Below are 115343 nucleotides of genomic sequence, written 5' to 3' on the forward strand. Positions count from 1 at the left end.
CGTTTTCGCCGATCACGCCCAAATCCACTACGCCGTCCATTACTAAGCCGGGAATATCGTCATCGCGGACTAACAATAAGTCGATTGGCATGTTTTCTGCGTGTGCAATTAGGCGCTGTTCACGCAAGTTGAGCTTAACGCCACAGCCCTTAAGTAGTTTTTGACACTCTTTACTAAGGCGGCCAGATTTTTGAATAGCGATGCGTAAACGAGATTGGTCCAGAGTCATGATGTGATAGTCCTTGTGTGTCACTTTAAATTTAAAAACGTTACTTAAGTCAGTAATGCGAATGGGTAATACGGCCAATAATACGAAAAAACCCCCGGAGCAAAGCTTCCGAGGGTTATGTAATCTATCCTACTGGAAGCCGCCAAGCGTTAAGCCCTCCAGAATAATATTCTGAAAGCTAGTCGGGAATATGATGGTGGTGCTTGGCGTTGTGTAGGATGTTCATGAATATTGTGGCCTTGTCTCTTTAATAGGTCTGAGCTCACATTAGCAAGCTGAACCAGTTTTGCCAACCCCAGATTACAATAAACTTCCGAATACGGCGAGGGGGCGGTGAGAGCTGGATGACTCTTGTGAACAGCTATTGGTGAACTATAGGGTAAATCTTATTTTTGGCAGTAAATATGAATAATTATTCATGCATTGTTGGTGTTATCTGTTGTTGTTCAGCGACAGTATATAATCGGCAAACAGGCGGACTTTTTCTACCTCACCCAGTCGTTCAGGATAGGCTAGATAATAGCCGCTGGCGCTAAATAGAGAGTGAGTCCAGGGGATAAAAAGTTGCCCTCGCGCAAGCTCATTTTCAATCAGGAAGCGCGGTAGAAGGGCAATGCCTGCACCAGCCATGGTCGCCTGGATCAACATATGAAAGGTTTCAAAGAGGTTGCCTTGATAGCAGTGTTCGGTGCTCAGGCTCTGGGAGGCAAACCAGTCGTGCCAGCCCCGGGGCCGAGTCGAAAGATGCAGCAGTCGGTAATTGGTCAATTCCATCGGTGAATCAATAGTTTGGCAGCTTCGCAGTGTTGGCGAGCAAACAGGTATTACCTCTTCATCAAACAATCGGTGACACTCTAGTCCCGGCCAGCTGCCGTGACCGTAGAAAAAAGCGATCTCGATGTCTTCCTTATCCAAGTCGAAGGTTTCGACTTTTTCGCAGCAGTTAAGACTGATATGAGGGTGGCGGTCGAGAAAAGTAGTCAGCTTAGGGGCGAGCCACCGGGTGCCAAAGGTAGGAAGCGTTGCAATCTTGAGCACGTCGAGGTGGTTGTTATAGGACATGATGTATTGGGACGACATTTCTAGTTGGACGAGGATTTTGCGCACTTCGCCAATATAAATGGTGCCTTCTGGGGTCAGGCACAAAGAGCGTCGTACTCGTCGAAACAGCTTGCGATTGAGAAAAGCTTCCAGCTGAGCGACCTGCTTACTGACCGCACTCTGGCTCAGGCTGAGCTCATCTGCCGCGCGGGTAAAACTAAGGTGTCGGGCAGCGGCTTCAAAACACTGCATGGCAGCAATAGAAGGTAGGTGGCGCATGAATCCGTTCATCGGGAGGTAATAGGGCGCCAGTATACCTGTGTCTTGGCTGCTTGTATTGGTTAAAGCATGAGGGGAAAGGCGTGAGAGGGTCTCCCACGCCTTGTTTTAATTTATATGCCAGCCAGTATGGGGCGCTGGCGTTGCAGCCAGTAGCAAACTGCAATTAACAACAGACCGGAGACTGCGCTGATTGCACCTGGGACCACCATGGCCAATCCGGCGACCAGCATAATGGCTCTTTCCAACATCGATGAAGGGCGAATGAAATAGCCGATCAAAGAGCTACTAATCGCCATCATACCCAGCAAAGCCAACGCTAACACCATAACTAGTTCTGGTAGATTCACGTCCACCATCACCAGTATCGGGTTATAGACAAACACATAGGGAATGATAAAAGCGCCAATAGCCAGCTTGACCGCGGCAACCCCTGTTTTCATCGGGTTAGCTCGGGCGATACCGGCCCCAGCATAGGCTGCGAGACAAACCGGCGGGGTTATGTCAGCAACGATGCCGAAATAGAAGACGAACAGGTGCACGGCGATAGGAGCCAAGCCAAATTCGTTGATCAGCGCCGGTGCCGCTATGGTGGCAGTCACCACGTAGTTGGCGGTGGTTGGTAGTCCCATACCCAGTATGATGCAGGCAATCATGGTAAAAATAAGCGCCAGAATCAGAGTGCCGTCGGCTAGATTGATGATACCGGCGGCAAACTTGGAGCCCAGTCCTGTCATGCCGACCACACCGGCAATGATACCTGCGGTCGCTACGGCGGCGATCACCGGCAAAGCCACTCGCGCGCCCTGTTCAAGCAACGAGAGCAGTGATTTGGGGGATAGCCGAGTTTCCTTTTTTACCATGCTGACGATCAGCGCGGCGGCGATGCCGAGCAGGGCAGCACGCTGGGCGGTAAAACCGACGAGTATGGTACTGACGACTACCACCAGCGGCAGCAGCATATAGCCTTGGCGCTTGAGTAGGCCCAGCTTACTTGGTAGCTGATCTTTGGGAATACCCAAAATACCCTGTTTTTTAGCTTCAAAGTGAGCACCAATAAAGATGCCGCTGAAGTAAAGAATGGCGGGGATCATGGCGGCCATCATAATTTCGGCATAAGACACGCCGATATACTCCACCATAATAAAGGCCGCGGCGCCCATCAGCGGTGGCATGATTTGGCCACCGGTAGAGGCGGCAGCTTCGCTGGCTGCGGCAAACTCGGGCTTAAAACCCGCCTTCTTCATCATTGGAATGGTGAAAGATCCGGAGGCGACGGTATTACCAACCGAGCTGCCGGAAATCATGCCCTGGAAGGCGCTGGCGATGACGGCAGCCTTGGCAGTGCCTCCGGTATAGCGGCCAGTACACGCAAAGGCTAAGTCATTGAAGAACTGACCAACGCCGGTGCGGGTCAGCACGACACCAAAGAACAAGAATAGGAAAATGAACTTGGCAGAAATCTGGATCGGGGTACCAAAGATGCCACTTTCTCGAAACCACAAGCTGACCGAGACGTCGGTTAACTCAAAGCCGGGATGAGAGAGAATACGGGTCGGAATGAAGTTGCCAAACAAGGCATAAGCAATGGCAATTGAGGCCACGATAACGATGGGCATGCCAACGGTGCGTCGGGTCGCTTCTAGAACGAACAACACGCCGAGAATAGAAATAGCTAAGTCAAAAGTTGAATAGCCGGTGATGCGTCCCTGTAGGATCTCGTTGAAAAACAAGATTTTATAGTAGGCGGCGAAAGTAGCAACAAATGACAAAATGACGTCATACCAGGCTACACCATGGCGCTTGATGCCGTTGCGGGTGGCTGGATACAGCAAAAATATCATGCCCAGAGCGAGACCGAGATGGACTGCGCCCTGCTTTTGGGTCGGCAGAGTGCCGAAGTAGCCGGTGTAAAGGTGAAAGCTGGTTAAGGCAACGGCAAACAGGGTGACTATCCATCCCCAACGGCCAATATTTTTTCTGAAGGCCGACTCTTTATCGTATTTTTCGAGCAACGCTTCAGGTGTTTGGGTGTTATCCATAGCAGATATCCATTAGCTAAATAAAAAGAGGCGGACACGAGTGCCCACCTCCATCCAAACTGGGACGATTTAGTTCCCTTTGATACTCTCGAAAGAAGAGACGTTATTGCCTGAACGGCTGACGATTTGCACGACTTCTGGGTAAATCTGGCCGATGAAAGCGGCGTTATCGACCGGAGAACCTTCGAACTCGGCTGTGCCTTCCAAGGCATTACGGGCCGGTACGTGAACCGACATACCAAGGTCCATCTTGCCATCGCGGATTCTGATCAGGTTCTCGATGGAAGCACTGGTTTCTACGTTGGTGAAGTTGGCGCCAGGGATATTATTGTTCCAAGTGGTAGCAATTTCGCCACCCAATGGATAATAGGTGCCGCCCTGACTACCGGTGCCGAGAATAAATTCTTGTTTTGCGGTGATGTCACCGAGCTCGGCTACCGACATATTCACGGTCAGGCCTTTATCTTCATAGAAACGTTTGGCACCTGGGTGGATTTTCAGTGAATCACTACCATTGAGGGCGTGCTCTAGAGTCAGAAACTTGGCCTGAGAATGGGTGATTTGGTCGGCTTGGTCGTACATGACCTTGGCCAACTGATAGCCCATTTCTTCGTTAATGGTATTGGTGTTACCCATCATGACAGCGAAGGCTGCAATGGTCTGAACGTCCTTATCGAGGAACTTGTAGCTGTCTTTGCTAATGATAAAGCGGCGGTAATCACTATTTTTTTCGATTTTATCGACGACTTCATCCGATAGGCTCAGCATGACCACGTCACCGGAAGAAGCCTGCAGGCTTTCAATACTGCCGGCCGGCAAGCCCATGATGCCCATGGAAATATCGATATTGCCATCCTGAACTCCATCCAATGCATCACCAAAGCGCTCTTGATATGCGTTGAAATCGCTTTCTCCGATGCCGTAGGCATCTAAGACCATGTGCGATACTTTTTGAGTAGTACTGGCGGCGGGGCCGATGGCGATATTTGCCTTGCTGCCACCGGCGTCACAGCCGATTAAAGCGGTGGTTAGAGTAAGGGTAGCAACAGCGAGTAATGTCTTTTTCATAGATTTAATGTCCTTATCAGCCGAGCGTTCTGTCCATATCATCGTCGATATCAGCCAATGGCTGTTGATGTTTGGCGTACTCCGGCCCTGTTAGTGATCCAAAATGAAGACGCAGGGTCTACTATTTTTCGCTTAATATCAAATAAAACGTGGCAGTGTAACTATTTTTTTTATCTCCCATCCTTAGTGCTTTAGGTTGCTTGTTGGTTGTTAAATAGATATTTAGTCTTTATTTGTGACCTTGGTTGGGTTTTTGTGGGGAACGCTGGGTGTGCCGGTACGGAAAGAGCGGTTGTTATGGGCTCGATGCTGTTGCCGAATAGAATGAGACATCATCCTCCGGCTTACCTACATCATAGGTAAGCCGGATTGGCTACCAGAAGGCCTCAGGCGCCGAGCGCCTGAAGCACTTGTTGAATAGAATCGTCCTGCAGTTTGGCGTAAAGGCTAAACTCGTCGATCACAGGACAACCCAAGGCTTGTTCGAAAGCGGCCTGGTTAGCATTATGGGCATAGGCCTGATGGCTGATACTGCCCAGGTTAGACTGGAAGATGCCGGCGGCGCTGACTGGTAGAAAGTCTTCATAGGTGATGGGGGTAGCCTGTATCAAACCGGCTTTTATCAGGACATCAAGCTCGCTGTTGGTACTGCCGAGCTCAGCCTGCTGGCGACCAGCTTCGGTCAGGTTATAACGGAAATAGCCCAGCTGTTGAGTGCGCAGGCTATGTTCATCGTCCGGAAACTCGGCGAAGGCGGTAGCCAATAGGCGCTGATGGGTCTGGTTATCAGCCTGAGCTTGCTTGTGACGTGAGCGGTTCAGCAGCTCGTCGTAGAGCGTGCGCCCCTTGGGGGTGAGTGCCATGCCGCGTTGCTCGATTTCACCGAAACGGGCGGTATGAGTACCAACTTGCTCACCGGTAAAGAAAATTGATTCTTCTAGGGCAGTAAAGCTGGTCTGTCGCAGTAAGATGGGGCAACGACGACGGGGCGGCCCTTCGATCACCACCTTGGGATTGATGCCAACGCTGAGCATCTGTTGCTGAACGGTATCAATATCTAATGTTCTCGGGGTTAGATGATTAATATGCGGACCGCGGAAGCAAACCACGTCGGCAATCAGAGCATGAGCCTGCTGCAGGGCCTGATAGGTATCAAGATCGACGGTAGCGTGCTGATGCCAGCGAAAAGTCTCCAATACTTCGGCGATAAACAGCTGGGCCTCGTCTGCAGTCAAGCCGCCCTGAGTTTCGGCTAGGACGACCAGCTCACGCGCCTTAGTAGTAAATATATCGCGCTGGGCTAGTATCTTGGCTGCGCGAGCTCTTAATGTCTCATCTTCAATCAGCTCAAGACGCAGTAGAGATGTGAAAATACGAAACGGATTTTGTTGTAGAGAGGCTTCATCGGTGGGGCGAAAGGCGGTGGAGTGCACGGGAATACCAGCTTCAGACAAGTCGTAATAACTCACCGGATGCATACCCATAATGGCGAAGACTCGGCGCAGCATGCTGAGCTCGGCAGCCGTTCCTACCCGAATGGCTCCATGGCGTTCCAGACTAAGCCGCTCTAGCTCGCCGTTATTATGCAGTTGCTGCTGCAGGGCTGGTTCACTGGCCAGTGTCTGTTCGTTGACCTCGGCGACCAGTTGCATCAGGATGCCGTACTGGGGTACTTCCTGCTGATACATACGGGACATGGAGGTGGAGAACAGAGTGCGAATATCGTCAGTGGGCAAAAAGTTTTCGAGCGCCATGGTGGTATTGTCCTTTGACCAAAGAGGTAATGAATATCTCTGAACCTTAATACCACATCATGAGCTATGACAAACGGCAACTGTTCGTGAATCCATTCCAAATAGGAATGGATTATGTTTTGGCAGGCTATGAAGTGCTGGCTCAGGAGTGTTGATGAGCGCTTAGTATTCCTAAATAACATGCGAACTGCAAACCATTGGCGCCGTGTGTGCTTTGACAATAGTTGAAGGTAGTATTCAGGCAACGGGAGGTAGTATCGGCTTATTCGGATATATGAGTGCCACAACTCTCGCCGAGGCACTCCTGAGTATTATCCGCTATTTTTGTGGCAACAATAGTTTGAACGGTTGGTTTTGGGGACATTGCCAGCTTGACGGCGGCATCAAGCTGAGCACATAAGAGCCTGAGCTTGCTGTCTTAGCGGTCAGTTATCATTTTTTATCGATTTTTTGATATAGCTAAAATTTGACATATGATTACCGGTGCGGCCCACTATTTGAAAGACCTCGGGGTACAGTTGACCAATAAATGCAGCGTTATCTACAGGTGCATCGGCAAATTCGCCAACGCCTTGCAATGCCTCAACGGCTGAAATGTTTACCGCCATACCCAAGTCAATTTTACCCTCCCCCATGCTGTGCAGGTTTTCAAGGGAAGCCTGAGTGGCTACATTGGTAAAGTTAACACTGGGTATCTGCTTATTCCAGCGGGTAGTGAGCTCGCCGCCGAGTGGATAGTAGGTTCCTCCTTGGCTGCCGGTGCCAAAAATGAACTCTCGCTTAGCGGTCACATCATCTAATGTGGCCACCGTCATGTTGACGCTAAGGCCTTGCTCTTCATAAAAGCGTTTGGCACCCGGATGAATAGGCAGGTGATTGCCGCCGTTTAGGGCATTTTGCAAGGTTAAATAACGAGACTGTGCATGAGGCAGTGGCTCGGAGACTTGGTCATACATGATTTTGGCCAGCTGATAACCCATTTCGTCGTTAATGGTGTGGGTGTTGGCCATTAACACCGCGTAGGCGGCCAGCGTTTGTACGTCTTCAGTTAAAAAGTGATAGCTGTCTTGGGTGATGGTAAAGCGCCGATAGTCACTGCGTTGTTCGATTTGTGTGATTACCTCATCAGGTAAACTGAGCAGAGTCACATCTCCGGTGGCGGCCTGCAGGCTGTCTACACCGCTAGTGGGCAAGCCAAGAAATGCCATTGAAATATCGATGCTGCCTTCTTGTACGCCTTTAAGTGCTTCGTCGAAACGCAAAGAGTGGGCATTATAGTCGGTGTCTTTAAGATCATATGCACCCAGTATTAAGCGGGATATTTGTTGTGTAGTACTGGCATTTGGCCCTATTGCAATGTTGGCTTTGTTGTTTTGCGCATCACAGCCGCCGAGTGTTGCTGTTGTTATCGTTACTAAAGTTAAGGTGAGGGTAGCGGCCAGTAGTCGCTTTATGTTCAACATCAATCAATATCCATATTTGCCAAGCGTTCCGGTTATTTTACCGAGAAATTCAGCCAATGATACCGCTAAAAGACAGCGATTATCACCTAGCGCTAAGCATTAAATTTCACAATAAAACGTTGAAAACTGAGCTCACAACATTACTGCAAAGCATACAAACTAGGCGAACGCTGGGGTTTGGCTGCTCAGCAAACGGGTTTTAGAGATGAAGGAGCCGTGTTTGGAAAAAATGTTGGCAGCTTGGTCGCGCAAGGTATCGTCACTAATAAGTGCTAGTTTGAGCTAAAAGCTAAGGCCTGTTATTCAATCGGCCATAACAGGTGTGGTTCTGCCGTCATTCCCGAAGGTACGTCATCCTCGCGTAGGCGGGGAATGACGCTCCTTCGTCGATGTATGGCGACAGAACAACACCCTCTTTGTTTACGAGAGTCACGGACGCAGTTCATGTGAGACAAGAGCCTAGAAGCCTTTGAGGGGTAAGACGCTGTCGCCCCTATGATGGTGTACTTGTGTTTGGCTCTTACCCATAAAGTTCACTTTCAGATCTGATCTCTATTTTTCCGTGCTTCTCATAAATAAAGAGGCGTGTTCTTCCGTGGCAAAAAGGTCTGTAGTTTTTAAGGAGTAAGCTGGCCGAGAATTCCACAGCAGTTATGAGCTATTACTTATTCCACGAACGTTTGCTACTGGATGCACGGAAAATACGAAAAATTAAGATGAGGTAGCTCGAAAGCCCAGAGGGTGTCAGTATGGACTATGGCCTAAACCAAAAGCAGCGCCAAGCGCTTTTCTAGCGAGCGATAAACTCGAATTACCATTCCTATTTATGTATTTAGTCTTATCAATAAAATATATTTTCAGATTTAATCTCTGTTATTCAGTGTGTTCCGTGGTAAAAGCCTTTAGTCTTAAGAGTTGGAATATATTGCAGTTTAATTAGCTAATGGATGAGGTACGGCATTAATGATTGAAGTTCTTATTATATTCGGTCTGACCTTGATGGCGGGCATGGCTATGCCGTTAGGGGCGTTTGCGGGAAGTAAGCAGCATGTACGGCCTAACTGGTTAGAAAATGAATTTCGCCATGGGGTGGCGGCCTTTGGTGGGGGGGCTTTACTGTCTGCGGTAGCGCTGGTGTTAGTGCCCGAGGGCACAGAGCAGCTGTCGTTGATGCCCGCGGTGTTGTGTTTTGGTGGCGGTGGCTTGGCTTTTATGGCGCTCGATATACTCTTGTATAAGCTAAATACTCCCGCCAGCCAGTTGGCTGCCATGTTGTCGGACTTTATTCCTGAGTCGCTGGCGCTGGGGGCGGCCTTGGCTATTGGTGGTGTCGGCAATGCTATATTATTGGCGGTGTTAATGGCGCTACAGAATATGCCGGAAGGTTTTAATGCTTATCGTGAACTGGATGAGTCGGGGCGTATTAAGGGTAAGAAAATCATTATTGCCTTTTCCTTAATGGCTTTATTGGGGCCAATTGCCGGTATCTCTGGTTATGTTTGGCTGGCAGACTCGCCCATGCTAGTCGCGGGTATTATGTTATTTGCTGCCGGTGGTATTTTGTATTCGGTATTCCAAGACATTGCACCGCAAGCGGTATTGCAAAAACATTGGGCTCCGCCAATGGGGGCCGTATTAGGTTTTGTGCTCGGCGTAGCAGGGCACATGCTGATATAGCTACCAGCACCAAGCTCAACATAGGGCGGTGTTTGTCTTTAGCTCGGCGCTGGGTGCTTGGCGTCGGGCGCTATGTTTTTTTCTGCTCTTCGTTCTTCAATACATCGGGAGCTTTCTCCAGATGATCGGCTTCAAACAAGGTTTCTAACTCGGTGCGAGCTTGGCGAGCGGTCTGAAATAATGCCGCTTCGTCGTCGTAAAACTCGTGTTGTTGCATAAGCACTCGCTCGTCGTGTTCACGAAAACGATTTAAACGAGCTTCAATTTGCTCTTCTTTGAGCCCCAACCCCTGCAACACTTTGCGACTCATCTCTAGGCTGGAGTGAAACGTTTCACGCACCGGTGTTGCGCCTAAATCCCATAATTTATGTACATGCTGGCGGTTACGCGCGCGGGCAATGACTTTCATGTCTGGATAACGTTTGCGAATGGCCTGTGCGGTGTGCAAGTTAATGTCGGGGTCGTCGGTGGCCACAATAAAAAACTCTGCCTGCTCGGCTCCGGCGCTGCGCAATACGCCAGGGCGCAACGGGTCCCCATAATAAATGGCAATGTTGTCGATGCTGCGGGTAATGCTGATGGTGTCGACTTCGGTTTCAAACGCCACAAAAGGTACGCGCTGGGCGCGCAATACTCGGGCGATTATTTGTCCCATACGACCCATGCCGACAATAACGGCGCGTGGTTGATGGTCATCTACGTCTTCATACTCGGGTGGTACCGTTCGCGTAACGGGTGGATGCGTTAAGCGGCGAGACAACAGTAATAAAATTAATGGGGTAAGTGCCATCGACAAGGTGATGGTCATGACTAATATGTCGTGCAGTTCGCGATTAAACAGCGCATTGTCTCGGGCCAAGCCAAACAAGACGAAAGCAAACTCACCCCCAGCGGCCAGTAATAACCCGAGCTTAAGGGCGCTTAACGAGTCTAATTTACCGATCATGCGGCCAACCAAGATCAATAACGGTAGCTTGAGCGCCAGCAGCAATAACGCTAACCCTAAAATGGTGATCGGGTGCACCAAGAGCAAGCTTAAATCGGCACTCATGCCCACACCAATAAAGAACAAGCCCAGTAATAAGCCTTTAAAGGGCTCTAATTGCGACTCTAATTCGTGGCGATATTCTGAGTCCGCTAGCAACATACCGGCTAAAAAGGCACCCAAAGCCATGGACACATGGGCCCATTCCATTAGCCAAGCGGTGCCCATGACCACCAACAGTGCGGTGGCGGTCGACACTTCTTGCAAACCCGTTTTGGCTACAATGCGAAATACGGGCCGTAACAGATAGCGCCCGCCGATCACCACTAAGCCAATGCTGGCGACAATTTGTAATAAGTGGGTTCCGCCGTCACCTGAGCTTGCTTGCGCACTACCCAGTACGGGCACGAGCGCGATTAACGGAATGGCGGCTATGTCTTGAAATAGCAAAATAGCAAACGCCTGACGACCATGGGCGCTGCTCATTTCTTTGCGCTCGGCCAGCAATTGCAGCCCCATAGCGGTAGATGACAGTGCTAAGCCAAAGCCTAAAATAACTGCGGCCTGCCAAGATTGCTCAAAGAACTGCCAAGCGCCTAAGGCCAGTAATACGCCGGTAAGGCCCACTTGTGCCAAGCCGGCACCAAATACGGCGCGGCGCATCACCCATAACCGCCGTGGTGATAATTCAAGGCCAATGATAAACATCAGCATCACCACGCCCAGCTCCGATAGCTGAGAAATGCTTTCGGGCGCAGTGATCAGGCCTAATACCGAAGGCCCGATGAGTACGCCGCCTAACAAATAGCCGAGTACGGCCCCTAGCTTCAGCCGCTTGGCAAGCGGCACCATTAATACAGCAGTCAGCAGAAAAATAACGCTGGCATGAAGTAGGCCACCGGTTTCGGACATTTCGACTCCTAGGGTCTGGCAACAAGGTAAGAAAAAGGGCGTTAAGAGTGTCGCACGGTACTATTAAAAAAGAAATACGACAAAAGAAAGCTATACGCCTTACGCCGTAAGCCATACGTTAAAGACAAACTCCGTTTTTGCCACGACATTTATACCAAGGTCGCGTTAAGTATTAGGGGAGCGATTAGGGAGAGCGTCTGATGATTTACGTCTCAAACTTCCTGATGTTTACCTTACTGTGTCTGGCGTACCGCGTATGGCGTAAAGCATATCGGGGTTTAGCTTACGGCGTATGGCGTAAAGCGTATGACGTATAGGGGTGTCTTCTCCTTTCTTTAGGGCGGTGAGGATGTCAAAATGACGTTTTAATTCATGAGGCTGACAGGCTTTGGACGAAGACAGCACGCTTTCTGCTCTGCCATTAACGACGCCACTGAGCACGCTTTTTACCGAGCAGGGCCCTTTGGCGAAGGCCATAGCCGGTTTTAAACCGCGCCAGGCACAGGTAGACATGGCGGCGGCGGTGGCTCAAGCGCTTACCGACAAAATACCGTTGGTGGTAGAGGCGGGTACTGGTACCGGTAAAACCTATGCTTATTTGGCCCCCGTGTTAGCGGCGGGCAAAAAGGTGGTACTCAGCACCGGCTCCCGTAACCTGCAAGAGCAGCTATTTCATCGTGACTTACCGACGCTCGTAAAAGCCATGGAATACCATCACCCTGTGGCCTTGCTCAAAGGCCGTGCCAACTATCTGTGTATAGAGCGGCTTAACCTATTAAACGAGAGCGTGCCGCATTTGTCAGCCGAAGGGCTAGCCGATTTGCAGCGAGTACGCCGTTTTAAGCCGATGACGCACAGTGGCGACATCGGCGATATTCCGGGCTTGGCCGAGCGTAGCGAAATCTTGCCACTAGTGACCAGCACTAACGATAATTGCTTGGGCCGTGAATGCAGCCACTATCAAGACTGCTATTTGGTTAAGGCGCGAGCTAATGCCATGGAAGCGCAAGTGGTGGTGGTGAATCATCATTTGTTTTTTGCCGACATGGCGGTGCGCGATAGCGGCTTTGGTCAGCTAATTCCCGAAGCCGATGCCTATATTTTAGATGAAGCTCATCAACTCCCCGATATTGCCGGCCAGTACTTTGGCCAGAGTCAGTCTAGTCGCCAGTTACTTGATTTGGCGCGAGACTTACGTTTGGCACAAAAAATTGAAGCCAAAGACATGGCGCAAATTAGCAAGGTGGCGGATCAGATTGAGCGCTACGCCCAAGATTTACGCCTTACTTTTGGATACGACAGCCAGCGGGGGCAGTTACGGCCCATGCTGGTAAAGCCCGAAGTCACTCATGCACTGGCGCGGTTAAACGAAAGTCTGGCTTTTTGTTATGAGGTGCTCAAGCTGGCGCTGGGCCGCGGTGAACAGTTAGATCATTGCTTTGAGCGATTAGTCACGCTACGTACCCAATTAGAGTCGGTGACGCGGGTAGAAGAAGACGGTCACTCATACTGGTTTGAATGCACGCGCTTGCACATTAGCTTCCATAAAACGCCGCTGTCGGTGGCAGAACGCTTTTCGACAGAGCTGGCAAAAGAGTCGGTGAGCTGGATATTTACCTCGGCGACCTTGGCGGTCGGCGACAGTTTTGCCCACTTTTGCACCGATATGGGCTTATCCCAAGCGCGCACCTTGCAATTGGGCAGTCCTTTTGATTATTCTCGCCAGTCGCGTTTATGCGTCCCGCGTTATTTACCTCCGACTAATGCTCAAGGCCGTGGCCGCTGGTTGGCCGAAGCGCTGGCGGAAACCTTATCATTGGTTCCTGGAGGCAGCTTCTTTTTATGCACCAGTTATAAGGTGATGAACGAGGTGGCCGAGGTGCTGCGTCTAAAGTTAGACCGCACAATATTAGTGCAAGGCGAAGACAATAAAGTGCGATTATTAGAGCGCTTTAGTGCCGACGGCCGCGCAGTATTGGTGGCCACCAATAGCTTTTGGGAAGGCATAGACGTGCGCGGCAATGCCTTGCAATGTGTGGTGATCGATAAACTGCCCTTTAGCGCGCCAGACGATCCGCTACTCAGTGCGCGCTTAGATGACTGTCGCCGCAAGGGGGAGGATGGGTTTGCCAGAGTACAGCTCCCCAAAGCCATTATTACCTTAAAGCAGGGAGTGGGGCGCCTGATCCGAGATGTGGCCGATCACGGTGTTTTAGTGATCACCGACGACCGGTTAGTCAATCGTGCCTATGGGGCCGATTTTATTAGTAGCTTACCTGCGATGCCGCGTACGCGTAGCTTGCAGCAGGTGGCCGAATTTTTATCAACGCTGGAGTAATAACCCATGAGCCGCATACTGGCCATTGATACCGCCACCGAGGCGTGTTCTGCCGCTTTGTGGCAAGACGGCGACGTGTTAAGCCGTTATCAGGTGGCGCCTCGGGGCCATACGGATTTAATTTTACCCATGGTGGCTGAACTACTGGCCGAGGGAGAATTAACACTGAATGAGCTAGATGGCTTGGCTTTTGGTCGAGGCCCAGGTTCCTTTACTGGTGTACGCATTACCTTAGGCGTAGCGCAAGGGCTGGCCTTTGGCTCCGACTTGCCTTTATTTGGCGTGTCCAACTTGCAAGCATTGGCGCAAGGGACGCACCGAGTGTGTGGTGCCAAGCAAGTGCTAAGCGCCATTGATGCGCGTATGGGCGAAATTTATGTGGGTGGGTTTGCACTAGAACAGGGTGTGATGATGGTGTGCGAGGCCGAGCAAGTGATTGCCCCAGCTGCGTATTTAGACGACGAGACTAAGTCTGGTTGGGCGTTTGGTGCGGGCTCGGGATTTGTTACTTACACTGAATTAATCTCGCGCGTGCACCGTGTCTGTGAAGCTCTGCCCTACCCAGAAGCCCAAGACTTATTGCCGCAGGCATTGGCATTGTTTCAAGCAGGGCTTGGGGTTGATGCAGCGAAGGCAGAGCCCGTTTATTTAAGAGACAAGGTGACGTGGCAGAAATTGCCGGGTCGCTAACAGGAGCCGATGTGGTTATATTTTCCATTAAGCGGCGCCAAGATAGCCAAATGTCGCTGTTTTATGTGCAGCGGCCTTATCATCGCAGCTTACAATATCGGCTGCGCCGCAGGCGTAATAATCTGCGGCGTACTCGGTTGTGGCATCGCCGTCGGCGCTAGCGCAAAAATAGAAAATTTATGTAAGGTTTAAAGTGATTTGTTGTGGATTTGTAATGAATACTAGAGTAAAAACTTTAATTTAGTGGGCTAGCGACAAGCAGAATCATTTACAAATCCCGATCATGCTAGGCCTTTTGTCCTGTCTTAGGAGACTGACATGGAACATATCCAATCTGGCCAAGAGCCTACTCCCTTTTCTGACAAGCCCTGGCTGCTGCGTTATCCAACAGATGTGCCCGCTGAAATTGATGCCGATGCGTTTTCATCCTTACTCGATATGTTTGAGCAAGGAGTGAATGATTTTTCCGACCAGCCTGCTTATCACAACTTTGGCAAAAGCCTGACCTATCGTGAATTAGATGCCTTATCGCGAGATTTTGCCGCTTATCTTCAGCAGTCGTTAAAGTTGCCCCCAGGCGAGCGCATTGCCTTAATGATGCCTAATCTGTTGCAATATCCGGTGTGTCTGTTTGGTGCTTTGCGTGCCGGTTTAGTGATAGTGAACGTCAATCCACTGTATACGGCACGCGAGTTGAGGCATCAGCTGAGTGATGCCAAGGTCGATACCATCGTCATTGTAGAAAACTTTGCCCACACCTTAGCTGAGGTGCTAAAAGACACGCCGATTAACAATGTCATTCTTACCCGTATGGGCGATCACCTTGGCATGATAAAAGGGGCACTACTTAATTTTGTGGTTAAACACGTTAAAAAGCTGGTGCCTGATTATCATCTGCCCAGTCACATTCGTTATAGCACGGTGTTAAAGCAAGGCAGCGGTTTACGTTATGACCGCCCCCAGCTTAATGGTGACTCGCTGGCCTTCTTACAATATACCGGTGGCACCACAGGGCGCTCAAAAGGCGCCATGTTGAGCCATCGTAATATGCTGGCTAACGTAGAGCAGTGCTTAGGCATGTACAGTCCGGTATTACATATTGGTCAAGAAAAAGTGGTAACGGCATTGCCGCTATATCATGTGTTTGCCTTAACGGTGAATGGCTTGCTGTTTTTTCGTATCGGCGCCCAAAACTTATTGATTACCAATCCCAGAGATATACCCAGCTTCGTGAAGGAGCTTAAAGGCTATGACTTTAGTTGCATCACAGGGGTGAATACCTTATTTAATGCACTGGTGAATAACGAAGACTTTCAAAAGCATGACTTTAGTAGCTTAAAGCTGACCATTGGTGGTGGTATGTCGGTGCAGCGGGTAGTGGCTGAACGTTGGCAGTCTATTACCGGCAGTCGATTGTTAGAAGGCTATGGACTAACCGAATGTTCGCCGTTGGTGAGCGTGTGCCCCTATGATATGGACGGTTATAACGGCTCCATTGGTTTGCCAGTCTGTTCAACCGACATCCGGTTAGTGGATGATGACGGCCAAGTAATTACCCTGACCCACACCCCTGGCGAATTGGAAGTGAAAGGTCCTCAGGTAATGAGCGGCTACTGGGGGGCAGATGAAGCGGACAGTGCGTCTCCCGACAACCCGTTTCATGACGGCTGGTTGCGTACCGGTGATATAGCCACCATAGATGAACAGGGTTTTTTGACCATAGTTGATCGCAAAAAAGACATGATATTAGTGTCAGGGTTTAACGTATTCCCTAACGAAATTGAAGAAGTAGCGATGCAGCATCCCTCTGTACTCGAGGCGGCGGCGGTGGGCGTGCCTCACGCGGAGCATGGTGAAGTGGTTAAACTGGTGGTGGTTATCAAGCGCGGTACCCAGCTTGATAAAAAAGAACTTAAGGCCCATTGCCGACAATATCTCACTGCCTATAAGGTACCGAAAGTGATAGAATTTCGCGACGAATTGCCTAAAACCAATGTCGGTAAAATTCTCCGTCGAGAGCTAAGGGACGAAGTCTCTTGAGCCGAACGCTAAAACCCCGGTTGCTCGGGGTTTTTATTTTACCGCCTACACTGAGTACTCATGACTTATACATTGATCACCGATAACCAGACCCTCATTGACGCTTGTAATACCGACGCTACCTTGCTGGCGCTGGACACCGAATTTATTCGCACCCGTACCTTTTATGCTAAGCCTGGCTTATATCAATTGTTTGATGGCAAACAAACGGTATTGATCGACCCCGTTGCGGTGTCCGACCTATCGCCGTTATGGCGCTTGCTGCACGATCCTGCCCGAGTATGTATTTTGCATGCGGGTGGCGAGGATCTAGAACTGCTGAATCATCAAAGCGGTGCCTTACCCACGCACATTCACGACACCCAACTGGCCGCCGCCTTTTTGGGGCTAGGCAGCCAGCTGGGTTTTGCGCCCTTGGTAGAAAAATTGCTGGGTGTCAGCCTAGATAAAGCTCACGCCCGTACCGACTGGCTGGCGCGGCCCTTGTCGAGTGCTCAGCTGAACTATGCCGCGGATGATGTGATTTATCTTTATCCGGTGTATCAGAAATTAATGGAACAGTTGGCACAAAAAGGGCTAAGCGGTTGGTTTGAGCAAGAATGTGAACGCGCGGCTCTACGTCGCATAGAAAGCGTCGACCCTACCTCTGTCTATTTGAATATTAAAAATGCCTGGACTCTGGATCGTCAAGCGTTGGCTATCTTGCAGAAGTTATGTGAATGGCGCTTCACCGAGGCGCGTCGACGTGACTTAGCCGTTAACTTTGTGGTGAAAGAAGCGCACTTATTCCGTATAGCAGAGCGTGCTCCATTGTCGATGGATGATTTGGCGAGATTGGATTTAGATCCCATGGAAATTCGTCGCCACGGTGAGACGTTGTTGAGCTTGGTACAGCAGGCGTTGTCAGCGCCAGATAACTGGCCTGAGTTAGTAAAGAGGCTGATTGATTATCCCGACTATAAAGCCGAGCTAAAGCGCATTCGGTCTTTAATTGATGTCGCTGGTGAGCAAGCTGAAATTCCGGGTGACGTGATTGCATCCAAACGCGTGATCCATCAATATTTAAGCTGGAAGTGGCGCTTAGAGGAGAGCAGTGACGTAACGCCTATTTTGCTGCAAGGCTGGCGCAAAGAGTTATTAGGCTCGCAGTTGTAGAAGAAAGCCGTACGCCCTACGTTTTACGCTGTAAGTTAAAGACAAGCAGCGTCTTTCGTGAGCTCGTCTTTATGCCATCTTACTGAGCTTGCCCCAGTATCTGCTTTGGCTTACAGCGTATGACGTAAAGCGTATGGCCGTTTCATGTATTTACGGTTTATCGATGGGCTTGTCATCCACTTCCGGAAACATAATGTTTAGCTCCAGCACCGATAGATTCTCGCCTTTTTGATCGAGCTGTACCGAAATCTGATTAATATCAATATTTACATACTTGCGGATTACCGCCAAAATATCTTGTTGCATTTGCGGCAGATAATCGGGGGTATCCCGCTGGCTACGTTCGTGCGCAACAATTATCTGTAAGCGCTCTTTAGCAAGTTGAGCGGTGTTCTGATTCTTCTTTGAACGAAAATAGTCCAGTAAAGACATAACTTAACTCCCAAAAATTCTGCTGAAAAATCCCTTTTTCTCTTCTTCGAGGAAACGGAAGGGGCGCTCTTCGCCAAGTAGACGAGCGACGGCATCGGCATAGGCGAGGCCTGCATCAGATTCGCCATCCAGGATCACAGGTTCACCGGCGTTAGAGGCTTTAAGTACCGCCTGAGACTCTGGGATGACACCCAGCAACGGAATCGCCAGTATTTCTTGCACGTCTTGCACCGCTAGCATGTCGCCACGACTGACGCGCTCGGGAGAGTATCGAGTTAATAACAGGTGCTCTTTGATGGGCTCCATGTTTTGCTCTGCACGCCAAGATTTGGAAGCCAGGATACCGAGTACACGGTCAGAATCTCGCACCGAGGATACTTCTGGGTTGGTGGTGATAATGGCTTCATCGGCAAAGTACAGTGCCATCATGGCTCCGGTTTCAATCCCGGCCGGTGAGTCACACACAATGTACTCGAAGTCCATAGCGGCCAGATCTTTCAGTATTTTGTCCACGCCTTCACGGGTAAGGGCGTCTTTGTCCCGGGTTTGCGAAGCAGGCAAAATATAGAGATTTTCCACTCGCTTATCGCGAATAAGGGCTTGGTTTAAGTTGGCATCGCCGTTAATGACATTAACAAAGTCGTATACGACGCGACGCTCACAACCCATGATTAAATCTAGGTTACGTAAGCCAATATCAAAATCGATAACAACGGTCTTATGACCAAGGCTTGCTAAACCGGTACTAATGGCGGCGCTGGAAGTGGTTTTACCCACGCCTCCTTTTCCTGATGTGACGACGATAACTCGTGCCATATTATGTTCCTAAAGTCGTAAGTTATTAGAGACGGTCGAGCGTTAATTGCTCATCCACCAAAGAAACGGTGACCGGTTGTTCCCAGTTATCACCTTGTAATCCAGCGCTAATTTGATAGTGGCCGGCGACAGATACCAGCTCAGCCATTAACTGCTGGCAATAAATTCTTGCCGATTCATTACCTTTAGCACCCGCCACTGCTCGGCCGCGAAGGGGGCCGTAAACATGAATACTGTCATCGGCGATAACTTCGGCGCCATTGCTTACCGCACCCAGTACCACCAATGAACCATTGGGCGCATAGACCTGCTGTCCCGATCGTACTGGCCCCCGATGCACTTTGGTGCCCGGTAGGTTAAGCAACTCGGCGGGGGGCTCTTTGGCCTCGACCGGATTTTGAGTCACGGCTGCTTTGCCCGTGCTCACTATGGCGAGTCCTGCGGCACGTGCCGCGGCGCGAACCTCATCGCTTCTTGCCCCAGTCACTCCCACTGGCACTAAGTCTAGCTCTCTAAGTGCATTGGCCAATGCTGTAAAATCAGGCATGTTCAGCAGTTTTTCAATATTTATAACCAAGGGTGCGGCCCGAAAAAAGTCCGGAGCTAACGCAACTTTTTGTGCGAGTAGACGTTTTATCTCGGTAATGTTTTGGTCGGCAATGTGCACCACCGAGAGGGTAAAGCTACTGCCTTTTAATTCAATTCCATGCTCCGCCATAAGCGGCTGTCCCCCAAGGATATAATCCTTTTTGTTATTGGTCGCGCTGATGTTATAGTTTGCAGCCTTAACTGGCAATAAAGCCGACGGATTATAGCAATATTCATGTTATCAGTAGTGTATAAAAGTCCTAAAATGGACCAAACCTATCTTTTTGTGGAACGGCGCGACGATTTCTCTCGCGTACCTTCTGCATTGCTCAATACCTTTGGTAAGCCACAACTTGCTATGATTATTAATCTGGCAACAAAAACGCACCTTGGACAAGCTGACTTGGCTAAGGTGAGGGTGGCGTTAACAACCCAAGGTTATTATTTGCAAATTCCGCCTCCGCCAGAAAACTTGCTGAAACAGTTTCGTGCGAATCAAGTGTAGCCGTTTATGGACTGTTTGAGTCAAGCCTACTGAATTATCATTTTACAGGAGCGACTCATGTATCAACATCTGGACTTGCAAGGTCAACCGCTACCTTATGCGGTTGGCAAAGTGGTGTGTGTTGGCCGTATTTATCAAGACCATGCAGCTGAGCTTAACAACCCCATTCCCAAACAACCCTTGCTGTTTATTAAGCCTGCCAGCAGTTTAACGGGGTTAGATGTGCCCTTGTTGCTGCCTAAGGGGTTAGGCGCGGTACACCATGAGCTGGAAGTGGCGTTGTTGATTGGCAGACGATTGTGTCATGCAGAGCCTGGCCATACGCTGGATGCGATTGTAGGGGTGGGGTTGGCACTGGATTTAACGCTGCGTGATTTACAAGACGAGCTAAAAGCGAACGGGCACCCTTGGGAGCGCGCTAAAGCCTTTGATGGCAGCTGCCCAATGAGTCCTTTTGCCGTGCCAGATATGCTGGGTAACTTGCAGCAGCTTGATTTTAGCTTGCACGTAAACGGCACCACCAAGCAGGCGGGCAATACCGCACAGATGATGTGGACCATCGGTCAGTTGCTAGCAGAAATGAGTCGCTGCTTTACGCTCAACCCCGGCGATATTGTGTTAACGGGTACGCCTAAAGGGGTCGCCGAACTCAAGCCACACGATACACTCGAAATGCAATTAAACGGTCAGTACCGTTTTAGTGCCCAAGTAGCAGGATAAAATATGCAGGCCGATTTTTGGTATACCAAGTCGTTAGAGCAGATGACTGATATAGAATGGGAAGCCTTGTGTGACGGTTGTGGCAAGTGTTGCCTTAATAAACTGATTGATGAAGACACCGATGAGTTAATACACACCAATGTGGCGTGCGAGCTGTTGAATACGCATTCTTGTGCCTGTAGTAATTATGAAAACCGATTTTCTATTGTGCCCGACTGCTTAAAAATTACTCGTGATAAGCTAGACGACTACTTTTGGCTGCCCTCAACGTGCGCCTATCGATTATTAGCTGAAGGTCAGTCGTTGCCTTCTTGGCACCCGCTGCGCACCGGCTCAAAAAGCGCCATGCACAAGGCCGGCCAGTCAGTACGCGGCAAAGTGGTACCTGAGTCTAAAGCAGGTGCCTGGGAAGATCACATCATTACTTGGGCTGGTTAAAACATAGCTTTAAGTCGTAAGCTATAAGCGGTCAGTTAGAGACAGATCAGACCTAGCTAAAAATCGAACCCTAGAGGTTCGATTTTTTTTGGTTTGATTTTATTTTTAGCAGATCGCTTAAAGCTTACTGCTGACCGTTTTTTTGAACTTTACCACAATAAACAGTCCCGCCAACGCCGCTAGCATGACAAAGATCCACATTAACCACTGCGGCATACTCAATCCCATCCATACCCACGAAGCATCGGCACAGTCCCCACTAGGGTGAAATACGGAGGGCCACCAGCGGTCGAGCGCCATCCAGCTAGGAAACTCAGCAATGGTTGAGCATTTTGTGAAGGGCGAGGGGTTAAACTGATAGTCAATGTGCTCTTTAGCCAGAAGAGCGCCTTTAATGGCTCCCGCCAACCAGCCAAATAGCGCAAGCGTACTAACGAGGCCGTTTTGAGGTGCCAACCAGCCTAACGCTGCGGCCAGCATCACACCACCCAGCGCTGCGCGCTGATACACACACATCACACAAGGGTCCATGCCTTGGTTATATTGAAAGAAGAGGGCGATAGCGAATAACAAACCTGTGCCCAGAGTGAGTAGCCCCCAAGCAAAACGAGAACAAGAAAAAGCGTATAGCATGAGATCCTCAGGGTAGGTATTAAAGCGTGAATAAAGGCGTATTGGCGAAGGGAAAAGAGATGAGCTTGTAGACAACTGGTCAGCTCTGTTACTATCGCGCTTTGTTTTTCCCTATTAATGCAATTAACAGACAGAGTGGTTTCATGGTCATTAAGGCACAAAGTCCAGCCAATTTCGCGGAACAATATATCATAGAATCCATTTGGAACGGCCACTTTTCCCCCGGAACTATTTTACCTGCTGAGCGTGAGTTGTCGGAGTTAATTGGCGTCACCAGAACCACCTTGCGCGAGGTGCTGCAGCGCCTATCTCGAGACGGCTGGTTGACCATACAGCACGGCAAGCCCACTAAGGTTAATAACTTTTGGGAAACCTCCAGCCTTAATATTTTAGAAACACTAGCGCGGCTAGATGAAGATAAAATGCCTGAGTTAATTGACCATTTATTGTCTGCTCGCACTCATATCAGCAGCATTTTTATTCGAGCAGCCATCAAAAATAATCCCGAAAAGTTAGCGTCTGCTACTTCCGAGTTAGATCAGTTGCCAGACGACGCCGAGGCATTTGCCGCCTTTGATTATGAGTTGCATCATCAATTGGCTTTTGCCTCGGGTAACCCGATTTACGGATTAATATTAAATGGCTTTAAAGGCTTATATTGTCGTGTAGGGCGTTATTATTTTTCGTTACCCGCCGCGCGCCAACTGGCTGTAGAGTACTACCGTGATTTATCGACACTGGCAAGCCACGGTGAGCTTAATCTGGTAACAGAGCGGGTGCGAGAATATGGTAAGGCCTCGGGCCTCTTGTGGCTTGAAATGCGCGAGAACCTACCTAAAGACCTTGTTGAAGCCTGAGGCCTGCGGGTAGCGGTCAGCTTTAAGCCGTAAGCTGTCAGTTAAAAAACAAGACCGTGGCGAGCGTTTTTATAAAGAGAGTTCGGCGGTCCTGCGTTACGTTATTTTAGCTGACAGCTTAGCGCTGTTATTCTAGGTTACGTTCTGGGCAGCGACTGATAATTGTGGCGTTACCGTCGGCCTCTTCTTGCTCTAACAGCACATTAAACCCCCATAGACTATGAACATGTTTTAGCACCTCGTGGTGTGAGTCTGCCAACGGAATACGGTTGTGTGGAACATAGCGCAAGGTTAACGAGCGGTCGCCTTTTACTTCCACGTTATGTACTTGAATGTTGGGTTCTAAATTTGCCAAGTTATACTGGTTAGATAATTTTTGGCGTAATATTCGATAACCTTGCTCATCGTGAATAGCTGAAATTTCTAGGTGATTACGGGTGTCATCGTCAGACACGGCAAATAAATGCAGGTCCCGCATCACTTTTGGCGATAAAAACTGACTGATAAAACTCTCATCCTTAAAGTTTTCCATGGCAAAGTGCAGCGTTTTCACCCAGTCAGATCCTGCAATATCAGGAAACCACGCTTTGTCTTCATCGGTGGGGTGCTCGCAAATACGCCGTAAGTCGACAAACATGGCAAAACCCAGTGCGTAAGGGTTAATACCCGAATAATGCTGACTGTTATAGGGCGGTTGATATATCACATTGGTATGGTTATGTAGAATTTCCATCATAAAGCTGTCGGTTACCAGGCCCTCGTCATAAAGGTGCTGAGTAATAGTGTAATGCCAGAAGGTTGCCCAGCCCTCGTTCATGACCTGGGTTTGCTTTTGCGGATAAAAATATTGGCTTATTTTACGCACGATACGCACAATTTCACGCTGCCAAGGCTCGAGTAGTGGTGCATGCTTTTCAATAAAATACAGCAGGTTTTCTTCAGGCTCAGCGGGGTAGCGGCGCTTTTTTTCGATTTTGTTTTCATCCATGCGTGGCAGCGTTTTCCACAGTTCGTTAACTTGAGTTTGTAGGTAACTCTCTCTGGCTTTTTGGCGCCGCCTTTCTTCAGCCAACGATAACTGCTGTGGCCGCTTATAGCGATCCACTCCATAGCTCATTAGTGCATGGCAACTGTCGAGAATGGCTTCTACTTCCGCTATCCCGTGCTTTTCTTCACACTCGCTAATGTAGTGTTTAGCAAACAACAGGTAATCGACAATCGACTCAGCGTCGGTCCATGCTTTAAATAAGTAATTATTCTTAAAGAAAGAATTATGGCCATAGCAAGCATGAGCAATAACCAATGCTTGCATGGGCAGGGTGTTTTCTTCCATTAAGTAGGCAATGCAGGGGTTGGAGTTAATAACGATTTCATACGCCAAGCCCATTTGCCCGCGTTTATAGTTTTGTTCTGTTTGAATAAACTTTTTGCCGTACGACCAATGATGATAACCAATGGGCATGCCAATGCTGGAATAAGCATCCATCATTTGCTCGCCCATGATAACTTCTATCTGATTGGGATAGGTGCTTAGCCCGTAGTGCTCGGCAATACGGGCAATTTCTGTATGGTAGGCTTCAAGTAGCTCAAAGCTCCAGTCTGGGCCGTCACTCAGTGCCCGAGTATGAGTTTGGGTTGCAGTCATAGTCACCTCATGCCGCCTGTTTTTTGAATAGCTCTCTAAATACCGGATAAATATCTGCTACTGAGCGAATGTGCTCCATGGCAAAGTTAGGAAAGCTGCGTGCAATGGACTCGTACTCTTGCCATAGCGTCTGGTGGGCGCGGTTGGTAATTTCGATGTAAGCGTAATAGCGCACCAGCGACATAATGTCGTCCTCCATTAGCTGCTTACATAGCGGGGAGTCATCGGCCCAGTTATCACCATCTGAGGCTTGTGCCGCATAAATATTCCATTGTTCAGGCGGGTAGCGCTCATCAATAACTTTTTTCATTAGCTGCAACGCACTTGAGACGATAGTGCCGCCGGTTTCTTGAGAGTAAAAGAACTCTTGTTCGTCTACTTCTTTGGCTTGAGTGTGATGGCGAATATATACCACCTCCACGTTTTTATAGGTGCGGGTTAAAAACAGATACAGCAATAAATAAAAGCGCTTTGCCATGTCTTTGGTTGGCTGATCCATAGAGCCCGATACGTCCATGACGCAAAACATCACCGCTTGCGTAGAAGGAATAGGCCGCTGCACAAAATTGTTAAAGCGTAAATCAAAGGTATCAATAAAAGGCACCGCCGCAATACGGCGCTTTAGCTCGAGAATATCCTGTTCTATCTCCAGTATACGGGCATAGTGTTGAGTGGGATGGCGACTTAGCTCAGCAAGCTCACGCTCAAGCTCCTCCACGGTCTTTTTCTTTCCTACTTGCAGCACCATGCGCCGAGCCAAAGACTGGCGAAGCGATCGCACTATGTTGATGTTGCCAGGTACGCCGTCTGTGGAGTAACCCGCGCGAAAGGTCTTCATCTCACTTATTTTATTGAGTTTGTTCTTTTCTAGGTTGGGCAGCTCTAAACCATCGAACAATAAGTCGAGATACTCTTCCTTTGAAATATCGAAAATAAATTCGTCTTGTCCTTCTCCTTGATTGCTGGCATCTCCTTGGCCGCTTCCTTGCCCGGCCCCTCCCTGAGGCCTTTCTACCTTATCGCCGGTAATAAACTGGTCGTTCCCCGGATGAACTTGCTCTCTGGCACCGCCTTTTCCCTGATGAAATACAGGCTCAGAGATATCGCGGGTAGGAATGGTCACACTATCACCCTTGTCGATATCTTGAATACTGCGTTTGAGTACCGCATCTGACACCGCTTTTTTAAGTTGTTGTTGATAGCGGCGGATAAAGCGCTGCCTGTTCACAGCGCTTTTGTTGCGGCCATTTAGTCGTCTATCGATAAAATGCGCCATAAATTCCCCCAACCCCTTTCCTTGTTAAGAAGACTTGCGAACACGCAGATACCATTCGGATAACAGCCTAACCTGTTTGCGGGTATAGCCTTTCTCCATCATGCGGGCCACAAAGTCGTCGTGCTTTTTCTGCTCATCGGTACTGGTTTTGGCATTAAAGGAAATAACCGGTAACAGCTCCTCGGTGTTAGAGAACATTTTCTTCTCAATAACCGTTCTTAGCTTTTCATAGCTGGTCCAGTTGGGGTTTTTACCTGCATTGTTGGCCCTCGCCCGTAGTACGAAGTTAACAATTTCGTTACGGAAATCTTTGGGATTACTGATGCCAGCGGGCTTTTCGATTTTTTCCAGCTCGCTATTCAAGGCACCGCGGTCAAACAACTGACCAGTATCCGGGTCGCGGTACTCCTGATCTTGAATCCAGAAGTCGGCATACACCACGTAACGGTCAAAAATGTTTTGTCCGTATTCAGAGTAAGACTCGAGATAGGCTGTTTGAATTTCTTTGCCGATAAACTCGACGTATTTAGGAATGAGGTAGCCTTTAATAAACTCAAGATAGCGGTCGTGCACTTCTTGTGGAAACTGCTCCCGTTCTATTTGTTGCTCCAGTACATAAAACAGGTGTACGGGGTTGGCGGCCACCTCGGCATGGTCGAAGTTAAAGACCCGTGACAAGATTTTAAAGGCAAACCGCGTAGATAGGCCATTCATGCCTTCGTCTACACCGGCATAATCGCGATATTCTTGGTACGACTTAGCCTTGGGATCGGTGTCTTTTAAGCTTTCGCCGTCATATACCCGCATTTTAGAGTACAGGTTGGAGTTTTCAGGCTCTTTCATGCGTGATAGCACAGTAAACTGCGCCAGCGTTTCTAACGTACCCGGTGCACACTTGGCATGAGACAGTTCACTGTTAAACAGCAGCTTTTGGTATATATCGATTTCTTCGGTGACGCGCATGCAATAAGGTACTTTAACGATATACACACGGTCGAGAAATGCCTCGTTATTGCGGTTATGTTTAAAGTGTTGCCATTCAGATTCGTTAGAGTGCGCCAATATAATCCCCTCGAAGGGGAGGGCGGACAGTCCTTCGGTACCGTTATAGTTACCTTCTTGAGTGGCGGTTAATAGGGGGTGCAGCACCTTGATTGGCGCTTTAAACATTTCGACAAACTCCATTAGCCCCTGATTTGCCTTACACAAAGCACCGGAGTAGGAGTACGCATCTGCATCATCTTGGGAGAAATGCTCAAGCTGTCGAATATCGACCTTGCCCACAAGTGATGAAATGTCTTGGTTGTTGTCATCTCCAGGCTCAGTTTTAGCGATGGCAATTTGGTCGAGCACCGACGGATACACCTTTTCGACCTTGAAGCGGGTAATATCACCGCCGTACTCGTGTAACCGCTTTACCGCCCATGGCGACATAATAGAGCGCAAGTAACGCTTAGGGATGCCGTATTCTTGCTCTAACACGGCGCCGTCTTCTATCGCATCAAACACACAAAACGGATGGTCGTTTACTGGTGAGCCTTTAATGCGATAAATAGGCATTTTTTGCATTAAGGCTTTTATGCATTCAGCCAGAGAAGATTTACCGCCACCCACAGGGCCCAATAAATAGAGAATTTGTTTCTTTTCCTCTAAGCCTTGGGCGGCGTGTTTTAGATAAGACACAATTTGCTCAATACTATCTTCCATGCCATAAAACTCGGCGAATGCCGGGTAGCGGGCAACTACTCGATTAGAAAAAAGCCGACTTAATCTGGGCTCTTGGGCGGTGTCGATCATTTCTGGCTCGCCAATGGCCATCAGCAACCGTTCAGAGGCTGAGGCGTAACAAGCTTTGTCTTCCCGGCACATATCCAAGAACTCTTGCAGGCTATACTCTTCTTCTTTCGCTTTTTCATAACGCGTTTGATAATGCTCGAAAATACCCATGGTGTTCTCCCCTTAAATCGCGGCACTTATACTTCGCTACTTTGAAGTAAGCGCCTTGCGCACACATCGTCATTCCCTTGGTAAAAGGTTAGTCACAATTTTGCTATTACGCCTGTGTAACACTCAGAAATATCAAAGATTTTGCAAAAATAATGGTTACCGCTTCTTTTTTCCATACGAGTCTGAGTTGACTGGTAGCGGCCATTAGGTTGTTTATAAACAGAAGAATTATAAATAAACCCATAATTGCTGGCGCTTACGTTAACGTAATCTTGGCTGGTGGGTGGCGTTGAAGCGAGTCACCAGCAGTTTTATGCATTGACTTAACATTTATCTCCAGTTAAATTGGACGTGCATTACAGTTCAACCCGTTACCCAGCTTGAGTGGTTAACTTGGGCGCTATGATGTGTAGCTCTGTTTAAGCACGTTTCCGTTTATTTTGCCCTCGCTTGCGAGGGTTTCTTTTTTATACCCTCCGCACGTACTTTCTCATCATTACATTACGTCAACGTAATGTAATTGATTAAGCTAAATTCTTCATGAGATCTCATGCTGCTGCCCGAAGGGCTTAGACCTGTTATTACTCAATGAGTATGATGGCAACAGTTTGATACATAAGTTATTTAACAGATTATAAAAACTTGTCGATGAGTAAAATACCTGCACTTAAGCTGGCGCCAGATAAGTTATGCCAACATACTGAGCTCTTCGGAAATATTACTACCCTCAACCACACCCGTTTTAATTTTTAGCAATTAAGAAATAGTAAAAGGATGAGACGACCAATTAGCTTAGTCACAGCATCAAGGAGATATACATGTCATTTTTGTCACAACATGCTGACTGTACCGCAGAGGGGGATTTTGTGGTGCAGCTAACGTATCCCATACTCGCGCGGTTTAGGTATCGATCTTGGGAGGCGGGGTTTGGTTGTGAGCGCTGGGATCAAGGTCGCTGGCATGATGAAGACGGCGACTTTGGTCTGCCGTTATTGGATGCGGCTCAATTTTTATCTATTGATGACCCGCTCGCGCGGTTTGTACAGGGCATTCCAGCAGCGGTGCGTGAGCAGGTAGCCGGCTATGAATATAACCAGTCATTGTTATTGCGTTGGTTAGCCCGTAATCGCCATGCTCGAGACTTATTCGACCATTCTCCCCAGCTATGTTGGCTCCTCATTTGCTATGGCCACGAGCAGCAGTTGCCTCACGCTGAGATAGCCGCATTATTCACCAGCCCAAGAGTGCAGATCTTGCAAGCAGTCACTGGGATTAACAGCAAAGCATCGGTTAAGGCATTAGCGCGAGTACAGTTAAATAAAGGCACCGGCCAGGAGTATCATGTGCTGCGTCACTTTCTCTTGCGCCGAGAATGCTTACAGCCATTAATTCATTGGTCCCAGATCCCGATTCAAGCGTTGTGGGCATGTCGCAAATATCCGTTGTTACTGAACGGCCGCAGTTTAAAAAATTACGAATTTAGTGCGTCGTGGTCAACAGCTCAGCTGCAGCGAGTGATGGAAGGTGAATATCGATATTGGCGAGATGCGTTAAATGTGGCGCGCTTGCTGGACATTAGCGATGCACAAATTGCTTTGGAGCGCTGTACTCACTTTACTGATGTTAAAATTTTGCACGATCGTTGGACTGATAAAGTTAATCAGCGTAGCTACTTGGTAAGCGACGGTGGTACTTTATTTCCGACACCGCCACTGGCAGGCAATGCCGATATTTTTCCTATATTAAGCATGGAAGATCTGCGGGAAGAAGGGCGCTTAATGCGTCATTGTGTGGCAAGTTATGACCGTGATGTTATAGCGGGCAAATGTTATCTTTATCGCATGTTGCGCCCCGAGCGAGCCACCATTGAAGTACGCACCCGAAAGGGCAAGCCAGAATTAGCACAAATTGCGCTGGCTTATAATCAAAAACCGATGGCCACTACACGCACTGCGGTTCAAAGCTGGATCACAACTCACCATGAGCAGACACCGCTACCGAGCAACAATGCCTTAAGCGCTTAAGGCGAAAAACCGTAATGCCAGTGAGCCCTTAAAATCACGACTCCAATGCTAAAGACAATAATGATGGAAATTGAAGATATTATTGCTGAAAAAATAATTGCCCGTACCAAAGGCTTGATTCCTTATGACATCAATGTGATGAACAAAAAGGGCATCGTGGTGGCGTCCACCGATGCCAGTCGCATGGGCTTAGTGCATAAAGGCGCAAGCTGGGTAATAGAGCATCAACAAGTACTGACCGTCGATCACGCTAGCACCCGGTATTTAGCGGGTGCTAAGCCTGGTGTTAACTTACCCATTGAGTATCAAGGTAACTGCATTGGAGTGGTGGGGATCACCGGTGACCCTGAGCGGGTGTGTGAGCTGGGTGCGTTATTAAAAATGACCGCCGAGCTGTTGGTGGAGCAAAGTCGTGAAAAAGACGCGGCCTTGTTATTAAGTGTTGAAAAAGAAAACTACCTGAAGCGGTTAGTTACCGGTCAATTAGACGACGCAACGGCAAAGGCTGGCTTAAAGAGACTGCCTTTAACGTTTCGCTACCCCGCTCTGTGCGTCACACTTACGCCCCACAGCCCCGCGCATTGCTATCAACAAAAATTGGATTTAACACCGACTTTGGAGCTGAGCGTGAATGGCTTATTTTTCTTTAGCCAAGAGTCAGGCTTAACCTTAATACTAGAAGCCAAAAGCACGTTAAACGCTAAAATTGCACAGGTTGCTAGCTTATTAGCTCAGCCACTCACCATTGGGGTAGGGTGTGCGGTGGCGTCGCTATCTGGTTTGGCATTATCTTATGCAACAGCGACGGCCGCTTTGCAATTTGGACTGCCTGAGCAGGCCTGCGAGTTACCGACACCTGCCGCTCACCAAACGGCCTGGTATTCTTATGACAGCCATAAAGAAAAAATTATTATCTCTTCGTTAGCCCAAGGCTGGCATTTGGATGAATTAACCAAAGAATATCGCGCATTAACCGCACAAGATCCGCATGGTGCGCTGCGCCTAACGTTGCAAACCTTAATGTCATCGTCGGTAGACATGACTACTTGTGCTCACCGGTTGAATATACATCGCAACACGCTGCGTAATCGTTTGGATAAAATTCAGCAGATCACCGGCGTTGATTATAAACAGCTGGATCAGTTGTTTAGGCTGTACTTGGGCAAGATCATTCTGGATTAAAACGTAGACGCGTGATGAGCTGGGCGACGTACGTGTGCTGCGCCTCACTCCTTATGTCTCACCTCTCACGCTATTTTTAAACGCATGCACAGCAATTCGTTAATTTGACTGTGCATTTGCACATAGCATTTTGTCTACAAAGCACTGATACTAGATTTCAGTTTACACCTCACCATTTAAGGTACTCACACATGAAAAAAATTGTTATTGCTCCAGATTCTTTTAAGGAAAGTCTGACCGCACTGGAAGTGGCCGAAGCGATTAAAAATGGTTTTCAAGCGGTGTTCCCTGATGCCGAGTACTGTTTAGTCCCGATGGCTGACGGTGGTGAGGGAACCGTTGAAGCTCTGGTAGCGGTAACTGACGGCAAAACCGTCCACACTCAAGTAACGGGTCCTGCTGGTAATCAGGTTGAAGCGCATTATGGGTTGCTGGGCGATGGCAAAACCGCCGTCATTGAAATGGCGTCGGCATCTGGTTTGCACCATGTGGCACAAGATGATCGTGACCCGTGCCTTGCGACTTCACGCGGCACCGGTGAGCTTATTCGCCACGCCTTGGATGCAGGCGTGCGTCATATTATTGTTGGCCTAGGTGGCAGTGCCACCAATGATGCAGGTATGGGTATGTTAGCGTCATTAGGTGTTAAGTTGACTGACGCACAGGGCAATGCCATTAGCGATGGCGGTGCGGCCCTTATTAATTTACAGAACATTGACGTAACCGAGCTGCATCCTGCCATGGCCGAATGTACCTTTGAAGTGGCCTGTGATGTAGACAATCCGCTGTTAGGAGAAAGAGGGGCAACCGCCATCTTTGGTCCACAGAAGGGCGCTGATAAACAAGCGCTTGCTAGCTTAGAAAAAGCATTGACTCATCTTGCCGACGTACTGGTAGCTAACGGTTTTAGCGACCAGCGTAATACCAGCGGCGCGGGCGCTGCCGGGGGCATGGGCTTTGGTATGATGACCTTTATGAAAGCCAGCTTTAGACCCGGCATTGAGATCGTGGTTGAAGCTACCAATCTCAAAGACATAGTCAAAGGCGCAGACTTGGTTATTACCGGTGAAGGTCGCCTCGATAGTCAAACTATTTTTGGTAAAACGCCAATTGGTGTAGCCAAAACCGCTAAGCTCTACAACATTCCCGTTATTGGCATTGCCGGTAGCCTAAGTGCCGACGTTGCCGTCGTCTGCGATCACGGTATTGATGCGGTATTCTCTATTATGCCGCGCGTAATGACGCTCAAAGAAGCCTTTGCCGACGCCGAAGTAAACGTAACCTTTACCGCTAAAAATATTGCCACCGTTATGGCGATACAGGCGAAGTAAGTTCTTGTAAGGCGTGAGGAGTAACTCCCTAACTGAAGGTTCGGTGTGTTGCTTCTCACACTTCCCGCCTCACCGGTCGTAGACCGCAAAGCAAAAAGCCCGCTCAATTGAGCGGGCTTTTTAATGTTTGGTGCGTCCTAGTGGATTCGAACCACCGACCCCTACCATGTCAAGGTAGTGCTCTAACCAACTGAGCTAAGGACGCAAAGCTAATAAGATAGTTGGTACGCCCTAGTGGATTCGAACCACCGACCTCTACCATGTCAAGGTAGCGCTCTAACCAACTGAGCTAAGGGCGTATCATGTCTTAAGCGAGCGGTATACTAGCCAAGGCATTGAGGCGAGGCAAGCCTTTTTTGTTGTTACACAACAAGATGCAAGCTTATTGGATGACTTGTGTTCAAAGTGGTGAAAGTTCGCACCGTTGTAAAAAGTTTTGCCACACTTTGGCATGATCAAGGGTGAGGCGTCGATAACGAATATATACCTGACTATTCAGACCCAGCGCCACTTGTTGCCGATAATCGTGCATTAAATCACGCTTACTCGCGGGGGGCTCAAGGGTACGCTGCAGTAAAGGGGCTAATTGTACAAATTGGCGATCAATTTGGCCCAAGTAGTGCTGAATATCCTTTATATAGTAATGCTGCAGGGCGTTGCGTAACCGTTTGGCATCCTCTTGTCCGGCACGGCGACAATCGAGGCCTTCAAGCTGCTGCAAAAATTGGTTGCTTTGCTCAAAGTAATGAGCGGCGCTGTGCAAGGAATAGAACAAACGGCCCAAATAGTGGTTTTGATAGAGACCAGAGAGTACCTGATTCAGCGGTTCACTACTGAGCGGCTGCGAGCGGGGTTCACCTTGTGCTTGGTTTTGTAGTTGCGCAAACAGGCTGAATGCTTGCAGCGTGCTTTGATAGCCAACTTGTTGATGGAAGGGGAGTGCTGGTAGACGAGGGGTCAGTGCGGCACGAGTCTCGGGCTCGGCGATCATCATGTTCCAGTGATAGCCCGGCAACAGCGGAGCTTTCTGTTGGGCTATCTCGTGTAACCAGCTTTGTAGTTCGGGGCTTAAATAGGGTGCCTGACACAGCTGCAGGGCTTGCTGAAATTGCAGATGATATAATAACTGGCCCGCCGCACTTTGGCTTTTGCCTATAGGTCCGTTGTGCTCGGCGACTAACTCAAGCAAACCGTTACATTGCCCAAGCTTTAACGCGTCTAGCACGCTACTGCTAATGCGGACTTGAGTCAGAAATAGTTGTCGCTGAGAGGGTAGCGGTGGCAGAGCGGGGACTGGGGTTAACGCCGGCTCTGCCACCGATAATATGTGAGCAACTCGCTTTAGATACGTTTGAAAGTGACTTTCAAGCTCATCCTGCGGGCTACATGCCATCAACCAAAGGCAGATTAGCCCGACGATTATGTTCGACCCGCGCATAAATCACCCGTAATCGCCATATCAGTGAGCCTGCCGCTATCGACAAGCCGATTAAAAAACCAACCCAGAAGCCGTGGGGGCCCATGGGGGGAACTAGCCAATCGGTCATGCCCAGCACCAAACCAATGGGCAGGCCACATAACCAGAATGAGACAAAGGTAATATAAAAAATGGTTTGTGTATCTTTATAACCGCGCAATGCCGCCGCGGCAATAACCTGTGCTGAGTCTGAAATTTGATACAGAGAAGCCAATAGCAACAAGCTGGCAGCCAGCTCAAGCACCTCGCGGTTATCCGTATATAAGCCGCCAATCCAATAGCGACCGGATATCGTAGCCAAGGCGGTTATTAACGCCACTGTGCAGCCAAATACGATGCCCACAATACTAATTCTTCTGGCTCTGTCGGCCTGATTTTCACCTAGACTGTGACCAACCCGTATGGTCAGGGCCATTCCTAAGCTTAATGGGATCATAAAAATGATGCCGGAAAAGTTAATTGCAATTTGATGACCAGCAACAATTTCTGTACCTAATGGGGCCAGTAATAAAGCCACCACCGTAAACAGCGTGACCTCGCAGAAAATAGCCATGGCAATGGGGAAGCCAAGGCGAAACAACCGGCCAATTTGTGGCCAATTAGGCGGGGAGATCCGGGAGACCACCTTAAAAGGTCGCAGTAATGGCGAGCGACGAGTGTAAATTATCATGCCAATTAGCATCACCCAAAACACTAATGCCGATGCATAGCCACAGCCGACGACCCCCAACTCTGGCAAGCCAAACTTTCCGTGGATCAGCACATAGTTGACCGGCACGTTAACCATTAAGCCAATAAACCCGATAACCATAGTGGGTAAGGTGTATGACAGACCTTCGCTGAAATTGCGTAATACCTGATAAAATGCATAGGCGGGCATGCCCCATAAAATGGCGTGTAAGTACCCCGCCGTTTTTTCTGCTAATAGGGGGTCTACGTGCATCCAATGCAAGGCCAAAGGGGAGTAATAAAGTACCAACATCGCAGGTAGGGTAACTAAAATAGTCAACCAAAAGCCCTGATGCACGGCGCTGGCGACTTCACTTTGGCGGCGTGCGCCATTTAATTGCGATATGATAGGCGTTAGCGCCATAATAACGCCTTGCACCAGTAAGATAAGCGGCAACCAAAAACTGGTAGCCACCGCCACGGCGGCCAAGTCCGTCGCACTCACTTGACCTGCCATCACGGTATCAACAAAGCTCATAGAGGTTTGTGCTACTTGGGCCACCATAATGGGGCCGCATAGGCGCAATAAACGGGGAACTTCGAGCAGGTAAGGCTTTAAGTGCATGGTGGTCTCGCTGGCAGGGAAGAAGCAAAAGGCTGAAAAAAAGCCCCTTAGTGGTAAAATACTGAGAAATCACCAATAAGTGGGAATATAACCTTGATTAGGGTAGTTTCCCACTATTTTTAACTGACGTCTTAAAGGGTACATCATGTTCACCGGAATCGTGCAAGGCCAAGGCACTGTAGTAGATATTATCGACAAATCTGACTTTCGTACCCACTGGGTGCAATTGCCATCGGCGTTGTTGCCTGGCCTTGAACTCGGTGCGTCAGTGGCACACAACGGCTGTTGCTTAACGGTAACCGCCATTGAAGGGCAGCGGGTTAGTTTTGATTTAATGCAAGAAACCTTGCGAGTCACCAATCTTGGTCAACTAACAGTAGGGCAGAGTGTTAACCTTGAAAGAGCAGCCCGCTTTGGTGATGATATTGGCGGACATGCGATGTCTGGCCATATTATGGCCATGAGCAGCTTGTTAGATCAGCAAGTAAGCGAAACAAACACCACGCTGTGGTTTGCGCTGCCGGCAGACTTGGCCAAATACGTGTTTACCAAGGGGTATATTGGTATCGACGGTATTAGCCTAACAGTGGGCGAGGTGCAATCAGACCGCTTTGCCGTACACTTAATTCCAGAAACACTGGCCCGTACTAATCTTGGTAGTATTACCGTAGATACACAGGTAAACATTGAAATAGATCCGCAGACTCAAGCCATAGTCGATACCGTAGAGCGGGTAATGGCCCAAAAGTAGGAGCGGCTAATTTTACGTTATTACACGCTACCCATAGTCGCCGTGGACTATAAAAGCACGGCGACTGTAGATTAAGAACGACATGTACGATGTTATGCCAACATACAGGTTTGTCGTTAGTAACCAATCACGCTCAAATTAAAATATCTGCTCGTCATCCGCATCAACGCTCAGTTCGACTTGGTCTGTCATCTCATTGCGAATAACCTTTAAGTGCATAGGGTTGCAGCAAGCACTGCAGTCTTCCACATAATCCTGGCTACCGGCAGAGGCATCTACCGTGATACTAATTCTGTGACCACAATGGGGGCATTGAATGCTCTTATCAAAAAAGTCTCGCATGATGTTGCTCCTTAATATGGAAACGTAAGGCTGTTGCCTTATTTTATCAGGCCTCGCTTAATCCTCGGCTCGAGCGTCCACCGTCTAACGCAATAATCTGACCGGTTAAATACCCAGGTCCCGCCAATAAAAATGCCACCGTTTCAGCAATTTCTTGTGCGTGCCCTAAGCGCCCCATAGGAATACTAGCCAACACCTGCTGTTTTTGCTCGGTAGTTAACTCGTGCGCAGGCCAAATGATAGCACCCGGTGCGACACCATTTACGCGAATGTCCGGTGCTAATTCGTTTGCTAGCCCTCGGGTGAGAGTGGCCAGCGCATTTTTTGCCATGCTATATAACAGATGATGCTGTAAGCCTTTTTCAGCATGAATATCCACCATGTTAACAATAGCCCCGCCTTGTTGATTTACATTGTGTTGACGTAAGGCAGGCAGTAATGCCTGAATTAAAAAATAGGGGGCCGCCGCATTCGTCGTCATTAAGTCGTGCCATTGCATCGGAGTACTCGAGGTCAGTGGCGTGGGATAAAAGCTGGATGCGTTATTAACCAAACCATCTAGCTGGCCAAAGCAACCCAGAACCCGATCCGCCATGGCCGCTAATTGGTCCAGTTGAGTCAAGTCTTGCCGGACTATATGCACGCTGTGTGGTCGAATAGCATTCAATTCTTGCTGTAAGGCGAGGGCGGCGGTGTCGCTCGTATGATAATGCAGCACCAGCCGATAACCCAATTGATGTAAATGGCGGCTTATTGCGGCACCAATACGTTTGGCGGCACCAGTAATCAACACCACAGAGGATGACATGAACTCTCCTAGTTGGAAGTAATACGATATATGCAGCTGCTTGCTTGTTCACGATAGGGCTCGCCAAAGTGGCTAACATGGTTAAGTAAATGATAAAGGTTATATAGGTCACGCCGCCCTTGATAGCCTGAATCCAGCGGCCACACCGTATTATATCCTTGATAGAACACATGAGGAAACTGGCCAAATAACTCCGTCATGGCAATATCCGTTTCTCGATCACCAAAATAGCTGGCGGGATCGAATATTACGGGTTGAGTGTCACAAAAGGCCACATTACCTCGCCACAAATCCCCATGCAGTAAAGAAGCGCTCGGCTGATGATGAATGAGGCGCTGCTTAACAGCCGTCACAATATCGTCGATGTCACCAAAGTGAATACCTTGGTCTTCGAGTAATGTCAGTTGCCAACCAATGCGCTGCTCGGCAAAAAAAGTGGACCATTTCTTATGCCACGTATTAGGTTGTATCGACAGCCCTAAAAAGTTGTCTTCGTCCCAGCCATACATAGGCTGATGTTGGCTTTGATGCAGAGCAGCCAGCTGTTGGCCCAACGCGTACCAAGCATGCTCAGTGCCGTCATTAAAAGAAAAGTAGTCTAGCACTAAAAAACAGCCGCTCAAGGTACTACCACTACAAATCGGGATCGGTACCTGTAATGTATTGGTGGTGCCAAGGTGATCTAGGCTGTTCCATTCACAGCGAAACATATCAGGATGCCCAGCCTCGTTTAATTTAACAAAAAACGCGGTATGGCCATCATCGATACGAAAGGCGCGATTAATTTCTCCGCCTGCCTGTGGCTGCTTATTAATAATACGAAAGTCAGTTTTGGTCGCCTCACAAATCTGATTGGCAATAATCGACCACATAATATCTCCATGTGCTGACGCAGAGGGTGTCAATATTATAGGCTAAGGCTTTAGCATGAACATTATCACGAGATGTCTAATACAGAGGAATAATGATGCTTGAACAACTAAAACAATGGCTTACCGCTGACAATGCTGAGCAAAACTCAACTCCAGAGAAAGAAGTCGCTATTACCGCGTTATTAAGTGAAGTGATGTTAGCCGATGGTGATGCCAGCAACGAGCAGTACGAAAAACTCGAGCTGTTACTGGGGCGGCTAACCAAACAAAGTCCCGCAGACATACAAAAACTATTAGCCGATAAAAGAGTACAGCCAGACCAAATAGTCTCACTTTATGAATTTACTTCTCAACTTAAGAATCTGCCCATCACCGAGCGAGAGGACATCCTGTATAGCTTATGGGTTATTGCTTTTAGCAACGGTCTGTTAGATCCGCAAGAAGAGGCTGTAATCCGTCAAGTTGCCGACTTACTGTATATTCGCCACAGTCGTTTTATTTGGCTTAAGCAGCAGGCACAAGAAAAAGCAGGCATCACTCTTTAAGCCTAACGCGGTTACCGTGGCTCTTAACAGGCAGCTGCTGCCCACAAGGCCTAGTAGCTGGGGGGCAGTTCTGATAAAATACGTGCCCTTAACCCGTGCCACTTATCAACACTAAGTCGTTTAGGCTTTGTCGTTTCAGGTGCGCCAAACTGGCAAAGTACGCCAGACGGTTAACAGTAATGAAGCTTGTGCAAATCTGGGTTCATTTTCATACATTACATGTGCGCTTTGGTAGGGTGCACCACTGTTAAGGATATTTCATGCCGACAATTACTCTTCCCGATGGTAGCCAACGTCACTTTGAGCACGCCGTTTCCGTAATGGACGTAGCGATGGACATTGGTCCTGGTTTAGCCAAAGCTTGTATTGCAGGCCGTATTAACGGTCAATTAGTTGATGCCTGCGAATTGATAGAAGCCGATGCTGATCTGGCCATCATTACCGCCAAGGATCAAGATGGCTTAACCATCTTACGCCACTCTTGTGCTCACCTGCTTGGTCATGCCATTAAGCAACTCTGGCCTCAAACCAAAATGGCCATCGGGCCGGTTATCGACAACGGGTTTTATTATGACGTTGATCTTGACCATACCCTGACCGAAGAAGACATCGTTAAGCTTGAAAAACGCATGCAAGAACTGGTGAAAACCGGTTATCAGGTAATTAAGAAAAAGGTCAGCTGGCAAGAAGCGCGCGACACCTTTGCCGAGCGGCATGAACCTTATAAAATAGAAATTCTTGATCAAAACGTCAGCCAAGACGACAGGCCCGGATTATATTATCACGAAGAATACGTTGATATGTGCCGTGGCCCTCATGTACCCAACATGAAATTTTGTCAGCATTTCAAGTTGCAAAAAACCTCTGGTGCCTACTGGCGCGGCGACTCTAAAAACAAAATGCTGCAGCGCATTTACGGCACCGCTTGGGCCGACAAAAAAGCCCTTAAAGGCTATTTGCTGCAGCTAGAAGAAGCAGCCAAACGCGATCACCGTAAAATTGGTAAGCAGCTTGACCTTTACCACATGCAAGAAGAAGCGCCGGGCATGGTGTTTTGGCATAACGACGGCTGGAGCATCTTTCGTGAGCTTGAGCAGTTTGTACGTGAAAAGTTACGTGAATATGACTACCAAGAAGTAAAAGGTCCGTTAATGATGGACCGCGTACTGTGGGAACGTTCTGGTCACTGGGACAAGTACGCCGACTATATGTTTACTACCAGTTCAGAGAATCGTGAGTATGCGATTAAGCCGATGAACTGCCCAGGTCACGTGCAAATATTTAACCAGGGCTTAAAATCATATCGTGACCTACCACTGCGCATGGGCGAATTCGGTAGCTGTCACCGTAACGAACCCAGCGGGGCGCTACACGGCTTAATGCGCGTGCGGGGCTTTACCCAAGACGACGCGCATATTTTTTGTACCGAGTCGCAAATACAATCAGAAGTGTCTGACTGTATTAATTTGGTGTATGACACTTATAAGACCTTTGGTTTTACCGACATTGTCGTCAAGCTGTCTACTCGACCAGAAGAGCGCATTGGTAGTGATGAGGCGTGGGACCAAGCAGAGCTGGCCTTACAAGAAGCACTAACCGCCGCTAACATCGATTACGACCTGCAACCGGGTGAGGGTGCCTTTTATGGCCCTAAAATTGAGTTTACCTTGCACGATTGTCTGAACCGGGCATGGCAGTGTGGTACAATACAGCTAGATTTTGCACTACCTGGTCGCTTAGGAGCCAGTTATGTAGGTGAAGATAACGAACGCCATGTGCCGGTTATGATTCACCGTGCTATCCTAGGTTCAATCGAGCGCTTTATCGGTATTTTAATAGAAGAGTATGCAGGCCTGTTTCCAACTTGGCTGGCTCCCACTCAGGTGGTCGTACTCAACATTACCGATAATCAGGCCGATTACGCACTCAATCTCACAAATAATCTGAATAAAATTGGCATTAGAGCTAAAGCAGACTTGAGAAATGAGAAAATAGGCTTTAAAATCCGCGAACATACTCTGAAGCGGGTACCTTTCATGTTCGTTTGTGGCGACAAAGAAGTCGAAGCCGGCAAAGTAGCGGTTCGTACCCGGAAAGGATTGGATTTAGGTGTCTTCGATGTAGAAGAGCTTAGTTTGCTAATACAGCAAGAAATCCAAACTCGCGGAAAGAAAACAGTGGAGGATAGGTTATAAAAGGTGCTAAGAGAGGGAGCAAACCAGCTCCTCGCAATCGACTGAACGAAGAGATCCGACTGCCAGAAGTTCGCTTAGTCGGACTTGAAGGCGAGCCTATGGGCGTGGTTACTATTGCAGAGGCTTTAGAAACTGCAGCCACTGCCGGTGTAGACCTAGTTGAGATCAGTCCCAATGCCGAGCCGCCCGTTTGCCGTTTAATGGATTACGGCAAGTTCCTCTACGAGAAGAGCAAGGCGACTAAAGAACAGAAGAAGAAACAAAAACAGATCCAGGTAAAGGAAATGAAGTTCCGTCCTGGCACTGATGATGGCGATTACCAGGTAAAGCTACGCAACCTGGTTCGCTTTTTAGAAGAGGGCAACAAAGCCAAAATCACGCTGCGGTTCCGCGGTCGTGAAATGGCGCACCAAGACCTAGGGTTTGATTTGCTAAACCGTATTAAAGCGGATTTAGACGAATTGGCCGTAGTGGAGGCTTTCCCGAAAATGGAAGGTCGCCAAGCTGTCATGGTGCTAGCCCCAAAGAAAAAACAGTAAGGTTTCACAAGTAGCTGGATAATTGTTATCCAGCTCACCTTGACTGTTTGTTGTTATTAACAATGCGGAGTTGTTATGCCGAAAATGAAAAGCAATAAAGGTGCTGCAAAGCGCTTTAAGAAAACAGCGAGTGGCTTTAAGTGTAAGCAATCACACACAAGCCATATCCTCACCAAGAAAAGTACTAAGCGTAAGCGTCATTTGCGCGGTACTAACTTGGTAGCGGCGGCAGATGTTGCCCAAGTTCAATCAATGTTGCCCTACGCTTAAGAGGATTATAAATTATGGCAAGAGTTAAACGTGGTGTGACCGCTCGCGCTCGTCACAAGAAAATATTAAAGCAAGCTAAAGGTTATTACGGAGCCCGTTCACGCGTCTATCGCGTAGCGGTTCAAGCAGTAACTAAAGCCGGTCAATATGCATATCGTGACCGTCGTGCGAAAAAGCGTCAGTTCCGTCAGCTGTGGATTGCGCGTATTAACGCTGCAAGCCGTCAGAACGGTCTTTCATACAGCCGTTTCATCAATGGTTTGAAAAAAGCCTCTGTTGAAATCGACCGTAAGATTTTGGCTGATATCGCCGTACACGACAAAACCACCTTCACCGCTTTGGTTAGCAAAGCAAAAGAAGCGTTGGCAGCATAAGTCGTCGTTAAGTCGATAAAATGAAAAAAGGAGGCCTTGGCCTCCTTTTTTGTTACCTACGATTAAGTTCAGCGGTGGCAGAAAAAACACAAATCCTTTACTATCAAGCCCTTCAAATTATTTAGTGTCTGCCTTAGGCGGGCAAGTGACGAGGAATACATGGATCAGCTGCAAGACGTGATCGTCAAAGCACAGGCACAGATCCTGGCTGCCGCCAGCGCCGGTGAATTAGATGACATCCGGGTGCATTACATGGGTAAAAAAGGTTTTTTTACCGAACAATCCAAAGCCCTAGGTAAGTTGTCTGCCGAAGAGCGTCCCGCTGCCGGCCAAGTGATTAATCAAGCCAAGCAAGCGGTAAATGACGCTCTTAACAGCAAGCGCGAAGCGTTACAGCTGGCCGAGTTAAACCAAAAGCTAGCGTCAGAAACGCTGGATATTAGCTTGCCAGGCCGTCATCAGTCGGTAGGCGGTTTACATCCAGTGACGCGCACCATTAAACGCATTGAATCGTTTTTTGGCGAGTTAGGTTTTCAGGTGGCAGAAGGGCCAGAAATTGAAGATGATTTTCATAACTTCGATGCGCTAAACATTCCGGCACACCACCCCGCACGAGCCGATCACGACACCTTTTATTTTAATCCCAAGCTGATGTTGCGCACCCAAACCTCAGGTGTGCAAATTCGGACCATGGAACATCAGCCGCCGCCAATCCGCATTATTTCACCGGGCCGCGTGTATCGTAACGATTACGATCAAACCCACACCCCGATGTTTCATCAGGTTGAAGGCTTGTTGGTTGATGAAAATGTCAGCTTCGCCCAATTAAAAGGCGTGCTGCACGATTTTCTAAACAACTTCTTTGAAGAAGATTTGCAAATCCGCTTCCGTCCGTCTTACTTTCCGTTTACCGAGCCCAGTGCCGAAGTCGATGTGATGGGTAAAAACGGCAAATGGTTAGAAGTACTCGGCTGCGGCATGGTGCATCCCAACGTATTGCGTTCGGTGGGTATCGATCCCGAGCGTTACAGCGGTTTTGCCTTTGGCATGGGCGTTGAGCGTTTGACCATGTTGCGCTATGGCGTGAACGATTTACGCGCTTTCTTCGAGAATGATCTGCGTTTTCTTAAGCAATTTGGTTAAGCGGCAGGAGCAATAATGAAATTTTCAAAATCATGGCTGGACGAGTGGGTTACTACCGGCCTTAGCACCGAGGCTCTTGCCGAGCAAATTACTATGGCAGGTCTTGAAGTAGACGGCATTGAGCCAGTAGCTGGTGATTTTAGTCAGGTAATAGTGGGCGAAGTGGTTGAATGTGGCCAACATCCCGATGCCGACAAGTTACAAGTAACTAAAGTTAACGTGGGTGGTGATGAACTACTCGACATCGTATGCGGTGCGCCAAACTGTCGCCAAGGTTTAAAAGTAGCGGTGGCTGTCGTCGGTGCCGTACTGCCTGGTGACTTTAAAATCAAAAAAGCCAAGCTACGCGGACAACCGTCCCACGGCATGCTCTGCTCTTACAGCGAAATTGGTATCGACTTAGACTCCAGCGGCATTATCGAGCTGGCGGCCGATGCGCCCATTGGCGCTTGCGTGCGTGACTATTTGCAGCTCAACGATGAGATTATCGAAATTGATCTCACGCCTAACCGTGCCGACTGCTTAAGCATCGCCGGGGTCGCCCGTGAAGTCGGCGTACTAAATCAGCAAGATGTGCACTGGCCCGAGATCCCTGCGGTTGCGGCGACCATCGATGATACCGTTAACATTAATCTGGTTGCCGCCGACGCCTGCCCGCGTTACTTAGGCCGCGTAGTTAAAAATATTGATGTAGCAGCGACTACGCCATTATGGATGCAAGAAAAACTGCGACGCAGCGGCATTCGCAGCATCGATGCGGTGGTCGACATTACCAATTTCGTATTGTTGGAGTGGGGCCAACCGATGCATGCTTTTGACCTTGCCACGTTGAATGGTGACATTCAGGTGCGCATGGCCAAGCAGGACGAAAAGCTGACATTGCTCGACGGTGTAGAGGTGAGCTTACACAACGACACCTTAGTGATTGCCGACAGCCAACAAGCGATTGCTATGGCAGGAATTTTTGGTGGTCAAGCCACCGGCGTTACCGAGCAGACCCGTGATGTATTGTTAGAGTGTGCTTTCTTTAGCCCGCTGTCCATTACCGGCCGTGCCCGTCATTACGGTTTGCACACCGATTCTTCGCATCGTTTCGAGCGTGGGGTAGATTTTCAGTTGCAGCATAAAGTGATGGAGCGGGCTACTGCACTATTACTCGAAATTTGTGGTGGTGAAGCCGGCCCAGTAGTCGAGGCCGTTGCCCAAGAACACTTACCCACCGCGAATACCGTTAGCTTGCGTCATGCTAAATTGAACCGCTTAATTGGCATCGATATTGCTGCCAATCAAGTGCATGACATGCTGACCCGCTTAGGGTTAGAAGTGACGACCACCAACGACGGTTGGCAGGTAGTGGTGCCGAGCTATCGTTTCGACATCAGCATCGAAGAAGACTTGGTTGAAGAAGTAGCGCGTATCCACGGCTATAACAATATACCCGACCAAGCCCCAGTGGCGGGTTTAACCATGTCACAGCACAGTGAAGCTAAACTGCCACTTAATCGTTTAAAAGATGCCTTGGTAGATTTAGGTTATCAAGAAGCCATTACCTATAGCTTTGTTGACCCTAAGCAGCAGACCTTGTTGTTTCCAGAAGTAAAAACCATGGTGCTGCCACATCCCATTGCGGCCGACATGTCAGAAATGCGCGTGTCATTGTGGCCTGGGTTGATTCAAGCGGCGGTATATAACCAAAACCGTCAACAGCCAAGATTACGTTTGTTTGAACAAGGTTTAACCTTTATTCCAGATGACGCAGCAGAAAATGGCGTGCGTCAAACGCCGGTGCTAGCAGGTTTGTTAATGGGCACTGTGGTGGGTGAACATTGGGCTATGGCTGATAAGCCGGTCGACTTTTTTGACCTTAAAGGCGATGTAGAAAGCCTATTGGCATTAAGTGGTCAAGCTCTTAACTTCTCTTTTGCTCGTGCCAATATTAATGCCCTACATCCCGGTCAGTCGGCGTCATTACTAAGCCAAGGCCACCAAGTAGGTACCTTAGGAGCCGTGCACCCAAGCCTGTTACGTAAGCTGGGTCTTAAATCTCAAGCTTATGTATTTGAAGTTGAGCTTAGTGCGCTAACCCAACGTTACGTACCTGAAGCTGGCGAGATTTCTCGCTTCCCTGCCAACCGTCGCGATTTAGCGCTGGTGGTTGATCAAGGTGTAGCCGCTGGCGATATCCTTGATTTAGTTAGGAAAGTTGGCGGAAATCAATTGGTTGGATTAAACTTGTTTGATGTATACCAAGGTCAGGGCATTAGTGATGACAAAAAGAGCTTAGCGCTTAGCTTGGTGTTGCAAGATACCCACCGAACTTTGGAAGATAAAGAGATTGCTGATACGGTTTCTCGTATTGTAACGGCACTTTCTGACGAGTTTAATGCATCCTTGAGGGATTGATATGGCATTAACCAAAGCCGATTTAGCAGAGCATCTGTTTAGTGAACTTGGGCTAACCAAGCGCGATGCCAAAAATATGGTCGAAGCGTTTTTTGAAGAAATACGCGTCGCTCTTGAACAAGGCGAACAGGTAAAAATTTCCGGTTTCGGCAACTTCGAGTTGCGTAATAAAGGCGAGCGCCCCGGACGCAACCCTAAAACCGGAGAGGATATACCCATTTCGGCGCGCCGGGTGGTGACCTTTAAACCGGGGCAAAAATTGAAAGCCCGAGTTGAAGACCGAGCTGAAGACAGTTCAGACTCAACTACCGAATAAAAGACAGCCAGGCCTCACCGCCTGGCTTTTTATTTTATAGAAAGTTAAGTGTGAAGAGTAAAGGGAGCAAACTTATACCAATCTGGAAAACTAACGGATCTATTTTTGTTTGTATAAAAGCCGAACAAAGAGTCAACTCCACCGACCCGCTGCAAGCACATCCGTGTGACGCTCAAACACATAACATCCCTGTTATGTGATGGTCGATGGAGTCGATCCCTTTATCCGTCTCTAGGCTGCGAGGTCGCCTGTCGGTGCGCTTTACAGACAGCTCTGTGCTTAAGGAGAGGTAATAGAGATCGGCTCCCACGACCGTGACAATGCCAGGGATGGCATTTCCTGAGCCCCCAGGGATGGGTTTATGGCGTGTCGTGGGAGCTGACTCTGTTTCCTCTCGTATCCGATTATAAACTAGATCTGATTTTTACTTAGATTGGAATTACACAGCGAACGTTTAGGTGCAGAGTGCTTCATGTCGACCTCTTCACCCTTCACTCTTTATTACATGTTTTAAAGAATAAGACTAAGGCCGTATTGGCCTTAACCCCATGTTGCTGTTAGCCTAAACATTGAATATAAATACAGTGCCAACAGAGGGATCTCGCCAGTGCATAAAGGTAATATAGTTATTCTCACCGGAGCGGGCATCTCAGCCGAGTCGGGTATTAGAACCTTTAGAGCCAGCGATGGCTTATGGGAAGAGCATCGGATAGAAGATGTGGCCACGCCCGAAGGTTATCAGCGCGACCCCGAATTAGTACACCGTTTTTATAATGCTCGTCGTGAGTTGCTGCATACCGTAGAACCTAATGCGGCGCATTTGGCATTGGCCAAATTAGAAGCACAGTGGCCTGGGCTGGTCACTATTGTTACGCAAAATATCGATGACCTGCACGAAAGAGCCGGTAGCCAAAATGTGCTGCATATGCATGGCGAGTTACTAAAAGCCCGTTGTCCGCACAGCAAGCAAACCATGGACTGGCCGGGGCCAATTCACCCTGCAGATGTATGTCAGTGCTGTCAGTTTCCTGAACCGCTACGGCCTCATGTGGTGTGGTTTGGTGAAATGCCGCTGTTACTGGATCGCATCTATCATGCATTAAGTGAAGCCAGTCTGTTTATTTCTATTGGCACCTCAGGAAATGTCTATCCCGCCGCCGGCCTCGTTCACGAAGCCGCCATGCACAATGCCCACACCATAGAAATAAACCTAGAGCCCAGTCAGGGTAAAAGTCATTTTGCAGAACACCGTTATGGCCCCGCCACCGAAAAAGTAGTGGAATACGTCGAAGAATTACTTAAAAAATATGCGGAGTGAAATGAGGGGAGGGGTTAAAACTCGCCACGGCCAACGCAGCAAGAATGAGTAACGATAGCTCGCTCAAGCGATTGCGCTACATAATGGCCTCTTCACGATAACGCCATTTATTGTTATTTCTAGAGTTGTTATCTCTGCAAAAAGTAGGCTGATGATTCTTTACCTTTAGTACAAGCACCGTCACAAAAAGAAGGAATACTAGGTGTTATACGAGCCGCAAGCTAGTGACTATGCTGTGTTATAATTCCTGCATTAATAATAGCTTAGCGTTGCTGCCTCCCTTGGCTTCCTTCGTTATAATGGCACCATCTTAAGTAAGAGACTGAATTAAATGAATGAACCGCGTTTCGCTCGACTGCAACAGTCGTTACAACAAGGCTTTACACTCGCACCCAAAGCTATTTTTCAAGAAGCATGGCAGCGTATTAATGGCGCCAAAATGCCCATGCTGCTGGCGGCAATTGGTGTAACGGGTTGCTGGTTAGTGCTTAATCAATTACTGGTGAGCGTAACCGGAGACAGTGAAGAAGTTTCTTGGCAATTCAGCCTACTCGGCTTGGCGATTTCCATGGTGATGGCCCCCATGAGTGCCGCACTCGACATGATGGGCGTTCATCGTGCCGTTGATAAACCTATTCGGCCTAATCAAATTTTTGATTATTTTCGTTTTTTACTGCCGCTTGCTCTCACTAGTTTATTAATGGGCATCATCAGCAGCCTGTTTCTGCCTGTGGGACAAATGTTAGGACTGCCAGTGGCTTTATCTTTGCTACCGACACTTATTTTAAGTGTCGCGTTAATGTTTACCTTTCCTCTGATATTAGACAAAGGGCTGACACCAATCCAAGCTATCACCACATCGCTACGGTTGTTTTCCCGCCAGTGGTTAGCGTTACTGTCCGTGCATTTACTGCTGGCACTACTGTTTATGGCCGCAATATTTACGCTCAGCATCGGGCTTGTCTGGGCAGTGCCAATGTATATCACTGTAAAGGGCATTTTGTATCGTGAAGCCTGTGGCATTGAAGGCTCCACCGATACTAAATCCGACGCGGCTGCGTCTTTAAATTCTGCCAAGGATCACTTCGACGCATGAAAAAGCTACTCATTGTTGCCATACTGCTAGCACTGCCAGCCAGCCAAGTACACGCTAAGCCGTTAGAGCTAGGCTACAGCGGTTTTTATAAGTACATGGCGAAAGTAAAAAAAGCGCAGGTGGAACATGCGGAATTAGGTTTTTATTTAAGTCGCACCGACGGCCAAGGCTTATGCACTATTGAGTCGGGTGTGGTGCGTGTAGATAACAACATCAGAGGTGAGGTTAACGTATTGCCTCATCAGCAGTTTATTTTGCCAGAAGATAAAGAGCTGGATCTAGACAAAGCCATAGTGGCATTAGAAATGGTCGATACTGCCGAGTGTGATATTTCAATACAAATTCAATCAAACTTAGATGCCGGCGACGTGTCGATGTCTCAGCTACGAGCAGTAGAAAATGACATGTATCGTCTGTTGCAAAAAATGGCCGGTTGGCCGGGTAGATATTTTGTGCCCGAGCTACAAGGTATTAAATTAAACCCAGCGGGGTTAGAACAAGATATTAACGGCAAGCCACAAGTGACATTCAGCCAAGCGCAGCTGGCAGAAGAGGGTAGTTTGAATTTACCCGCCGTTAGAATAACGCCGTGGTTTTAAAGGCTGCTGTACGTTATACGCCGTACGCTTTACGTAAAACCCAAACCGGTACTTTTTAATGTAAAGCGTAAAGCGTAAGGTGTAGGCGATGTTTTAGCTTTCGCGACTATATTCGTGCAGCGAAACAGGCGGGCGACTGGAATCGCCCCTACAGTAAGACTTAAACCAATCGGCACAAGTGTTGTCGTAGGGTCCCCTATTTTAGGTAGAGAGTATTAAACCAAAAATGGTTCACGGCTGAAAGCCTGTCACTTAGTCACATCTTTTGATTGCATTATAAATAAAAATGAGATGTATGATTTAGTCGGCTCGCCCTGCATAACTGCCGAACAAAGGGTCTTCTTCATCGACACGCTGCAAGCACATCCCTGTGACGCTCAAACACATAACATCCCTGTTATGTGATGGTCGTGAAGAAGATCCCTTTATCCGGCCACACGCCACTGTGTCGCTTATTGGCATCGATGACCGACGCCCTTGAGCTAATGGTTTAAATCAAGCAGTTTCCCGAAGGAAGCTGATTTGCGCCTGCGGCACAATGCGAGAGCAAGCTTTCGCCTACAAAATCCAGGCAACTCCGTGCTCATGAGAGGGTAGAGTGCGTCTGCTCCGCCGACCCTCCGCGCCAGGGAAGGCGCGGCGGAGCCCCCAGGGATGGGTTTACGGCGAGTCGATCGGAGTAGTGCGCTCCGCCCGATTACACCATTAAGATCAACAAAAAGATGTGACTAAGTGGCAGGCTGAAAGCCTTATAGCTGCCCGAAGGGCTCATTTCAATTCGGTGATCGCTAAGCGCTCGCCTACTTCGGGGGCGCTTTCATCTTCATCAACAAAGCGTGGGGCTACGTCGGGCTTATCGAAACCGAGATCACCACCATCGATGACGCCTGAGTCACTGTTGATATTTTTAAAATCAAACTGTTGATGATCAAGCAGGTGAGAGGGCACCACATTTTGTAGCGCACTAAACATGCTGGCGATGCGTCCCGGAAAACGCTGTTCCCAATCTTGTAGCATATTCTTGATTGCCTGACGTTGCAGGTTTTCTTGAGAGCCACACAAGTTGCAGGGAATAATGGGGAATGCTTTGGCCTCGGCAAAACTGATGATGTCTTTTTCTTTACAATATGCCAGCGGGCGGATCACCACATGCTTACCGTTATCGCTCACCAGCTTTGGTGGCATCGACTTCATGGTGCCGCCGTAAAACATATTCAGCATTAAGGTTTCTAAAATATCATCACGATGATGCCCCAAAGCAATTTTGGTGGCACCCAGCTCGGTAGCGGTGCGATATAAAATTCCGCGACGTAATCGAGAACACAACGCACAGGTGGTTTTACCTTCCGGTACCTTGTCCATCACAATAGAGTAGGTATCTTCTTCAACTATTTTGTACTCGACGCCCAATTTATCTAAGTAATTGGGTAGCACATGCTCGGGAAAACCAGGCTGCTTTTGGTCAAGGTTTACGGCCACAATATCAAAGTTAATCGGGGCATGAGCTTTCAAGTGTTGCAACATATCCAGCATGGCATAGCTGTCTTTGCCGCCTGACAAACACACCATGATGCGATCACCTTCTTCAATCATATTGAAATCGGCTACGGCTTGACCCACATGACGGCGCAGTCGTTTTTGCACCTTATTTAAACTATGAGTTTGCTTAACAGCGGGTGCTGACTGGCTTGAGTCGGATGTGTTTGAAATGGACGTTGAGACAGAACTAGTAGAAACAGACATGATAACCCCAGCAAAAATACTGGGGCTATTATAGAGGCTGGCAGCTTGAGGGCAAGCGGCCGCAAGGGGATTAAGCAACTATTCTGTATCGGGGCGCAGCACCAACACATCACAGGTTAATTTATCGACCACTTGCTCTGCTGTATTACCGAGTAGGGCGGCCGAAAATCCGGTGCGGCCCACCGATCCCAAAATAACTAAGCTGGCATTAATTTTATCGGCACAATGCGGGATCACCTCTTCGGCCAAGCCTTCTTCTAAATGCAGGCTACTCGACTCCAAATCGAAACGCACCGCATATTCATATAAAGCTCTTTCATGGTGTCTTTTTACCGCTGCATTATAAACATGGGGGTCGAAGTCGGGCAGCTCAAGTGCCATGTTCACTGGCGTAATAGGATAAGCATTCACCAAATGTAAATTAGCCGTTAGCAGACGGGCGACTTCCGCACTTTCGGTAATCACTTTATTATTAAGCGCTTCTTGCTCTTTATCGTCACTGCCGCAGTTTACCGCCGCCAGTACATTTCCGCCCATTGGCCAGTCTTGTTGTTTTACTAGCAATACTGGGCAAGGGCATTTACGGAGCAGGTGCCAGTCGGTAGGAGTAAAAATAAAGGACTGGATCAGCGTATGCTTATGGGTGCTTTTAACCACCAAATCGTGCTGGCCATCTTGCACTTGTTGAATAATGGCTTCAAAAGGTCGGCTATGCCAAACCACCTTGAGATTAAATTGCACCGTGCTGTTTTTATAAGGTGCTAGCAGAGTTTTTAGCCACTCTTCTCGTCCTTGTAGTACCCCTTCGCGCATTTCGTCCCGTTCGGTGCTCGACAAAATAGACGTCATTTCATAAGAGAAATCATAAATGGCCATGAAGAGGGTGATATCCGCCTTCTCTTGCAAAGCGGCCACAGATACGGCTCGGTGCAGAGCCGGTTGCGTTTCAGCGACCGGATCGATGACCACTAATATATGTTGATACTTAATCATAAGGCGTCCCTTGCTATGAAAATAAGCTTTAAGCTAACGGTGAGTTCGACGTGGGCGTACCTGCCAAGCGGGCAAGCTCGATTACATCAAGCACCCGAATATATTTACCGTCTACTTCAATCATATTATTTTTTTGAAAGCGCCCCAGCAACCGACTGACGGTTTCTACCGTGAGTCCCAAATAGTTGCCGATGTCACCGCGCGTCATCGTCAATCTAAACTCTTTGGCCGAAAAACCACGTTGCGAAAAGCGAGTCGACAAACCATGCAAGAAAGAGGCTAAACGTTGCTCTGCGGTTTTTTTAGAGAGCAGCAAAATCATTTGCTGATCGCCATTAATTTCACTGCTCATTAAACGCATAATTTGCTGTCGTAAGCGGGGTAGCTTACCGGCTAGCTCATCAAGCACTTCATAGGGTATTTCGCAGACCATGGCCGTTTCTAATGCCTGGGCAAAAGAAGGGTGGCTACCATTGCTGATGGCGTCAAAGCCGATAAGGTCGCCAGCTAGATGAAAGGCGGTAATTTGTTCATCGCCTTGCTCGGTAATGGTATAGGATTTAATTGTTCCGGCGCGAATGGCATAAAGCGATTTTAATTCTTCGCCCGCTTTAAATAGCTCTTGGCCTTTTTGAATCGGCTTTTTACGCTCAATAATATTATCCAGCTCGTCTAACTCATCGGAATTAAGCCCAAGCGGGATACATAATTGGCTAATGCTGCAATCTTGGCAGTGAATTGCACGACTGCTTATGTTGGCAGTTTTAATTGTTTTTTTCTGATTTCCCATAGCTCAATACTTTTGTGGTATCTATGCACAATCATAGCACCAAAAATAACGGCTTAATAGTTTAGTACAATAGTGGCAAAGCCTGATAAAACGTAAACAAACCATAACAAATCAATAAGATACCAGAAAACTGACGAAATTTAGGATGATTTAACCAATGGCGAAGTTGCCCGGCCAAGCCCCCTAATGCCAATAACGTGGGTAAGGTACCCAGACCAAATAACGCCATCACCCGTGCGCCTTCTAACGCACCGCCCGACACTGCACTCCACGTTAGAGCCGAGTACACGAGCCCACAGGGTAACCATCCCCAAATCATGCCAAACGGAAAGGCCGCTAGCGGATGTTTAAAGGGGATAAAGCGGCTGGCCAAGGGTTTGATATGACGCCAAATACCGGTGCCCAGCTTTTCGAGGTGCAATAAAAAAAACCACCACCGCGCTAAGTATAACCCTAACAAAATCATCATTACGCCGGTTAATAACCGGAAAAACACCAGCGCCTGTTTACCCACACTAACCTCGGCAAGGCTGGCAAATATGCCGCCCACCAAGGCTCCGGCTAGGCTGTAGCTTAAAATTCGACCGGCGTTATAACTCAGTAAATACGCCCACTGCCAGCGCCGTTGCTCTTTGGGTATCGCCATAGAAAAGGCGGCAGCTACCCCACCACACATGGCTATGCAATGTCCTGCTCCCAAAAAGCCAATCAGCAACGCCGCCCATGCATCAAGCTCAGTGCTCATGAGGCGCCTTGCTCTGCTGGTTGGTAGTATCTGATGGCGGCGGTTGAGATGAGTCCGGTGTTGATGATAGTGACTCTGATGACTGACGCTGCGCCTGCTGATGTGACGCATTGTCGTCATCAAATAAAATACTACTACCGTGCCGGTCCAAGTCTTCAAACTGGTCGCTTTTTACCGACCAAAAAAACAAGACCAACGCGATACCCACAAACACCATGGCGATGGGGATCATAAAATACCAAACATCTACATTATCAGTCATAAGCGTGAAAGCCTCAGTGAGTTGGTCATCACTATTAGGGAGCTAACCGACATACCGGCCATGGCCACCCAGGGGGACACATGACCGGTAGCCGCCAAAGGTAAAATAATGGCGTTATAGCCAAGCGCCCAACTAAAGTTTTGTTTAATAACGGTTCGACAGCGCGTAGACACATGACGCGCCGTCATAATATGGCGTAAATCGTCGGCTAACATAATGGCATCGGCGCTGTTTTTGGCAATGTCGGTGCCACCGGCCATGGCAAAGGACACATGGGCACCGGCTAATACTGGGGCGTCATTAATACCATCACCCACCATTAAGCAAGTTTCACCCGCCTTATCGCAGTCTCGTAAATAAGCCAGTTTGTCATCGGGGCTGGCGTGTTTCACTAGTTTATTTACTCCGAGCTGCTCGGCCACGCGTTCAGCCTGACCCGAGCTATCACCGGTTAAAATAGTGGTGGCAATACCTTGCTCATGACAGGCCTGTATTAATGCCGCAGCTTCGTCGCGCAATGGGTCCGATAAACTAAAACGCGCAACCACGCCGTCGTCGTTGGCTAAATAGACACTCAAATCTTCTGTTTGTTGCTCAGGCGCCAACCAAGCACCACTGCCGAGTCGCCAAAAGTCTCCACTAATGGTTCCTGTAACACCACGGCCAACCTGATTATCTCGGTTATTAACCACCAGATCTTGCCGGCGAAACCCGGAAAAGGCACGCGCAATCGGATGTTCAGACTGAGCCTCCAGTGCAGCGGCGATGGCCAACGCTTGAGACTCATTAAGGTTGCCATACAGTCGTGTTGAAGAAAGAGTAATTTCGCCGCGAGTGAGGGTGCCAGTTTTATCAAACACCACGCGGTTAATTTTTGGCAAGGTGTCTAGCACGTGCGCACGGCGTACTAATACACCAGAGCGACTTAGCCGAGAGGTTGCCACCGTAAGCGCGGTCGGCGTAGCTAAAGAAAGCGCACACGGGCAGGTGGCCACTAACACCGACAGCATCACCCAAAAGGCTTTATCGGCATCCACTTGCAACCAAACAACATAGGTTGCTAGCGTCACCAATAGTAACGCCGCCACAAAATAGCGGGATAACTGATCGGCTAAAATAGCCACCTTAGGCTTTTCTAGCAGGGCATCGTCTTGGGCGCGCAAAATTTCTGACACCCGGGCCTCACCTAACGTACGTAACACCCGCAGCCGTAACGGCGACTCTACGTTGGTGGTGCCGGCAAACACGGTATCGCCAGCATGGCGGATAACTGGTAGATGTTCACCAGTGAGCATCGACTCATCGATGCTGGTACTGCCATCAATTATATCGGCGTCGGCCGGAATTTGGCTACCCGGTGCCACCAGTATCACTTGGCCAGGTTGCAGGGTTTTGGCTGCCACTTCTTGTTCGCTGCCATCATCGGCTTCTATCCGTGCCATCATGGGCACCAATAAGGTGAGATTGGCCGTGGTTTCTGAGGCGCGGCGCTTAGCGCGCATTTCTAAAAACCGGCCGGTAAGCAACAAGAAGGCAAACATAGACACGCATTCATAATACACATCACCGGTATTGGTCAGAGTGGCGTATACCGAGGCGACAAAGGCAAAAATCATCGCCAACGACACCGGCAAGTCCATGTTTAGGGCGCGATTTTTTAAGCCACGCCAAGCATTGCGATAAAAGGGCAGGGCAGAATAGCCCATCACCGGCACACACAGCCACAGGCTTATCCAGCGAAAATATTCCACTAAGCCCGCATCGGTACTGGGGAATAAGTCATCGTATAAAGCAATGGCCACCATCATGACTTGCATGCTGGCAATACCCGCCACCCCCATGCGCAGCAAATAAGCTTTTACTTCTTTGTTATACAGCTGCTCTTGTTGGTGTGGTTGAAAAGGCCGTGCCTGATAACCAATGCCAGCAAAGGCGCTCAACAGTTGGCTGAGTGACGTAAGTTTTTCGTCCCAACGCAAACGTGCACGCTCGGTGGTGGTGTTCACCTGAATCAACACCACGCCCGGCACTCGCGTTAAATGCCGCTCAATCAGCCAAGCGCAAGCCGCACAGCTTAATCCCGAGATCGACAGCTGCACTTCTTTCAAGTTGTCTTTATCAATCACAAAGTCTTGCTGTATTTCAGCTAAGTCGTAGTGCTGTAACTGCTTTAGCTCATCAGGCACCGCATCCGCCTTAGGAGCAGGAGCCGTTCTGTGCTGATAATAGCTAGCCAAACCACAGTCAATAATGGTTTCAGCCACCGCCAAACAGCCTGGGCAACAAAACGGCTGTGCCGTGCCATCCAGCTCTAATAAAAAACGGCGGCCGGAAGGTATGGCTTCACCGCAGTGAAAACAGCCGTTCATAATTAACTCTCCGCGCGAATGAGCAGCTGATCGTTAATCGGCAAGCTAATACGCTTTTGTATCCGCCAGTTGCCATCCATTGCTTCAATTTGCAGGTTCCAGTTGCCCTTAATCAGCTGAGAATCTAAGCGTTGGCGATACACGCCAGACCCATCGGTGGTCATTATCAACCGATGATCTTCTTTCTCTAGGGTAGGGTGGGTGAAGTTCACTTTTATGGCTTCACCCGCTTTATGTCCGCCGACCAGCGTGATCGACACCTGGTCATCCTGATAGCTCAGTTTGGCCAACATTTTTAACTCGGCGGCACGTTTTAACTCACTTAAATCTTTATTGTAGGCGCGGCCTTTTTTGTAGTAGTCGTCCACCACCATGCTGTCGGCACCGGAACTGGCTAAATAGAAGGTATAAAGGCTGGCGGCAACTGCACACAGGGGCAATACAATAAGAAACCAAGGCCAGAACTGCTGATACCAATGACGCTGCATAACACATTCCTACTACAAAAAAAGCGGAGTTTAGGGAAGAGTAATATAACAAAAAGCCCCGACGAGCGGGGCTTTTTTACTTCAACCCAAAGGGCTTACTTAACGTTGCTCAGGCTATACACATAAGCAGACAACAATTGAATCTTGTCTTCGCCTAATATGTCTTTCCAAGCTGGCATCACACCATGACGACCATGACGAATAGTGTCTTCAACTGCTGCGCGAGAGCCACCATATAACCAAATGTTATCGGTTAAGTTAGGTGCACCCATAATGGTTTGGCCTTTAGCATCGGCACCATGACAAGCGGCACATATAGCGAAGCGAGCTTCACCTTTTTGCGCTTCAACAGCATCAACCTTACGGCCAGACAAGCTCAACACATAAGAGGCGACTTCACGTACACCGTCGTCTCCTAGCATTGCGCCCCATGGCGCCATCACACCTTGACGGCCATCCATGATGGTCTTTTTGATTTGCGCAGGCTCTCCACCATGCAACCAATCACCGTCGGTTAGGTTAGGGAAGCCACGTGCACCACGCGCATCGGAACCATGACACTGGGCACAGTTTTGTAAGAACAAACGCTGGCCTACTTTGGTGGCATTTTCGTTTTGAGCGATATCGGCAATAGCAAGATAGGTGGTGCCATCGGCTTCATAGGTCAACTCACGAAATTTCGCACCAAACACTTCATCCGCTTTAATCATCTCACGGTCATATTGTACGAACAGTCCATCGGTACGCGCCGTTTCAGCTGCTTCGTTATATTCTGCGAGTGATTGCACCTGCTGGTTAGAACTCGTCCAACCTAACAAGCCTTTATAGTTACCTAAACCTGGATACAACGCCAGATACCCCAGTGAAAATATCACCATAAACACGAACAAATAGCTCCACCATTTAGGTAGCGGGTTGTTCAGCTCGGTAATACCGTCGTAGGTGTGACCGGTAGGCGCACCATCTTCCATGCCCATTTTGTCGCGACTACACCAAATCAAGAGCGCTAAACAACCAAAAATGGTGCCTAGGCTGATGACGGTGACAAATACGCTTAAAAAAGTATTCATTGTTTATTAGCTCCTGCGCGATCCTGCTCAGTCCCTAGAGAGGCGCTACTCTGCACATCTTCATCATCAAGAATAGAGGAGCCAATCGCATCAAACTTAGTCTTGCGCTGCTTACCATACGCCCACCAAACTAGACCAATAAACATCGCAAACAACAACAAAGTCTGATAGGCAATAAGAGTAGGTTTTAGTGCATCTAGGGTACTGAAATCCATAATCGACTCCGGTTATTTAAGGGCGTGACCCAAAGACTGCAGATAAGCGATGATAGCGTCCATTTCGGTTTTACCCTTAACGGCTTTCTCAGCACCTTCGATATCAGCATCAGTATAAGGCACACCGAAACTGTCACGGAACAGTCTTAATTTAGCCTCTGTATGTTTACCGTCCAATACATTAGTTTCCAACCAAGGGAAACTGGGCATATTCGACTCAGGCACCACATCACGCGGATTGATCAAGTGCACACGGTGCCACTCGTCAGAGTAACGTCCGCCAACGCGCGCCAAATCAGGGCCGGTACGCTTAGAACCCCACAAAAATGGGTGTTCCCACACGTGTTCACCTGCCAGTGAGTACTGACCGTAACGCTCAGTTTCAGCACGGAAAGGGCGGATCATCTGGCTGTGGCACACGTGACATCCATCACGGATGTACAGGTCACGACCTTCCATTTCCAGAGCTGTGTAGGGGCGCAGGCCTTCTACTGGCTCGTTAGTTTGCTGCTGAAAGAACAGGGGAATAATCTCAACCATACCACCGAAACTAATCGCGATGACGGTAAGGACTATCAGCCACGTGGTTTTCGTTTCGACCAACTCGTGACGATTCTTAGGGTTTCTCATTAGCTCGTCTCCTTATGCCGGTTGAGGAATGGCTTGCAATGAGCCTTTAGGCGCATTGATGGTACGGTAGGCGTTGTAAGCCATCAGTAACATACCGAACAAGAAGAAACAGCCGCCCAAGAAACGTACGAAGTAGAACGGATACGAGGCTTGCAGACTTTCAACAAAGCTGTAAGTCAAGGTGCCATCGTCGTTTACTGCACGCCACATCAGACCCTGCATAACACCACTAATCCACATAGATACGATGTACAGCACAGTACCAATGGTTGCTAACCAGAAATGCGTGTTAATCAGCTTAAGGCTGTACATGCGTTCTTGGCCAAACAGGTTCGGGATCAAGTGATACACGGCACCGATAGAAATCATAGCCACCCAGCCCAATGCACCAGAGTGCACGTGACCTATGGTCCAGTCGGTGTAGTGAGATAAGGCGTTAACGGTTTTAATTGCCATCATTGGGCCTTCGAACGTAGACATGCCGTAAAACGACAAAGATACGATCAAGAAGCGCAAAATAGGGTCATAACGCAGTTTATGCCAAGCACCAGACAGCGTCATAATGCCGTTGATCATACCGCCCCAAGAAGGAACGAACAGAATCAATGACATGACCATGCCTAAAGACTGAGCCCAATCGGGAAGGGCAGTGTAGTGCAAGTGGTGAGAGCCAGCCCAAATGTACAGAGTAATCAGTGCCCAGAAGTGCACGATCGACAAACGGTAAGAATAAACTGGGCGTCCTGCCTGCTTAGGTACGAAGTAGTACATCATGCCTAAGAAGCCTGCAGTTAGCAGGAAACCTACCGCATTATGTCCGTACCACCACTGGATCATCGCATCAGCGGCACCGGCATACATAGAGTAAGACTTCATGGCGCTAATTGGCATCGCCATGCTGTTTACAATGTGCAGTACGGCAATGGTCAAAATAAACCCGCCGTAAAACCAGTTCGCAACATAGATGTGGGACGTCGCACGCTTATATAGCGTTCCAAAGAACACAGTAGCGTAGGCAACCCAGACTATGGTAATTGCGATATCGATTGGCCATTCTAGTTCGGCATACTCTTTGGTGGAGGTATATCCTAACGGCAGTGAAATAATTGCCGATAAAATAATTGCCTGCCAGCCCCAGAACACGAACGATGCCAGTTTGCCACCAAAGAGGCGAACCTGACATGTGCGCTGCACGACATAGAAGGAGGTACCCATTAGCGCACTACAACCAAACGCAAAAATAACCGCGTTAGTGTGTAATGGACGCAAACGGCTATAAGTTAGCCAGGGTGTTTCGAAGTTGAGAGCAGGCCAAATAAGCTGTGCTGCAATTAGCACGCCTACTGACATACCCACAATGCCCCAGATTACGGTCATCACCGTAAACTGGCGAACTACAGTATAATTGTAGTTTGGTTGATTATTAGTTTGACTCATCGTTAAGTTCCGCTTCCACTGCTGTGTATTCAGGTTTGCGCTCACACAATGCGAACACGTCGGAAGAATTGAAGACCACCGCTTTCTTTCTTTTGCAGCATTCGCTTTCTCGAACACTTAATTAACCTGTTGTTAACAACGCGAAACATTAAGAGGTCGAGAATGCTGGCTGCGGGACAGATGATAAATGACTGGCTGCAAAAATAACAGTATAAACAGTAATATGATTACCCCTTACACCGCCTCAGAAGGCAATAATAAACTACCTTGATCCAGATCAAGCAGGGCAGTAGATTGTGTGCAACATAGGAAAAAAATGAGTATGAGAGACCGATTGACGAGAGCTAAATTGGGGCAAATTTTACTGGTACTGGTGGTGTTGATCGCCGCATTTTGGTTTAAAACCTATCAAAACGATGAAGCCAAGGCTAAATTAGACACTACTAACTCTGGATTTTGTGACGTTGGTATCGAGAAGTGTAGTAGTCAGCAGGGGAGTTTATCGGTGACAGCGCAATTAACCGCCGATAAGTTACAACCCGAGTCACCATTTCAGCTCGCCTTAACGCTATCCGATCCCGATGCGAGTGTGACCCGCAGTCGTCTAGAAGGGCACAGCATGTATATGGGAACCTTGCCGGCCATGATCAAACAACAGGCACCTGGAGTCTGGCAAGGTCAGGCACTAGTGGGAGCCTGCACCGAGCGCAGCATGATCTGGGCTTGGGTGCTGGATATTGAACACGAAGGGGAGACCCAACAGTTCAAATTTCTGTTTGAAGTAAAGCGGTAAGAGCGGCCGTACGCGATACGTTTTACGCCGTAAGTTAAAGATAAACAACGTCTTTAGTAGTTGCTGTTTTAGCTGCAATATTTTGGGTAGCAGGATAACGGTACACTTTAAGTCGTCAGTTAACGATAAACACCGTATTTAGTTTTCAGCCGAGAATCAGGGTTTCAGTTTGTCTTTAAACGGACAGCGTAAAGCGTATGACGTATAGCATTTTTGACGGTTTTAATGCCGATAACTGTATTTATCGGCATTAACTTTATAGGTCTCTGTAGGCAGATAAGGTTATAACAAGATATACTGTATAAACATACAGACATTAACCTAGCGCGACTTATGAACACTCACGTACTGCCTCTTTTTGATGCCCCTCAATACCTAGAAGAGGGAAACAGCGTCGTTAACCAACATATCGCCGATATCACCCTAAATTGCGTTCCCGATGCTGCTTTTATCTATGAACATGCACTAGATTGGCTACTAGAAAGTCGTTACAGCGAAAATAACTACAAAACCTACCGTAGCGAACTCACCACCTTTTTGCACTGGTGCTTTGATGTTGAGCAGACATCCCCCATAGCGCTGGATCGCCGAGCTATGAACCGTTATGTCGACTATTGCTCGGCACCGCCTACAGCACTGATTGCTTATCATAATGTAGCGCAATTCATACTGAATAAAGAGTGGGGAGAGCGTCAACCCAACCCGCAATGGCGACCGTTTTTAGGTAAAAAGCAACACGGCGCCATCCGCCCATATCAGTTGAGTGATAAAGCCCTAAAAACAAAAATAGCCATTCTTTCTTCCTTTTATGGTTATTTGATCAACGAAGAAATCACCGAACGTAATCCCGCCGTCATGTGGATGCGGCACAGCCGCTTTGGATCCAGCCCCGTCGTTGCCGTTAGCTTAAATGCAGAAGATGAAGTTAAAGTATTCAGTGACTTACAGTGGTCTTATGTCATGAGCACCGCCCAACAATTGGCAGAACAAGAGCCCGAACGACACCAACGCACCTTATTTTTAATCTCGCTAATGTACGGCTGCTATTTACGTATCTCAGAAGTGGCCGCCAGGCCCGGATTTTCACCGGTTATGAGCCAGTTTCGCCGTGACAGCCACACCGGCATCTGGAGTTTTCATATCCCCGTAAGCAAAGGCGGCAAAAAACGCACCGTCGCTGTATCTCGAGAATTGCTCGACGCGCTTAAGCACTATCGACACACCTTAAAGTTATCGCCATTACCGGCACCCAACGACGCCACCCCCTTATTTATTCGCCATAAAGCCGCCGGACGAGGGCGCGATCAAGGGCAACTAAACGCCAACTTAGGCATTCGCCAACTGCGCGACTTACTCGACGAACTGATCACCAATGCCGCCAATAATGCCGCCACAGATGGATTTGACCATGACGCCAATGAAATGCGCAGTCTCACCGTGCATAGCATTCGCCACACCGGTATTACGCACGACATCAACTTAAACGGTCGGCCACTTTCACACGTACAAGCCGATGCCGGGCACGACAGCATAGACACCACCTCACAATATTTACACACCGGCAAAATAGAACGCCATCAAAGTGCCGAAGGCAAACAACTAAATAGATTGAGTGACAGCTGATAGCGGTCAGCTGGTTGTCAGAAACTGAAAATATGAGATGAAGAGAAAGAAATAGCTAGAGGACAATAAAAGTGCCCGTGCCTTAAGGTTGAAAATTGCGATAAATCCACCAGAACAAGGGCTTCACCTTAGAGGCTTAATATCCTATTTAACATAATATACATTATGCGAAGTAATAGAAGCCATTGCTTAAAACCATCAAACCCATGTGAGCTCCAGTTTCAAATGGGATTATTCCACCATGGTGAAACTCTTAATTTTCAGATGCTTATATGAAAAAACTAATAATTTTACAGCGGTTTTTAACAATTTCCTCCAAGCATTTCGGTTTTCTGAATCGTCCCGAAATACGCGCTGTACTCTGCTGCCAATGGCGTTATCCCGGCAAACACGCGGTCACCACGTTACTGACAACCTATCTCCGATATTAAAGCTGCCACAGCACTGTGTGACTGAGCTCATCCGAACATGCCGTCATGATACTGCCGCGCATCACTTGGATCTGATCCCGGTCCCTGAGCCTGGCATTGGTGTTTCCGCTACCGATGAATATCGAAGCCGGTTCACCGCCATAGCCACTGTGGTTGTTCTGGTCGCTCTGTTTCGGCTGACAACAGCATCCGGTCCTGACAGCCGGTACTCAGCCAGACATTCATTTACTGCGGCTCCGATGATTAGCCTAGCTTTGGCAAGACAAATGAGTTCATCTCGGCGATTATGACGCCATATGCTCATAACCGACCAAGGCCATGTTCATGTTCATGTAGCTAGCCTACGGTAACCCCCTGTATGGAACACGGAGCCGGAAGCGCCATCTCGGATTTCTTCTTATTAACCGCCTTCAACGGGGTTTTTCCGGCTCTGTCATGTACAGGATGACGGCTCTTGAGGGTTGCCCTAACTGATAGCTGCACAGATATTAGAGTCTGTATTTAACATAAATATAAGGGTGACGCATATTGCTCTTGGAGAAAGACCAGTATCGCCATTCTAAGGCCATGTCTCGAATGTTTATCAACCCCCTGCCCTTGGATTCACTAACAGCAGTTAGCAAACAAGTCTTTTAGGGTATCGAATGCCATTCACAATCCATGTTTGTATACCTTTGATGACTAACGGATTAACAGCGCCGCCTAATATCGACACTTCATCAGAAGCTTCATGTACGCCCTTAGCAACTTGAACAAGGGCTGATTTAACAAACCCATCTAATTGCATATTCGACGTCCTTAAATAATGTTAGAGCTTGAAATAATCAGGTGGTGAACCGAACAAGCGCCCTGCTCTTTTATCTGTACTGGCGGTTTTGATCCCGAATATAACAACAAAATACTCAATAGATAGGAATATCATCCTTAGTGTTAGCTATGCGGTAACGCAGGCTATTTAAGATAATTTTCATTTTTTCTCCCTCACCTTAGTCTCTGGAAAGTGCATCAATTGGGTTGAGTTTTGCGGCATTACGGGCAGGAAGATAGCCAAATAGAATGCCAATTAACGTCGAACAGGCAAAAGCCGCAACAATAGACGAACCAGAATAGATCATCTGAAAATCGCTACTGGTGTAGGTGAAGATCACGCCAACAAGATAAGCGAGACCGACCCCCAATGCGCCACCACAGAAGCAGACCAGCACCGCCTCAATCAAAAACTGACGCATGATATCCGTCTGTCTGGCCCCTACCGCAATACGTATACCTATCTCTCGCGTTCGCTCCGTTACGGATACCAACATGATATTCATAACGCCGATACCGCCAACTAACAGAGAGATAAACGCGATGGCAGAAATAAGCAATGTCATGGTCTGTGATGTTTTCTCTATGCTTTTTCGCACCGTATCGGTGTTGATAGTGTAGAAATCAACCAAGCCGTGACGCATGCTCAATAAACTAATAATGCCTTGTTCCGCCACATCACTGGAGACATTCTCATCGACTCTTACAGTGATATCGTCGACATAATTTTGTCGAAATATACGCCCGGACACTGTGGTATAAGGCAGCCAAACATTCAGCTCATCACTGTTGTTGGACACACTTTCAATAGGTTCCGTCACGCCAATAACCCGTACAGGAAGTCGACCGAGAAAGATGACGCTACCGAGTGCGCTGCCGTCAGAGAAAAGTTCTTGTTTGGTGTTCGCGTCAATAACAGCGACTTGCTCCAGCGTCTCGATACTGTCTTCGCCAAAATATTGCCCCTGCGCCAAGCTATAACCACGCACACGGAAATACTCGGTGCCAACCCCCTGAACCGAGCCCGTGACCGTTTCATTGGAATAACGAATAGCAACATTAGCCCTGACCGTTGGGGTGACGCTATCTACAAACGGCAATGTTTTAAGCGAATTGGCATCGTCTGCGGTGAGCGTCCGAACTCGCCCAGAACGGCGATCTCCGAGCCCTGTACCGGGCTTTATCTCAATGGTATTGGTGCCCATTGAAGCGATATTGTCCATAATCGATTGCTGCGACCCAGCGCCTAGCGCTACCACTGATACCACTGAAGCAATACCGATAATAATGCCGAGCATGGTAAGAAACGTACGCAGGCGGTTATTAGACATCGCAATGAGCGACATCTTCAACGCTTCAAGATAACGCGGCCAGTTAATATCAGGCTTCGCTTTATGCGTTTTGCCTTCATGGATTTTAACTTCGCAGTCTTTGCACTCTGCTACCGGCTGATATTCCTCTTGAGCACTGCGACCGGGTTTATGACAATTGGGTTTATCGCCAATGATTTCTCCGTCTTTTATCTCAATAACGCGATCAGCAAACCCGGCAATATTCGGGTCGTGCGTGACCAGGATGATGGTGTGGCCGTCACTGTGTAACTCGCGAAGCAGTTTCATCATCTCTTCGCCGCTGCTGCTATCCAGCGCGCCGGTCGGTTCATCCGCCAGAATAACATCACCGCCATTAACCAGGGCTCTGGCAACACTGACTCGTTGCTGCTGGCCACCACTGAGCTGGTTGGGTTTATGCTCTAAGCGATCACCCAAACCCAGGCGATTTAGCAGTTTTTTGGCTTTTTCCTGTCGGGAGTGCTGACCCTGATTCGCATACAAGGCTGGCACTTCCACATTTCCCAACGCGGTTAAATCACTCAGCAGGTGATAACGCTGAAAGATGAATCCAAAGTACTCACGTCGCAGGGCCGCCAGTTCATTTTCATCCATAGCGGAGGTGTCCTGACCATTGATGAAGTAATTCCCTTGCGTTGGCTTATCCAGACAGCCAAGGATATTCATCAGTGTCGATTTTCCCGACCCGGAAGCCCCGATAATAGCGATCATCTCACCACGGTTAATCTGCAGGTTAATATTTTTAAGAACCGTCAGTTCCTGCTCACCGGCAGAAAAAGTACGACGTACACCCACAATATTTAATAGTGCTTCAGCCATACGTTAAAACCTCATGCCCCTGCCGCCTTGACCACCTTGTCCGCGCACACTAGCGCCCGGCAGACCACCCATCGAACTCCTTGAAACGGCTTGCTCACCCGCAGACGACTGACCGATAACGATCTCTTCACCTTCGTTAAGACCTGACAGTATCTGCGCGTAGATTTTATTGTTGATGCCCACTTCCACATTGCGATATTGCACCTGGCCATCTTTTTTCACAGGCACTTGATAAGAATGACGAGCACCTGGCTTTGTGATCAATACCTGTGACGGAACAAGCAACGCATCTTGCGCACTTTCCAGAATAATGGATACCTCTGCAGTCATACCGAAGCGCAATAGTTTTTCTGGGTTTTCTACATCGAACAGGGCGTTGTAGTAGATAGCTTCATCATCACCAATTTTCAGCGTACTGTCGTCACCACTGAGCAAGGTCGGACCCGGTTCAATTGCGCGTAAAACACCACGATATTTCTTACCTGTTGCGCCCAGAGTAGTGAAATAGACTTCCTGCCCCACACCAACATGAATAATGTCGGCTTCAGAAACCTGCGCTTTGATGGTCATCACATCCAGTTGTGCCAGCTCAATAATATTCGGCGTACCTTGGTTGTTATTCACCGTCTGACCTTCTTCGACCGAGACATAAATCACGGTGCCATCGATTGGCGATGCAATGCTTGTATACCCAAGATTGAGCTTGGCGTTATCCACACTGATAATCGATTTCTCTTTTTCGGCGCTGAGCTGATCCAGCTCTGCCCGATAGACTGTCAGTATTGATTCTGCCGTGTCATATTCCGATTGAGAAATGGCGTTAACCAGCAGCATCTTTTTCTTACGTGTAAATTCAGACATCGCGGTTGTGATCTGGGCCTGCTTTGCCCTGTATTGAGCATTAATACTCTTGAGCGAAGCTTCAGCTTCTTTAAGGGCGTTTTGTTGCGTCAGGTTATCTATCTGAGCAACCAAATCCCCCTTCTTTATCTCTTCGCCGACCTGGACATCAATTTTTTCTATCAACCCCGAAATCTGAGCACCGACACTGACCAATTTCGACGGATATAGGACGCCGTTATACTTTCAACATTAGCGTCGAAGGTCTGGATGAGATAGATATTCTCACCACGCCCACTGTCGACGGTGAGACGAACAACGACATCGCGTTTGAAATTAAACCAGCAGCTTGAAAAGGACGGAGTGAAAATGTCTAACGATACCCCTAAAGTCAGCAAATTGGTGGCAGGCTCTCTAGCCACATCCACTACCGACACAGGTTATACCGAAGCGGCACTCTACGCTGTATTCCTGAGTACTAGCGGTGCGGCTAACCGGACACCTCCGCCCCCTAGGGCCATCATCAAGATGACCGTGCTGGGTATGCTGGAATCACTGCACACCGAACCCGCAGCCACCATGGTCTACTACGAGCTTGGAAAGCAGAGCATGGGAGTACGACGTCCCTTGTTCGCTTACGTGGTTGACTCGCTACATCTTCTCTCAGAAGAAGCGTTACGCCATTTGAAGGGCCTAGCGCTTTTCGGTAAACGTGAGTTGGAGTACGAAGATGAAATGGAGCAGGTCACCATTGAGGCGGTGCTGGGCTATGCCGTCGCCAAAATAGATTCGGTGCTGCCGGAAGATATGCCGGATACCGACAGGACCGAGGTGGCCAAAATTCTGGACCGTTCGCTAGCAGGTATCGATGGGGTTGTAGTCTACGACAGTGATTCGGTGCGCAAGTCCTGCACCGTGCTTTACAAAGGCCTGCAGTTGGGTGTCGTGGGTGAGCGCGCGGCTAACGGTATGGTGCTTGTACAGTTGGACGAAGACAACGAGCGCACCGATACCATAGAAGCCGCTGTCGCACTCCTAAAAGAGAAAATAAAGGGGGTCGAATCCACTACACCGCCTTCAGATTTCTCTTCTTTGGAAGAAAGGTTGATTATGGCCTTCTATGCAATGGACGGCGTTAAGGTCCAAGAAGATGACGTCAGTAAAACATCCTGTTTGGTAACCTATAACGATAACCTGATCGCCACCGTCGCCCATTACGATGGTAATCAGGCGACGATGAAGATTCCCGGAGAAACCATCAGTATCCGTACCCCGCTCTCAGAGATCATTGAGAATATCAAAGAGGCCGTTAAGCAATGCGGTTGTAAATAACTCCTTATCTAAGGCCCCTTCAGGGGCCTTTTTATTGGCGCTCTCGGATTAAGCTTCTAGAGGATTTTTCCGCTGGGGCTAACTCTTAATCAACGCAGCTGGCTACCAGCAAACACCCCAAAAACACGAGTGCGCCCAGCTATGGCTGTGTTTGAGTTCGTTTAGCTTTCAGGCTGTTTTGGAAACCGAATGTAAGTGGGTATTTCTAGTAAGTCTTGTCCCTCAAGGGCCATTTTTGTTGAATCACTCACTCGGTGGCTTTGCTCGCGTGATAACGCTTGCTGTAACTCTGCTGAGGTCACACCAAATATTTTTCCCGCTACCATCAAGCCATTGATAAAACTTTTTTCCTTCGCTCGCTCTGTGGCTGACTGGCCAATGTCGGCAAAGTAATCTCTAAACGAGGCTTGTAGATAGTCTAAGTACTCTTGTTTTTTATCCATCTTTTTGTGCTCCTTGCGCTAATGGTTTTAACGTGCGTCTGTTTAATTACTTAACGCTGGGCCTGTTGGATGCCTTTCATCAACATAAGTAATCACGCATAACTTATGTGGATACTAAGGCTAGCTTTTCTTTCTCGTCACCCTCGCGAAGGCGGGGGTGAGATCTAAATAGGCTTTGGGCTCTTCACCCATTTTATGCCCTAACTGCAAGTCGGCTTCGCGCTGTTTATGCAGGCGATAAAGGTTAGTCTGCTCCGCATGTTTCCGTTGGCTGTAGTCGGTAAAATTTGGTTGTAAGCCTCCGCACTGCTCAGCAACGGTTTTCGCTACCATGGCCTGGTTATTGCTTATTTAGGGTGCAAAACTAAGATTAAACGCCAGAGCTACTGCTGATTGGTTTAATATATAAACTAGTATGTTGGCATAACATATACTAGGGCTATCCTTAAGCATAGCGTTGGCTGTAGGCCGCCCTACAAGAATGCTTGTAGCGGGTCGGTGAAGTAAGCCTGCAATGGGTATTAGTTTAGTGTGTGTATATTGGATATGAAGCGCTGCTCTGGCAGTTGTTTGGCATGATACATGGCTTCATCGGCGTGCCGTAACAGGGTCTCGGCATCGATACCATTTTGGGGATACAGGCTGATCCCCAGACTGCCACTGATACAAACCTGCTGCTCGGAGATGGTAAAGGGCTGTTTCAAGCTACTAAGTATATGCTCGGCAATGGTGCTAATGTCATCAACGTGGTTAAGCTGCTCCACTAGGATAACAAACTCATCACCTCCCATGCGCGCCACCGTGTCCTCTTCACGTACACAAGCTAACAGCCGGTTAGCGACTAATCGCAGCAAGGCGTCTCCGCCGGCATGACCCAAGGTATCATTGACCGGTTTAAAGTTATCCAAATCAATAAATAACACCGCCATTTGGCTTTGAGTACGTTTAGCTCGGCTTAGCGCATGCTCCAGTCTGTCCATCAACAAGGTACGATTAGGCAGACCAGTCAGTTGATCGTGATGTGCTTGTTTTATTTTGTCGCGGGTTTCTTCTGTCTTCCATTTCCAGAGCACAAGGGAAATTATCAGTATGAAGAGTAACGTGGTGGCAAAAAAAATGATCAATGCCTGCTGTTGTTGCTCGGCCTTAAGACCCCCCTCTAGCCATTTTTCATGCAACAGCTGAAAGGTTCCGTTACGCTTGAGGATAATCAGTCCCTGATTGATCTGTTCCTGCAGTTCTCGGTTGCCTTTGGCAACGGCAAAGCTGTAGGTATAGGGGGACGAAACCGTGTCGCCAAGCACTAGGTTTGGCAGCTTCAGTTGCTGGATCTGATAAAGCGCAATGCTTTGCAAAGTGACGATGGCATCGAACTCCCCCGCCGCCAACATTTTTAAGCCCGCTTCAATATCTGCCACAGGCACCGGCGCCAGAGCTTGCTGCTGAGAGAGTAAATAGCGATGTGAAAAACCCCCTGCGATACTGATGATATTTTTGCCATGTAAATCATCAAGATGATAGATATCGGTATCACCTTTTCGTACGATAAGAGAGATAGGTGAAACATGATGGGGGTCGACAAAATCATACAGAGACTCGCGCTCTGGTGACGATATCATGGTCGCGATATCGACTTCCGGAGGGGAATGTGGCGTAAATAGACGATTGGTCATTGTAAGGAGGTTGTTCATGTTTCATCGCAAAGGTTATTCACGAGCACAAACCAAGGCCGAAGAAACGGCTAACACCCTCAGTCATGGCTTGGGCTTGTTAGCCGCGCTGGTTGGCGCGCCCTTTTTGGTTTATCGGGCCACACAAATAGGCGATGCTTTCTTTGTTACTGGCGCCAGCTTATTTGCCGCCACCATTATCTTTTTGTATCTCACCTCGAGTATTTATCACTTTTTGCCGGTGGGCAAAGCCAAACATGCGTTTCGGGTACTGGAGCACTGCGCTATTTTTGTATTGATTGCCGGCACCTATACCCCCCTGCTGCTGGGAGTATTGAACGGCGCCTGGGGTTGGAGCTTGTTTGGGGTGGTGTGGTCGCTAGCGCTGATGGGGGTTTTGCTCAAGATATTCGCCCAGCATTTACCGATGGTCTTTTCTACCACGCTGTATTTACTGATGGGCTGGCCCAAGTCATTCACACGGACTAAAAATAATCACTGATAAAAATTTGAAAAATCAGTGTTCCAGTCGTCATCTAACAGACTGATCTCATTGCCTTTTCTGTCAATGCCAACCCAGTTGTTTTGCACTGATGCATAGCTTGCAAGCTGTCTGCCATCGCCAGTGGCATGTATGGCATCAAATGAAAGGTCGGTGTATTGCTTGCGATTAACAAGCACGGCATGACGGATTGAGCCGTCCCTCAGCGTAATCATGGCCTCCACCTGACCCTTATCGATTACCAGCACGATCTTGCGCACACATGCCCGAATCAAAAGCCTGACTTGTCCCCTTGCCTCGTCATTGTTGTAATCAAGAATTGTTGGCGGGATTGATAGAAAGACGTCTGTGTTGACCTCCTCATTGAAGACCTCCATTTCCTCTTCAAGCTGCTTTTGTTTCAGCTCTTTTTCTTCGTTGATTTGGTCGAATCTGGCAATAAGCATGTCCTGGCCTGTTTTTGCCTTAATCATCAGATCCATGATGCTTTCTGCTTGATTGCCTAGCTCCTGAATTTCCAACTCCAGTGCGTCAGCTTTACTCGTGTCTGCCGGTGGTGGCTGGTAAATATAGGACCCGATCATCTTGATTAGCATGGTTTCTAAATACCGGCTATCGATAGATGCAGACTTGCACAATTTTGAGCTGCGGGCCTTAGTTGCGCATCGATACACAACTGATTCATAGGTATGCACGCTGTTTGTTCTTCTTGCGTGAATTGTGCTTTTGCAGTGGAAGCATTCGGCAATCCCCATGCCCGTGATCAAGCCGTTTGCATCACCTCGCCTGATTGTTTTCTTTTCTTGTTTTAATTCCCTTATTTTTCTAAATTCAAGTGGGGTGCATAATTTCGGGTAGTAATCCTTGATCACATGCTTTTCGCCCTCAATCGTGATCGACTTTTCACCTATGAGCGTGCGACTGTGGTGAAAAGTTGCAACAAGGCCAGAGCCCCACCCTTTTTGTATTTTGTTATAAGTGCATGACGGAGGCGGGAACTCCTCTTGGTTTGCATTTAAAAAATCAAGAACACGTCGACTACCCCAACCAAGCAAGGTTAGCTCAATAATTTTTTTAGCAGCTTTGAAGTGCACGGGGTGCGGCTTAACATAGCCCGTTTTAACGCATGCCCACCACTTGTTTGACCCAAAGCTCTTCATCGCTAACAGATGCCCGTCAGCGTCTCTTTTGTTCTCTTTTATTGCCTTTAGCACTAACAGTGCCGAGCTCGTCACTCTTTGCCGTATTTTTTCCGAATAGTCATTTGCTGCTTTTAATTCGAGCACAGCAGTGATTGCACTCAGTAGATCATCCTTTTCATACCTTTGGCCACTACTCCAACAGTAAACACTTACCCCGGACAACAAGACATCATTGAGAATGCGTTGCGCATTTGTCAGGCTCAACCGGGTGAAGCGGTCCAGGTGTTCCATCGCTAACACTGAACCACTTGCAACATCGCCGTTGCGGCAAGCCTCCACGAATTGACCCAGTTGGCCTTGGTCAATGTTCTTGCCGCTATGCGCAGACATGCCAGAGTCATCAAATACTCGGCAAGGCATGCCCCTGAATTCTTCCAGTTCTTGCGCAATGTTTGCCCCGCTCTCTTGCCTCAGCATGCCAGAACGGCCTTCCCCGGCCTGCTTGGCGCTACTAACACGCGAGTATATGTAAAGAGTTGGTACCTTGGATTCCATATGGCGCCCCTGTTTTTATTACTCTGGGTACATAGAGATCAAAAAGGAGCACATAGGCACTCCAAATGGATTCGATTCCGGGCGCTAGCCCGGGTATTTTTTAAAGTCTTCTAGGCTAATGCCTGAGGCTGCTGCTGCTTCAAGGATCGCTTTTGCCTTGTTCTGCTTTACTAGCGTTTCTTGCATTTCTATCTTCTTGTTTATTAACTCTACTTGTCTGTTTTTTAACTCTTTTATCTCTGCTGATATTTTTTCTAGATCGCGTTCTGCTTTTGTTATATCAATCACCACCTTTCTAAGCGGTTTAATCTCTTTTTCGAATAGCGCATCCAGCCTTTTTCGCTTCTCTTTAGCTTCTATTTTTATCGTTTCTAGTCTGTCTATCACTTCTTTAATAGAAAGAGTCACGAAGCGATTTTCGTGCGCCCCTGGATCGTTAATAAATACATCGTACTTTCTACTTTCGACCCACAGGTTCCGCAGTTCGAACTCTAGCCTTTCTTCTTCTGACATATAGCCAATAAGCAAGTCTACTTCAGCCAATGCTTCTTGCATTCGCTCCGTATATATTGCAATTTTTTCAGATCTTGGTATTGGTCTACGACCTCGCACGTGCAAATCTGCTGGGTCGACTACACCAAGTCTTTCCTCTTCTTCGAGATCGAAAATATCACGCTCACATCGCCGGACAAAGACGAGCAGCTTGTCCACATCACCACCTGGTTTTCTACCGGGCTTCTTTTTAAGTCCGGTCATGTCGAACAGATCCCCGTCAGTGATGGCCTCTATCCCCTCCTCTACTTCTAACTTGCGATACTTAGCAACTGCCTTGTCGAGCTCCTTTTCTGCTCTGCTGAGCTTCTGTGATGGCGTAAGGCTTGGACGGCCCATTACGTTTTCAGAGTCGTGAAATTGAATACGTTCTGTTTCAAGATCGTGAGCCAATAGCAATTCATTCAACTCATTGTTTTTTCTTGCTGCGTCTCTTCTTGCTTTCTCAATCTCAGTTAGCGCCGGACGTCCAGCTCCTGCCTTTCTTTTTTTATTCATAAGGCCTCTTACCACTCTCACCACTAATAATTTAATACTACAAAAGTAATAGTGCAACATCAACATCTTTAGCTGTTAACATCACAAGTGCTTACAAAGTAAAAACTTACTACATTAAAAATGGCAGCGTTCATGCCACTAAAGACAAACTTGCTACCTTTAATGGCAGTAAAGCATAGTTACACCTCATAATAGAAAAATTAATTAAGAAAGCAAAAAACAACAGTGTCATCAGTAATAAAAAGAACGCCCTCATAATATATTAACATATAACTTCACTAGCATTTAATTTAGTGTTATTATTTAAATAAAACAAATCATTTATATACTTAATCATTTGCACACTGTAAAAGCGAATGCCAAATAAAAAAATTAAACCACATAAAATACAATTTAAATACTAATGCATAGCAAGCAGGTTTAAATAGTAATTCAATTATCACTTCGTTCTAATTGATTAATATTTAAAGTAATAGCCGACCCTACGGGGTCAGCTATAAAATTAGTACTCAGCCCCCTCGGGGGCTTGCGTTAAAACAATAAAACAAAGGAAGATCATATGCAGATCAGAGATGAAGAAAAAAGAGTAAAAAGAGGTCGTAGGAAGCTCGAACTGAAAGACAAAAGAACAAATCGTGAGACCACAAACTTTAATAATGCAGAACTTAATCAAGCACTAAAAGAGATGAGAAGTAGCGGCTTTACCGATATGAGTTCGTTCTTAAGGGCTCGTGCACTAAATGAAGTAAGCAAACCAGTATTTAATGTCCCCAAAATCAACGAAGAAGCAAGGGCTCAACTTATATCTACCTCTTCAAATCTCAATCAGTTTTTAAAGTTGGCGCATGAAGGAAAAGCAAGCATCGGAATCGAGAATCTTGAGCAAGTGGTTAATTACGTTATAGACTTAAACAACAGTACGCAGCTAATGAGAAAAGAAATGCGGGGCCAGATCAGTAACGAAGGAATAAAAGAACTAGCTGAACAATTAACAACAGAAGAACTAATGCTAATAATAATAAAAAAAGGACAATAGCATGATATTGGAAATTAAGAAGAACAAGAACAAGAAAGGAAACAGGGGCCATGCGCCACACCTTGTAAATTACATTTGCGGCAATACCAAGGACCACTCTGCCGCACTTGATAAAGAGCTTGAGTTCATAGCGGCTAATGGCTTCGACTTACTAGACCCCACGGGATACGGCGCTGTTAGCCTAAGAAAAGCTGACCTTTCTCAGCACATAAAGCAATTTAACGAACGCATTGAGCTAAACACCGCAGTCGATAACCCTTTGAAACACTTTATTATTTCCCTCGCCGAAGGCGAGAAGTTGACCAGTGGTGAGTGGTTTGACGTTGTAAATGAGTTCATGACTGAAATGGGTTACGAGAACTGTTTATATATAGCAACAAAGCACAGCGACACAGACAAAGAGCATGTTCACATTACAGCTTGCACTATTAAGGACGAATATAGAAGCCCAGTAGTGAACCAGTGGCAAGAGAAGGTGCGCGGTATGGAGCTAATGCGTAGCTTTGAAATAAAATATGGCTTACAAAAAGTAGAAGGTCCAGAAGATGGATTGAATATTAACAATGCAGACAAGCAACCGAGTAAAGCAGCAATAAGGCATATCATAGACTTAGTACTTCACGAAAACAAAAATCAAACACTCCCAGAATTAATAAAAAATCTTAACAATTACGGTGTGGGTGTGAGTATACAGTTTAAAAGTGGTAAAGCGGTTGGCCTATCCTTTAGTTTCAAAGAGTTAAGCTGCTCAGGGAGTAAGTTAGGTGGTGCTGGACGTTATGCCCTCCCCGGCCTTATTAAGATGGGTATTAATTATGATAACGAACGAGACCATAAAGAACTAGAATCACTTAAAATAGAAGAGGAAAAAAGACGTGATGGAAGTTCTCCTCCGCTAATCGCTAAAGAAAAAAGAGCAAGTGAATTTAACAATGCCCAAAAGTCGTTAAGAAAAAGTAAACAGGATCAAGGCAGAGCCATATCATTTTATCTTATTGCACACATAAACAAAGATAAAATGGTACATGTTAAAAAATTGCGCAATAAACCAAGATTTATACGACATAATAAAAAATCAGCAAAGCTGTATTTCCCAATCAGCAAGAATGATGGAGTTGACATTGAAATGATGGAGGGAATACTCGCGTTAATTAATTTAATTTTAAGTCTTCTTTTTGGAAGCGTGAACTTAACCATTGTAAAACCAGAATTAGACCTATCTAACAAAGATTACAACACTTTTAAACTAGGCAGGTCAAAACCACTCGTTATCAATAAAGAATATAAGAGTAATATAGAAAACTATTTTGAAGAAATTGAAAAAGATAAAAATAAATATAAAAAGCTACTGATAGAACACCGTCTATCTACATAACATACTAACATTCCAGATAAATAACACGGCCATGATCCCATAGCCGCATTATTATTTACCGCTAAAAAACTTGGCTAGTTAACTCCCAGCGCTTTATAAACAGCATCTATTGGGTCACTGTAAAAGCTTACCTGAAACTTAGTAAAGGTTTCGGAGGGCACGGTTGGGATGTCAGTTGCAGAAGACATCGGTAACAATATCTTTGTTGCCCCTGCTTCTAAGGCCACTTGCATAGATCCCGCTAAATTCGTCACTGGATTGATGACTCCACCTAGGGACATATCACCAAGCACCACCATTTGCTCTTGAACAGGCCTTCCTAGCAAGATAGAACTAAAGGCGACTAACGATGCCAAGCTGGCCGTTTGAGTGCAGCCAGAGCTCTGTAGATCTACACTGTGCAAGTGGAACTCAAACTCTGAGAACTTGGCCGATGCACTGATCCGGTTCAGGTTGCCCCTAAAGTAATCAAAGCCGACTCTCACTTGCTCTTTAGCATGGGTATCACTGCCAAAGCCCGTGGCACTGTGTCTGCCTGTTCCTGCTGTTTTTTGGGTTTCTAAACGGAACACGCCCAGCTTGCCCGAGGCACCAGAACTCACAAAGTGCACAACCCCCGCATTTTGTGGCCCAGAGGGCAGCAGTTTAGATCCACCTTGCTCTGGCACATTCACAAAGAATTCTTCAAGCGTTTCGTTATCGATGTAGGAAAAGTTAACATCAAAAAATTCCATACCACCGATCTTCTTAAGCTGTTCTTTCACTCGTCTGCGTACTTCAAGCGCATAGGTTAAACACACCCTTACGCCCTCTTTATCGTACTCACCATGGGGGAACAGTAACTTCAGTAGGCCTGACGTTGTGCGCTTAACCCCTATCACATCCCGCTGATTCAGGTTGTTACCAAACTTAAAGAACTTATCGATAGCATCAGAGAACGTATGCTTGCGCATATCTCTCATGTACTCCGCTAAGTAGTCAGTGATAAGCCCAAAGCGGTCGGTAAAGAACTCAGGGCGCATCTTGGGTATTTCCCAGCCGGGGATATAGGCATGAAAACGGTCAAAAAATGCAGCGTCAATCATGTCAACAGGAAACGGTGCTAACAAGTGGCTCGTTTTGACTAAGGTTTCAACGCTCTGATCAATGTTACCCACAAATACCATAGAAGCTTTTGCCTCAATGGAATCACGACCACGGCTAAACGAGCCTGAGGCCATGTAGTCTTTCATGATCTGAATACCGTCTTTATCTTTAAAGCGGATACCAGCCACTTCATCGAAAGCAACCACATCCCACATGCCTACCAAGCCCACTTGGCGCGATGCCATGTTGTAAAACAGGTTAGCTACCGTGGTTTGCCCACCAGATACCAACAGCGAGTTTGGGGAGCACTCTTTATACACATGAGACTTACCCGTACCACGGGGCCCTAGCTCACACACGTTGTAGTTATTCTCTACAAACGGGATCATTCGAGCGAGCAAATGCCACTTAGCACGTTGTTCCAGGTTAGCGGGCTCCATGCCTATGGAGCGCAGTAACAAATCCAGCCACTGATCCATAGTGAAAGCCCGTCGAGCATCAAACACCTCTTGCATATTCATCGAGGGCATTTGAATTGCTTTCAGATTCACAACAGCAAACGGTGACGTTTTTTGGCCTTCCTCAAAATAGTAACTCAAGGTCACGATGCACCAGATGCCCCCCGTCAGCAGCTTTTCATTTTCTTTAATAATGCTACCCGGGATCACCGCATCTTTAATGCCAAGATTGGATAAGCTTGCCTCATATACGTCTTTTTTCTCATTCAGCCTCACCGACACTTTATCAATGACCTTGTGCGTGCCTTTCTCTCGCACCATTGATTTAATTTTCTCGGCTTCATCGGGCCTGACGTAGTTATCCGTCAAAATCTGCTTCACACGGATCATGCCCGCATCAATTAAGTCATCATCAGCTGACGAACAGTACATGCCTAGTAGATACTCAAGCACATACACAGGCACGTTAGCGCCCTCTTTCAATTGCTTGGTTAAGTCTTTGCGAACCACGCGGCCCTTAAACTGGGACAGCATCAGCTGATCAAGATCGACGTCTCTCACCTCTTGAACTTCCAACGCAATCTTATCGTCGTGCGTTAACGGCTCATAAACAACGTCGTCTTCAGCATGCTCACCGTCAGTACTGCTCTCTTCACCGTAATGGTGATAGTGATGCACCTCGACCGCGCTGCTTTGCTCATTACCCTCTGAAGGTGCTTCTTCATCTTTGTTGTAAGTATTCATCGTCGTTACCCTCAGAAAAAGTCGTCTTCAATCGCTATGTCGATGATAACAGAATGTGACTGTAGTAGATTCGGGCGGTTAGCCTGGGTAATGTCATTCATCATCAGCTTGTAAGATAGCGTTCTATCGAACCCGGTCCCACTTAACATAATGATCACGCTGCGTTTGCGGTCTTCGTGGCTCTGAGAAGTGATGTCAAACATAACTTTTTGCTTATGAGAAACCACCTTACCTTCAGGATCTTCAATCCACACCTCAAGCTCACGAGCGAGGTAATCTTTACCCACTGGCGAGGCTTGAAACAATTCAATCTTGTCTGCCAACGCAACTAACCGAATTGGGTTAGCCAATGGCACCACCGACACCCGCTCTTTGGCGTGCTTGGTTTGTTGCTTCTTATCTAACTCACGAATTTTGAGCACGGGCACGCAAATTTCTTGCGGCATAATGCCACCGTGGATGAACTTAGCACCGCCAACAAAGTTAAAGCGGTTTGAACCACGCGGTACAATAAACTCTGCATCGCTGTTATCAGCACCCTCTTCCACATGCAGATTAGCAGTGGCGGCCATTTTTCCTTGCCAGTAATAATCACCCTTCGGAAGATTCTGACCGATCAAGTAGCGCTTCTTGGTTTCAACACTGCCTTGGGGCTTCACGGTTAAGGTCGTTTTATCCGAGTCCACCACATCGCTGGATTTAAACAGGAAGCCATGATCCGCAGTAACGATAATACGACTGGCGTTTAAGCGGTTTACAATGCGCTCAATCAACTGTTTTATTTCAACAATGGCGTCGGCACAGGCTTTAAAGGTTTGGTTCTCAGTTGCGGCGGTATCACCAATCGCATCTATTTGGTCGTGATAGATGTACACCACACGAGCGTCGTAGACCTTCTGGCGGCCCTCTTCGTTAGTCCAATTGAGTACTTCTGAAGATTTAAAAGCGAGACCATTGTGCTTCGCCAGTATTTTTTGGCGATTTTCGTGGCCATGCACGCTTAACCCGTCGGCCTTGTACTCGGCTCGGGCACCAAGATGAGCGGTAAGCTGTTTATGAGGTAATAGCGCCGCCATACCAAGTTGAGTGTAAGACGGCACTACACCTAGCTGAGACTGGATCTCACTTAAATAGCGTTTCTCATTGTTGATTTGGTCGCTAATTTCATGTGCCACTTCGTAACGCAGCGCATCCGAAATAATCACGAAAATTTTCTGAACTTGAGTCGTTTGAAAAACATTCTCAACCTGACGGCTATAAAATTCGTACTGGTTAGGTATGCCCGGTAGCTTCCAATTCTCTAACAAGCTCTCATCATCAACCAGTTTACCCCAGCTGATGGCCAGATCATGTAAGTACCAATCGACGTACAGCGCCTCAATGTCACTGACTAGCCCGGTTTTTTTGAGGATGTCGGAGCCATTGTGAGCCACTTTAATGGCGTTCTCGTAGAACACACGATAGGCAGCATCGAACAAGTACAGCTCTTTCTCGTAGGCTTGGTACATTGCTCGTGCAGAGTCGTAGTTAAAGCCATCAATATATTGCTGTTTTAAGGTATAAAACTGCTTAGCTGCCTTAATGGCATTCAATATCGCGGCATAGTTTGGCTTACTGTGTGCCCAGTGCGTCGTTAAACGATGAGAAACGATATTATCAATGTCGACTTGGTCTAACTCGTTAATATTTCGAGCTAATAAAATGATGAGCTGCTGCTCGGCATACTCAAAAGTCTCAACGCTATAGAGCTGCTGGGGATCTTTTATTAAGGATATAATATTTTTTAGTTCGAACTCTTGTTCAACTTGAGCCGCAATCACATTGTAAGCATGAGCCATTGAGCGGCTTTCTCTAAAGCTTTTAACAATATTAACCGACATCGCTCTTTTTGATGAGTTCATACCCACGTTAACAGTATTACTCGCTTTGCGCTGTCCTTTGTCATCTAGCTCAATAGGCAATAGCTGCTGAGTAAAACGCTCTAGCATGGGGTTACTATTGCTTACACCACTATTTTGTAACGCTTGGTAGCACTCAGTAAAGAGTAGCTTTATCACTAAATCTTGAAGCTTCTGGCCTGATGTTAGCTGTGTATGCTCTTCATTATCAGCGTCAGATCTCTCAAGCTCATACCCCACAGTGTCTTTTGCAAAGTGCCAGAACGGCTCTTCTAAGTTGTATTTCTTTAATTCAGAAAATAATTTGTCAGCTTCAGATACCTCTGACAAGCTACCCGATGCCTCTACGATGCTGGCCAGTTCAACGATTAACTGCTGCAAAATCGTTACAAAGGTCGGTGACTCAACCTTTAAGCTGGCCGCTATCAGCGCTAATTGCAGCTCTTCTTTATTTGCCTTATTGGGTAGTATCTTTTTTAAACGACTCACACGAGATTTATTGGTGAAAAAAGCACGATGCTGTGTAACGACGGGGCGAAATTCCATGCGCATGCCCAGCTCGTTTAACACCATGGAGCTGGAATCAGCGTAAAAGTTTTCAGCGTATAAACGGATGTCATATAACCAGTCACGTTCGGGCTTGTTAACGGCTTTAGTGCTATACAGTAAAAATGGTGTTTCAGGCTCCAACAGCTCGATACGTTCTTTCACTTGAAAGTGCGATAGGTCGTCTAAGCGAATCACTTCTATAGAATGTTCAGAGTCATCATTAAGCGACAGCTCATCGAGTTGGCTCACAAATTCTTGATCGGTATCTTGCCAAAAAACTAACCGACACTGTTCAAACTTGGCTAACAAGCCTTGTGATATTTGTTTAATGTTCATGAATGATTTCTACTTTAATGGCATTAATTACTTTATCGAGATAGGTCATTATTTCATCGTATCTAGCAATAACCTCTTCTCTGTCCTTGGCTTTCCACTGATGTACTAAGCCATTGCGTAGGCTTCTTACATTTTTTGCCCACTGCTTTTTCAAACTAGAGTCAAGAATCGGCTGGATAACGGTGTCTGAAACTTTGATGTTATAAGCAGTAAATGCATACTTTACTGCAAGCAATGGTAAAGGCGCATGACTTTCATTTATCGTCTTATTGGCTTTAGCGCTGCGGTGCAAATTCCAGATCTTTCTCGTCAGTGTTTCAAACGCGATATAGCGCAACAAAAAAGACTCAGCGCCTTTAAAGTCTCCGTAAGCAGGCAAAGAGCCTAAGATTGCTCTTAGACTCTTCTGCTGTTGCCGAGTAAAGCTAAAGTTCTTCGCCAAACTTATACAATCCGCTCAGGGTTTTTACCATGAATAGCTTTTACATCAGCCAGTAAATTGCCGAACTTGCCGTAGTTCACTTTTACGCCATCGTCTAAGTCCAGGTTGATTTTCATCTCTGCCAAATGCTTTAATTCTTCATCGAAAGCACGCAGCTCCGCTTGCTTCTTCTCAAGGGATTTTAACTCTTTAGTGAGACGAGCTTTTTCAGACGTCGATGTTGAGCTAGCAGCCGACTCTGCCAACAAAGAGAGCTGCGTCTCCATCTTGCCCATCAGCGGGGTAACGTACTCAGTACGCATCCGGGCCAAGGTGCTTTCATTGTAGCGATGCAAGTAAACCAAGCATTCAAAGGCTTTTTCTTTACCACTACTGAACATCCAGTAAATAGGACGCTTTTTGTAAGTTTTAAGATGGTCTTTATAGAATTGAGTCGAGAAGTAGCGGCGGATAGTATCCATGGCACCTTCGCCTTTTCTTGGTTTAATTGCATCTAAGCACAAGCTTTCGGCTACAAAGTCGAGGTTTTCGGTTAAGTGCTCTTCACCCCAAACAGTTTTTACAAACTCTCTAAACAAAGAAGTTGCGTCATCTTCAAACAGCCATTCTTCAGCAGCTAGTGGAAGAATGCCATCATCATCAGCAGAAAATGTCTTATAGGCACCTTCAGAAACTAACTCTTTGAAACCTTTGTTTTCTGAATGAGCATAAATCAAGCCTTCGCGGTCCAGAGAGTAGCGGCCCATTACGTTGCCAATAACATAACTAAGAAGATTAGTAATTACCTGGGATCGGAACTTGTCATCACGATTTCTACTAGTTAAGCTTTTAGCGCTGTACTTATAGTCAGGATTACTTTCCAGCGTAATCTGCTCAACAGGTACGTCAATATCATACTTACTAAGCAAATCAAATGCCTTCAGAAATATTTTATTATTCTCTTCTTCAACAACTCTTAATTCAAGTACTCTTGCTTTGTAAGCCAGCAATAAACTTTCATGTCCTTTCCTAATAGTATCTTCTGAAACAGAAATAAGTCTGTTCGTTTTGAATAACCATGAAAATTCATTTTCGTGCCAGTCTTGTTCTGTAATTTTGATCGCGTTTTTTGCTAAGTTTGTAACATAAGCTTCATCAATTACTTTAGGATATGGTAGTTTCCTATAATCTCCTGGTTGAAAGTGCATAGTTGCATTTATTACTTTTGATATATCGTTTGCAAAACTTGTATTGAGTAGTGCTAACCCTTGAAAATGTCCGTTAGTAACCTCTGGATATAAACAATGTCCAGCAATATCAAAGATAGAGCCAGAAGGAAGAAAGCGTGCACCTAACCGACCAGACGTTAGATCAGTCCAAGTAGCTCCCTCTTTGAAATAACAGTCCTCTGATGCACAATTATTACCTGTCTTTTTCAGTTTATCCCTTGATTCTTTATCATACCGTATTACCAATGTGATATTTCCAAACCATTTCTTATAAGCTCCACCTTTATTATAGGGGAACCATTTCTTTTTTGATTCTATCGCTTGCTCCCAAGAAATACACTCATCAGTAAAATCAGAAAAGTCAATTTCATGCCATTGACGTGTGAAGTAATCATTATCACCGCTTGTCATCCCCGCTCTTGATGAAGCAATAGTTGATGCTGCTGGATTATTATCAAAAGACTCATATACCTTTTCTCCCATCCAATAACTAACTGGACTACCAGGTATTCTTTTAAAGTCAGTTTGCTTTGTTTCATTAAATACATTATTTTTATTAAGTAAGTTTTTATTTTTTTCTTCCTCATCTCCATCAATCAACCTAAGATATGATGGCTGATATTCATGTAAGTAATTATTATTAAAAACCCATGCAGTTGTCTGAACCACTTCACCTGTTATCTGTCTGAAAGCTCGAGCACCTAGATGCGCCATAGTTATAATAGACTTAGTATTCAACATTGATTCTCGAATATTTTTATAACTAGATAAAAACATCCAAGATTGCATATTTACTTGTGCGTTATATCCTGTGTCAGTTAAGAATTTGAAAGCTCGCTCCATAAACATCGCAAACAAATCTGACTTTGAATCAGGGTATTCTTTTTTTGCAAAATCTCTTAACGCTGCATTCATGCCTTTGGACCCCATATAGGGCGGGTTAGCAATAGCTACATCATATATAGTCGATAATAAAATTGCTTGCTCAACAATTGGTAGTAATGCTTCAACTGCTTCTCTAGTAGATTGATGATTACTATTTTTTTTCTCTAGTAGCTTAGCTTTTAGATCAACTAATACATTTAGATGTTTATTATCAACTTCAATCAAAGAACCTAAGTTTTTGGCATCAATAAACTGTGTTTTAAGATAGCGAAGCAGATTAAGATAAACCTGGTACTCAGCTGATGTTTCAGCTACTGCTAACTGTGGCTCAGCAAACAATTCGCCTACTGTATTACTTTTTTGTTTGCCTTCAAAATCTAAATCTAACCATAATTTATCAATATTTAGGTTTTCGGTTGACTGTATGGCGTAGATATTTAGTTGAATATCGCTATCTGCTATGCGGCTAAATATCCGCTTGTCATCTTCACGCGCTTTCATCAGTAACGCAAAAGCAGACATCTGTGCAGCACGCTCATCTATGTCTAAGCCGTAGATATTCTTGGTTAAAATCAGCTCTGGGATCTCACGTAAGCGATAGCCTCGCTCTAAATAAATTTCGCGCAACACTTCATACACTTCCACCAAAATATGACCAGAACCACAGGCAGGGTCTAGCACCTTGATGGTTTCAGGGTCTATGCTGGTCGGCGTAATGGCTTTAAGTTGCTCTATTACCTCAGCACTCTGCTCAGCGGGGGTGATGTAATATTCCATTTTATCTTTCAGCTCTGACTCAGGATAAGTAGCCAGCCATTGGCGACCCACTGAGTTCTGCACCAAATATTTTACAATCCAGTTAGGAGTAAAAAGTTGAGTGGCAGCCGGAATGTCTTCACGCTTCACCACCTTACCCATCACCGCTTCTTTCTGCTCAGAGATATAGAACTGGTAAAGCCAACCAATCACTTCTATTTGGCCTTTATCGTTTTCTATATCTCTCCAGTTATCCTCAGACAGCTCATCGACTAAATCCTTTAAAATAGAATCGGTCTTAGTAAGATTGTCGGGCAACAGCAGCTCGGTGGCACCGTCCAACTTTTCGAACATGAAGGGCATGATAGTGCTTAGATGATGACACTGGCCGAGCAAAATTTCACGGTACAGCTCTTCTTCTTGATCACCATCGAGCATCATTTCTACGATTTTAGTTTTATCTAAGCCCAAATCTTCGGCTACATCGGCGGCGTGCGAAAGAATTTCAAAGCCTTGTTCAAAAGTAGCATTTTCGCTTTTGCTCAGTACTCGAAAACCGTGCTCAAGGTAGCCGTTAATCTCCATGTAACGGATGGCCGTTAAACGGTTAAACCAAGTAAAAGCGACTTCGTTGATAAACTGGTTAAAGCCGTCTTTAAGGTTGAGCTTGCCGTTGACCGTGCCAAGGTTTTCAATACGACTAACAAGCTGATTGCGCTGCTGCCCTTGCTTACGAGTAAAGATGCGGCCTTCAATAATAGCGTTATCGCCCTGCACGTTGACGTCACTAATGCGGTTTTCATACAAACCCAGCATAGCCGCACGTTTAGTAACAGCCTGCATAAACGCCACCCGCGCCTTGGGTGCATAAGCCTTAAGTTTTCTGGTATCCATTTTTTTGCCTTAATTCTATTAGCCTAACCGCAGGCTACCATCACAGCTTGATGTGGCAGCTTGGCACGGTTAGGTCTTGTCATATTATTGATTGATGTAACAGCTATTTATCGAATCCGAACTTTGTGGTTCGACTCTACGAGCTCAGTCAGTTTTTTACGCAGTGCCGTAATGTACAAATCGACATCCTCAACACTTTCCATATAAGTAGCATCGCTGACTGCTCGGTAAACTTCTACTGCATCAATAGCTTGAGTAGGCTTAGCCTTGGGTAGCGCAATCGGAGTAGATTCAGTGACAGGCCGTGTAGCGGTCGCTGCTGTTGAATAGTCGGTTGGCTTGGTGCCTGTTGCTGTGATCTCTGGTGCAGTTTTAAACTCTCGCTCAGCTGCTTTATCTGCTTCTTCTTTAGCCTTAACAGCTTGTGCATGTCGTAAGCGAATATAGTCATTCACTAAGGTTTCAGCGGTAGTAAACCAATCATCCGACTCAATAAGCTCGTGCTTAATTTGGGCAACGGTGTCTTCTGTCTTTACCCGTTTGATCGCATTTTGGAAAGGTAATAAAGCTCGGTTGCTGATCTCAGGGGTAGCGGCGGCATTTTTTACCAGCTCTGTGACTTCGGTGATGCGCAGCTCTAGTCTGCTAATAGTGAACTCGCGCTGTTGCTCAACAAAGGTCTTATCAATGTTGGTCACTTTTTCGATCAATGGCTTGATATTGCGGATTTCTCTATAAGGTCGCGGATCGGCGTAGATGGCCTCTAGCTTATCGATAGCCTGTTTAGCTTCGAGGTTTTTATCTAAGAAGATACGGTTGTGCGCAAAGTTGATTTTTAGTGCCCGCTCTAAGCCTTGCCACATCGTAAATTGCGTTTCATAAAAGTTCTCAAGCTCTTCATATTCTTCTTCAAAGTCACGTAACTTGCTATCTGAGGCAATAAACTGATCCACAAACTGAAAGCTGCTTTTGAGCTCGGTCAGGCTAGAGATGAGCTCAATGCCGTCCTCAATTTCCTGAGTACCAGGATAAGCCCCGGTCGATGACATAGACTTAAATTCTTTAAGCTTTTCTAACCAGACTTTTAGCTTACTGTCGGTATTATCAACCGTGGCATTAAACAGCTCTTTTTCATCGTTAGGTGCTGTACCAAAGCCGAGATCTTTAAATAACTTAGCGGCTTTTTTAAGGTTAGCTTCGGATTGTTGTTTGATTTTACGAATGCGCAAGTTAGCGCGTTTTTGTGACTTGCTGAGATGCTCATAAACTTGGCGAAGTTCAACGTTCTGTTGGTTGGCCTGAAAAATTATTTTATTTGCCAGCCCTAAGCGAGCCATGATCAACACGATTTCGTCGGTGTTCCAGCCATAGGGACGTTTAGAGAACTTTTTAATGATATCCGCAGCGGTTACGGCGTAGCCATGATCATCACTTAAAGAGATGTGCTGCTCAACTTCTTCAATAGCTTTGGGGTTAACTTCCTCACTGGTCAGATCTAAACCAAACTGAGCCGTATCTCCCGCCACCAAGGTTTGCTGGGTTTCTTGGATTATATTCCCTTGAAACGGTTTAATCAGCTTGAGCTTATTAAAGGTGTTTTCGATGATGTAGCGATATGCACCGTCTAACATAGTTGAGATTGAGCCGCCCTTAGCATCAAAGCCAGATCCTAATGTATAGAACTCAGACTGCTTAATTAGGTCTTCTAACTCAATCACCAAACGCTTGCGGCGGTTCATGTTTTCATTGGCTTTATCGCGGCGTAGCTGCTCTTGCTCAGTACCACTGGCGGAGGTTCTACGAATGTATTTTTCGGTCTTGATGTAAGTGCGAAGCTCGTCAAACAGCCTTGGCTGATCAGAAATTTTCACTAGAATGCAGTCTGACGAGTAGTTGCCACATGCAGCTGGGGTGTAGTCGTTATAGCTCGCATCAATCGGAGAGATAATTTTGAGCAGCACATCGCTCTCTACGTTCCGATCAAAGGGGATACCATTGCAAAAACGCGCTACGGGGAAGTCTTGCTTGTTTTCTGGATAACGGTAGTTGTTGTTACGGCGTAAAATCTCATCAAATATTATGCGGCTTAGCTCACCCGTTTCATCTGAAGGTTCGATCTCAGTGTTCTGGATTTCTTTTTCAATTTCTTTTTCTTCGTTGGTTAAGAAAATATACTCATCAGCCTGCCTTGCGATAAGCAAGTTACGCTCTAGCACGGCTAAGCTTTGCTCTATCTCTAAACGCAATACGCGCAAATCTTGGTCAACCTCAGAGATGCACAGTGTCACTAAGTTATCGAGGGTCGACTTCACTTCATCCACATAGCGGATCATAAACAGCGTTTGTAACACGCTAATGGTAAAGGCGTTAATGGATGCCTTTTCTTGTGCCTGGTTGATGTCGCGCACCACGGCAGTATCAAGAAATTTCTTGATCGAGTTATAGAAGCTGTAAGCGGGGATCAAACGACCGATATTATCATCAGTAAACTGGTTAGTTGCGATCTGGAAAGCATCAATCAACGAACGCTCGCCCTTACTCATGTGCTGACCAGAGGCACCAGCACTGCTAATGCCCGTAAAAATCTTTTGCACTAAGTTGTAGTGGTACGGGATAAACGGATAGCTTTTCACAAAGCTTTCGCTGCTAGTGTAGTTAGCAAGTTCCGCACTGTTACTGTGCTCAAAACTCACTTGGTTGCGAATGATGTCGCCTTTCTCATCGTATAAGGCAGCTAACTTAGCTTTGGCTTCATCATTTTTCTCTAGCAAGCGCTTTTCGATCACTTCGTTAGTATTGGAGCTAGATAGAGAGATACGTTCAAAACGAGCTTGGATTTTCGAGAAGTCCTGACTTTTTGACCCCGTCATGTTGCCTAATACAGAGTCGAGATCTTCTTGAGAAGTAACGATTACCCAAGCTTTTCCCTCACAAATAGTACCCAGATTTTCGGTAATAGTTTGTAGCTTCAGCATCATTTGCGTGTTGCTACCGATAAACTGCCCCACTTCATCGACAAAGAACAACAAGCGACGATCCGGGTTCTCATCTAGGTACTCTTTAACCCAGTGGCAGAAATTAGCAATATCTAATGGAAAATCTTGTTCAAGATTGAGTATCCATTGCCTGGTTGAGTCGATGGTTTGCTTAGTGACCGTCGATAAAGCTTGCGCAAGCTGGTCACGTTTAAAGTGGTAAGCGTGTCTCTTACTTATCCAAGAATCACCGACTAACCTCTCAAACTCGGCCTTAAATTCATCATATAAACCACGGGTTTCTAAGTCTCGCTCTAAATGAGCGATATGCGGGTGAAAGCCTGAATAGCCCAGCTGCTCGTTAAATACCTTTAAGAACACCTTAAGAATGGCATCTTCTTTATCGTTAGTGTTCGCCCTGCTGTCAATATTGAACAGGATAACGGTATTGTCTTTTTGAATAGCTTTCTCAATATCCCCCACCAGCATGGCGTCTTCTTGCAGCTTTTCGGCAAAAAAATCAAACGCGGTACGACTGACGCTACTGTTGCTTGCTTCTATGTTTTGTAGCAAGTAAGACAATATTTTGATGAAGTGGGATTTACCACTACCAAAAAAGCCAGACACCCAGATCCCTGACTTACCAGCAATCGATGCTTTCTTTGGATCATGCACAGAAGGCATATAATATTTAAAAAAGCTTTCTATGTGATCTTTAAGCTCATTGGTGACGACATATTCGTCTAACTCTACGAATACCGTCTCATTCTCAGTTTGGTCCGCTTTCACCACGCCGTTGATAGGCCGGGCAATATCTTTGGTAAATAGTTGTTTTATTTGCATTGTTATCCCTGCTCTTAAATCAGCAATTGATTATTATTTTTAGTACGCGATTTAAGAGACAAGCTTAAAAGCGCGGTAATAGTTATTCGACTCGATGCGACCAAACGGTTTTAAAGCCGCTCCGTCGTACTCACCAGGATAAAACATCACGGTGGGCTTATTGCCTACTTTTGCGTGCAGCGCATTAAGCAAACCATGGCCTCTGATCACTGGCCATGCACTGCCTAACCCCGTAATTAGGATAAAGTCACAGGTGTTAACCTCATGCTTATCTACTATAAAATCAGCAAATAAGTTATGATCTAGCGGCCCTTCAAGGGCTTCAAACAAGGCATCATCCCCATCAGACATGTGCATCTCATAGGCATCCTGTAACAGAGATTGATGCTTCAAAAATTCAATCACCATCTCAAAAAGGTTGATGTTAGCAAAGCGTTTTCCCGTGAACTCGCTTCGACTTTCAAGCTTTTTTGCGAGCTGCGCTAAATGCTCTCTGACCGCCAACTCATGCTCGGGGGCATAGTCAAAGATATAAAAGCCAATCTCACCGCCGAGCTCTTTGTTCGTTAGAAATGCTTCGCTTTCTAACCTGTCTTGAACTTGATTAAGGCGCTGCTGTAATTGTTGTAGGGTTTGCATAGCAGTTATGGCTCCATAGCTCTAACGATGTCATCTCGATCATGGTTGATGAGTATTTGTCTTACTGCTGGTGATAAGTACACATTCATCAGCCGCTTATGTTTAGTACTGTCGATATAACCTGCATCAGCCAAGACTTTGAAAGCCACTTGGGAGACTTTATAAACCGAGTTTTGTGACATATCAGCCAATGCGGGATATAGCCTTGCTCGCTCTTCCCAAAAATGTTGCCAGTCATCAACGTTTAACGACTCCCTAAACATGCGTTTAGCGTCAGTTACCACGTTGCGCACGAAATCAGCCAGCAAAGTAGAATTGATCAAGATGGCAGCAAACATCAGCTGCGTTGCTTCTTCCGAGCCACTGTAAGCGAGCTTTTCGAGAAAGTCCCTATCTAAGCCTTCTAACCGCTTTTTTATCGTCGCAGCATTACGTTTGGCAGATGCCACTGAAGGTTTTTGAAGAATGTTGTGAACCATAATGGCTTCATTCCACTGTTCTTGAGTAGGCTCATTAAGGAGAAAATCAGCGATAATCTGGCTTTCTCGTAACATCAAACTTCCACCAATAAGGTCGCCTAAATATTGTTTATGATCAGACAATGGGATGCTCCTGAGAACTTAAAGACTTGGTACTTGAGATAGGAGCTTCATAACCGGGGGCGAGGTGTAAATTTTCTACCCCGTAAAGTGTTAAGCAGTTACGCAGCCAAAGCTGGTATTCAGATGTGTTTTTTGATGCGGTTTCTGAACAATCTACGTTCCAGCGTCGCAAAAGATACCCCGCCAAAGCGGCCCTTGTTTCTAGTTTAAGAGCGCCCTGCTTCATGCCGTAATCCAGCTCGATTGCTTCAGGATACTCAATGTTGCTGGGATGCGGCACTAGCTCTAAAGGGACGATTCGCATCCACTGTTGATCAGCCAGCATTTTTTGTTTTTCTTCAACTGGTTTGTCGATAATTTTAGCTGCTGTAATGCGCGAGATGACGAAGTCTCTGAACTGACTTGTTTGTGTATCATAAGCACGTATATGCCAGCGCAGCCCATTATCTACGACGGAGTGCGGCACTATGACACGGCTACTCTTGCCGCTAGTAAGCGAGATGTATTCGATTGAAATAGGTTTAATATTAATCGCCGCTTGCGTCAGTGTGGCAACAATTGAAATGTCATGGGTAACGAGCTGACTCGGTGCCTCAAACGGCAGTTGCACAGAGCTACTATCTTCAACTTTAACCGAGAGCTGGCTAGCCAATTCACTCAGTGATTTTTGCTTGTCGTGCTGATAAAAGGGCTTAAAACCATCGGTAATGAAGTATCTTTTTTGAGCATTATCATAGGTAAGATTTTGCTGAGCTAAGTCTTTGTAAATGTTGATATCACGAGTAGCAGAAGATAATCCAGACTTGAAGCGTTCCACCACTTCTGCGCGGGTAAAGTGACCAACGAACATCAGCTTAAAATCAATAAATCTAAGCCGCTGCTCTTGAGAAAAAGAGATGCTGTTCATACGAGCCTATAAGACGCCAAAAACAGTGCACAGTATGACCCGTTTTGGGTCTCACTTCAATTTGTAGGTAACATTTACAGGGTTTTAGGTCTCAATTAGAGTAATAGCCTCGCCTAGGAAGCTTATGCTCTTTTTCACCATTTATTAATACCTGGCTACGCCGGAAATCAACCAGTGGATGAGCCTGGGTTGTTAGCGGCAAACAGCGTGCAATTTCGCACTAAAGAAAGGTTAACCGCCAATAATGATTTAACAAGCTTTCGGCTCAGAAGTTGCGATTAACCACCTTCATAAACTCCGATACTGCCGTGCTACCACTAACAACTTTAACCCCAGCGTGCTTATCCTGTACCAGATTGGACATGGGCATGCCTTTGAACCGTGCGCTATTAAAGATATAAAGGAAGTTATCACCCTGTATTACATTGCAGTCTGCACAGGTATTTGCCCAGTACGAGCCTCCGTACTTCTTTGAGTACCTATATTTAATCGTTTTAGGCTTAGGATTAGGTGGCTCAAACTCACAAAACGGCACTCCTTGCCACCAAAAAACCGGGATCTCTTGATTGCACTTAAAGCAGACCTCAATATCAGCAATATATGCATGTTTACTCGGATTTTTCACTGCTGAATAGAGTGCACGGTTAATGCCGTACTTATCAGCCACAGCAACAACATGTTTGATGTGATCTTTACAACTCATACAGTATGATTCTTTGAGGTTAGCCTGAGTAGGCGACCATTTTAGCGAGTTGTTAATCACATCTTCGGCTTTAAGCTCTAGCCAGTAGACTGCTAGGTTAGCCGCTTTTTTTGCATCCACTTTGTGCGTATTTAAAATCTCAATCGCTAAACGAACGGTATTTTCTTGATAGCCAACTACATCGCAAATGTAGTCTCCTACCCCAACTTCCATCCCGGCGTTAGTAAATGTATTGGCGGGTACTCTCGTAGAAAACTCAACACCACAGTTTTGGCAGCAATCAGCTAAACAGATCCCTTCTTCACCTGCCGCATTTTTCAGGATCTCAGCATAAACTAATCTCTTAGCTGTAATATGTAAAACAGACTCCAGGCTACAGTTCGATGCTGGTGGGTGAGCAAAGTGCTTAACCCTTACCTCACCAGCCCTATGGATAAGCTTCATGCCGCAGCATGGGCAGCTGTACTCACTACCTTTAGTTGCTGACACCGCAGAGATCAGCTCACCAGAGCCATCAACACCGTATGGTATTTTTAAATTATCCATTAATGCTCCGAGATTTAGGCTATCAGCTGTAACGTTCCATTAACTTTCGTTGTGCAGTACTGCTGTTTGAATAAATTATCAGCCCGTTTTACCATTTATCAATATTCCAAGTAGCACTAACCACCCAGCACCAACTATTTGGCTGGTGTTTTTTTATATTTACTGCACCGATAACTTTAAATAAGCTTTCCCTTGCTTTAGCAAGTTTTACAACATCACTATTAGACGTTGCACGCCCTAAATCAAAAGTTATCTGGGAAATGGTTGGAGCTTGAACTTTAACTAAGGCAGCAAAATTTCTGAGCACTTCCTCGCCAATACCTTGTTGCGATAGTTCAGAGTCTACTGCAAAATGTTCAATATGTAGTTGCTCCGAAGAAATACTCATACTTTGAAAATAAGCAATATTCACACCTCCGTTCTTGACGTAGCAGTCAGGGGTTGACGGCAATAAAGTGTAGTCATTGCCACCATAGAAACAATACCTGATATAAGAACGTTTACAGAACATAATTAGTGCTCCATAGTTTATATATAAAGTTCATATAAATATACTTTCACAACAATTAAGTTTTGAATTCCACTTTAGGTTTGCAAGTGTTTACAAGACGAAAGTCTTGAATGCTCTCCCATATGTCGACACCCGATATCATTAGGCCGGACTCTATATAACAAACACTATTAATCTCTCCAGAATAACCGGAGCATATTCTATGAATATAGCGTTCATAAGAACTATCACTGGCTTTCAATTCTTCGCTTGCGATTACTCGAACAATCCCAGGGCTTACCTGACCTATATATTTTGAACTGTCTAATTTAAACACTTTGTCTAGGATTGGACTTACTTCGACATCACCTCCAGATGGTTTAGTATTATCAGGAGAGAAGTAAACATCTACACCTTTATTAAAAACACCATCAAGGACAGAATAGAACCCAGTGTTAGTAATAATTCCACCTTCCATAGGAACGTTATAATAATCACCAGCTATTTGCATCCATATTGCAACAAGATTGCTATAGGCATTTTTAACTTTAATAGGAGTTAAACTGGAGTGAGGAAGCTGTGAATTGGGGAATTTAGCATGCTGTAACTGGCAACGAACATCTTTATATTGAGTTTTTATTATATATTCAACAGGATCTTCTTTTCCTGTAGGGGTGAAGTACCTCAGAGATACTTTTTTATTAACTTCAGATAATGAACGTTTTAACCAAGCACCTTCACCTTCTGATTTATTTTTTGGAAATAAAGAATTAAGCAACGCTTCCAATGCAAGAAATAAATTTCTATATGCCTCAAAATAGTCCGTGGAGCTTTGAGATAAACGATAATAACGAAAAGATTCATTCCATACTGGTTCTAGAGGTTTCTGTTGCTCAATAACATTACCTAGACTGTCAGTTTGAATAACCTCCATTTCTATCCCCATCGGGAAGTCAATAAGAGCATAAGAAAATAAAATATATTTACCATTACGCTCATAAACTCCCACGTTAGAGCTGGCCGGGTCACCGAGACTTATCGAAGAAATACCTTTGACAGACATGACATCTAAAGCTTCTTGAACTGCTGAGAAACCTTCAATATGCAACAAATCGTATGGAATACTCTGTTTAGTTCGAGCTACTACATCTTTAGCTCCCTCGGTGAACTCAACCTGCCAACCTCCATCTTTCAGGTCGTATACATATGAACAAGGTGGAGGTGCTGATAATGAATATGAAATTCCGCATTTGTATATTCCATTATGTGATTCGCTCCCAGCAATAAACATCTTGCCTATATACGCCATATCTTCCCTTATAACTTAACATCTGTAATTAAATACTACGCGTGGACTTCGTTAAAAGTAACTTAAAGCGTGAAATAATACATTTAGATTGATCTTTTTAAATAATTAGCTACCCATAAATACGTTTTACTATCGGACGACGACCAGAAATATACAAACGCATATAGATCCGCCTGCCTTTCATTGCTTTCCAGCCACAATCAAAGTGATTCCTTTCACGAAAGCTGAAACCCTTACTCGAATATGGCTCAATTCTAAGATCACTGACATCTGATTCAGGCGAAGCAATATAGATGTCTTTTTTGAGTGGCCACCGATGCGACCTATAGTAGAGCTCCCAGTATGAAAGCATTACGGGTGAACTTGATAAATTTCGAATCTGTATCTCGTTTCCTATGTCAGGACAGTTCGTCATATTGTAACCAATATCGAGGCGAAATCGATTGTGCCAAAGTTCCAAAATCTTAACAAAAGCAAGTAAAGTGGATAACCCTGCAACCCACCAGGCTATTAAATCTGAGTGTGGCATTACTATTTAAAATCCCTTTGTCCTGATATTACGCTTAGCCATACTCTCATATAAGCTACGCCACGCCTAGATTTAGATGCGAAGTAGCAAAAACAACCAAACTCTATCTGTGGCACCCACTCAACTTAGAAAAGGCTCTCACTCTAGCTACAATGCGGTACCCAGCAGATTCAGAGGTTAGTGAATATTTAGATTATATAGCGAACATGTCGCGACCTGTTATTAAATTGAGGGAGTTTCTAAGGATATTACGTTAGAGAAATAGAGGCACTATAAAATCAGAACCAAAGGTATCGTCTCTAAATAACTCCATCTACCAGTTGATCTTAGCTATGACTTGCTTGGCTAACTCAACTTGCATGCGCACTGTTATGCGCATACACTACTTTAAGGCTAATAACAGCTACTAGGAGGCTACTATGCCAGCACTCTACAATACAGCGGCACCCAAAAAATCAGCTAACTTGTCAGTTAACAGCGACTTACTGCTTAAAACACGCGCTTTGAACATCAACCTATCCGCGACTCTTGAGCTAGCCTTAAAAGAGGAACTTGCCAAGCGTGCGTCTGCACAATGGGTGACAGAAAATCGTGCTGCAATAGAAAGCTACAACACATTTGTCGAAGAAAATGGATGCTTTGGCGACGAATTTAGGGAATTTTAATGGCTCAATTTGATGTATACCTAAACCCTAGTAAGACGTCTAAAACGCTTTATCCTTACCTAGTGGATGTTCAAAGTTCCCTTTTGACTGACTTAGCGACTCGCATTGTCATTCCACTAGGTAAACGTTCATCTTTTGGGAAACAAACGATGCAAGGGATCTCGCCTGAAATCACATTCGAAGAGCAGGAGTTACTGTTACTCACCACCCTAATTTCCTCAATGCCCACAAAACTTCTTAAAAGTCCGGTTGGCTCTCTGTCACATTTTCGTGAGCAGATAATCAGAGCCCTAGATCTGGCAATTACGGGCATATAAACTAAAGCTGTATTTTTTAATCTCTTGCACTATTATATTATTCTGATGATAAGCTATCTTACAAAATTAGCTAGGAACGGCTTGATGACCTGTGAGTATAAATAATATATATATAATTCAAGAGTGCATGAGTGGGAAGTGGATAACTCTTGCTCAAGTTACTTGTGCAGCTATTGCCCAATACCATCTTGAAGAGTTAAAAGCTGTGGCACCAGAGCCGTCTAGTGGGGCTCGTTATCGCATACTAAAATCCAAAACTTACCTGGCTCATTAACATTATTTTCTCTTTAGTGGTAGTTCAAGATTGCCCCGGAAAACCTATCCATTATTTTAAGGTTTCAACTTAACTCATCACTAAAGCCACTGTCTTATTTGCGCCTGTACTATCATATATGGCCTAGGATGGTGTCTAGTCGTCAATATAAAGTGATGCAGAGTGTTCTATGATGGCTAGCAACAGCCAAGTGTTAAACTATCCCACTACACATACGAAAAAAGGGACCCAACCAAAAGCTGGATCCCCCCGAAATAAATAAGCTGACTTTATTGCTGTTCGGCTAAACGGTACGCCTGATCAATTTGATAATCGATCCATACCTTAACCTCTTTCTTAACATCTTCCATGGAAATAAAGTATAACAGTTTAGTGTTTGTCAGAATCCTTGAAAGTTCATTATCACTAAGTACAAAGCCCTCTTTTTCATCCAGAAATTTATCTTCAAGCCGCTCGTAAGATTCCCTGATAATGTACCCTAGGCTTTTTACTGCCTTGCTGAGAGAGTAACTTGGGGCATTAGTGTCTTCTTGATAATTAGAATCACAACACTCATCGTCGTAGTAACTCATGTAGGGATAAAGATCACCATATTCCTCTGGGATGAAAAGCTCCCGGTCAAAATCAATAGTGCGCCCAGCAATAACTGACAACTTACCAAGAGTATCTTTAACAACAACATCTGCAACCGAACTCATAATTAACTCCCGAAAAATGATAAAAAAGTAATTTAACGTACAGCCCGTCTTCTTGCGGGATTATTTTAATGGTGCGCCATCAATTAATTAAAGTCAACAGCTTTTTTGCTAAAGGCCTCATTTTATATAAATTAGAAGGACATCATCGAATATATTACATTTCATTAATAAAATACTGAGATTATTATTAATGAACCCTAATAATTTTATATTATATATAAATAGTGTAATAACTTTCGGAGGTTTTTTTATATCGTCTTTATCTAGATCTGCAAGTTCCTTTTCAAAACCTTCTCTCGGTTCAGCCTGGACCGCTTGTCAATATGGGGAATAGATAGCATTTTGGTTTCCGGCATCTGAAACCCTTTAAAAGTATCAGCAAGTCCCGATAATCCATCAAATATTCCAGGCATGAATCTTCTCCTTACGAACTCTTAATGCCGCGTTCACCAGCGAATTTGGAGCGCAGCAGAAAGTTTTCCAAGTGCAGCGCCTTGTTATGCCTGCTGAACTGGCTATTCATATCACTCTGCTTCTTCAAACAGTAGTTTACCAACCCACCAAATTGATTGGCCAAAATTGGAGATCAACTGCTCGCCTTGCTGCAAAAATGACTGACTATCATCAATTCCAGCGAGCTTCAAAGCATCTCCAATCTTGGAGCTAGTAGGGTGAGCATCCCCAACTCGCATATCATACGCCCCCACAATTGGGCCAAAGACTTCTCGGGCCTTATCAGCGCCAACTTTCTGAGCTAGTACATCTTGCAAGAGTTTATTTGACGCCAATTTATCCTTATTTGAGTGTGTTGATAGTTTTCGAAGTTCACGAACATCAAGCCGATCGGAAAAAACACGAACCAGCTCTTTTGCCAATCTCAGTAATGATGCTTGGTCTTTGCTTGCAAAACGGGAGATATGCTTTTTAGCTTCAGTGCAATCCAGATCATGTGAGTAAAGTGAAGCACTAAAATTCTGCCTAAACCCGTCCCCAAGCAACTCCATCACCTTGAAAAAAAGCTCTTCAACTGCATGGGTAGAGGCTGGATTAGCTTTAACTTGTGCGGCTAATAATTCATTTGAAACCTTTCCATCAGGAACAACATTCTGAGCAGCCCAAATATGCTGCTCCCAAGCCGACAATCGAGCTATGTCATAGGCGTAGATAGTTATTAAATCTGAAGTGTTTATACCAAAATGAATTGAATAACCAGATGAGGATTTAATGCCACCTGTTTCAGCCGTATACCAATTGAGGGAAAATCCGCGAAGCCCGAGAAGCTCACTTACTATACCTGAGCGAAACCAGAGCCACCGACCAACATCTTCGTTGTTTAATTCGGCAGACGCCAAACGCATGCCATCAGTCTCAACTATAAATTGAGGCAAGTTTGTGTCTATATCCCCACGAACGCGATTACTTACGCCATTGTGTTCTATCCATTCATCGCGCCAAAACTCGCCTTCGACTCGTACGCCATGAAATCCACCACGAATTCCCTCAGATTTTTCATAATCAGTGTTTTCGTTATTTTCTCGCCCCATCACCGGTGCGTCTTCATCTTCATCAACATCAGTTCGCCATGCACGAAGCATCGCCCAGCTTCCACCAAAAACGTCATTTACATCACGAATCAGTAATTCATATCTTCCATCATCACGCTCTTCTTGATGGTTTTCCAAGCTAGAGTATTCGCTATTTTCAAGAGCTGTTACATTTTCAACTCTTTGTCGGTAGTAAGAAAGCCGGAGAGCTAGGTTCCTAGCAGCTAAATAGTCGAGAAGAAATTCTCTCTTAATTTCGATCAGGCACTGCTCTCCTTTTGCATCAAGAACCTCACGAGCCACTACTACAAAATTTTCTTCAGGTCTTACCCAATTACTTCCCTCTTTCATGAGGCGGAGTGCAGCAACAAGATCAGGAGTCAATATCCATTGTCGCCCACCGACTACAGGTAGAGATAATTCAAGGACAAGGTGAACACCGATCGGCTCTTTATCGTGATATTGATATTCATCTATGGTTGAGTAGTAGCCATCTTTGTATGCATATGGTCCGATAGTTGAGCTGATTCCGATATCACTCCAACTCAGTTTTTCAGCTATATCGCGGTGATCCGGCGAAAATGCAACAGAGCCACATCCAAAAAACTCGTTTGTGTAACCTACCTCTTTAACGTTACCTTTTTCGTTATCGAAAGCTGCTCTCAAAGGCACCCAAGTTGACTTTGAAAAAGTTCGACGAGTCTCTTTTTTTTGAAGAATCCAGTCTTGATCCATATGTGATTCACTTCCCTAAGTATAACGTCCGGCTCACGAGCCGCGAAGCGGCGGAAAATCGGTTGCCATGCAACCGATTGTTAGCAGATTTTCCCACGCACACCTTCAGGGTATGTCTCGGCTATGGCCTCAAAAATGCTTTCACCTTTCGTGTGTATCCGAACCAATTTAGCAGTGCCGACACAATTCGTGATTGCAAGATCGCAACCAGTCGGAATCACGGGAACGCCCAACTTCTTCGCCCATGCTTCCAGCACTGTGCTAGAAGCACTGAATGCGTTTAGACCGTCTGAAAGCGCTGTTTCAATCTCGAGAATCCGTGATCTTCCAAAACTCCCCAGTTTCGTAGTCAACTCCTTATCAGAAAGCCAAAAATACGCAGACTCGCCGCCCCAGCTTCCAAGCAGAGGCGAGACGCCTCCGTCGCAATAATGTAGTGGAACGGTGACGACCCACAACTTCCCTGACCTTATACCTTCTTGCGACTGAAGGGGGCTCTCTTGGAGTACCTTATCGACTTCTTCCTGGCTCAGCAGATTCATAGCAATAAGATCATGAAGTCGCTTCTTTAAAAACTTCAATGACGAGGGAACTAATCCCTGTTGCATCACTGCCACTTCATGATCAAACAATCTGGCGTAGTGCCAAGCTCGTATTCGAGCCCCAGTCAATAGCGGTGTCAGTTCATATTCTTGGAACGATAAGAAATCTTCAGAAAATCGGTTCGGCTTTAAGCTTTGGTACGGTGAGCTATTTAAGTGCTCATCCATCAATCTGCGGGCTTCAGAGTGATAGTTGAAAACTAGCTCTGATTCCGCTGTGAGAGCTAGCTCTAGATCAGCGCTAAAAGTATCTGGATTCCATAGGTCTATCATGGTGCTTCTTATCCTTACCACTTAACGCCGCCAACACGGCCAGAGTCAGCGAGTCCAGCAAGCTTACTAGCGATCATTGAGCAACTTGTTATATGTTTAATACAGCTGATTATTTTCTTTAACATACAGAGCTAAAGCCTTTGCTATTAAAATTTCTGAACCACTACCAATTAGCCCAACCTTATCGGATTCTGTCGGCTGCGCCCACGAATCCTTAACCCAGACTTTGGCAATTTCTCTTCCATAGCTTGCTGGTCTGTCTGGGCCTTCAGAGCGTGGCGGCGGATTATTTGCTATGCAGGAGAATGCTATCTCTTCTGCCTCGCTGGTATCATTTGCGACGATAAAATAAGTACCATCATTTTCAATGTCACTTCTTTTGTATCGTACTGGATATACTTTTTTCATATCTCTCCTGACTCATAACGCTGAGCACAGCGACGCGATGAACGAGCGCCCGGCCCAGCAGGGGCGAACTGATGCGTATTGTTAGTTTTACCCGAAGCACAAGTCTGAATGAACGACTCGATGCTTAACCATGATTGAACTTGCGCTCGAGATTGCATGTTTAAACGCCAGCTCGGATTCATCCAAAAGACAAACCAACTCATTAGCGGCTGCTCGTGCTTGAGGAAACTGCATAAGAGCGCTGAATCTGTTGCTCTGAAATTTATTAGTATCTCCGCAAGCATTAACAAATATCGTCAATGCATAAGCATCGGGTGAGTCTTTACTTATAGTCTTAAGCTGCTTCTCAAACTGAGTAAGTGCCGCATTTATTATTTTTATCTCTGGCTTCCCAAAAATTTCCATATCGTCTCCTAGAAAACATCAGTAAAACTAACGCCCGCAGCACGCGCGGCTTTGTAGTGAAGGCAACGCCGCAACGAAAAAGCCGTCGCCGAGCCTGCGTTTGTTAGGCTTTTGGGGCATGTAGTACCTCCATAATGAAGACCACCAAGGTGTGTGCAACATTAACAACTAGCCGCGCCTCTGCGACCACGATACTTGGCGGGCTAGAGCCACGACCATGAGCAGAGCCTATATGTGACCGAAAGGCCCCTACACCATCAATGATTGATGAAATGCCTTTTAGCACTTTGTGCTGATCTGCCGCCAAAGTTGCATCAGCATTCAATTTAAGATGCGACTGAACCACTGCCCACAAAGGCATAACATTCAATTTATTTGGCGATACTAAATTAAAGTGCTCTATGTAAAACTTAAGAGCCGATTCAATAATCGAACACGCAGCAGTGACTGATGCGTGAGGATCAGTCAGAATATGCTCTACTGCCCTTTCAAACTCCTTTTCAATAGATGAAAAGTTACCCGACTTTAAATAGTCCTCTAGCGTTTTCGAAATTGGAGTAGACCCCGCTTGGGTAATGTAGCCATTAGGGCGATAAGAAAGCTGGTTTTGGGCCAAAGCCATCTGAATACGCTCCTGACCCAGCTTGATTCTTGAGGGCGAGTCGTCAAAAAAAGAAACTGGAGCAACTTGATCCATGTAATTCTGAATAACTCTACCCAACACCTCAAGAACATCAACTTCGGGAGCTTCATTGCACCGCTTTAGCCATTCACTGCATTTTTTTTCACAATTTCCCTCTGGCGCATCACCCGGAGCACCGCTTTCCATGAAGAGTATATCCAGTTTTGAATGGCTGTAGTAATGGCCTGCGATTACCGATGCAACAGCGCCTATTACAGAATTTGGAATATTACCGCTCAATCTCATATCTCCTTGAGCCTAACACCTGATTAAGAGGCGAAATATTGCAGGCTAAAATGCAGCGAAGCGAAAAGAGCCCGCATTATTCAGTCCTTTTTGAATGCCTCGTTATGAGTTTAAAGTAAAGGCACAGAGTTCATATCTATGCTCTGAAACTGAACGAAGCGACCACCGCTTGAAGCTCGTACAAAGCTTAAGCTGAGCGCCGAGTCTGCTGCTAGCCAATTCTGCATAAAGCACACTCAATGATCAACGGGATACCCAGCAGAGATCTCAAAGATTGAGATCTAAAGCCAAGTACCCTGCCCCGCTCTCCGACAAGCGATGCCGGCGTTCCCCTTTAGCTCCGCCGTTTCAGTCTGCATAGCTCGGTGATAAATCTATAAATTGACTCCGTGTTGAGTGTAGATCTCAAACCAAAAACCAACCCGCTAACATGGGTGGCCTGTTAGACGTTATGACGTTATTGCCCTGCTTTAGCAGACCTAGCGATACTAGATGAATGCAAAACTCTGACCTATTAGTATTTATTGTGAGAAAATAAATGAATTAAGCTTGGAGAAAGTGTGTGCTTAGCAAGTAATGCTAGGTTCTGTTCACCCAATCATTAGCTTGTTCATACTGCTCTCGTAACCACACAGCATTATGATTCAGCGATAATTTAGTTTTATCAAAGGTATCTAGCCATTGTTTTGCTTGGGTTTTTTGAGTATTGAGCTGGTAACAGGCATAAGCTAGGCCGATGAGTTTATCGCTATAGGCTAGGTGCTTGGGATTGTTATTGGCTAATTGCTTAGCTTCTTCAAGCGCTTTTAATGCCAAAGGCTTAAAATCAGTTTCAAACGGGGTGCCGTGTAATAGTTTTTTATAAGCTTGGTATTCATCTAAAATAATTAATAATTCATTTAACTGATCTAGCGGGCTACTCATGCCTTGCCATAGGTTTTTCTTTTCTTCTAGTAGCTCGAACATTCTTTCAAATAATGCTTGGTTGGGCTCGGCGAGCATCAGCATTAATGTGTTTTTTAGGCTATCCACTTTTAAGCTTATCAGCTCTGCTTTGAGACTTGGTAAGTTGGGTGGTACGGCATCTTGCAAACGGTCTAGTTTTGACTCTAGGCGTTTAAACTCAAATAGTAGCCAGCTAAAGAAAGTCATTAATTCTGCGCGTGGTCCGACAGTGGCTATAGCTTGCTTTAAGGTTCCGCTAATTTCCGTAATGGCTCGCAAGGTTTTTAATGTGCTTATATCGGGCTTGGTTAGCATAGCTTGCTGTGTGTCTTGTAATGTCTGTGCAAAGTTTACGTTATCGTTAAAATGCATACGCAAGCTATTAACTATGTAAGCAAACTTTTGCTCACCCTGTAACTGCGGTCGTAATTTTTTCTCAGCATCTGCATAAACCTGTAATAATGCTTGTCTATCATTAAGTTGCCTTGCTAGGTTTAATTTAATGTTATGCAATGCGAGCTGCTGAGTTAGGCTGCTGTTACTAGCCAAAGATTGTAGCTGCTCAAAAACAGGGTTAATTTTAGCCAACTCACCTTGTTTAGCATAGCTAAGTATTAAGTTGTCTACAGTGCGTTCTGCTTGGGCAAAATTATTTTTTTGATTTTTTTGCAAGTCCCAAGCTTGGCGATAGTTAGTAGTTAATGCTTCATAGTTACCTAAGTGGGTGTCGACAACGGCCAAGGTATGCAGAATAGCCACTTTGGCATTAACGGATAACTTAGGGATCGCGTATAACTCTTCTAGCTTATCTTTGGCTTGCTGATATTTGCCCGCTAAGGCATCAAGCTCCACTTGCTGTAGATCGATATTAAGCTGTGGCTCAAATGTTAATTTTAACGATTGTAACGTTGATATCATATGCTGACAGGCTTTTAAGTTGCCTACAGCATAATACAAGTGCATCAGCTGTATTTGTATAATTATCCACTCTTTAGAGCGTAATGGCAGCTGCTGCATATTTTGAAGAGTATTGTAGGCTTCTAAGTAGTTTCCTTGCTGCGTGTAGAAGCTGGCTGTTAGCCTTACCAGTTGAACCTTTGAGGCTGGGAGCATAAAAAGAAAGCTAGGCTTATTTATTAAGGCTAAGCATTGTTCAATATCTTCATGTCTTAAGTCATGTATGGCTAAGTTAAGTTTGTTTAACAACCAGCATTCCGTTGGTGATTTACCTAACGATATAAAAGCTGCCAATAAAAACACCAATAATATAAGGGTATAGATGTAGATTGGTAAGTTGTTAAGAGTGAAACCTAAACTTTCAAACAGTGGTAAGTAACAAAGTATTAGCCAAGATATTGAAATGACGAACAGCAGAGTAGGCACAATAAAACGGCTACTAAAAAGTAGGCCCAAATGCGGACGGATTAGTTTAAAAACAGGTAGTGGGTTCAAATTTAAATCCAATAAATCATGTAATGATTTCCTAATTGACGCGGATCAGTAACATCAGCGAAGTACGTAAAAAACATTTCCTTCATGGAAACTCTCAATATAAAAAGATGTTAGCTTGTTAAATTATCGCCGTTTTTCATGCTCTTGCCCTGGGCACAGGGCGGGAGCATACTTTAAAAACGGCTGTTTTATAGTCAAAGCTTGCGCTTCTACGTGAAATTCGCACCGTATTGCTCTGGGAAAAACTCGAAAATTTACGTACGAACACCAGAAGGACAAATATTAAACAAAGTATGCTCCCGCCCTGGCCCTGGGCAGGGGCGACGCATCAGAGTATGAAAAACGTACAGGTTGATGGAGCAGTATAAAACAAAACAACAACCTGATTCGTTTGGAACTCAAACATTTAAGTTTTTTATAAATTATTGGTTTATTTATGAACGACTGGCTTCTGAAAGCAAGTCTAAAGTGCTCAAAAAACGATCATGCGTCGGCCCTGTTGCCCTGGGTGATAAAGCTTTCTAACACCTCACTAAGATGAAAATAGAAGTTGGCTAAAATAAGCGACGCAGGAGCAAACAGCCAACAGTTATTTGTCATTTTGAGTGACTTGTTAGCTATGCTTACGCATCCTTAGGGTTGAACGCCCCTTCTGGGTACGGTAACTGATTATTTATTGCAAGTAAGAGATCTTTATATCTTATAATATCTTTAATTAGCTCTGATTGAGTACCAACAGTGCAATCATTAAAATGATGAATCGCGTTGCCTCGTAATTGAATCCTTCGTAAGTAATTACTAAACGAAGCATCACCTTTCTTTACGTAAAGAGAGATCAAACTATCAAACCTTATCTTTTTAGGCTGTATTATTTCATTTGTTTTTTTATTAACAAAAGCTTCAGAGTCTTTTAGATAATCTTCTATATGCGCAGAGAAAAAAAGTTTGATAGAGCTTTCGGACATGCCACGCAAAGTTGCGTAACCTAAAATTATTTTTGCCTCTTTGACTTCTTCAGAAAAAACCGCTTGATAATCTGGTAATGTTTTAGCAAAAGATAGTTGACGGTCTAATCTTGCTTCTTTTATTAGTATAGAAGCAGAGTTAGGTGCCCAGCCTTGACAGTTCGACCAAAAATCATTTAGTGACTTCGTAACTTTAATTATTTTTTGAAATTCACAAACCATATAAAGAAAACTCCATTACGTGGACATTCTGGTTAGTAGCTAACGCTAAGCTAAGCGGCGCAGCTTGCTGCGTCCAAAACTTGAGCGCTTTGTTATGTTTTTTTATAGTCTAACCGCTCAACCAAATTAGCCATAAATAATCTGACCGATGATTCTCTACTATCCTTGAGATTTAGACTAATCACTTTCCAGCCGTTATTAAGGGCATCAAGAAGAGGGCCATTTTTATTGGCGTCGAATGTAACAACCGCATGAAATTTTTCCCGAACAGCTAACTCAATATCAGCCTCTTCTTTAAAAAGAATCTGTGATTTTTTTCTTTTTTCTGTAGAGCCATATTTTTTTATTAAGCTTGCTCTAACTTCACCTTCCGAATCGCTTGAAAGTCGCCCCTTTGAAAAACCAGAGGAACGTTGATATTCCACTGGGAAAAGGTCACTGTAAAACCCGAATACAGCATCAATCTTAACTCTGTTATCTAAAGCCTTAAGTGCGTACTCTTTAACATGCATTCTGTGTTCAGGAATTTGCAATATTTCATATTTACCGTGAGTGGTAATAGCTAACTCATACTCATTTTCAGGAAGAAATTCGTTAATATCGACTTTATTATCAGCAAAGTAGTCCCACATATTATTATCTAAAAATACACGCACAAAACCTCCTCGAAACATAACGCCCGCATTTGCGGCTGGTTTGGATCGCAGCGGAAAGCAGTCCGACAACATGCGTTTGTTAAATTTTATCTTCGCTTATGCTCTGTTCTAGAAGCAATTTCCGGGATTGAGTCGGCAGGACTGACAACAGTTTGTATGTTTGCGCACTCTTTTAACCGCTTCTGCGCTACTAAAGCGAAGGACTTACCTGTTCGTTCTGCTTCTTGCTGTATTTCGTATATTTCTTCACCAGAAATCGGATTATCCCTTGCGTCAATCATCGTCGAAAAATGATAGGTAGCCTCATCTTCATTATCTGAACGACTGGCATGCTCAAGTATATCGTCTAGCTCGACACTTACAGCATCCTGCATACCTGAACCAATTGCCCCAAAGTTCTGTTTGAGCCAGTCACTTTGCTCAATACTGTTTTTCAATATGAAAAGGTCGTGATCAGTGAATGAGACATGAAAATCGTTGAAGTTGATGAATTGTCTACCATCAACTCTCATTTGAAAGTGGTAATGGGGGTAGTCAATTGACGTCCCTTGATGTCCTTGAAAGTCATTCTTGGAACAGTCAAACGTCCATTCAATATTTTTCCACTTAACGGTGTATGATAAAACTTTTCTATCTGACCTCTCGTCTTCAAGGTCATTAATATTTGAAAGAAAACGCTCTTGGTTTGCGCACCATCGGACAAACGCAGCTATATTCCCATAGCCATATTTTTCATAAATTTTGGAAAAATCCTTTTTCTTAAATTTACATTGCCGTAGTAGCCAGTGTAAGCATGGATTATCTTTGCTAATGGTTTTAAAAGGTTTGTTACAGAGGTAGCAAATACCCTTTTCATAGCCTGCCTTGAACGCCTCGGCTTGCCTTTGATGTTCCTCATCGTTCAGACGACTCATCTCCTCAATTTCTTCGGGAGACATCCATTCAAAAATACGTCTATATTTTTCAGTATCCTGCTGCACCTGACTTTCCTTTGAAATTTAACGCTTGAGCCAAGCTGCGCGAGGTACGAGCGTCCGACTTGGGCGATTGGTTAACTTGGCGAGCCGCCAATGCTTGTATGAGCGCAGCGGGCCAAACTCGGAAGAGTCACCAGCTAAAAAAGCCCGAAGGCTAGAAGTAACCGCCTAACTTTACTGAAAACACCAAGATGAAGCCAAGAGCTTTCAATCGGAGCCTGAGTTCTAGGTTACAAGCAAAACTATCTGCAAACTTTATTGCTTCAAACTGACAAAAGGCCTAAACCATAACGAGCCAGTTAACAGCTAGTTCAACAACGAATGAGACCTGTGCTAAACACACTTGTTTCACGAAAAATTACCGTTCGATTATTAATTTTAAACACATTAATTATTCCATACTTCTCAGTGTCTTGTAAGCTGTGCAGAACAAATACCATAAAGTTTTACGACAATTATCGTATACCCCCACTTTATGGCTTTTGAAGGAGCTAAAAATCCTAAGTTATTAGTAATAACTTAGGATTTCACACTAATTTCTACGCTTATCTGATCTAAATTCCATGAACTTAATTCAAGCTATAGCGGCATTTCCCTCTTCCTTTTCTCGCACAGGCTGTTGTTGATTCTTAAAAAACAGCGTCAGGTTCTTATTCAATTCCTCATTTTTTTTGTGGGCTGCATCAAGCTGCTTTCGCATCACTTCCACCTGTCTGTTCTCAACTGTTAATCCTGTAACTGTATCCCTAAGTTCTTGGGCAGCAGATACTTGCTTACTTGCATGCAGCTTTATCTTATCTAACTCTTCTGCTATTCCCTGATACTGTGCAGTCGAATACTCGAGCGCCTGCTCCCTTTTAGCTAGCTTTTCAGCAAGCTGTGCATTTACAGCTGAGCTATCTACGACCTCTTGCTTCTTAAGCTTTAACTGGGCTTGAATTTCGGTTACTATTCGCGCACCTTCGGCTCTGTATATATTTAAAATCTCTTTATCTTTCAAAATTTTATCACGTATTTTAGTAATTTCACTTAGCTCTTCTTTCGCTTGCTTCAGTTCATCTTGCGCTTCAGTAAGTTGCTCAGTTAGGACCTCATATTTTTCTTCAGAAACTTCCAATTTCAGCAAGGTATTGTACAGATCACTATCCGCCTCTTGCACTGCAAGTTGAGCAATTTCCACTTCATGTCGTGACTTCTTAATTTCACTTGTTACCCGCTGCTCCTGCGTATAGTACGCTTCGTCATTACACAAACGTATCATCACTTCTAGCTCATTTTTCATATCAGAGATCTTATCGATTACTTTTTGCGGCAAAGGTTTTGTTTCAATACTTTTCTCAACTAAAGCAGTATCTTGCTGCTTATCAGCTAGCTGTAACATCCCATTCTCTACCATCTTCTGATAGTCCGCGTAAATATTATCAGGACGACCGCGACCAATAGTTACGCACAAGCTGTTTGCATTAATTGCCTTTCCATTATCTAGCAATACCTGAACTGCCTCAACAATATCCTGCTCAGTGTAGCTCTTTTTTCTTCCAATTCCCGTCATTTCAATACCTCTCTTAACTTTAATTAAACACTAAAAATTATTAATAAACTAATTCTAATAATCATATTGATTGTCGACTTGAAGGTGGGCCTTTAAATACCTATCAGCTGCGACACTACGTTGCGCATCACTTAACACAATGCAGCTCACTCCAGGGGTCTTTGACCATAAATCGACCCTATGGATACGAGTAATAAACCAACTAGCACTCCCTTTTGTAATCTCAATTCGGGTTGCTCCTTGTGAGTACTTATAGGAGTTTGCCCATGGTCCAGAAGCACAAAAAATATACTTAGCCCCTTTTTGTTTATTCTTAGGCAATGATTCATCTAACTTATCCTGGGCAAGCACTGAAAGCCTCTTTACTTCACTTGAGCACAGCAAATTAACCCTAGACTTTCCCTGAATTTCATCTAGTTGATTTTTAACGGTTTTTTCATCATTCACATTGATTTTCATAGAGTGCCTTAATTTAATAATAATTAATATTATATATATTATTCATAGGGGTTAATACGACTACCAAACAACACCTGCAATCGATAGTATCCTCGAAAAAAATTAAGTCAACACCTATTTTTCTCGAAAAAATATAACAACTAAAAAATATTAGGACAATAAGTCCTATGCCATAAAAAATATTAGGACAATAAGTCCTAATCTATAAAAAATAAGGAAAATATAACCTAAGCATCAATATAAAATAAAAAATGAAACTCAGCATAATAAGTATGAAAACGTAGATCCCAACACAAACGCTGCTGAAGCGGACGGGCTCAGAAACTGACAGATGGGTAAAGTGCGACACAACATCAGCAATTGGCGGCAATACAATCGAGCCGTAATCAACCGTAACTCTCTCACTTTTTGGGTGGATCAACAGAACATCCAGCAGTGATATATCGATGAACAACATCACGGCCGACGCGGTCGTGGTTTCCAATACAGCGACTGTGCTATCGAAACGGCGTTAATGCTTAAGGCTTTCTTTGGCTTGCCGTTTCGAGCCCTAGAGGGATTCATCAATTCCATTTTTCAGTTGATGAACGTGCCGCTCACGTCACCGAGTTACAGCAGCCTATGTAAGCGGGCTCAAACCGTTGAGATAAACTATCGCTTGCCCAGTAAAGGAGCGGTCACTCATCTCGTCATTGATGCGACGGGGCTCAAAGTATTGAGTGAAGGCGAATGGAAACAGCGTAAACACGGCAAGAGCCAGCGCCGTATCTGGCGTAAATTACATTTGGCTGTAGATGCCCGTACTCATGAAGTCATTGCTGCTGAAGTGAGTCTAGAAAGTGTGGCAGATAGCGAAGCACTCCCCACGCTACTCAACCCACTTCGACGCCGGATACACTAAGTGTCTGCTCATGGTGCTTATGGCACTCAACGCTGCCATCAATGACTGCTCAGGAAAGGCAGTATCGTCACCATCCCACCGCGTAAAAATGCCAAGTACTGGGAGGAAGGCCACCCCAGAAATGAAGTTGTTGCTGCGCTTAAATCGGGTAACTTGGCTGAGTGGAAAACACGGTCTGATTACCATCAGCGTTAATTGTCAGAGACCGCCATGTCTCGATATAAACAGTTGCTTAGTCCGACCTTGAGCCTGCGTAAATACAATGGCCAAGTGGGAAAGTATTAGCCATAGTAAAAGTCATCGGACTGGGAATGCCGGTTCGTCAGCTCCTCAGTTAATGACGCTGTGCCTTATGAGGATTACTACCTCTGCTCTGATTTAGGAAACAACGCCCACAAGATCTACATAAGTTATGAAACATTACTTACGCGACACCTTGCTTTATCGCGCACTTTACTGATAATAAGAATACACATGGCACTGATCTGTCTAGCCTTATTCCACGAGCAAACAAGGAGTAAGTTATAGCGAAAACTATTTTTGCATTCTTCCACTTATCAAAACTCATACTTTTGTAAAGAATGAAATATTAAGAGAAGACCATGTTTATTAACGCCCGGCTACGCCGAATTTTAACCAGTGATTTTATGAAGATGCACGCCCAAAAAGGTAGACAAATAATTATTTACTAGAACGCAAGACTCTTTTGGCGTTACATTTACTGTTAGGATAGCGCGTCCACTATCAGCCCTTAGTGTTCCTATCAATTTGTTTGTTTGTTTGTTTGTTTGTTTGTTTGTTTGTTTGTTTGTTTGTTTGTTTGTTTGTTTGTTTGTTTGTTTGTTTGTTTGTTTGTTTGTTTGTTTGTTTGTTTGTTTGTTTGTTTGTTTGTTTGTTTGCGGCACGTTTACACAACCTGATATATTATCAACTATTATCTAATCAATTATTAACACACCTACTATTACACTATCGTCATAATAAATTAAATTAACAATAAAAGTTAATTACTGCTTATTAAAAATATATATATTAAAATAAAAAACACTTTACAATTACTATTGCAATGCGATAATAACGTAGTACCATCATTATAAAAATTAAAAGGTGAACCATATGATTTCAGACTGGAGTGAGAATTGGGAATACATTGAATCATTTAAGTTAAGCAACTATTTTAAAAAGTTACTTGCAACAAATAACAATATATTGATATCAACTGAAACACCAAATGATTGGACAGGTCTAAATGAGTTCCGACTAGCTTTACATTTAAAAAACATTATTAAAAAAAATGAATTTCTTCCCATAGCTTTTGATATCAACGTCTTCGATGACAAGATTTATTATATGTACGTTCCAGATTACGATATAGATAGCAATACCGACAGTTCAGTAAATGTTGTTGTTGACCTATTTAATGGAACCATTGAGGTAAAGATATTGGGATTTTAAAATAACAATAAATCAATAGACAATAGAGGTGGGTTATTAAAATTAAACAACTAAAAGAGTGTATTGCCGAGGGGCTGGCTATAGCGAGCAATAGAGGATAAGACATGAGGAGAGTAAATGGGTTTAGCGCTAATATTATAGAGATTAGTAGTATTTACACTGTATCTATTTACTTTAACTTAATTGACGAAATGGTTTTCGTTAGCAATGTCGAAGGTAATAGTGAAGATCTAGCTGATTTGTTGGCACACAAAGATGACAGTAGATTATTTTACAAACTTTACGACTTAGTAACCTACTCTCCTGAAAAAATTATGGGTACTTACGAGTGATCAATAGATGAAGTAGCTAAAATGGTAGAATGTGAACTGGCCAAGGAAGATAATGATAAAACAAAAGAACAGCTAATGATCAATACATTTGACCGTTTGAGAAAAGAGTGGGAGTTTAACATTCCAGTTACTCACTAGAAATTGAAGTTCTATTAACTAAACTTAACTTGAGGAATAAATGGATAAATTATGTTGGATGAATTTACAAAAACAACAATGCTTACCATAGATAAATCGATAAAGAAATCAATGGACCATGCAATAAATAACGAGCTCAGCAACATTAAAGACATGAGCGTAATAAAAAGTTTTTGGGCAAACATGAGCATGCAGGATGAAATTCCAAAGATAATAATCAAGCTGACTATAGAAGAAAATATTAGCTCACAAAATGGACCCTATATTATCGGTGACATGGAAGATCTAAGTGATTTATTATTAAACAAGGAAGAAAGCTTACTATTTCATAAGTTATCAAACGCATATCATGACACTCCAGAGCTGGTTGTTGGAACCTGTGAGTGGGCATTATTAGAGGCACAAAAAGAAAGTGACTACAACAGAAAAATAGTAACAGAAAGGATGATGAGATGCGGACATGATGAATATTATGACCATTCTGATTTTGGCTTTCAAGCAGCATTTGATCATCTACGCGCAGAGTATGGCTGCTACGGCAATGGGCACTAGGCGATTGACTGTATATGCAAAGAATCTAATGGCTCTCTTGCTTGGCTTTTGCGCCCTATTGAATTTAGTTGCTTAAAACTGTCTGAGGGCTTTCTGTGATGATTGACCCACCGTCTTCCCCGGTCAGTTCTTGCTTTGTTATCTCTTTCCATCCTAGCTAGGCCTTTAAATATAACTGGCTATATGTTTTACCAAAGCTTGCCCATCACCCTAGCGCTGCCTGCGACTTACCTTTTTAAAAATCATAAAGGCAATGCCCCTGCAAAGTTCTCTCTAAAACTCCTGTGATCACACTTATCTGGGGCCACGTTAGCCCCTCCCAACTTGTGCCTTGACTTGATAGCGAAGCCCCTAGTTTATTTCGGCTTGTGACTATCTAGGCGCTTCTTATACCAGATTACGATATTTATCATCCATCTACTTTAACAGACATTAATTTTTTATTAATATTTTTCTATGTAGATATTCAACATTAAAAATTAAAGTGAGCAAAAAACACCAACCTAATTACCTGCACACAAGTGTATTATTACTATAGTAAAAGTAGACTTGTGTGCAGCCCCTCAAAAAACTTTGAAGTAACTGGCCCTTGCTTGCAGCAAGGAATCGTATCGACTGGCAAGCACCAATCTCACTCAAGCCCTTGATAATAAAACAAATAACCAATAAATAATCACAAATTAACTAGAGAGGAATAAAATTAATTAATTAATTAATTCAGCTAATGTATTGTATATCTAACACTGACCTGATAGCATTAATTTATCGAGGTATACCGACCTTGTGCTAACGCCAATTATAATGAGAAATACAATGAAAAATAACTGCATCCTTGCTGTCTTAACTGACAAGCAGCACAACGAAATCAGCAACTCCACAACTTACGTCGTTGAGAATATCGAGTTACTAATCGAAGAAGCCAGCATTCTTAATGACTGCAATATCGTCATCGATAGCACAAGCAAGACCGCATACAAGCACATAAAGCTTGCGGAAAAGCATCACCTATCAATCGCAAAAAATAATCAAATAATTAATATTTCAAAAATGAATGAAAAGAGCCTTGCCTCGCTTCTTCTCTCTAGTGCTACAACAAAGCACGAAGGAATCGAGGCAACAAGGCGCATGGCTTATTCCCTTTCAAAAGACGTTCCAAGCAAGATGAGCAGAAAGGATGCGATAGCCGCAATAAGAGGCGCAGCCCCAAACATCATGATCGAAGGACAGTCCGCGTCAGACTACGCGGAAAACCAGTTAGTTTCACTTCTTGAGCATATATACGAGGAAGTAAGAAAGACACACAGCGTTAGCCTAAGTAATGAAAATACGATTCATCTTAAAATGGATTATGACGAAAACCTGATTGAACACATCAAAAACAACCCCGGCATTTATATTCTTGATGGCGATCTTGGCTCTGGAAAAACACAGAATGGAACGCTCCCAGCATTTGAAGCATTCATGGAAATGGGCTTGTTTCCAATCATCACGAGCCCGAGAAAACTGCTGACGGCTCAGACCATTGATGCTAAGTATCACTATCAAAATCCCGCACTAAGGGAAGCTCTCAAGAATCCTTTTGGTAAGCAGCCTACTGGTGTCGGTTCGGTTATAAACTCTCTTTTTTTCCCGTTATTCGAAAACTACAGGGAGAATGAATCGAATGCGATTATCATCGAAGAGATTGAGGAAGCCCTTAATCACTTAACGGGCAAGGCTGTGAGCAAATGCTTGCTAGCTCGTACTGAGATGATGTCTGGGTTTATGAAGCTTATCAAAGAAAAAAAATATGTTGTTATGGCTGACGGAACAATCAGCGATCACACAGTCAACATGCTTGCGAAAAATACCGGAAAAAAAATACATATTGTAAGCCCTGTTTCATTTGTGAACAAAGAAAAAATACAAATTAACGTATTCAAAAACCATGCGGAAAACAATGCGAGAATCAGCGAAGTAATGAATTCCGGCGGCAGTATTGCTGCATTTGTTGACGCATCACATAACAAAAATAAGTCGGAATTTAGGGCTTTGTTTAGAGCAAGGGAAGAAGAAGAACGCAGAGCCTTGATGATTGACGCAGCAAGTCTAGTCGACAAGGACCCGGTCAGCTTCATCAATGAGCTGGAGGTGATAATCAGAGACCACAACTACACTCAGTTCTCGCCTGTTATTAGCTCAGGGAATTCATTCACCAACACTGGCGTGACAGAAGTGTCAATCCTAGCGCATCAAACAATCAGCCCTAGAAGCGCAATTCAAAGCATGCGCAGGTTTCGCGATGTGCCAAGGGTTAACTTCAGTATCACGCCCGAGCCGAAAAATTACCCAACAGACCCTATGATTGTTTTGGCACTTGAGATGAATGAGAGCATGGATGCAAGCAAAATGGGGCCTGGCTCTTTAGCTGAATACTCAAGAAATCCAGGCGTCATGCTGGTTATTGAGCGAATCACCCAGGAAAATAGAGACAGAAACAATTACGCAAATTATGTTTTGATTGCAGCGGAGCAGAAAGGCTGGGCCGTCAAACTTGTTGATAGTAATGAAGATGCAGCCAAGGAAGGAAGAAAGATCACAAAGAGAGGCCAAGAGCTTGAGAACGAAGCCAGAAGCAATTCTTTGATTGCAGCAAGGCCTTTATCAGATGCAGAAGCCAATTCAATCAGGGGGCTCGCTGGGTACGCTCAGGAAGACGAACAGCACATGCTTGCGGCCTACGATATTCGCAAGGCCTTCAAAATGAAAAGGACCGATGCCATTACCCCAGAGATTATCGCTTTGGATGCCAATGGAAGCGGTCAGAAGATAGTCAGGAACTACAACAGAACACACAAGCTGAGCAAATTGAGTAACGCATCAGAGGTGATCATGGTCATGTTTATAAAAGAGGCACTGAGCATTCTGAACATAGACACTAAGACAATGACCGGAAGCTATAACTCAGAAGACGCGCAGAGGCTTGCAGACTGGGTAAAAAAGGGCTCAATTGAATACAGCAACGGAATGCGCATCAGGACAATCGTCGCACTGAATAAGCACTTTGGCGACATCACAATCTCTAGTACAGGCGGAAGAGTTGCAAGCTCACTATTGAAGAGACTGTTTGCACTAGATACAAAGAGCGAAGGACAAATCACAATCAACAAGAAGAGAGTGAGAAGCTACAAAATAGAACACAATGACAAGTCAAGAATGGCAATGATTATCAGAGACCGCAAAATGCCAGAATAGCAAAGGAAAAAAGAGGCCCATCTATGATGGGCTCTTATGCGGAACGCCAATCCCGCGATTCATTATTTTGAGAAACCAGTCTGGGTACCAAACCAAACCTTGTGTATATAGTATCAACAATCGTCAATAAAAACCACTTATATTGATGACCCTTCCTGTCTTTTTGGGGGTGAAAATACAAGGTAATCCCCTTGTATTAAGGTGTGCCGCATGTATATATTAAACTCTCAGTGGATCATAATAAATGCTATTCAAGGCCCCATAAAAAGCTTGCTACATCTCACTAAAAATAAAACATTATAATATTAATCCGACATTCCGCACCTGATTTAAGAATAAATAGTGAGGTAGAGTTCCCCGAGAGCGTTAACGATAGTCTGCTGCGGAGGCTGAAGGTTTACAATGAGTGGCGGCGCTTCTCCTACACCCAGCTCATGAATGCCGCCGAAGCATTGGAATACCCAGCGGGCCGTGGGAGTTTGACTCGGCTTATTCTTCATATCGGGGAAAGTCAGGTCTTTCTGCCGTAGAGACTGGCGGATCCGGTGCTCTAACGCAGAGTAAACCATCAGACTACAGGTCATGATCATCAACAATGCCTCGATGCGCTCTGGCTTTTTCAAAAACAGAGAAGAGACCATAAAGTCAGGGCTTTTCAAGAACCGGAAGCCGCGCTCAACAGTCTGTTGAGACTTATAGGCGGCAAGCAACCCAGCCATATCAAGATCATCGCTCATGTCGTTGGTGGCTAAGATAAAAATTCCTGATTGCTCTTTGGCCTCAGCCACCTTTTTGAGGCACGTCACGGCCTGTCCGGTGAGCAGATATTCGATGCTATCCGGAGCTTGACCTTTTTTAGGTCGGCCTTTGCCACTAAAGGCTGGGTGGGCTATTGATGCGCCATCTTCTATCCGTAACACACTGAGTCCGCTGC

General features: G+C 45.7%; 98 protein-coding genes, 2 tRNA genes and 2 pseudogenes (2 of these 102 cut by a window edge). 37 read left to right on the top strand and 65 right to left on the bottom strand.

Annotated features, from left to right (window positions below; genetic code table 11):
* From hisG to ACFQ1C_RS00700, 6 genes are all read right to left on the bottom strand, one after another.
* Window positions 1-223, bottom strand: partial view of an ATP phosphoribosyltransferase gene (gene hisG / locus ACFQ1C_RS00675; protein ID WP_379556734.1) — the 5' portion only. It extends 674 nt beyond the left edge of the window; only the first 223 of its 897 coding nucleotides appear in the window; the start codon lies at window positions 221-223; its stop codon lies beyond the left edge, outside the window.
* 438 nt (window positions 224-661) lie between these two features.
* On the bottom strand, window positions 662-1549 hold the full coding sequence (locus tag ACFQ1C_RS00680; protein WP_379556611.1) for a LysR substrate-binding domain-containing protein: 888 nt from the start codon (window positions 1547-1549) through the stop codon (window positions 662-664).
* Between the two features lie 113 nt (window positions 1550-1662).
* Window positions 1663-3591 carry a TRAP transporter permease gene (locus ACFQ1C_RS00685; protein ID WP_379556612.1) on the bottom strand — a complete coding sequence of 643 codons (1929 nt, stop codon included), beginning with the start codon at window positions 3589-3591 and terminating at the stop codon, window positions 1663-1665.
* A gap of 69 nt (window positions 3592-3660) precedes the next feature.
* On the bottom strand, window positions 3661-4659 hold the full coding sequence (locus ACFQ1C_RS00690; RefSeq protein WP_379556613.1) for a TAXI family TRAP transporter solute-binding subunit: 999 nt from the start codon (window positions 4657-4659) through the stop codon (window positions 3661-3663).
* Between the two features lie 386 nt (window positions 4660-5045).
* Window positions 5046-6413: a 2-oxoadipate dioxygenase/decarboxylase HglS gene (gene hglS, locus ACFQ1C_RS00695; RefSeq protein WP_379556614.1), complete on the bottom strand. Its 1368-nt coding sequence runs from the start codon at window positions 6411-6413 to the stop codon at window positions 5046-5048.
* A gap of 425 nt (window positions 6414-6838) precedes the next feature.
* Complete coding sequence (locus tag ACFQ1C_RS00700) at window positions 6839-7876, bottom strand: TAXI family TRAP transporter solute-binding subunit (protein WP_379556615.1); 1038 nt, start codon at window positions 7874-7876, stop codon at window positions 6839-6841.
* Window positions 7877-8839: 963 nt separating this feature from the next.
* On the opposite strand from ACFQ1C_RS00700, the gene ACFQ1C_RS00705 reads away from it, so the two are divergent.
* Window positions 8840-9553, top strand: a complete 714-nt coding sequence (locus ACFQ1C_RS00705) for a ZIP family metal transporter (protein WP_379556616.1) — start codon at window positions 8840-8842, stop codon at window positions 9551-9553.
* 70 nt (window positions 9554-9623) lie between these two features.
* Here ACFQ1C_RS00705 and ACFQ1C_RS00710 read toward each other — a convergent pair whose 3' ends face one another.
* A complete protein-coding gene (locus ACFQ1C_RS00710; RefSeq protein ID WP_379556617.1) occupies window positions 9624-11450 on the bottom strand; it encodes a monovalent cation:proton antiporter-2 (CPA2) family protein in 1827 nt (608 codons plus the stop codon).
* Between the two features lie 388 nt (window positions 11451-11838).
* On the opposite strand from ACFQ1C_RS00710, the gene ACFQ1C_RS00715 reads away from it, so the two are divergent.
* The 5 genes from ACFQ1C_RS00715 (at window position 11839) to rnd (ending at window position 17673) form a co-directional block, all read left to right on the top strand.
* Complete coding sequence (locus ACFQ1C_RS00715) at window positions 11839-13788, top strand: ATP-dependent DNA helicase (RefSeq protein ID WP_379556618.1); 1950 nt, start codon at window positions 11839-11841, stop codon at window positions 13786-13788.
* 6 nt (window positions 13789-13794) lie between these two features.
* Entirely contained in the window at window positions 13795-14478 is a 684-nt protein-coding gene (gene tsaB, locus ACFQ1C_RS00720; RefSeq protein WP_379556619.1) for a tRNA (adenosine(37)-N6)-threonylcarbamoyltransferase complex dimerization subunit type 1 TsaB, read from the top strand.
* Between the two features lie 11 nt (window positions 14479-14489).
* Window positions 14490-14639, top strand: coding sequence for a hypothetical protein (locus tag ACFQ1C_RS00725; protein WP_379556620.1), 150 nt, complete (start codon window positions 14490-14492; stop codon window positions 14637-14639).
* A 157-nt stretch (window positions 14640-14796) separates the two neighbouring features.
* The gene (gene fadD, locus ACFQ1C_RS00730; RefSeq protein WP_379556621.1) at window positions 14797-16518 is read left to right on the top strand and encodes a long-chain-fatty-acid--CoA ligase FadD; all 1722 of its coding nucleotides are present in this window, start codon (window positions 14797-14799) and stop codon (window positions 16516-16518) included.
* Window positions 16519-16578: 60 nt separating this feature from the next.
* On the top strand, window positions 16579-17673 hold the full coding sequence (gene rnd, locus ACFQ1C_RS00735; RefSeq protein ID WP_379556622.1) for a ribonuclease D: 1095 nt from the start codon (window positions 16579-16581) through the stop codon (window positions 17671-17673).
* A gap of 150 nt (window positions 17674-17823) precedes the next feature.
* Here rnd and minE read toward each other — a convergent pair whose 3' ends face one another.
* Genes minE through minC form a run of 3 tightly spaced genes read right to left on the bottom strand, consistent with a single transcriptional unit; the run spans window position 17824 to window position 19639 of the window.
* Window positions 17824-18105 (bottom strand): cell division topological specificity factor MinE, encoded by a 282-nt coding sequence (minE, locus tag ACFQ1C_RS00740; RefSeq protein WP_379556623.1) that lies wholly within the window; start codon window positions 18103-18105, stop codon window positions 17824-17826.
* 3 nt (window positions 18106-18108) lie between these two features.
* Window positions 18109-18921 (bottom strand): septum site-determining protein MinD, encoded by an 813-nt coding sequence (gene minD / locus ACFQ1C_RS00745; protein ID WP_379556624.1) that lies wholly within the window; start codon window positions 18919-18921, stop codon window positions 18109-18111.
* 25 nt (window positions 18922-18946) lie between these two features.
* Complete coding sequence (gene minC, locus ACFQ1C_RS00750; protein WP_379556625.1) at window positions 18947-19639, bottom strand: septum site-determining protein MinC; 693 nt, start codon at window positions 19637-19639, stop codon at window positions 18947-18949.
* Between the two features lie 105 nt (window positions 19640-19744).
* On the opposite strand from minC, the gene ACFQ1C_RS00755 reads away from it, so the two are divergent.
* Genes ACFQ1C_RS00755 through ACFQ1C_RS00765 form a run of 3 tightly spaced genes read left to right on the top strand, consistent with a single transcriptional unit; the run spans window position 19745 to window position 21172 of the window.
* A complete protein-coding gene (locus tag ACFQ1C_RS00755) occupies window positions 19745-20014 on the top strand; it encodes a YcgL domain-containing protein (protein WP_379556626.1) in 270 nt (89 codons plus the stop codon).
* 57 nt (window positions 20015-20071) lie between these two features.
* Window positions 20072-20734 (top strand): fumarylacetoacetate hydrolase family protein, encoded by a 663-nt coding sequence (locus tag ACFQ1C_RS00760; protein ID WP_379556627.1) that lies wholly within the window; start codon window positions 20072-20074, stop codon window positions 20732-20734.
* Window positions 20735-20737: 3 nt separating this feature from the next.
* A complete protein-coding gene (locus ACFQ1C_RS00765; RefSeq protein ID WP_379556628.1) occupies window positions 20738-21172 on the top strand; it encodes a YcgN family cysteine cluster protein in 435 nt (144 codons plus the stop codon).
* A 117-nt stretch (window positions 21173-21289) separates the two neighbouring features.
* On the opposite strand, the gene dsbB is transcribed toward ACFQ1C_RS00765, so the two are convergent.
* Window positions 21290-21805 carry a disulfide bond formation protein DsbB gene (gene dsbB, locus ACFQ1C_RS00770; protein ID WP_379556629.1) on the bottom strand — a complete coding sequence of 172 codons (516 nt, stop codon included), beginning with the start codon at window positions 21803-21805 and terminating at the stop codon, window positions 21290-21292.
* A gap of 143 nt (window positions 21806-21948) precedes the next feature.
* Here dsbB and fadR point away from each other — a divergent pair, with 143 nt between their 5' ends.
* The gene (fadR, locus tag ACFQ1C_RS00775; protein ID WP_379556630.1) at window positions 21949-22662 is read left to right on the top strand and encodes a fatty acid metabolism transcriptional regulator FadR; all 714 of its coding nucleotides are present in this window, start codon (window positions 21949-21951) and stop codon (window positions 22660-22662) included.
* 127 nt (window positions 22663-22789) lie between these two features.
* On the opposite strand, the gene ACFQ1C_RS00780 is transcribed toward fadR, so the two are convergent.
* From ACFQ1C_RS00780 to ACFQ1C_RS00790, 3 genes are read right to left on the bottom strand one after another with little or no spacing between them, the layout of a single operon-like run.
* Window positions 22790-24307 carry a SpoVR family protein gene (locus tag ACFQ1C_RS00780; RefSeq protein WP_379556631.1) on the bottom strand — a complete coding sequence of 506 codons (1518 nt, stop codon included), beginning with the start codon at window positions 24305-24307 and terminating at the stop codon, window positions 22790-22792.
* 7 nt (window positions 24308-24314) lie between these two features.
* Window positions 24315-25583 carry a YeaH/YhbH family protein gene (locus ACFQ1C_RS00785; protein WP_379556735.1) on the bottom strand — a complete coding sequence of 423 codons (1269 nt, stop codon included), beginning with the start codon at window positions 25581-25583 and terminating at the stop codon, window positions 24315-24317.
* A gap of 24 nt (window positions 25584-25607) precedes the next feature.
* Window positions 25608-27530 (bottom strand): PrkA family serine protein kinase, encoded by a 1923-nt coding sequence (locus ACFQ1C_RS00790; protein WP_379556632.1) that lies wholly within the window; start codon window positions 27528-27530, stop codon window positions 25608-25610.
* 818 nt (window positions 27531-28348) lie between these two features.
* Here ACFQ1C_RS00790 and ACFQ1C_RS00795 point away from each other — a divergent pair.
* The 3 genes from ACFQ1C_RS00795 (at window position 28349) to ACFQ1C_RS00805 (ending at window position 32067) form a co-directional block, all read left to right on the top strand.
* Window positions 28349-29554, top strand: a complete 1206-nt coding sequence (locus ACFQ1C_RS00795) for a PcfJ domain-containing protein (RefSeq protein ID WP_379556633.1) — start codon at window positions 28349-28351, stop codon at window positions 29552-29554.
* 60 nt (window positions 29555-29614) lie between these two features.
* Window positions 29615-30736: a CdaR family transcriptional regulator gene (locus ACFQ1C_RS00800; protein ID WP_379556634.1), complete on the top strand. Its 1122-nt coding sequence runs from the start codon at window positions 29615-29617 to the stop codon at window positions 30734-30736.
* A gap of 191 nt (window positions 30737-30927) precedes the next feature.
* Window positions 30928-32067, top strand: a complete 1140-nt coding sequence (locus ACFQ1C_RS00805) for a glycerate kinase (protein WP_379556635.1) — start codon at window positions 30928-30930, stop codon at window positions 32065-32067.
* Window positions 32068-32195: 128 nt separating this feature from the next.
* On the opposite strand, the gene ACFQ1C_RS00810 is transcribed toward ACFQ1C_RS00805, so the two are convergent.
* From ACFQ1C_RS00810 to ACFQ1C_RS00825, 4 genes are all read right to left on the bottom strand, one after another.
* Window positions 32196-32272 (bottom strand) — tRNA-Val (locus ACFQ1C_RS00810).
* 17 nt (window positions 32273-32289) lie between these two features.
* Window positions 32290-32366, bottom strand: a tRNA-Val gene (locus ACFQ1C_RS00815).
* Between the two features lie 101 nt (window positions 32367-32467).
* A complete protein-coding gene (locus tag ACFQ1C_RS00820) occupies window positions 32468-33505 on the bottom strand; it encodes a DUF3080 family protein (protein WP_379556636.1) in 1038 nt (345 codons plus the stop codon).
* Window positions 33450-34838: an MATE family efflux transporter gene (locus tag ACFQ1C_RS00825; protein WP_379556637.1), complete on the bottom strand. Its 1389-nt coding sequence runs from the start codon at window positions 34836-34838 to the stop codon at window positions 33450-33452. Before ACFQ1C_RS00825 ends, ACFQ1C_RS00820 begins: the two co-directional genes overlap by 56 nt.
* Window positions 34839-34983: 145 nt before the next feature.
* Here ACFQ1C_RS00825 and ACFQ1C_RS00830 point away from each other — a divergent pair, with 145 nt between their 5' ends.
* Window positions 34984-35589: a riboflavin synthase subunit alpha gene (locus ACFQ1C_RS00830; RefSeq protein WP_379556638.1), complete on the top strand. Its 606-nt coding sequence runs from the start codon at window positions 34984-34986 to the stop codon at window positions 35587-35589.
* Window positions 35590-35727: 138 nt separating this feature from the next.
* Here ACFQ1C_RS00830 and ACFQ1C_RS00835 read toward each other — a convergent pair whose 3' ends face one another.
* Genes ACFQ1C_RS00835 through ACFQ1C_RS00845 form a run of 3 tightly spaced genes read right to left on the bottom strand, consistent with a single transcriptional unit; the run spans window position 35728 to window position 37611 of the window.
* Window positions 35728-35931 carry a CPXCG motif-containing cysteine-rich protein gene (locus ACFQ1C_RS00835; RefSeq protein ID WP_379556639.1) on the bottom strand — a complete coding sequence of 68 codons (204 nt, stop codon included), beginning with the start codon at window positions 35929-35931 and terminating at the stop codon, window positions 35728-35730.
* Between the two features lie 46 nt (window positions 35932-35977).
* Window positions 35978-36739 carry a pteridine reductase gene (locus tag ACFQ1C_RS00840; protein WP_379556640.1) on the bottom strand — a complete coding sequence of 254 codons (762 nt, stop codon included), beginning with the start codon at window positions 36737-36739 and terminating at the stop codon, window positions 35978-35980.
* A gap of 8 nt (window positions 36740-36747) precedes the next feature.
* Entirely contained in the window at window positions 36748-37611 is an 864-nt protein-coding gene (locus tag ACFQ1C_RS00845) for a fructosamine kinase family protein (RefSeq protein WP_379556641.1), read from the bottom strand.
* A gap of 95 nt (window positions 37612-37706) precedes the next feature.
* Between ACFQ1C_RS00845 and ACFQ1C_RS00850 the strand changes: the two genes are divergently transcribed.
* From ACFQ1C_RS00850 to ACFQ1C_RS00900, 11 genes are all read left to right on the top strand, one after another.
* Window positions 37707-38156 carry a tellurite resistance TerB family protein gene (locus tag ACFQ1C_RS00850; protein WP_379556642.1) on the top strand — a complete coding sequence of 150 codons (450 nt, stop codon included), beginning with the start codon at window positions 37707-37709 and terminating at the stop codon, window positions 38154-38156.
* Between the two features lie 260 nt (window positions 38157-38416).
* Entirely contained in the window at window positions 38417-40351 is a 1935-nt protein-coding gene (gene thrS, locus ACFQ1C_RS00855) for a threonine--tRNA ligase (protein ID WP_379556643.1), read from the top strand.
* 41 nt (window positions 40352-40392) lie between these two features.
* The gene (gene infC, locus ACFQ1C_RS00860) at window positions 40393-40890 is read left to right on the top strand and encodes a translation initiation factor IF-3 (protein WP_449290055.1); all 498 of its coding nucleotides are present in this window, start codon (window positions 40393-40395) and stop codon (window positions 40888-40890) included.
* 75 nt (window positions 40891-40965) lie between these two features.
* Complete coding sequence (rpmI, locus tag ACFQ1C_RS00865) at window positions 40966-41160, top strand: 50S ribosomal protein L35 (RefSeq protein WP_379556644.1); 195 nt, start codon at window positions 40966-40968, stop codon at window positions 41158-41160.
* 14 nt (window positions 41161-41174) lie between these two features.
* Entirely contained in the window at window positions 41175-41534 is a 360-nt protein-coding gene (gene rplT / locus ACFQ1C_RS00870) for a 50S ribosomal protein L20 (protein WP_379556645.1), read from the top strand.
* Window positions 41535-41693: 159 nt separating this feature from the next.
* On the top strand, window positions 41694-42677 hold the full coding sequence (pheS, locus tag ACFQ1C_RS00875; RefSeq protein ID WP_379556646.1) for a phenylalanine--tRNA ligase subunit alpha: 984 nt from the start codon (window positions 41694-41696) through the stop codon (window positions 42675-42677).
* A gap of 15 nt (window positions 42678-42692) precedes the next feature.
* Window positions 42693-45080, top strand: coding sequence for a phenylalanine--tRNA ligase subunit beta (gene pheT / locus ACFQ1C_RS00880; protein ID WP_379556647.1), 2388 nt, complete (start codon window positions 42693-42695; stop codon window positions 45078-45080).
* A gap of 1 nt (window position 45081) precedes the next feature.
* Window positions 45082-45396: an integration host factor subunit alpha gene (locus ACFQ1C_RS00885; RefSeq protein ID WP_379556648.1), complete on the top strand. Its 315-nt coding sequence runs from the start codon at window positions 45082-45084 to the stop codon at window positions 45394-45396.
* Window positions 45397-45994: 598 nt separating this feature from the next.
* Window positions 45995-46714, top strand: coding sequence for a Sir2 family NAD+-dependent deacetylase (gene cobB, locus ACFQ1C_RS00890; protein ID WP_379556737.1), 720 nt, complete (start codon window positions 45995-45997; stop codon window positions 46712-46714).
* 331 nt (window positions 46715-47045) lie between these two features.
* Window positions 47046-47810: a hypothetical protein gene (locus tag ACFQ1C_RS00895; protein ID WP_379556649.1), complete on the top strand. Its 765-nt coding sequence runs from the start codon at window positions 47046-47048 to the stop codon at window positions 47808-47810.
* The gene (locus ACFQ1C_RS00900) at window positions 47807-48409 is read left to right on the top strand and encodes a DUF2987 domain-containing protein (protein WP_379556650.1); all 603 of its coding nucleotides are present in this window, start codon (window positions 47807-47809) and stop codon (window positions 48407-48409) included. Before ACFQ1C_RS00895 ends, ACFQ1C_RS00900 begins: the two co-directional genes overlap by 4 nt.
* Window positions 48410-49177: 768 nt before the next feature.
* Here the strand turns inward: ACFQ1C_RS00900 and ttcA are convergent.
* The 11 genes from ttcA to ccoN all read right to left on the bottom strand — a co-directional run bounded on the left by ttcA (window position 49178) and on the right by ccoN (window position 59151).
* Window positions 49178-50152 (bottom strand): tRNA 2-thiocytidine(32) synthetase TtcA, encoded by a 975-nt coding sequence (ttcA, locus tag ACFQ1C_RS00905; RefSeq protein ID WP_379556651.1) that lies wholly within the window; start codon window positions 50150-50152, stop codon window positions 49178-49180.
* Between the two features lie 78 nt (window positions 50153-50230).
* The gene (gene uspE, locus ACFQ1C_RS00910; RefSeq protein ID WP_379556652.1) at window positions 50231-51145 is read right to left on the bottom strand and encodes a universal stress protein UspE; all 915 of its coding nucleotides are present in this window, start codon (window positions 51143-51145) and stop codon (window positions 50231-50233) included.
* 28 nt (window positions 51146-51173) lie between these two features.
* A complete protein-coding gene (locus tag ACFQ1C_RS00915; protein WP_379556653.1) occupies window positions 51174-51935 on the bottom strand; it encodes an FNR family transcription factor in 762 nt (253 codons plus the stop codon).
* A 61-nt stretch (window positions 51936-51996) separates the two neighbouring features.
* A complete protein-coding gene (locus ACFQ1C_RS00920) occupies window positions 51997-52680 on the bottom strand; it encodes a sulfite exporter TauE/SafE family protein (RefSeq protein ID WP_379556654.1) in 684 nt (227 codons plus the stop codon).
* Entirely contained in the window at window positions 52670-52942 is a 273-nt protein-coding gene (ccoS, locus tag ACFQ1C_RS00925) for a cbb3-type cytochrome oxidase assembly protein CcoS (RefSeq protein WP_379556655.1), read from the bottom strand. Before ccoS ends, ACFQ1C_RS00920 begins: the two co-directional genes overlap by 11 nt.
* A complete protein-coding gene (locus ACFQ1C_RS00930; RefSeq protein ID WP_379556656.1) occupies window positions 52939-55311 on the bottom strand; it encodes a heavy metal translocating P-type ATPase in 2373 nt (790 codons plus the stop codon). Before ACFQ1C_RS00930 ends, ccoS begins: the two co-directional genes overlap by 4 nt.
* 2 nt (window positions 55312-55313) lie before the next feature.
* Window positions 55314-55799 (bottom strand): FixH family protein, encoded by a 486-nt coding sequence (locus ACFQ1C_RS00935; protein WP_379556657.1) that lies wholly within the window; start codon window positions 55797-55799, stop codon window positions 55314-55316.
* 95 nt (window positions 55800-55894) lie between these two features.
* The gene (gene ccoP / locus ACFQ1C_RS00940; RefSeq protein WP_379556658.1) at window positions 55895-56869 is read right to left on the bottom strand and encodes a cytochrome-c oxidase, cbb3-type subunit III; all 975 of its coding nucleotides are present in this window, start codon (window positions 56867-56869) and stop codon (window positions 55895-55897) included.
* Complete coding sequence (locus ACFQ1C_RS00945) at window positions 56866-57084, bottom strand: cbb3-type cytochrome oxidase subunit 3 (RefSeq protein ID WP_379556659.1); 219 nt, start codon at window positions 57082-57084, stop codon at window positions 56866-56868. Before ACFQ1C_RS00945 ends, ccoP begins: the two co-directional genes overlap by 4 nt.
* 12 nt (window positions 57085-57096) lie before the next feature.
* Window positions 57097-57714: a cytochrome-c oxidase, cbb3-type subunit II gene (ccoO, locus tag ACFQ1C_RS00950; protein WP_379556660.1), complete on the bottom strand. Its 618-nt coding sequence runs from the start codon at window positions 57712-57714 to the stop codon at window positions 57097-57099.
* Between the two features lie 12 nt (window positions 57715-57726).
* Window positions 57727-59151, bottom strand: a complete 1425-nt coding sequence (ccoN, locus tag ACFQ1C_RS00955; RefSeq protein WP_379556661.1) for a cytochrome-c oxidase, cbb3-type subunit I — start codon at window positions 59149-59151, stop codon at window positions 57727-57729.
* A gap of 316 nt (window positions 59152-59467) precedes the next feature.
* On the opposite strand from ccoN, the gene ACFQ1C_RS00960 reads away from it, so the two are divergent.
* Together ACFQ1C_RS00960 and ACFQ1C_RS00965 are read left to right on the top strand one after the other, a co-directional pair.
* A complete protein-coding gene (locus ACFQ1C_RS00960) occupies window positions 59468-59944 on the top strand; it encodes a hypothetical protein (protein WP_379556662.1) in 477 nt (158 codons plus the stop codon).
* A 333-nt stretch (window positions 59945-60277) separates the two neighbouring features.
* Entirely contained in the window at window positions 60278-61567 is a 1290-nt protein-coding gene (locus ACFQ1C_RS00965; RefSeq protein ID WP_379556663.1) for a tyrosine-type recombinase/integrase, read from the top strand.
* Between the two features lie 1047 nt (window positions 61568-62614).
* On the opposite strand, the gene ACFQ1C_RS00970 is transcribed toward ACFQ1C_RS00965, so the two are convergent.
* The 3 genes and pseudogenes from ACFQ1C_RS00970 to ACFQ1C_RS00980 form a co-directional block, all read right to left on the bottom strand.
* Window positions 62615-62785 carry a hypothetical protein gene (locus tag ACFQ1C_RS00970; protein WP_379556664.1) on the bottom strand — a complete coding sequence of 57 codons (171 nt, stop codon included), beginning with the start codon at window positions 62783-62785 and terminating at the stop codon, window positions 62615-62617.
* Window positions 62786-62984: 199 nt separating this feature from the next.
* Window positions 62985-64976: a MacB family efflux pump subunit gene (locus ACFQ1C_RS00975; protein ID WP_379556665.1), complete on the bottom strand. Its 1992-nt coding sequence runs from the start codon at window positions 64974-64976 to the stop codon at window positions 62985-62987.
* 3 nt (window positions 64977-64979) lie between these two features.
* Window positions 64980-66047, bottom strand: a pseudogene (locus ACFQ1C_RS00980) (efflux RND transporter periplasmic adaptor subunit); the annotation flags it as partial.
* 138 nt (window positions 66048-66185) lie between these two features.
* Here ACFQ1C_RS00980 and ACFQ1C_RS00985 point away from each other — a divergent pair.
* Window positions 66186-67148 (top strand): hypothetical protein, encoded by a 963-nt coding sequence (locus tag ACFQ1C_RS00985; RefSeq protein WP_379556666.1) that lies wholly within the window; start codon window positions 66186-66188, stop codon window positions 67146-67148.
* Between the two features lie 161 nt (window positions 67149-67309).
* On the opposite strand, the gene ACFQ1C_RS00990 is transcribed toward ACFQ1C_RS00985, so the two are convergent.
* The 3 genes from ACFQ1C_RS00990 to ACFQ1C_RS01000 all read right to left on the bottom strand — a co-directional run bounded on the left by ACFQ1C_RS00990 (window position 67310) and on the right by ACFQ1C_RS01000 (window position 69264).
* Entirely contained in the window at window positions 67310-67591 is a 282-nt protein-coding gene (locus ACFQ1C_RS00990; RefSeq protein ID WP_379556667.1) for a hypothetical protein, read from the bottom strand.
* A gap of 120 nt (window positions 67592-67711) precedes the next feature.
* Window positions 67712-67924 (bottom strand): hypothetical protein, encoded by a 213-nt coding sequence (locus ACFQ1C_RS00995; protein WP_379556668.1) that lies wholly within the window; start codon window positions 67922-67924, stop codon window positions 67712-67714.
* A gap of 188 nt (window positions 67925-68112) precedes the next feature.
* Window positions 68113-69264: a diguanylate cyclase domain-containing protein gene (locus tag ACFQ1C_RS01000; protein ID WP_379556669.1), complete on the bottom strand. Its 1152-nt coding sequence runs from the start codon at window positions 69262-69264 to the stop codon at window positions 68113-68115.
* Between the two features lie 16 nt (window positions 69265-69280).
* Between ACFQ1C_RS01000 and trhA the strand changes: the two genes are divergently transcribed.
* The gene (trhA, locus tag ACFQ1C_RS01005; RefSeq protein ID WP_379556670.1) at window positions 69281-69763 is read left to right on the top strand and encodes a PAQR family membrane homeostasis protein TrhA; all 483 of its coding nucleotides are present in this window, start codon (window positions 69281-69283) and stop codon (window positions 69761-69763) included.
* Here the strand turns inward: trhA and ACFQ1C_RS01010 are convergent.
* Both ACFQ1C_RS01010 and ACFQ1C_RS01015 read right to left on the bottom strand, forming a co-directional pair.
* The gene (locus ACFQ1C_RS01010; RefSeq protein WP_379556671.1) at window positions 69757-71460 is read right to left on the bottom strand and encodes a recombinase family protein; all 1704 of its coding nucleotides are present in this window, start codon (window positions 71458-71460) and stop codon (window positions 69757-69759) included. The two genes, trhA and ACFQ1C_RS01010, sit on opposite strands and share 7 nt — an antisense overlap.
* 84 nt (window positions 71461-71544) lie before the next feature.
* Window positions 71545-72510, bottom strand: a complete 966-nt coding sequence (locus ACFQ1C_RS01015; protein WP_379556672.1) for a hypothetical protein — start codon at window positions 72508-72510, stop codon at window positions 71545-71547.
* Window positions 72511-73069: 559 nt separating this feature from the next.
* Between ACFQ1C_RS01015 and ACFQ1C_RS01020 the strand changes: the two genes are divergently transcribed.
* Window positions 73070-73546, top strand: a complete 477-nt coding sequence (locus ACFQ1C_RS01020; RefSeq protein ID WP_379556673.1) for a hypothetical protein — start codon at window positions 73070-73072, stop codon at window positions 73544-73546.
* A gap of 1 nt (window position 73547) precedes the next feature.
* The gene (locus ACFQ1C_RS01025; protein WP_379556674.1) at window positions 73548-74921 is read left to right on the top strand and encodes a relaxase/mobilization nuclease domain-containing protein; all 1374 of its coding nucleotides are present in this window, start codon (window positions 73548-73550) and stop codon (window positions 74919-74921) included.
* Window positions 74922-74995: 74 nt separating this feature from the next.
* Here the strand turns inward: ACFQ1C_RS01025 and brxL are convergent, their stop codons facing one another.
* From brxL to ACFQ1C_RS01080, 11 genes are all read right to left on the bottom strand, one after another.
* Window positions 74996-77209, bottom strand: coding sequence for a protease Lon-related BREX system protein BrxL (brxL, locus tag ACFQ1C_RS01030; protein ID WP_379556675.1), 2214 nt, complete (start codon window positions 77207-77209; stop codon window positions 74996-74998).
* A gap of 11 nt (window positions 77210-77220) precedes the next feature.
* Window positions 77221-79992, bottom strand: coding sequence for a BREX-1 system phosphatase PglZ type A (pglZ, locus tag ACFQ1C_RS01035; RefSeq protein ID WP_379556676.1), 2772 nt, complete (start codon window positions 79990-79992; stop codon window positions 77221-77223).
* Window positions 79982-80434, bottom strand: coding sequence for a hypothetical protein (locus ACFQ1C_RS01040; RefSeq protein WP_379556677.1), 453 nt, complete (start codon window positions 80432-80434; stop codon window positions 79982-79984). The genes pglZ and ACFQ1C_RS01040 overlap by 11 nt, the downstream gene beginning before the upstream one ends.
* Before the next feature lie 2 nt (window positions 80435-80436).
* A complete protein-coding gene (gene pglX / locus ACFQ1C_RS01045) occupies window positions 80437-84177 on the bottom strand; it encodes a BREX-1 system adenine-specific DNA-methyltransferase PglX (protein WP_379556678.1) in 3741 nt (1246 codons plus the stop codon).
* A gap of 107 nt (window positions 84178-84284) precedes the next feature.
* Complete coding sequence (gene brxC, locus ACFQ1C_RS01050; RefSeq protein WP_379556679.1) at window positions 84285-87995, bottom strand: BREX system P-loop protein BrxC; 3711 nt, start codon at window positions 87993-87995, stop codon at window positions 84285-84287.
* 51 nt (window positions 87996-88046) lie between these two features.
* Entirely contained in the window at window positions 88047-88634 is a 588-nt protein-coding gene (locus ACFQ1C_RS01055; RefSeq protein ID WP_379556680.1) for a DUF1788 domain-containing protein, read from the bottom strand.
* Window positions 88635-88639: 5 nt separating this feature from the next.
* The gene (locus tag ACFQ1C_RS01060; protein WP_379556681.1) at window positions 88640-89236 is read right to left on the bottom strand and encodes a DUF1819 family protein; all 597 of its coding nucleotides are present in this window, start codon (window positions 89234-89236) and stop codon (window positions 88640-88642) included.
* The gene (locus tag ACFQ1C_RS01065; RefSeq protein WP_379556682.1) at window positions 89229-90143 is read right to left on the bottom strand and encodes a WYL domain-containing transcriptional regulator; all 915 of its coding nucleotides are present in this window, start codon (window positions 90141-90143) and stop codon (window positions 89229-89231) included. The genes ACFQ1C_RS01060 and ACFQ1C_RS01065 overlap by 8 nt, the downstream gene beginning before the upstream one ends.
* A 265-nt stretch (window positions 90144-90408) precedes the next feature.
* Entirely contained in the window at window positions 90409-91392 is a 984-nt protein-coding gene (locus ACFQ1C_RS01070) for a competence protein CoiA family protein (protein ID WP_379556683.1), read from the bottom strand.
* 88 nt (window positions 91393-91480) lie between these two features.
* Window positions 91481-91804: a hypothetical protein gene (locus tag ACFQ1C_RS01075; RefSeq protein WP_379556684.1), complete on the bottom strand. Its 324-nt coding sequence runs from the start codon at window positions 91802-91804 to the stop codon at window positions 91481-91483.
* Between the two features lie 154 nt (window positions 91805-91958).
* Window positions 91959-93191, bottom strand: coding sequence for a hypothetical protein (locus ACFQ1C_RS01080; protein ID WP_379556685.1), 1233 nt, complete (start codon window positions 93189-93191; stop codon window positions 91959-91961).
* 948 nt (window positions 93192-94139) lie between these two features.
* Here ACFQ1C_RS01080 and ACFQ1C_RS01085 point away from each other — a divergent pair.
* On the top strand, window positions 94140-94385 hold the full coding sequence (locus ACFQ1C_RS01085) for a type II toxin-antitoxin system CcdA family antitoxin (RefSeq protein ID WP_379556686.1): 246 nt from the start codon (window positions 94140-94142) through the stop codon (window positions 94383-94385).
* On the top strand, window positions 94385-94702 hold the full coding sequence (locus ACFQ1C_RS01090) for a CcdB family protein (RefSeq protein ID WP_379556687.1): 318 nt from the start codon (window positions 94385-94387) through the stop codon (window positions 94700-94702). Before ACFQ1C_RS01085 ends, ACFQ1C_RS01090 begins: the two co-directional genes overlap by 1 nt.
* Window positions 94703-95245: 543 nt before the next feature.
* On the opposite strand, the gene ACFQ1C_RS01095 is transcribed toward ACFQ1C_RS01090, so the two are convergent.
* The 12 genes from ACFQ1C_RS01095 to ACFQ1C_RS01150 form a co-directional block, all read right to left on the bottom strand.
* Complete coding sequence (locus ACFQ1C_RS01095) at window positions 95246-95674, bottom strand: hypothetical protein (protein ID WP_379556688.1); 429 nt, start codon at window positions 95672-95674, stop codon at window positions 95246-95248.
* A gap of 524 nt (window positions 95675-96198) precedes the next feature.
* Window positions 96199-97953, bottom strand: a complete 1755-nt coding sequence (locus ACFQ1C_RS01100) for a hypothetical protein (RefSeq protein WP_379556689.1) — start codon at window positions 97951-97953, stop codon at window positions 96199-96201.
* Window positions 97954-98033: 80 nt separating this feature from the next.
* Window positions 98034-98828, bottom strand: a complete 795-nt coding sequence (locus ACFQ1C_RS01105) for a hypothetical protein (RefSeq protein ID WP_379556690.1) — start codon at window positions 98826-98828, stop codon at window positions 98034-98036.
* A gap of 96 nt (window positions 98829-98924) precedes the next feature.
* A complete protein-coding gene (locus ACFQ1C_RS01110; protein WP_379556691.1) occupies window positions 98925-99236 on the bottom strand; it encodes a hypothetical protein in 312 nt (103 codons plus the stop codon).
* An 87-nt stretch (window positions 99237-99323) separates the two neighbouring features.
* Window positions 99324-99641, bottom strand: coding sequence for a hypothetical protein (locus ACFQ1C_RS01115; protein ID WP_379556692.1), 318 nt, complete (start codon window positions 99639-99641; stop codon window positions 99324-99326).
* A 103-nt stretch (window positions 99642-99744) separates the two neighbouring features.
* The gene (locus tag ACFQ1C_RS01120) at window positions 99745-100563 is read right to left on the bottom strand and encodes an abortive infection family protein (protein ID WP_379556693.1); all 819 of its coding nucleotides are present in this window, start codon (window positions 100561-100563) and stop codon (window positions 99745-99747) included.
* A 585-nt stretch (window positions 100564-101148) separates the two neighbouring features.
* A complete protein-coding gene (locus ACFQ1C_RS01125) occupies window positions 101149-102966 on the bottom strand; it encodes a hypothetical protein (RefSeq protein ID WP_379556694.1) in 1818 nt (605 codons plus the stop codon).
* A 623-nt stretch (window positions 102967-103589) separates the two neighbouring features.
* Window positions 103590-104153 (bottom strand): hypothetical protein, encoded by a 564-nt coding sequence (locus tag ACFQ1C_RS01130; RefSeq protein WP_379556695.1) that lies wholly within the window; start codon window positions 104151-104153, stop codon window positions 103590-103592.
* A 92-nt stretch (window positions 104154-104245) separates the two neighbouring features.
* Window positions 104246-104809: a hypothetical protein gene (locus ACFQ1C_RS01135; protein ID WP_379556696.1), complete on the bottom strand. Its 564-nt coding sequence runs from the start codon at window positions 104807-104809 to the stop codon at window positions 104246-104248.
* Between the two features lie 86 nt (window positions 104810-104895).
* The gene (locus ACFQ1C_RS01140) at window positions 104896-105789 is read right to left on the bottom strand and encodes a hypothetical protein (protein WP_379556697.1); all 894 of its coding nucleotides are present in this window, start codon (window positions 105787-105789) and stop codon (window positions 104896-104898) included.
* Window positions 105790-106360: 571 nt separating this feature from the next.
* Window positions 106361-107338 carry a hypothetical protein gene (locus tag ACFQ1C_RS01145; protein WP_379556698.1) on the bottom strand — a complete coding sequence of 326 codons (978 nt, stop codon included), beginning with the start codon at window positions 107336-107338 and terminating at the stop codon, window positions 106361-106363.
* A gap of 54 nt (window positions 107339-107392) precedes the next feature.
* Entirely contained in the window at window positions 107393-107797 is a 405-nt protein-coding gene (locus ACFQ1C_RS01150) for a hypothetical protein (protein WP_379556699.1), read from the bottom strand.
* Between the two features lie 331 nt (window positions 107798-108128).
* Between ACFQ1C_RS01150 and ACFQ1C_RS01155 the strand changes: the two are divergent.
* A pseudogene (locus ACFQ1C_RS01155) lies at window positions 108129-109036 on the top strand (IS5 family transposase).
* A 294-nt stretch (window positions 109037-109330) separates the two neighbouring features.
* On the opposite strand, the gene ACFQ1C_RS01160 reads toward ACFQ1C_RS01155, so the two are convergent.
* Window positions 109331-109603 (bottom strand): hypothetical protein, encoded by a 273-nt coding sequence (locus ACFQ1C_RS01160; protein ID WP_379556700.1) that lies wholly within the window; start codon window positions 109601-109603, stop codon window positions 109331-109333.
* A gap of 211 nt (window positions 109604-109814) precedes the next feature.
* Here ACFQ1C_RS01160 and ACFQ1C_RS01165 point away from each other — a divergent pair, with 211 nt between their 5' ends.
* From ACFQ1C_RS01165 to ACFQ1C_RS01175, 3 genes are all read left to right on the top strand, one after another.
* On the top strand, window positions 109815-110153 hold the full coding sequence (locus tag ACFQ1C_RS01165) for a hypothetical protein (RefSeq protein WP_379556701.1): 339 nt from the start codon (window positions 109815-109817) through the stop codon (window positions 110151-110153).
* A gap of 521 nt (window positions 110154-110674) precedes the next feature.
* Complete coding sequence (locus ACFQ1C_RS01170) at window positions 110675-111175, top strand: hypothetical protein (RefSeq protein WP_379556702.1); 501 nt, start codon at window positions 110675-110677, stop codon at window positions 111173-111175.
* 813 nt (window positions 111176-111988) lie between these two features.
* Window positions 111989-114409, top strand: a complete 2421-nt coding sequence (locus tag ACFQ1C_RS01175) for a hypothetical protein (RefSeq protein ID WP_379556703.1) — start codon at window positions 111989-111991, stop codon at window positions 114407-114409.
* Between the two features lie 329 nt (window positions 114410-114738).
* On the opposite strand, the gene ACFQ1C_RS01180 is transcribed toward ACFQ1C_RS01175, so the two are convergent.
* Window positions 114739-115343 carry the end of an IS1634 family transposase gene (locus ACFQ1C_RS01180; RefSeq protein ID WP_379556704.1) on the bottom strand. It continues 1006 nt past the right edge of the window, so 605 of the gene's 1611 nt are visible here — the last part of the coding sequence; its start codon lies beyond the right edge, outside the window; the stop codon is at window positions 114739-114741.

It is taken from the genome of Oceanisphaera ostreae, assembly GCF_042676125.1.
GTDB classification, from domain to species: Bacteria; Pseudomonadota; Gammaproteobacteria; order Enterobacterales; family Aeromonadaceae; genus Oceanimonas; species Oceanimonas ostreae.

Excerpts from the sequence above, each read along its gene's own strand:
- ACFQ1C_RS01015 (WP_379556672.1), bottom strand. The coding sequence starts at position 72,510 with ATGAATAAAAAAAGAAAGGCAGGAGCTGGACGTCCGGCGCTAACTGAG.
- ttcA (WP_379556651.1), bottom strand. The coding sequence starts at position 50,152 with ATGTCTGTTTCTACTAGTTCTGTCTCAACGTCCATTTCAAACACATCC.
- fadD (WP_379556621.1), top strand. The coding sequence starts at position 14,797 with ATGGAACATATCCAATCTGGCCAAGAGCCTACTCCCTTTTCTGACAAG.
- ACFQ1C_RS01065 (WP_379556682.1), bottom strand. The coding sequence starts at position 90,143 with ATGAACAGCATCTCTTTTTCTCAAGAGCAGCGGCTTAGATTTATTGAT.
- ACFQ1C_RS00760 (WP_379556627.1), top strand. The coding sequence starts at position 20,072 with ATGTATCAACATCTGGACTTGCAAGGTCAACCGCTACCTTATGCGGTT.
- dsbB (WP_379556629.1), bottom strand. The coding sequence starts at position 21,805 with ATGCTATACGCTTTTTCTTGTTCTCGTTTTGCTTGGGGGCTACTCACT.
- brxC (WP_379556679.1), bottom strand. The coding sequence starts at position 87,995 with ATGCAAATAAAACAACTATTTACCAAAGATATTGCCCGGCCTATCAAC.
- ACFQ1C_RS00935 (WP_379556657.1), bottom strand. The coding sequence starts at position 55,799 with ATGCAGCGTCATTGGTATCAGCAGTTCTGGCCTTGGTTTCTTATTGTA.
- ACFQ1C_RS00850 (WP_379556642.1), top strand. The coding sequence starts at position 37,707 with ATGCTTGAACAACTAAAACAATGGCTTACCGCTGACAATGCTGAGCAA.
- ACFQ1C_RS00930 (WP_379556656.1), bottom strand. The coding sequence starts at position 55,311 with ATGAACGGCTGTTTTCACTGCGGTGAAGCCATACCTTCCGGCCGCCGT.
- ccoO (WP_379556660.1), bottom strand. The coding sequence starts at position 57,714 with ATGAGAAACCCTAAGAATCGTCACGAGTTGGTCGAAACGAAAACCACG.
- ACFQ1C_RS00700 (WP_379556615.1), bottom strand. The coding sequence starts at position 7,876 with ATGTTGAACATAAAGCGACTACTGGCCGCTACCCTCACCTTAACTTTA.
- ACFQ1C_RS01145 (WP_379556698.1), bottom strand. The coding sequence starts at position 107,338 with ATGACGGGAATTGGAAGAAAAAAGAGCTACACTGAGCAGGATATTGTT.
- ACFQ1C_RS01175 (WP_379556703.1), top strand. The coding sequence starts at position 111,989 with ATGAAAAATAACTGCATCCTTGCTGTCTTAACTGACAAGCAGCACAAC.
- ACFQ1C_RS00895 (WP_379556649.1), top strand. The coding sequence starts at position 47,046 with ATGAATGAACCGCGTTTCGCTCGACTGCAACAGTCGTTACAACAAGGC.
- ACFQ1C_RS01010 (WP_379556671.1), bottom strand. The coding sequence starts at position 71,460 with ATGGAATCCAAGGTACCAACTCTTTACATATACTCGCGTGTTAGTAGC.
- ACFQ1C_RS00995 (WP_379556668.1), bottom strand. The coding sequence starts at position 67,924 with ATGGTAGCGAAAACCGTTGCTGAGCAGTGCGGAGGCTTACAACCAAAT.
- ACFQ1C_RS00800 (WP_379556634.1), top strand. The coding sequence starts at position 29,615 with ATGATGGAAATTGAAGATATTATTGCTGAAAAAATAATTGCCCGTACC.
- ACFQ1C_RS01055 (WP_379556680.1), bottom strand. The coding sequence starts at position 88,634 with ATGCAAACCCTACAACAATTACAGCAGCGCCTTAATCAAGTTCAAGAC.
- ACFQ1C_RS00705 (WP_379556616.1), top strand. The coding sequence starts at position 8,840 with ATGATTGAAGTTCTTATTATATTCGGTCTGACCTTGATGGCGGGCATG.
- pglZ (WP_379556676.1), bottom strand. The coding sequence starts at position 79,992 with ATGAACATTAAACAAATATCACAAGGCTTGTTAGCCAAGTTTGAACAG.
- pglX (WP_379556678.1), bottom strand. The coding sequence starts at position 84,177 with ATGGATACCAGAAAACTTAAGGCTTATGCACCCAAGGCGCGGGTGGCG.
- ACFQ1C_RS00685 (WP_379556612.1), bottom strand. The coding sequence starts at position 3,591 with ATGGATAACACCCAAACACCTGAAGCGTTGCTCGAAAAATACGATAAA.
- ACFQ1C_RS01115 (WP_379556692.1), bottom strand. The coding sequence starts at position 99,641 with ATGGAAATTTTTGGGAAGCCAGAGATAAAAATAATAAATGCGGCACTT.
- ACFQ1C_RS00680 (WP_379556611.1), bottom strand. The coding sequence starts at position 1,549 with ATGCGCCACCTACCTTCTATTGCTGCCATGCAGTGTTTTGAAGCCGCT.
- ACFQ1C_RS00960 (WP_379556662.1), top strand. The coding sequence starts at position 59,468 with ATGAGTATGAGAGACCGATTGACGAGAGCTAAATTGGGGCAAATTTTA.
- rpmI (WP_379556644.1), top strand. The coding sequence starts at position 40,966 with ATGCCGAAAATGAAAAGCAATAAAGGTGCTGCAAAGCGCTTTAAGAAA.
- ACFQ1C_RS00805 (WP_379556635.1), top strand. The coding sequence starts at position 30,928 with ATGAAAAAAATTGTTATTGCTCCAGATTCTTTTAAGGAAAGTCTGACC.
- ACFQ1C_RS01080 (WP_379556685.1), bottom strand. The coding sequence starts at position 93,191 with ATGGCGTATATAGGCAAGATGTTTATTGCTGGGAGCGAATCACATAAT.
- ACFQ1C_RS00840 (WP_379556640.1), bottom strand. The coding sequence starts at position 36,739 with ATGTCATCCTCTGTGGTGTTGATTACTGGTGCCGCCAAACGTATTGGT.
- ACFQ1C_RS00825 (WP_379556637.1), bottom strand. The coding sequence starts at position 34,838 with ATGCACTTAAAGCCTTACCTGCTCGAAGTTCCCCGTTTATTGCGCCTA.
- ACFQ1C_RS00900 (WP_379556650.1), top strand. The coding sequence starts at position 47,807 with ATGAAAAAGCTACTCATTGTTGCCATACTGCTAGCACTGCCAGCCAGC.
- minC (WP_379556625.1), bottom strand. The coding sequence starts at position 19,639 with ATGGCGGAGCATGGAATTGAATTAAAAGGCAGTAGCTTTACCCTCTCG.
- ACFQ1C_RS01070 (WP_379556683.1), bottom strand. The coding sequence starts at position 91,392 with ATGGATAATTTAAAAATACCATACGGTGTTGATGGCTCTGGTGAGCTG.
- ACFQ1C_RS00845 (WP_379556641.1), bottom strand. The coding sequence starts at position 37,611 with ATGTGGTCGATTATTGCCAATCAGATTTGTGAGGCGACCAAAACTGAC.
- ACFQ1C_RS00790 (WP_379556632.1), bottom strand. The coding sequence starts at position 27,530 with ATGGGTATTTTCGAGCATTATCAAACGCGTTATGAAAAAGCGAAAGAA.
- hglS (WP_379556614.1), bottom strand. The coding sequence starts at position 6,413 with ATGGCGCTCGAAAACTTTTTGCCCACTGACGATATTCGCACTCTGTTC.
- ACFQ1C_RS00710 (WP_379556617.1), bottom strand. The coding sequence starts at position 11,450 with ATGTCCGAAACCGGTGGCCTACTTCATGCCAGCGTTATTTTTCTGCTG.
- ccoS (WP_379556655.1), bottom strand. The coding sequence starts at position 52,942 with ATGACTGATAATGTAGATGTTTGGTATTTTATGATCCCCATCGCCATG.
- ACFQ1C_RS01025 (WP_379556674.1), top strand. The coding sequence starts at position 73,548 with ATGATATTGGAAATTAAGAAGAACAAGAACAAGAAAGGAAACAGGGGC.
- thrS (WP_379556643.1), top strand. The coding sequence starts at position 38,417 with ATGCCGACAATTACTCTTCCCGATGGTAGCCAACGTCACTTTGAGCAC.
- ACFQ1C_RS01095 (WP_379556688.1), bottom strand. The coding sequence starts at position 95,674 with ATGAGTTCGGTTGCAGATGTTGTTGTTAAAGATACTCTTGGTAAGTTG.
- ACFQ1C_RS00985 (WP_379556666.1), top strand. The coding sequence starts at position 66,186 with ATGTCTAACGATACCCCTAAAGTCAGCAAATTGGTGGCAGGCTCTCTA.
- ccoN (WP_379556661.1), bottom strand. The coding sequence starts at position 59,151 with ATGAGTCAAACTAATAATCAACCAAACTACAATTATACTGTAGTTCGC.
- ccoP (WP_379556658.1), bottom strand. The coding sequence starts at position 56,869 with ATGAATACTTTTTTAAGCGTATTTGTCACCGTCATCAGCCTAGGCACC.
- ACFQ1C_RS01000 (WP_379556669.1), bottom strand. The coding sequence starts at position 69,264 with ATGACCAATCGTCTATTTACGCCACATTCCCCTCCGGAAGTCGATATC.
- minE (WP_379556623.1), bottom strand. The coding sequence starts at position 18,105 with ATGTCTTTACTGGACTATTTTCGTTCAAAGAAGAATCAGAACACCGCT.
- ACFQ1C_RS01110 (WP_379556691.1), bottom strand. The coding sequence starts at position 99,236 with ATGAAAAAAGTATATCCAGTACGATACAAAAGAAGTGACATTGAAAAT.
- ACFQ1C_RS00765 (WP_379556628.1), top strand. The coding sequence starts at position 20,738 with ATGCAGGCCGATTTTTGGTATACCAAGTCGTTAGAGCAGATGACTGAT.
- ACFQ1C_RS01100 (WP_379556689.1), bottom strand. The coding sequence starts at position 97,953 with ATGGATCAAGACTGGATTCTTCAAAAAAAAGAGACTCGTCGAACTTTT.
- pheS (WP_379556646.1), top strand. The coding sequence starts at position 41,694 with ATGGATCAGCTGCAAGACGTGATCGTCAAAGCACAGGCACAGATCCTG.
- ACFQ1C_RS00990 (WP_379556667.1), bottom strand. The coding sequence starts at position 67,591 with ATGGATAAAAAACAAGAGTACTTAGACTATCTACAAGCCTCGTTTAGA.
- ACFQ1C_RS00795 (WP_379556633.1), top strand. The coding sequence starts at position 28,349 with ATGTCATTTTTGTCACAACATGCTGACTGTACCGCAGAGGGGGATTTT.
- ACFQ1C_RS01085 (WP_379556686.1), top strand. The coding sequence starts at position 94,140 with ATGCCAGCACTCTACAATACAGCGGCACCCAAAAAATCAGCTAACTTG.
- brxL (WP_379556675.1), bottom strand. The coding sequence starts at position 77,209 with ATGAATACTTACAACAAAGATGAAGAAGCACCTTCAGAGGGTAATGAG.
- ACFQ1C_RS00780 (WP_379556631.1), bottom strand. The coding sequence starts at position 24,307 with ATGACTGCAACCCAAACTCATACTCGGGCACTGAGTGACGGCCCAGAC.
- ACFQ1C_RS00945 (WP_379556659.1), bottom strand. The coding sequence starts at position 57,084 with ATGGATTTCAGTACCCTAGATGCACTAAAACCTACTCTTATTGCCTAT.
- ACFQ1C_RS01090 (WP_379556687.1), top strand. The coding sequence starts at position 94,385 with ATGGCTCAATTTGATGTATACCTAAACCCTAGTAAGACGTCTAAAACG.
- ACFQ1C_RS00830 (WP_379556638.1), top strand. The coding sequence starts at position 34,984 with ATGTTCACCGGAATCGTGCAAGGCCAAGGCACTGTAGTAGATATTATC.
- ACFQ1C_RS00785 (WP_379556735.1), bottom strand. The coding sequence starts at position 25,583 with ATGGCGCATTTTATCGATAGACGACTAAATGGCCGCAACAAAAGCGCT.
- pheT (WP_379556647.1), top strand. The coding sequence starts at position 42,693 with ATGAAATTTTCAAAATCATGGCTGGACGAGTGGGTTACTACCGGCCTT.
- ACFQ1C_RS00755 (WP_379556626.1), top strand. The coding sequence starts at position 19,745 with ATGTTATCAGTAGTGTATAAAAGTCCTAAAATGGACCAAACCTATCTT.
- rplT (WP_379556645.1), top strand. The coding sequence starts at position 41,175 with ATGGCAAGAGTTAAACGTGGTGTGACCGCTCGCGCTCGTCACAAGAAA.
- ACFQ1C_RS00690 (WP_379556613.1), bottom strand. The coding sequence starts at position 4,659 with ATGAAAAAGACATTACTCGCTGTTGCTACCCTTACTCTAACCACCGCT.
- ACFQ1C_RS00965 (WP_379556663.1), top strand. The coding sequence starts at position 60,278 with ATGAACACTCACGTACTGCCTCTTTTTGATGCCCCTCAATACCTAGAA.
- uspE (WP_379556652.1), bottom strand. The coding sequence starts at position 51,145 with ATGATTAAGTATCAACATATATTAGTGGTCATCGATCCGGTCGCTGAA.
- ACFQ1C_RS01105 (WP_379556690.1), bottom strand. The coding sequence starts at position 98,828 with ATGATAGACCTATGGAATCCAGATACTTTTAGCGCTGATCTAGAGCTA.
- ACFQ1C_RS01165 (WP_379556701.1), top strand. The coding sequence starts at position 109,815 with ATGATTTCAGACTGGAGTGAGAATTGGGAATACATTGAATCATTTAAG.
- ACFQ1C_RS00920 (WP_379556654.1), bottom strand. The coding sequence starts at position 52,680 with ATGAGCACTGAGCTTGATGCATGGGCGGCGTTGCTGATTGGCTTTTTG.
- trhA (WP_379556670.1), top strand. The coding sequence starts at position 69,281 with ATGTTTCATCGCAAAGGTTATTCACGAGCACAAACCAAGGCCGAAGAA.
- ACFQ1C_RS00885 (WP_379556648.1), top strand. The coding sequence starts at position 45,082 with ATGGCATTAACCAAAGCCGATTTAGCAGAGCATCTGTTTAGTGAACTT.
- tsaB (WP_379556619.1), top strand. The coding sequence starts at position 13,795 with ATGAGCCGCATACTGGCCATTGATACCGCCACCGAGGCGTGTTCTGCC.
- ACFQ1C_RS00975 (WP_379556665.1), bottom strand. The coding sequence starts at position 64,976 with ATGGCTGAAGCACTATTAAATATTGTGGGTGTACGTCGTACTTTTTCT.
- ACFQ1C_RS00970 (WP_379556664.1), bottom strand. The coding sequence starts at position 62,785 with ATGCAATTAGATGGGTTTGTTAAATCAGCCCTTGTTCAAGTTGCTAAG.
- rnd (WP_379556622.1), top strand. The coding sequence starts at position 16,579 with ATGACTTATACATTGATCACCGATAACCAGACCCTCATTGACGCTTGT.
- ACFQ1C_RS00915 (WP_379556653.1), bottom strand. The coding sequence starts at position 51,935 with ATGGGAAATCAGAAAAAAACAATTAAAACTGCCAACATAAGCAGTCGT.
- ACFQ1C_RS00820 (WP_379556636.1), bottom strand. The coding sequence starts at position 33,505 with ATGCGCGGGTCGAACATAATCGTCGGGCTAATCTGCCTTTGGTTGATG.
- ACFQ1C_RS01150 (WP_379556699.1), bottom strand. The coding sequence starts at position 107,797 with ATGAAAATCAATGTGAATGATGAAAAAACCGTTAAAAATCAACTAGAT.
- fadR (WP_379556630.1), top strand. The coding sequence starts at position 21,949 with ATGGTCATTAAGGCACAAAGTCCAGCCAATTTCGCGGAACAATATATC.
- ACFQ1C_RS01130 (WP_379556695.1), bottom strand. The coding sequence starts at position 104,153 with ATGGTTTGTGAATTTCAAAAAATAATTAAAGTTACGAAGTCACTAAAT.
- ACFQ1C_RS01020 (WP_379556673.1), top strand. The coding sequence starts at position 73,070 with ATGCAGATCAGAGATGAAGAAAAAAGAGTAAAAAGAGGTCGTAGGAAG.
- ACFQ1C_RS01170 (WP_379556702.1), top strand. The coding sequence starts at position 110,675 with ATGTTGGATGAATTTACAAAAACAACAATGCTTACCATAGATAAATCG.
- ACFQ1C_RS00835 (WP_379556639.1), bottom strand. The coding sequence starts at position 35,931 with ATGCGAGACTTTTTTGATAAGAGCATTCAATGCCCCCATTGTGGTCAC.
- minD (WP_379556624.1), bottom strand. The coding sequence starts at position 18,921 with ATGGCACGAGTTATCGTCGTCACATCAGGAAAAGGAGGCGTGGGTAAA.